Consider the following 113909-nt stretch of genomic DNA (forward strand, 5'->3'; position numbering starts at 1 on the left):
CCCCCCCCCCCCCCCCCCCCCCCCCCCCCCCCCCCCCCCCCCCCCCCCCCCCCCCCCCCCCCCCCCCCCCCCCCCCCCCCCCCCCCCCGCTTCCGCGTGTGCGGGGGGTCAGCCGAAGCGGCGTACCCCGGACGGTGTCACCACCGCGTGCACCGGCCGGTCGTGCGGCTCGGCGGGCACGCGCGCGACGACCTCGGTGTCGTACAGCAGCACCACCAGCGCCGGACGCGCGCCCGCGCGGTCCAGCCGGGCGAGGACCCGGTCGTAGGAGCCGCCGCCGCGTCCCAGGCGCATCCCGCGCGCGTCGACGGCCAGGCCCGGCAGCAGCACGACGTCCGCCTCCGTCACGGCGTCGGGTCCGAGGAGCGGCCCCGACGGCTCGAAGAGCGCCATTTTCGCTCCGTGTTGCACACGAGTGAGCGAGCCCTCGCCCTCGTACGCCCCCCAGTCCAGGTCGTTGTCGGGCAGCAGCGCGGGCAGCAGGACGCGGGTGCCCCGGGCGCGCAGCGCGTCCAGCAGCGCGAGCGTGCCGGGTTCGCTGCCCACGGAGACGTACGCCGCCACCGTGCGGGCGTGCGCCAGTTCGGGCAGCCCGAGTGCCCGCCGGGCCAGCGCGGCGGCCGATTCCCGCACGTCATCCGGTGTCAACCCGTTCCTCACCGAGAGGATTTCCCGTCGCCATCCACGCTTGTCAGGCTCGTCCGCGCGATCGTTGTGTCTCAAGTTCGTCCCCGCACCGTTCCGAAAATGCTCATATGAGCAGTAAATAATCGGAGCCACGGATTCCGCACAATGGCACCGGATATGGTGTCCGACATGTCTCAGTCACACCCTCGGATCAGCAAGGCTGTCATCCCCGCAGCCGGTCTCGGCACCCGGTTCCTGCCGGCCACCAAGGCCACTCCCAAGGAGATGCTGCCGGTCGTCGACAAGCCGGCGATCCAGTACGTGGTCGAAGAGGCCGTGTCCGCCGGCCTCGACGACGTCCTCATGGTGACGGGCCGCAACAAGCGCCCCCTCGAGGACCACTTCGACCGCAACTACGAGCTGGAATCCGCCCTGGAGAAGAAGGGCGACGCCGAGCGCCTCGCCAAGGTCCAGGAGTCCAGCGACCTCGCCACCATGCACTACGTCCGCCAGGGCGACCCCAAGGGCCTCGGCCACGCCGTGCTGTGCGCCGCACCGCACGTGGGCGACGAGCCCTTCGCCGTCCTCCTCGGCGACGACCTGATCGACCCGCGCGACCCCCTGCTCCAGCGCATGATCGAGGTCCAGCAGCAGCACGGCGGCAGCGTCGTCGCGCTGATGGAGGTCGCCCCCGAGCAGATCCACCTCTACGGCTCCGCCGCCGTCGAGGCCACGGCGGACGCCGACGTCGTCGTGGTCAGCGGCCTGGTCGAGAAGCCCGCGGCCGAGGACGCGCCCTCCAACTACGCCATCATCGGCCGCTATGTCCTCGACCCGGCCGTCTTCGACATACTGCGCAAGACCGAGCCCGGCCGCGGCGGAGAGATCCAGCTCACCGACGCCCTCCAGCAGCTCGCCGCCGACGAGAAGGTCGGCGGACCCGTGCACGGCGTCGTCTTCCAGGGCCGCCGCTATGACACCGGCGACCGCGGCGACTACCTGCGTGCCATTGTCCGACTCGCGTGCGAACGTGAAGACCTGGGCCCGGACTTCCGGACCTGGCTCCGCAGTTACGTGACCGAGGAGATGCAGCAACGTTGAACACCGCCGCGCCCCGCACCGCAGGCCCGGACCACCTCTGGTCGGTGGACGAGCACCTGGACGACATCCTCGCCACCGTCCGGCCCCTCGAACCCATCGAGCTGCACCTCCTCGACGCCCAGGGCTGCGTCCTCGTCGAGGACATCACGGTGCCGGTCTCCCTGCCCCCGTTCGACAACAGCTCCATGGACGGGTACGCGGTACGGGTCGCGGACGTCGCGGGCGCGAGCGAGCGGTACCCGGCGGCCCTCGAGGTCGTCGGGGACGTCGCCGCCGGCCAGGCCGACCTGCTCCACGTCGGCCCCGGCCAGGCCGCCCGCATCATGACCGGCGCCCCGCTCCCGCCCGGCGCCGAGACCGTCGTCCCCGTCGAGTGGACCGACGGCGGCCTCGGCGAGGGCCCGGCCACCGGGATGCGCGCCCGCAGCCTGGCCCCCGAGGGCGCCACCGGGCAGGTGCACGTGTACCGCCCGGCGGAGGCACGCGCGCACGTGCGCGCCAAGGGCAGCGACGTCAGGGCCGGCGACCGCGCCCTGGCGGCCGGCACCGTCCTCGGCCCGCCGCAGATCTCCCTGCTCGCCGCGATCGGCCGCGGCACGGTACGGGTGCGCCCGCGCCCGCGCGTGGTCGTGCTCTCCACCGGCAGCGAACTCGTCCAGCCCGACGAGGAACTGCGGTCGGGTCAGATCTACGACTCCAACAGCTTCGCCCTCACCGCCGCCGCGCGGGACGCCGGCGCGATCGCCTACCGCGTGGGCGCCGTCGCCGACGACGCCGAGACCCTGCGGGACACCATCGAGGACCAGCTGGTCCGCGCCGACCTGATGGTCACCACCGGCGGCGTGAGCGTCGGGGCGTACGACGTCGTCAAGGAGGCGCTGTCGTCGGTGGCCGACGAGGACGAGCCCGGCAGTGGCATCGAGTTCCGCAAGCTCGCCATGCAGCCGGGCAAGCCCCAGGGCTTCGGCTCCATCGGCCCCGACCACACCCCGTTGCTCGCCCTGCCCGGCAACCCGGTCTCCTCCTACGTCTCCTTCGAGCTGTTCGTCCGCCCGGCCATCCGCACCCTGATGGGCCTGACGGACGTCCACCGGCCGAGGGCCCGCGCGACGCTCGCCGGGGACCGGGCACTGACCTCGCCGAAGGGCCGCCGCCAGTTCCTGCGCGGCCGGTACGCCGACGGCACGGTGACCCCCGTCGGGGGCGCCGGCTCCCACCTCGTGGCGGCCCTCGCGCAGGCCGACGCGCTGATCGTCGTCCCCGAGGACGCCGAGTCCGTGGCGCCGGGCACCGAGGTCGAGGTGGTCCTGCTCGGCTGAGCGCCCCCGGTTGGCGGTACCGTGTCGCGCACAGCAGGCCCGCGCGCCGCACCGCGCCGGGCCAGGACCGGGAGCGCCACACGATCATGACCGTGCCATCCCGGGGGGCGACCCCCGGACCCTCCGAGCAGTACCGTCTGACCCACCTCGACGAGGCGGGCGCCGCCCGCATGGTCGACGTGTCCGGCAAGGACGTGACCGCGCGCACCGCGCGGGCCACCGGCCGCGTCCTCGTCTCCCCGCGCGTGATCGAGCTGCTGCGCGGCGAGGGCGTCCCCAAGGGCGACGCCCTGGCCACCGCGCGCATCGCGGGCATCATGGGCGCCAAACGCACCCCCGACCTGATCCCGCTGTGCCACCCCCTGGCCCTGTCCGGTGTGAAACTGGACCTGTCGGTCGCGGACGACGCCGTGGAGATCGCGGCGACCGTGCGGACGACGGACCGTACGGGCGTCGAGATGGAGGCCCTCACCGCGGTCTCCGTCGCCGCGCTCACCGTGATCGACATGGTCAAGGCGGTCGACAAGGAGGCGGTCATCACGGACGTGCGGGTCGAGGAGAAGACGGGCGGCAAGTCGGGCGACTGGAGCCGGGCATGACACTCGACGCGACCGCCGGCGGCGCGCTGCTCGCCCCGTACAGCGCGCTCGTGGTCACCGCCTCCAACCGGGCCGCCGTCGGTGTCTACGAGGACAAGGGCGGCCCGCTGATCGCGGAGGGCCTGCGGCGCTTCGGATTCGCGGTCGACGGCCCCCGGGTGGTCCCCGACGGCGACCCCGTGGAGGCCGCCCTGCGCGCGGGCGCGGACGCCGGGTACGACGTCATCGTGACCACCGGCGGCACCGGCATCTCGCCCACCGACCGCACCCCGGAGGCGACCCGCCGGGTCATCGACCACGAGGTCCCCGGCATCGCGGAGGCCATCCGGGCGTACGGCCGGGACAAGGTGCCCACGGCCGCCCTGTCCCGGGGCCTCGCCGGCGTCGCGGGCGGCACGCTGATCGTCAACCTGCCCGGGTCCAGCGGCGGGGTGAAGGACGGACTGGCCGTCCTGGAGCCGCTGCTGAAGCACGCCGTCGACCAGCTGCGCGGCGGGGACCACCCCAGACCGGGTGCCGGCGGCGGGGGTGCGAGCTGAACAGCCCACACTGGCCGGTCGAGCTGGTGGACGGCGACATCGTCCTCCGGCCGATAAAGCTGCGCGACCAGAAGGCCTGGCGTGAGGTCAACCGGCGCAACCGCGACTGGCTGCGCCCCTGGGAGGCGACCATTCCGCCGCCCACGCCCAGCGGCCCGGTCATCCACCGGCCGACCTACCGTCAGATGGTCCGCCATCTGCGCTCCGAGGCGAACGCGGGCCGGATGCTGCCGTTCGTCATCGAGTACCAGGGGCGTCTCGTCGGCCAGTTGACGGTCGCCGGGATCACCTGGGGCTCGATGTGCTCGGGCCACGTCGGCTACTGGGTGGACGAGGCGGTGGCGGGCCGGGGCGTGGTGCCGACGGCCGTGGCGATGGTCGTGGACCACTGTTTCCGCACGGTCGGACTGCACCGCATCGAGGTGTGCATTCGCCCCGAGAACGGGCCGAGCCGCAGGGTCGTGGAGAAACTCGGATTCCGCGAGGAGGGGCTGCGCCCGCGATATCTCCACATCGACGGCGCCTGGCGCGACCATCTCGTCTTCGCGCTGACGGCGGAGGAAGTCCCCGACGGTTTGCTGGCCCGGTGGCACCGGGCAGCCTCTCAGGGGCGGTCCGGCCACGAGCTGCCCGGACGCGAGCGGCGCAACCCGGGAATCCCGCACGGCCCAGGAAATTGAATAAACGTTCGAATTTGAGCGAAAGACGACCGCGTTCGAGCCTGGAATTCCGGTTCGAGTGGTCCCCTGATCGCATCGGTCACAAGAAAAGTTCGAAATATCAGCCAGATCGTGCGACACACCGGCCCAATTGGCGGATGGCCCCGTGCAAACCCCTCTACGGTGTGAGATGTGAGCAGCAGCGGCCTCATCTACGCAGTCATTGTCGGGGCCTGGGCCGCCTACTTGGTGCCGATGTGGCTCCGTAGGCAGGACGAGCTGAACGAGGCCCGTCCGACGGAACGCTTCAGCACCGCCATCCGATTGTTGTCCGGACGGGCGGGCATGGAGCGCCGGTACGCCAAGGACCTGCGGGCGCGCTCCGCCGACGAGGGGGAGTACGGCGTCCACGACCCGGACGCGATCACCGACTCGGTGGACGTCCGGGCCTTCGCCGTGTCCCAGACCCGTCCGCAGACCCAGGCGCCCGTACCGTCGCCCCCTACGGAGCGGCCCGCGCCGGAACCCGGCCGGGCCGGCCGGAACCCGCGCGAGCACGCGGACCGGCGGACGCCCGAACCGGACGCCGCGCGGGCACGCGTCCCGGCCGCCCGCCGTGAATCGAACGCCCAGCGGGCCAAGACGGCGCAGGCCGCCGCGCGCGCCCGGCGCTCGAAGGCGCTCGCCCGCCGCCGTCGCACCACCACGATGCTCTTCGCCGCCTTCACGCTCGGCGCGATCGTCGCCGCGGTCGGCGGACTCGCGTTCCTGTGGGCGCCCGGCGTGCCGGCCGTGCTGCTGAGCGCGTACATCGCCTATCTGCGCTCCCAGGAGCGCCGCCGCTTCGCCTACCAGATGGACCGCCGTCAGGCCGAGGTCGCGGCGCAGCGGCTGCGCGAGCGGGAGCGCCAGCCGCGCCGCCGCGCGTCCATCGAGGACGCCGACCCCGACGAACCGGAGGGACCGGAAGCGGGAGTCGACTCCGACCCCGGCCTCTCCGCGCTCGCCGCGGACCGGCGTGCGCTCGTCGAGCAGACCGACCACGCCGAGTGGGTCGACCAGCAGCGCGAGCGGCAGCGGAGGCCCGGGCAGGGCGGCGACAGCTGGGACCCGGTCCCGGTGCCCCTCCCCACCTATGTGACCGCCCCGGTCGCCCCGCGCGCCACCAGCGACGTGGACCTCGGGGCGCCGGACACCTGGAGTTCCGCCCGCTCCAGCCCGGTGCCGGCGGAGGAGACCCCGGACGAGCCGGCGGCGGACCCGGACCCGGCCCCCGCCGACGACCGCAGCGACGCCCGCCGGGCGGCCTCGGCCCGCCGTTCCCGGGAGCGCGGCCGCACCCCCCTCTTCGACCAGTACGAAGACGGGGACCGCCCGAAGGCCGCCAACGAGTAGCGCCCGGCCAACGGATTTCCGAGCACGCCGATCGGGATGCTAAAGTTTCACTCGTTGCAAGGGCCTGTGGCGCAGTCCGGTAGCGCACCTCGTTCGCATCGAGGGGGCCAGGGGTTCAAATCCCCTCAGGTCCACTGCACAGCCGCTCCTGAGTTCGCTCGGTAGTGGTTGACGAGATCCCGCCGATCTTCATGATCGGTCGGGATCTTTGTCGTTTCGGCATCTGTCAGGCCATGTCAGCGGTACGCGGCTAGAGTTGATGGGATTTCATCTGTCGGCCGGGCACCCTCGGCTCACGGGTGGAACGTGACGGAGCGCACACGATGACTGCCGAGGATCAGACCGCTGCGCACAAGGCGACAACAGCTGCCGGCCGAGCGGGGCGGCTCGGCAGGGCGGGGAGCGCCGGACGGTGGCCGGCGACAGCCGTCTTCTTTCTCAACGGGCTCACACTGTCGACGTACGTCGTCCGGCTCGGATCGCTGAAGGCCGAGCACGATCTGAGTGACGGCCAACTCGGGCTCATCGGCATGGGCTTCGCCGTGGCGGCCCTCGCCAGCATGCAGGGTGTGGGACTGCTGACGGCACGGGTCGGGACGCGACCGGTGCTGCGCACCTCACTCCTGGTCATGCCCGTGCTGCTGGCGCTGGTCGGCCTGGTCGGCGGAGCCGTCGAACTCGTGGTGGTCGTCACGGCCCTCGGCGCCGTGCACGGCGCCACCGACACGGCCATGAACACCCATGCCGTCGCGATCGAGCGGCGCCTGGGACGTCCCATCCTCAACGGCTGCCATGCCGCGTGGAGCATCAGCGCCGTCGTGGCCTCACTCGCCACGGCCGTCCTGGAACGTGCGGGTGTCTCGTTCGCCACGCACCTCGTGGCAGCCGCCGCCGCGCTCATGGCCGGGGGTCTGCTGCTGGGGCCGCTCCTGGGGGAGACCGGCACAGGGCACCGCGCCCTCGCGTCCTCGCCCCCGCCGCGCCGCCCGGGCCTGCGCGGCGGCTGGAGCCGCCAGGTCGTGGCACTCGGCCTGACCGGCACCGCACTCATGGTCTGCGAAGGCGCCGCCCTCGGCTGGAGCGCGATCTTCCTGCACGACGCCCGGGGCGCGTCGCTCGGTCTCGCGGCCACGGCGGTGACCGCGTACACCGGCGCCCAGACGGCCGGCCGGGTGATCGGTGACCGCCTGACCCTGCGCTACGGCGCCCCGGTCCTGTTCCGCACCGGCGGCCTCGTCGCGGCGGGCGGCATGGCGGTGGCGGTTCTTTCGCCGAACCCGGTCGCGGCCATCGGCGGGTTCGCCGTCGCGGGCGCGGGCGCGTCGGTCCTGATCCCGCTGGCCTACAGCGCGGTCGGGCAGGTGAAGGCGGACAGTCCGGAAGTCGCGACGCCGATCTCCCGGTTCACCACCTTCACCTACGCGGGGAGCCTGTTCGGTCCGGCAGTGATCGGCTGGACGGCCGAGCTCGCCGGCCTCGCCTGGACGCTGGGGGCGCTCATCCCCGTGCTGTGCGCGGTCGCACTCCTGAGCCGACTGCCCGGCCGCCCGCAGCACTGAGGCCGCCACCGGGTCCGTCCCCCGCCTGCCTCGCGCCGGGCGCCTCTCCACTCACGCTCGTCGGCCATGGCCGCACGCCGAAGTGGGGAAAGGCGGTGGCGGCCTCACAGTGCCTTGGCGTAGCAGAGGCTTTCCTCGTGGAAGCGGTAGTAGCCGAACTTCTCGCAGGGCTCGTAGCCGCTGGAGAGGTACAGGGCGACGGCCTCCGGCTGCTTCGTGCCGGTCTCCAGGACCATGCGGACGCGGCCGGCGGCGCGGGCGTCCTCCTCCAGGGCGGCCAGGATGCGACGGGCCAGACCGCGTCCACGCATCTGTTCGATCACATACATGCGCTTGATCTCGGCGTCGCCGTCCCGGTTGCCCTCGTCGTTGGCGTCCTGCGCACGCCAGCCGCCCGAGGCCACCGGGGCGCCGGACTCGTCGTACGCGATCAGGTAGATGCCGTTCGGGGGCCTGAAGTCCGTCGGGTCCATGGGGGTGGCGTCGCCGCCGTCGCCGTAGCGGACGTGGTACTCGGCCTGGACCTCGGTGTCCAGCTTCACGGCGTCGGGGTGGTCGTAGGGGACCCGGCGTATATCCATGCCGAGAACGGTAAAACATGTCCGGACCTGGAGTGTCGTATCGTGCCCTGATGCTCACTGTGACCTCCGTCAACGTCAATGGACTGCGTGCCGCCGCCAAGAAGGGCTTCGTGGAGTGGCTGGCGGGGACCTCCGCCGATGTGGTGTGTCTCCAGGAGGTGCGGGCGGAGGCGCAGCAGCTGCCCGAGCACGTGCGGGAACCCGAGGGGTGGCATGTGGTGCACGCTCCCGCCGCCGCCAAGGGGCGTGCGGGGGTGTCCGTGTACTCCCGGCGTGAGCCCGAGCGCGTCCGGATCGGGTTCGGGTCCGCCGAGTTCGACGGCAGCGGGCGGTACGTGGAAGTCGATCTTCCCGGTGTGACCGTCGCCTCGCTCTATCTGCCGTCCGGGGAGGTGGGGACCGAGCGGCAGGAGGAGAAGACGCGGTTCATGGGCGAGTTCCTCACTCATCTCAAGGGGCTGCGGGAGCGGGCCGCCGCCGACGGACGGGAGGTCGTCGTGTGCGGCGACTGGAACATCGCCCATGACAAGGCCGACCTGAAGAACTGGCGGGGCAACACCAAGAGCTCCGGGTTCCTGCCCGAGGAGCGGGAGTGGCTGTCCCGGGTGCTCGACCCGGCGGACGGCGGGTACGTCGACGTCGTACGGGCGCTGCATCCGGACGTGGACGGGCCGTACACCTGGTGGTCGTACCGGGGGCGGGCCTTCGACAACGACACGGGGTGGCGGATCGACCTCGCCGTGGCGACCCCGGGACTCGCGGCCCGCGCGGTGAAGGCCCATGTCGAGCGGGCGGCCACGCACGCCGAGCGGTGGTCGGACCACGCGCCCGTGACAGTCGTGTTCGAGCAGGTGGTGCGCTGATGCGGACGCCCAGGCGGGCGGCCCGCGTGGCGGTGCTGGACCCGGACGGGGCCGTCTTCATGTTCCGGTACGACAACGAGGAGGTCGGTGTCCACTGGGCCATGCCGGGCGGCGGCATGGACCCGGGCGAGACGCCCGAGCAGGCCGCGCGGCGGGAGTTGCGCGAGGAGACCGGGTGGGACGACATCGTGCTCGACGGCACCGTGCTGTGCCGGTGGGAGCACGACTTCACCCGGGCCGGTGTGCCGGTGCGGCAGAGCGAGCACATCTTTCTCGCGCACGGTCCTCGACGCGACCTCACGGGCGACCTCGCCGCCGCGCACGCCGCCGACGGGATCCTGCGGTGGCGCTGGTGGTCGCCGGAGGACCTGGCCGGGGACACGGAGCCGCTGTGGCCTCCGCGGCTGCCGGAGCTGCTGGCGCGGGTGCGGCGGGAGGGACCGTCGGTGACGCCCGTCGACCTCGGGTACGTGCGGAACGCCTAGTCCTGCTTGCGCAGGCGTCGGTCCAGGGCCAGGGAGAGTTCCGCGTCGACCACGCTGCGGGCCAGGGGGCGCAGGCGGTGGAGGGCCTCCTCAGGGGCGTGGCGGAGGATCAGGGTGGCGAAGAGGTCGGCCAGCGCGTCGGCGTGGGCGCGGACCGCCTTGCCGGTGTGGAGCACCTCCGCCAGCGGGATGCCCTCGCGGACCAGGGCCGACGACACCTCCAGCAGACGCCGGCTGATGTGCACGATCTCCTCGCCGTCGACGCCGAGGTAGCCGAGGTCCAGTGCGGCAGCCAGGTTCTCCGGGGTGACCTCCCCCGAGAAGTGGTCGGCGAGCTCCTCGGGGGTGAGGCGGACCGGGGTCTCCTCGGTGGGGGCCTCCATGCCGAGGAGCTCGCCGACGTCGCGGCCGTGGTCGAAGGCCTCGGCGAGTTCCGCTATGCCGTTCAGGGTGTGGCCCCGCTCCAGCAGCGCCGTGATCGTGCGCAGACGGGCCAGGTGATGGTCGTCGTACCAGGCGATACGGCCCTCGCGGCGGGGTGGCGGGATCAGCTTGCGTTCGCGGTAGAAGCGCAGGGTGCGCACCGTGATGCCGGCCAGCCGGGCCAGCTCCTCCATGCGGTACTCACGCCGCTCATCGGGTCCTGCGTCGTCCTCTGCCACGTCAGCAGCCTAGGGCGTACCGGCGGTAACTTTCCTCGCGTGCCCCCTACCCATCAGTACGGTGCTGCTCTACTCTCCCCATTGCGCCAGTGTTCACTGGCAGGGTTCTGAGCGATGCGCGGAGGCTTTGGGATGGCCGAGCACGAGCATGTACGGGTCGCGGTGGTCGGATCGGGATTCGGCGGACTGGGTGCCGCCGTGCGGCTGCGACGCGAGGGGATCACCGACTTCGTCGTCCTGGAACGGGCCGGCAGCGTCGGCGGCACCTGGCGCGACAACAGCTATCCCGGCTGCGCCTGCGACGTGCCGTCGCACCTGTACTCGTTCTCCTTCGCGCCCAACCCCGACTGGCCCCGCTCCTTCTCCGGGCAGGAGCACATCCGCGCCTACCTCGAGCACGTCACCGACACCTTCGGGCTGCGGCCCCACATCCGCCTCGACTCGGAGGTGAAGCGGATGGTGTGGGACGGTGAGCGGCTGCGGTGGGAGATCGAGACCAGCAGCGGGAACCTCAGCGCGGACATGGTCGTGTCCGCCACCGGGCCGCTGTCCGACCCCAAGGTCCCGGACATCCCCGGGCTCGACACGTTCCCCGGCAAGGTGTTCCACTCCGCCCAGTGGGACCACGACTACGACCTGCGCGGCAAGCGGGTCGCCATGGTCGGCACCGGGGCGTCCGCGATCCAGATCGTGCCGGCCGTCCAGCCGCTCGTGTCGCGGCTGACCCTCTTCCAGCGCACGCCCGCCTGGGTCCTGCCCCGCGTCGACCGGGCCATCAGCGGCGCCGAGCGCGCCCTGCACCGCACGCTGCCCTTCACCACCAAGCTGCGCCGCGGACTGCTCTGGGGCGTACGGGAGTTGCAGGTCCAGGCGTTCACCAAGCACCCGGGCGAGCTCGGCTTCGTCGAACAGCTCGCCAAGCGCAACATGGGCCGCGCCATCAAGGACCCCGCCCTGCGCGCCAAGCTCACCCCCGACTACCGCATCGGCTGCAAGCGGATCCTGCTGTCGAGCACCTACTACCCGGCGCTCGCGCAGCCCAATGTCGATGTCGTCGCGAGCGGGTTGAGCGAGGTGCGCGGGTCGACCGTCGTCGGCGCCGACGGGACCGAGGCCGAGGTCGACGCGATCGTGTTCGGGACCGGGTTCCACGTCACCGACATGCCGATCGCCGAGCGGGTCGTCGGCGCGGAGGGGAAGACGCTCGCCGAGACCTGGGCGGGCGGCATGCAGTCCCTGCGGGGCGCGTCCGCCGCCGGGTTCCCCAACTGGATGACGATCATCGGGCCCAACACCGGCCTCGGGAACTCCTCCATGATCCTCATGATCGAGTCCCAGCTGAACTACCTGGCCGACTACCTCCGTCAGCTCGACGTCCTCGGCGGCAGGGCCGCGCTCGACGCCCGCCCCAGCGCCGTACGCGGCTGGAACCACCGGGTGCAGGAGCGGATGAAGCGCACGGTGTGGAACACCGGCGGCTGCACCAGCTGGTACCTCGACGAGAGCGGGCGCAACACCACCATCTGGCCGGGTACGACGAGTGAGTTCCGGCGCGAGACGCGGCGCGTGGACCTCGCCGAGTACGCCGTGCTCCGGGCGCCCGCCCCGAAGGCCGAGGTCACCCAGGAGAGCGCGGAGGTGACCGCGTGAGCCGCCTCACCCACGTCACCTCCGGACCGTACGCCCCTCCCGCCGGAGGCCGGGAACTCACCGTCCTCTCCGCCGACGGCGCCCGGCTGCACGTGGAGGTGCACGGCCCCGAGGGGGCGCCGGCGGTCGTCCTCGCCCACGGCTGGACCTGCTCGACCGCCTTCTGGGCGGCGCAGATCCGTGAACTCTCCGCCGACCACCGGGTCGTCGCCTATGACCAGCGCGGCCACGGACGTACCCCGGCGAGCCCGGCGTGCAGCACCGACGCGCTCGCCGACGACCTCGAGGCGGTACTCGCCGCGACCCTCGCGCCGGGCGAACAGGCCGTGATCGCCGGGCACTCCATGGGCGGGATGACCGTGATGGCCGCCGCCGCGCGGCCCGCGTTCCGCGCGCACGCGGCCGCCGTACTGCTGTGCAGCACCGGCAGTTCACGGCTGGTCGCCGAGTCGACGGTGGTGCCGATCCGGCCGGGCCGGTCACGGACCTGGCTGACCGGGCGCATCCTCGGCTCCCGGGCCCCGCTCGGACCGGTCACACCGCTCGCCCGCCGGATCCTCAAGTACGCGACGATGGGCCCCGCCTCCGCCCCGGACATGGTCGAGGCGTGCGCCCGCATCGTGCACGCCTGCCCGCGCACGGTGCGCCACGCCTGGTCGTCCGTGCTCGACGGACTCGATCTGGACCACGGAGTGCGGCAGTTGCGGATACCGGTGGAGATCGTCGCCGGTTCCGCCGACCGGCTCACCCCGCCCGCGCACGCCCGGTCGCTGGCCGCCGCGCTGCCCGACTGCCGCGGCCTCACCGAACTGCCCGGCATCGGCCACATGACACCCGTCGAGGCGCCCGGCCTGGTCACCGGGAAGATCCGGGCCCTGGCCGCCGCCCACATCCACGCCGCACCCGCCGAGGAGAGCGCATGAGCAGGGTCAGTCTCGAAGGAAAGGTCGCCGTCGTCACCGGAGCGGCCCGCGGCGTCGGCGAGTTGCTGGCCCGCAAGCTCTCCGCGCGCGGGGTGAAGGTGGCGCTGGTCGGACTGGAGCCGGACGCGCTCAAGGACGTCTCCGCGCGGCTGCACAGCGACAGCGACCACTGGTACGCCGACGTCACCGACCACGAGGCGATGGCCCGGGTGGCCGAGGAGGTCCGGGAGCGGTTCGGCCGCGTCGACATCGTGGTCGCCAACGCCGGGGTGGCGACGGGCGGTCCGTTCGCCGACTCCGATCCGGAGTCCTGGCGGCGGGTGATCGAGGTGAACCTGATCGGATCGGCGGTCACCGCGCGGGCGTTCCTGCCGCTCCTCACCGAGAGCCGCGGCTATCTGCTCCAGATCGCCTCCCTCGCCGCGATCACCCCCGCGCCGATGATGACGGCGTACTGCGCCTCCAAGTCCGGTGTGGAGGCGTACGCGCACAGCCTGCGCGCCGAAGTCGGGTACCGGGGCGTGAAGGTGGGCGTCGGGTATCTGTCGTGGACCGACACCGACATGGTGCGCGGGGCCGACCAGGACGACGTGATGCGGGAGCTGCGGCAGCGGCTGCCGTGGCCGTCCAACAAGACCTATCCGCTGGGTCCCGCGGTGGACCGGCTGGTGGCCGGGATCGAGCGGCGGGCGACCCATGTGTACGGGCAGTGGTGGCTGCGCGGGATGCAGGGCGTGCGCGGCTACCTGCCCGCGGTGATCGGGACCGTGGGCCAGCGGGAGATGCGGCGGTTCGGGGACCGTCTCACCGGCGTCCGCACGGGGTTGGTCGGAGCCGGCGGCAACGCCGATGAGCAGCACAGGAACACGGTACGTAACTGATCGACATGCGCAGGGTGAGCGGCCGTGTGAATCTGGTCGGGCAAGTTCCCCCACCCCACAACGGGAGTGAACCCACATGGGTATGAAGGACCAGTTCCAGGAGAAGTCCGAGCAGTTCCAGCAGCAGGCCAAGCAGCGTGCCCAGCAGGGCAAGGAGCAGCTGCAGAACCGCGGCCGCCGGCGCGACGAGGAGATGGACGACCCGCAGCGCCGTCGTGACGAGGAGCGCTTCGACCAGGACTACGACGCCTGACGTCGAACGCTGACGCGGAAGGGGTGCCCCCGGCGAAGGGGCACCCCTTCTCGCATGCGCGGGCGTCCCCCAGTCCCCCGTCTCATTCCCGCGGCGGCAGCTTCGGCCGGGAGCGGTCGGGGACGTCGCGGTAAGTCGGCGGAGTCGCCGGGGGATTGGTCTCCAGCAGGTCGAGGGCGAGCCGCACCGCGTCGTCGAGCACGGCGTAGCGGCCCTCGGCCCAGTCCAGCGGGGTGCGCAGCGCCTCCAGGTCGGGGTCGACGCCCCTGTTCTCCACGGACCAGCCGTACGCGTCGAACCAGGCCGCGTTCATCGGCACCGTGATCACCGTGCCGTCGCCGAGCCGGTGCCGGCCGGTCATGCCGACCACCCCGCCCCAGGTGCGCTGGCCCACCACCGGGCCCAGCCCCAGCAGTTTGAAGGCGGCGGTGATCATGTCGCCGTCGGAGCTGGTCGCCTCGTCCGCCAGCGCGACGATCGGCCCGCGCGGGGCGTTGGAGGCGTACGACACCGGCTGGGCGTCGCGGGTGAGGTCCCAGCCGATGATGGTGCGGGTCAGCTTCTCGACGACGAGCTCGCTGATGTGACCGCCGGCGTTGCCCCGCACGTCCACGATGAGCGCCGGGAGGGACATCTCCTTGCGCAGGTCGCGGTTGAACTGGGCCCAGCCGGAGCCGCCCATGTCGGGGATGTGCAGATAGCCGCACCGGCCGCCGCTCAACTCCCGTACGACCGCGCGACGTTTCGCCACCCAGTCCTGGTAGCGCAGGGGTGTCTCGTCGATCAGCGGGACGACGGCGACCCTGCGGGGCGGGCCCTCGCCCTCCGCCGGCCTGAACGTCAGCTCCACCGTCGTACCGCCCGCGCCCGCGAGCAGCGGATAGGGGCCGGCGACCGGGTCCACCGGGCGGCCGTCGACATGGGTGAGGACCGCGCCCTCGCGGATGCCGGTGCCGGCCAGCGGGGAGCGGGCCCGGGAGTCGGAGGAGTCGCCGGGCAGGATGCGCTTGACCGTCCAACCGTCCTCCCTGGGCACGAGGTTGGCGCCGAGCAGGCCCTGGCGGCGCTGGTAGTGCGGGGGGCCCTCGTTGCGGCGGGCGGCGGTGACATAGGCGTGGGAGGTGCCGAGTTCGCCGAGTACCTCGCGCAGCAGGTCCGCGAACTCGTCGGGGGAGGCGATCCGTTCGACGAGCGGGCGGTACTGCTCCAGGACCGCGTCCCAGTCGATGCCGCACATGCCGGGGTCCCAGAAGTAGGCGCGGATCAGCCGCCCGGCCTCCGCGTAGGCCTGGCGCCACTCGGCCGCCGGGTCGGCCTCGTGCAGGATGCGGCGGGCGTCGATCCAGACCGTGGAGTCGCTGTCGCCGGGCTCGGTGGCGGGCACCGCGCGCAGCTCGCCCTCGTCGACCACGACCAGCCGGGTGCCGTCGCCGCTGACCGCGAAGAAGTCGAGGTGGTCGACGAGTTCTGTCCTCTTCGCCTTGCCGATGCCGAAGTGCTCCAGGGTGGGCCGGCCGCTGAGGTCGCTGGGGTTGGCGAAGGTCTCGCCGAGCGCGCCGGAGATCGGCCAGCGCAGCCACACCAGACCGCAGCCCGCGACCGGGTACAGCCCCGAGTACTTGGAGGCGGCGACCGGGAAGGGGGCGACCCTGCTCTCCAGGCCCTCCGCCTCGACGGTCACGGTGCCGCCCTCGCCGCCCTCCTCGGCGTCCTCGCGTTCGACGGGGTCCAGCCCCCCGGCCGCCGGACGGCCCTCGGGGTTGAGGGCGAACGGGGAGGGGGTCGCGGAGGACAGCGGCACCAGATAGGGGCGGCAGCCCAGCGGGAACGACAGGTCACCGGTGTGCACGTCGTACACCGGGTCGAAGCCCCGCCAGGACAGGAAGGCGAGATAGCGGCCGTCGCGGGTGAAGACCGGGTTCTCGTCCTCGAAGCGGCCGTTGGTGACGTCGATGACCGTACGGTCCTGGATCCGGGCGAGCTTGATCTGCCGCAGCGACCGGCCGATCCCCGGGTGCGACCAGGCCAGCCACGCCCCGTCGGGGGAGAAGGCGAGGTCGCGCACGGGCCCGTTGGCGGACCGGATCAACTCGGTGACCTCGCCGTGGCCCTCTTCACTCGTGTCGACGAGCAGCAGCCGTCCGTCGTGCGCGGCGACCGCCAGCCGCTGCCCGTCCGGGTCGGCCACCATCTCCAGCACCCGGCCCAGTTTCCCGGCGGCCAGCCGTCGGGGTGCGCGCTGGCCGGTGGCCCGGGGCAGGGAGGCGATCTCGACGGCGTCCTCGCCCTCGGCGTCCGTCACGTACGCCACCTGGTCGCCGGCGCCGAGCATCTCCGGCAGCCGCACCCGTACGCCCGGGGCGTCGGTGAGGGTGCGCGCGGGGCCGTCGCGGTGGGTGAGCCAGTACAGGCTGCCGCGTACGACGACGGCGCTCGCGCGGCCGGTCTCGTCGACGGAGATGCCGTCGAGGTGGCTGGCGGCGGGCACCTGGTAGGGGCGCCGCCCGGAGCGCGGCCCGCTCAGCGTCACGTCGAGCCGGCGCGGGGCGGTTCCGGGGGACAGGTCGTCCACGAGCCACAGGTCGCCGGCGCACTGGTACACGACCCGGGTGCCGTCGCTGGCGGCGTGGCGGGCGTAGAAGGCGTCGTGGTCGGTGTGCCGGCGCAGGTCGGAGCCGTCGTAGGCGCACGAGTACAGGTTGCCGACGCCCTCGTGGTCGGAGAGGAAGGCGATCCGGCCGGCGACGAACATGGGGGAGTGCAGATGGCCGTCGATGCCGTCGAGCAGCCGGTGCCCGTGCAGCCACAGCCGGCCCGTGGCGCCGCCCCGGTAGCGCTTCCAGGAGGCCGGTTCGTGCGGCGGGGTGCCGGTGAGCAGCAGGGACTTGCGCTCCCCGGCGATGTCGGCGACCTGGATGTCGGAGACCGGGCCCCAGGGCAGTTTGCGGCCGGGGCTGCCGTCGCAGGTGAGCTTGTAGGCCCAGGTGAAGTACGAGAAGGGCTCGCCGTGCGAGGCGACGGCGAGGATCTCCGCCTGGCCGTCGCCGTCGGCGGGTGCCCAGCCGCAGACCCGGGTGTCGCTGCTGCCCCAGTAGGTGAGGCGCCGGGCGGGTCCGCCGTCCACCGGGACGAGGTGCACCTCGGGATCGAGGCTGCGCCAGCTCGTGTACGCGATGTGACGCCCGTCCGGGGAGAAGCGGGGGTGGCCGAGTTTGGTGCGGTCGGCGGTGAGCCGCCAAGCGCGGCCGGGACGGTCGAGCGGGGCGAGCCAGAGGTCGTCCTCCGCCACGAAGCACAGCAGGTCGTCCTTGAGGTGCGGCAGACGCAGATAGGTCACCCTTCCCATGCTTTGCCGGGGCCCCGGGCCCGGCAACTTATAAGAAACCGACAACCGTGACGCAGGCCACGAACGAAACCGTTTCGTTTCGCTAGGAGGGTGGAGTACCTTTGTGGTGTACGAAACCGTATCGTTCGCGAGAGCGGGTACGGCGTGGTGAACACACGGAGCGGGAAGGTGAGCGGGATGAGCGAGACCGCGACGGCACGTCGCAGCCGGATCACCCCCGAGCGCGAGGCCGAGCTGTACGGGGCCGTGCTCGACCTGCTCCGCGAGGTCGGCTACGACGCCGTCACCATGGACGCCGTGGCCGCCCGCACCCGGTCCAGCAAGGCCACCCTCTACCGCCAGTGGGGCGGCAAGGCCGAGCTGGTGGTGAGAGCGATGCGGAGCCAGAAACCGGGCGGCATCGCCGACATCGACACCGGGACCCTGCGGGGCGACCTGTACGCCATCGTCGGGCGTGAGGACGACTGCGCCATGGCACAGAACGCGGCGCTGATGCGTGCGCTGGCCATGGCGGTCCACATGAACGACGACCTGCGCCAGGCGTTCAAGGAACTCCTGGTGGAACCGGAGATGGAAGAGTTCCAGCGGATGATCCGGCGCGCGGTCGACCGGGGCGAGATCCGCCCGGACAACCCGGCGCTGGGCTTCATCGTGCACATGCTCGTCGGCGCGTTCGCCACGCGGACACTGATCGACGACCTGCCGCCCACGCAGGAGTTCCTCACCTCGTACATCGACGCCGTGGTCCTCCCCGCCCTCGGCGTGACCTCTCACTGACCGTCCCCCCAGACAGCCACCACCTGACGCCACCGCTCACGTCGTCGGGCTGATCAAACCTGCCCCGAAGTACCCACGACCTGACCGGGAGTACGCCCTCGTGGCCACTTTCCTCTATCGACTCGGCCGGTTCGCCTTCAGGCGACGGCATCTCGTAGCCCTGTTCTGGGTGGCGCTGCTGGCGCTCGCGGGCGCCGGCGCGGCCGGCGCCCCGGCGGCCGGCAACTCCTCCTTCTCCATCCCCGGCACCGAGGCCCAGAAGGCCTTCGACCTGCTGGAGGAGCGCTTCCCCGGCTCCAGCGCGGACGGGGCGACCGCACGCGTCGTCTTCAAGGCGCCGGCCGGCGAGAAGATGACCGACGCGGACAACAAGAAGGCCGTCCAGAGCACCGTCGACACACTCTCCGACGGTTCCGAGGTCGCCAGTGTTACCGACCCGTACCAGGGCGGCGGCGTCAGCCAGGACGGCACCATCGCCTACGCCTCGGTGAGCTACAAGGTCTCCGGCATGGAGCTGGAGGACGCCTCCCGCGACGCCCTGGAGGGTGCCGCCGAGGACGCCCGCGACGCGGGGCTGACCGTGGAGATCGGCGGTGACGCCCTCCAGGCCGTCCCGCACACCGGAACGGCCGAGATCATCGGCATCGGCATCGCCGCGGTGGTCCTCGTCATCACCTTCGGCTCGCTGCTCGCGGCCGGTCTGCCGCTGCTCACCGCGATCATCGGCGTCGGTATCGGCGTCTCCAGCATCACCGCGCTGGCCAGCACGCTGGACCTCGGCTCCACCACCTCCATCCTGGCCAGCATGATCGGCCTCGCGGTCGGCATCGACTACGCGCTGTTCGTCGTCTCCCGGTACCGGGCCGAACTGGCCGAGGGCCGCGAACGCGAGGAGGCGGCCGGCCGGGCCGTCGGCACGGCGGGCTCCGCGGTCGTCTTCGCCGGCCTGACCGTCGTCATCGCCCTGGTGGGCCTGTCGGTCGTCAACATCCCGATGCTGACGAAGATGGGCATCGCCGCCGCCGGCACGGTCGCCATCGCGGTCCTGATCGCCCTCACCCTGATCCCCGCCCTCCTCGGCTACGCGGGCCGCCGGGTCCGCCCCGCCGGTGAGAAGAGCAAGCTGCTCGGCGGCGGCCGGGCCGCGAAGAAGCCGCAGCGCCCGAACATGGGCACCCGCTGGGCCAGCTTCGTCGTCCGCCGTCCCGTGGCCGTCCTGCTGCTGGGCATCCTCGGCCTGGGGGCCGCGGCGGTCCCGGCCGCCTCCCTGGAACTCGGCCTGCCCGACGACGGCTCGCAGCCGACGGACACCACCCAGCGCCGCGCCTACGACCTGCTCTCCGAGGGCTTCGGACCCGGCTTCAACGGCCCCTTGGTGGTCGTGGTCGACGCGAAGAGCAGCGACGACCCGCAGGCCGTGTTCAAGCAGGCCGGCGACGACATCAAGGGCCTCGACAACGTCGTGAACGTCAGCCCGGCGGCCCCGAACAAGGCCGGCGACACGGCGACGATCACCGTCATCCCCGACGCCAAGCCCTCCTCGGTGACCACCGAGGACCTGGTGCACGACATCCGTGACACCGGAGCGGACATCAAGGCCGACAGCGACGCGGAGGTCCTCGTCACCGGCGCCACGGCGATGAACATCGACGTGTCGCAGAAGCTCAACGACGCGCTGGTGCCGTACCTGGTCCTGGTCGTCGGACTGGCCTTCCTCCTCCTGATCGTGGTCTTCCGCTCGATCCTGGTCCCGCTGAAGGCGGCCCTCGGCTTCCTCCTGTCGGTCCTCGCGGCCCTCGGCGCGGTCGTCGCGGTCTTCCAGTGGGGCTGGCTGTCCGGCCTGATGGGCGTCGAGGAGACCGGCCCGATCATGTCGATGATGCCGATCTTCATGGTCGGCGTGGTCTTCGGACTGGCCATGGACTACGAGGTGTTCCTCGTGACCCGGATGCGGGAGGCCTACGTCCACGGCGAGAAGCCCTCCCAGGCCGTGGTGACCGGCTTCAAGTACAGCGCACGGGTGGTGACCGCGGCGGCGGTCATCATGATGGCGGTCTTCGCGGGCTTCATCGGCTCCAGCGACTCGATGGTCAAGATGATCGGCTTCGGCCTCGCGGTCGCCGTCCTCTTCGACGCGTTCGTCGTCCGCATGGCGATCGTCCCGGCGGTCCTGGCCCTGCTCGGCAAGCGGGCTTGGTGGCTCCCGAAGTGGCTGGACCGGCTCCTGCCCAACGTGGACGTCGAGGGCGAGGGCCTGCGCACGGTGGACGACAGGAAGGACGAGGACAGGGAACTCGTACGGGCCTGACGGCCTGAACGAACGCAGTACCAGCCGGTGAGGGCTCCGTGGGGACGGGGCGCCCTCACCGGCTTCTGTCATCGGGGACTTCGGGCCCTGTGTCAGGTGTCGTACACCGTGGAGCGGTGTCCGACGTGAACGACCCAGACCGTCAGCTCTCCGTTGTCGATCGTGTAGATGACACGGTAATCGCCGACGCGGAGTCGGCGCCGGTCCGGCTGGGAGACGAGCGCCGTGGTGTTGAAGCCCAGAGGATCGGTTTCCAGCTCCGTCAGTTTGACCAGGATCCGGAGCGCCATGTCCCGGGGAATCTTGCGAAGCTCCGCCTGAGCCTCCGGCCGGAACACGGTGCGGTATGTGCTACTCACTGCGCTCCAGCGTCTCCCTCATGACGTCCTCGATGGGGATGCCGGCTGCCGGATTCGCCATGCGCTCGTCGATGATCCGGTTGATCTCGCGCTCTTCCCATTCCTGGTACTTGCGAAGGACCTCTATCGAGACAACAGCGGCCACCTGCTTGCCGTGCCGGGTGATGACCGTCGGCGTGTCATCGCGGTCGGCCCGCTCGACCACCTCGGCCAGATGGGCGCGCACGTCACGGATGGACTCTATGGGCATCTGGGTCATGTGCCAAAGGTACATGGTGGCCCATGTGTACACAAAGGGGGGTCGGAATTGGTTCGTGGGCCACGTATCCGACCGCTAGCCTGCCGGGCATGACGACCTCGGAATCTCATGCCCATCCCCGTTTCGCCGAGGCTCTGCGTGAGCTCGGGCTGGTCGACCTGCACACCCGGATTCGCCGGTTCCCGGACGCGACCCGTACCGCCGCCGAGGCCGCCGCCGCGCTCGGGTGCGAGCTCAGTGAGATCTGCAAGTCACTGATCTTCGCGGCGGACGGGGAACCGGTGCTGGTGCTGATGGACGGGGCCTCGCGGGTCGACGTGGAGCTGGTCCGCAAGGAACTCGGCGCCGAGAAGGTGTCGCGGGCCAAGGCCGACGTCGTACGGGAGACGACCGGGTACGCCATCGGGGGCGTACCGCCCTTCGGGCACCGCACGAAGACAAGGGTGCTCGCCGACCGGTCGTTGCTCACGCACGACGTGGTGTGGGCCGCCGCGGGCACCCCGCACACGGTCTTCCCCATGGCGCCCGCCGACCTCGTGACCCACGCCGGCGCCACGGTGGTGGACGTGCGCGAGCACACCGAGTGACCCCAGTCGTCACCGCGGCCGTGCTCCTTGCCGCGGTCACGCATGCCGGATGGAACGCCATCGCGCACCGGATCACCGACAAGCTGGTCGGGTTCACGCTGATCTCCGGCGGTGGGCTGCTGATCGGGCTGGCGATGGTGCCGTTCGTGCCGTTTCCGGCGGGCGGGGCGTGGCCGTACCTGTTGTGCTCGGCCGCGGTTCACATGGCGTACTACGCCCTGCTGATGAAGTCCTTCCGGCTGGGCGACTTCGGCCAGGCCTACCCGATCGCCAGGGGCAGCGCGCCCCTCGTGGTCACGGTGCTGGCCGCCGTCTTCGCGCACGAGGTGCCCGACGCCTGGGCCGCCGCCGGGATCGCCCTGTCCTGCGCCGGCCTCACCGGCGTGGCGCTGTGGGGGCTGCGCGGCCACCGGCCCGACTGGGCGGCGATCGGGGCGGCCCTGGCGACCGGCCTGACCATCGCGGTGTACACCGTCGTGGACGGGCTCGGCGTACGCGCCTCCGGTTCCTCCCTCGGCTACATCGCCTGGCTGATGGCGGTCCAGGGCACGATGATCCCGGCGTACGCCCTCTGGCGCTGGCGGCGGGAGACCGTTGCCCGGCTCCGCCCGCACGCCGGTCTCGGACTGCTCGGCGCCGCGATGTCCGTCGCCGCGTACGCACTCGTCCTGTGGGCCCAGACCCGCGCCGAACTCGCCCCGATCGCGGCCCTGAGGGAGTCGTCGATCATCGTCGGCGCGGCCATTGGCGCGTTGTTCTTCAAGGAGCGGTTCGGTGCCCCGCGGATCGCCGCGGCCGGGCTGCTGGTCGTCGGGATCGGGCTGATGCTGCACACCGGTTCCGGGTGAGGGGAAGGGGGCGGCGCGACGCCGCCCCCTCCGCGAAGGTCGTGCTCAGACGGGACCGGGACCTTCCGGGCGCTCCAGGGCCACCTTCGGCAGCAGCCTCGCCAGCGGCGCCGGGAGCCACCAGGCGCGGCGGCCCAGCAACTGCATCGCGGCCGGCACGATCAGGCAGCGGATGACCAGCGCGTCCAGCAGGATCGCCACCGCCAGGCCCAGGCCGAACTGCTGGAGCATGCGGCTGGGGCTGAGGACGAACGCGGTGAACACCACGATCATGATGGCCGCCGCCGCGGTGATCACCTTGCCGGTGGCGGCGAGGCCCTCGCGGACCGCGAGCCCGTGGTCCCGAGTGCGCTCCCACTCCTCGTGGATGCGGGAGATCAGGAAGACTTCGTAGTCCATGGAGAGCCCGAAGACGATCGCGAAGATCATCACGGGGATGAAGGCCTCGATGGGCCCGGGCTGCGCCCCGAACCAGCCCTCCTGGAAGACCAGGGTGATCACGCCCAACGCCGCGGAGATGCTCAGCAGGTTCAGCACCGCCGCCTTGAGCGGGATCAGGACCGAGCGGAAGACCACCATCAGCAGTAGCGAGGACATGCCCACGACGATCGCCACGAACAGCGGCATCCGCTCGGCCACCCGGTCCGCGAAGTCCTGGGTGGCCGCGGTGGATCCGCCGACCAGGTACCGCGCGCCGGTGTCCCGCTCCAGCGGCGGCAGGACGTCGTCCCGGAGCCGGTGCACGAGGTCGGTGGTGCGCTCGTCCTGCGGCGCGGTCTCGGGGAAGACGACGACCGTCGCCGGCGCACCGGCCCGCGACGACAGCACGGGAGTGGTCGCGGCGACGCCCTCGGTTCCGGCGAGCGCCGTCCGGGCGGTCTCGCCCGCCGACTCGGAGCCTTCGACGACGACGACCAGCGGGCCGTTGAAACCCGGGCCGAACCCCTCCGCCAGCAGGTCGTAGGCCTGACGGCTGGTGGAGGACGGGGCGTCGTTGCCCGCGTCGGCGAAGCCGAGCCGCAGCCCGAGCGCCGGAGCCGACAGCGCGAGCAGCGCGATCACCGCGGCGAGCAGCGCGGGCAGCGGGCGGCGCTGCACGGCCGCCGCCAGCCGCCGCCACCGGGCGCCCTCCTCCTTGCCCGCGGCCTTCCCGGCCCGCTTGAGGACGTGCCGCCGGATCCGCTCACCGAGCAGCGCCAGCAGCGCGGGCAGCAGGATCAGGGAGGCCGCCATGGTGACCAGCACCGTCAGTGCCACGGCCAGGGCCACGCCCTGCAACGCGCCGAGGCCGAGCGCCACCAGGCCGAGCAGCGCGATGATCACCGTGCAGCCGGCGAAGAAGACCGTACGGCCCGCCGCGTCCAGGGCGAGCCGGGCCGCGCTCGCGGTGTCCGCGCCGCGGGACAGCTCGTGCCGGTAGCGGTAGAAGATCAGCAGGGCGTAGTCGACGCCCACGCCGAGGCCGACCAGCATCATGATCGGCGGGGTGAAGTCGGCGACGGTGAACACGTGCGAGGCGAGCGCGATCAGCCCGATCGCACCGCCCACCGCGAACAGCGCGGTGATCAGCGGCAGCGCCGCCGCCACCAGCGAGCCGAAGAGCAGCACCAGCACGACGAGCGCCGCGAGCATGCCCGCCCCCTCGGCGGCTCCGCCCTCTTCCTCCTCGGCGCCGCGCACGGCCTCGCCGCCCAGCTCGACCCGCAGCCCGTCCCCGGCGGCTTCCCGCGCGGTGTCTACGATCCGCACCACGTCGGCCTTCGGCACGCTCTCGGCCCTGTCGTCCAGCGTCACCGTGGCGTAGCCGATCGTGCCGTCCTCGGAGACGGCCGAGGCGTCCGCGTAGGGGCTGCGCACCTCGGCGACGGAGGGCAGGTCACGGACCCGGTCGAGCATCCGTTCCACGACGGGCTCGCGCCCCGCGACGCCCTCCGGGTCCTGGAACACGATCTGGACGCTGTCCCCGGCCTGGAGCGAACCGTGCTCCTTCAACAGGTCGGTCGCGGCCTGGGAGTCGGTGCCGGGCAGCGAGAAGTCGTTGCGGTAGGCGTTGCCGGCCGCCTGCGAGCCGACCGTGATCACGGCCAGCAGGAGCAGCCACAGCAGCACGGCCGTCCAGCGGTGGCGCTGGGACCATGCGGCGAGCCGTCCGAAGACGCCCGGGGGCGGTGCGGCGGACGGGGTGGAGATCTGGGTCGCGGTCGTGCCGCGCGGGAAGGACTCGCTCATGCCGGCAGCGTGGGCGACCGGTCAGGGCGCGGGCATCGGCCTGCCGTGGACACTCGCGCTACTCCCGCGGTTGTCGGCGGACGGGGCGGCGTACCCCAGCGGTTGCGCCCCGGTGCGTCACTCCGTCAGCCAGCCGGGGCTGACCATCCCCGATTCGTACGCCATGATCACCAGCTGGGAGCGGTCGCGCACGGCCAGCTTCGTCATGATGCGGCTGACATGGGTCTTGGCGGTGGCCGGGCTCAGGACCAGCCGTTCGGCGATCTCGTCGTTGGTCAGGCCGGCCGCGACCAGCTCCATCACCTCGCGCTCCCGCTCCGTCAGCGCGTTCAGACGCGGGCTCGGCTCGGGCGCCCGGACCCGGCGGGCGAACTCCGCGATCAGCCGCCGGGTGACGGAGGGGCTGATCAGCGCGTCGCCGAGGGCCGCCACCCGGACCGCCCGCAGCAGCTCCTCCGGTTCGGTGTCCTTCACCAGGAAGCCGGTGGCGCCCGCCCGCAGCGCGCCGTAGACGTAGTCGTCCAGGTCGAAGGTGGTCAGGACGACCACCCGCACGTCGGCGAGACGCGGGTCGCCGGTGATCCTTCGGGACGCCTCCAGGCCGTCCACGCCCGGCATGCGGATGTCCATCAGGACGACGTCGGGCCGCAGCTCCCGGCAGGCGGCCACGGCCTCCTCCCCGTCGCCCGCCTCGCCGACCACGGTGATGTCGTCCTCGTCCTCCAGGATCGAGCGGAATCCGGCGCGCACCAGGCGCTGGTCGTCGGCCAGCAGAACCTCGATCATGACAGGGCCGGCTCCGATCGCGTCGCAGGGGATGCTGGGCCTCAATTCTGGTACGGAATGCGCGCGGCGACGGCGAATCCGCCGTGCGGTCCGGGACCCGCGGACAGTTCGCCGCCGAGCGTCTCCACCCGCTCGCGCATCCCCGTGATGCCGTGGCCCGCGCTCCTGCGGTCCACCGGGCCCGTCGCGACCCCGTCGTCCTCGACGGCCAGCGACAGCTCCCGCTCCCCGAATCCGAGCCGTACCTCCACGGCCGTGGCCCCGCGGGCGTGCCGGGTCACGTTGGTCAGCGACTCCTGCACGATCCGGAACGCCGCCAGATCCACCGCGGCGGGCAGCTCCCGGACCCGCCCCAGGCTGCGTACCCGCACCTCCAGCCCGGCCGGTTTCGCCGCCGCCACCAGCTCGTCCAGGCGGGCCAGTCCCGGTGCGGGCTGCGTCGGCGCCCGCTCGTCGACCTGGCGCAGCACGCCGAGCGTGGCACGCAGCTCCCGCAGGGCGTCCCTGCTGCTCTCCTTGATCGCCGCGAGGGCCTCCTCGGCCCGCTCCGGGTGCTTCTTCAACCGGTGCAGCGCGGCGCCCGCCTGCACGTTGATCAGCGAAACGTGGTGTCCGACGACGTCGTGCAGCTCCCGTGCGATCCGCAGCCGCTCCTCGGTCTCCCGCCGCCGTGCCTCCTCCTCCGCGAAGGCGAACCGCCCGTGCCGCACCGTGCCGAGCGCCACCACCGCCACCAGCCAGCCGGTCAGCATGAACAGGGCGACGCTGTTGACGTCCTCGTTGCCGGACACCGTCCCGAGGGCCACCCCGACGAGACAGACGGCGCCGAGCGCGACGGCCGCCCGCAGTCGGCCCTCGGCGGCCACGGAGTAGAGGGCGACGATCAGGGTGATCATGAGCGGACCGTCGTGCTCGCTGGTGAGGTAGTACACGGCCGTGGCGGCCAGGACGAACACCGTGACACCCACCGGGTACCGGCGCCGCAGGTACAGCGCCCCGCACGCGGCCACGATCATCAGCCAGCCGAGGGCGGTCGCCGGCCGGGGTTCCGCGGGACCACGGACCAGGGACGCCGTGCTCCAGGCGGCCACCGGCAGGAAGACCGCGCAGGCCACCGCCAGGTCGGCCGCACGGCCGCGCGGGAGCCGGAGCCGACGCGTGGTGTCGTTCGCCATGCGCCCAGCCTAGGAACCGGCGGTGGTCCGGGCAGTCGGCCGCACGGTGACACCCTGCCGGTCGGCCTTGCCACCACGGGTGTACGTCCCGCGGTCCCGGCCGCAACCCGGGGTGTAGCCCGTGGATCGGCCCGAGGCCGGCGTCCGGCGGGTCGGGGGTGGGCCGAGGCCGACGTCCGGCGGCTCACCGGTGGCCCGGGGGCGGCGCGTCCGGTGGATTACCGGTGGCCTGTGGTCGGCGCGTCCGGTGGATTACCGGTGGCCTGTGGGCGGCGCGTCCGGTGGATTACCGGTGGCCTGTGGTCGGCGCGTCCGGCGGGTCAGGGTGGCCCGGGGTCGGCGCGTCCGGCGGCCGGATCACCGTCGGGCGCGTGCATTCGGCGGGCGGCGGGCGCACCCTGGAATTAGATATTCCGGAGGTGATCATCATGATGCACACCGCAGTGGGATGGCATGTGGAGCTGGAGTTCGCGGAGGACGACCAGCACACCCGCGCCGTCGCGATGGTCCGGCTGCCCGACGGGACCGAAGTACGGGCACACGGCCACGCCAATCGGCACCACACCGACGCGAATCAGCCCCGGGTCGGGGAGGAGATCGCCGGTGCGCGCGCGCTGAACGAACTCGCCATGCAGATGCTGACCAAGGCGCACGGCGAGATCGACGACGCGTCGGGCCGCATCTCGCACCCGATCCACGTCTGATCAGGGAGTCGGCGTCAGGGAGTCAGTGACTGACGTACCGCCCGTATCAGCGCCTGGGCCCTGGGATCCGCCGTCACCGTCTTCCGGAAGCCGTTGGTGACGTAGCCGAAGGCGATGCCCGACTCCGGGTCGGCGAAGCCGAGGGAGCCGCCGCGGCCGGGGTGGCCGAAGGAGCCCGGGGCCAGGAAGGGCGAGGAGCCGCCGTGCAGCATGTAGCCGAGCCCGAAGCGGGTGCCGACGACCAGCACCCGGTCGGGTCCGGCCGACTCCTCGGCACGGGCGAGTTCGACGGTGGCCGGGTCGAGGAGGCGGGTGCCGTCGACTGGGCCGATCAGTGACGCGTAGAAGCGCGCCAGTCCGTCCGCCGTCGCGATCCCGTTGGCGGCGGGCAGGGCAGCCGCGCGGAACACCGGGTCGTTCTGGTCCGGGAACGGGGTGATCGCGGCGAAGGCGCGACGGGTGAGGGAGGACGGGTCGGCGTAGGCGTCGGTGACCGCCCGCTTGGGGCGGGCGCGGAGCACCCCGGACGGCTCGGGCCCCTCGATCCGGCCGACCCGGCCCACCCGGTGGGCCTGCGCGTCCGGCAGCCCCACCCACAGGTCGAGCCCCAGCGGACCGGCGATCTCCGACGCGATCCACTCGCCGGAGCCCCGGCCGGTCACGCGGCGCACCAGCTCGTCGACCAGCCAGCCGTAGGTCAGCGCGTGATAGCCGTGGTCGGTGCCCGGCTCCCACACGGGGGCCTGCACGGCGACCGCCTCGGCGGCCCGCGACGGGTCGGCGGCGTCGGCCGGGGTGAGCGGGTGGTCGAGGACGGGGAGCCCGGCGCGGTGGTTCAGCACGTGCCGGACCAGCAGCCGCTCCTTGCCGTGCGCCTTGAACTCCGGCCAGTAGTGGCCGACCGGCGCGTCCAGGTCCAGCTCGCCGCGCTGGTGCAGCAGCAGGAGCACGGCGGCGGCGACGCCCTTGGTCGCCGAGCGCACCACCTGGGCGGTGTCCCGCTGCCACGGCTCGGTGCCGTCGACGTCCTTCGCCCCGGCCCACAGGTCGACGACCTTGCGCCCGTCCCGGTGGACGGCGACGGCCGCGCCCCGGTCCCCGAGCGCCTCGAAGTTCCGGGCGAACGCCTCCCGGACCGGCTCGAAGCCGTCGGCCACTGTGCCGTGCACGTCGACGTCCACGTTCCGTCGGTCCCTTCCACTCGCCTCTGACAGTGCGTGCAACAGTGCCGGTCCGCCTGCGATTCCTGGGCGGGGCCGACCCGGCACGATCGTTACGAACGCCCGGGTGCGGCCGGCACCGAGCGCGGATCGAAGCCGTACGGCAGCTCCAGACGGTGGGCGCGCATCAGGGTGTCGTCGGCGAGCAGCTCCGCCGTGGAGCCGTCCGCCGCGATCACGCCGTCGCTGAGGATCAGCGAGCGCGGGCACAGCTCCAGGGCGTAGGGCAGGTCGTGGGTGACCATCAGGACGGTGACGTCCAGGGAGCGCAGGATGTCGGCGAGTTCGCGGCGGGAGGCGGGGTCCAGGTTGGAGGACGGCTCGTCCAGGACCAGGATCTCCGGCTCCATGGCGAGTACGGTCGCCACGGCCACCCGGCGGCGCTGGCCGAAGGAGAGGTGGTGCGGCGGACGGTCCTTGAACTCCGCCATGCCGACCCGGCTCAGCGCCCGGTCCACCCGCTCCTCCAACTCGGGCCCCTTGAGCCCGGCCGCCGCCGGACCGAAGGCCACGTCCTCGCGCACCGTCGGCATGAAGAGCTGGTCGTCCGGATCCTGGAAGACGATGCCGACCCGGCGCCGGACCTCGGCCATGTGCCGCTTGCCGACCTCCAGCCCGGCCACCGTGACCGTGCCGGTGCCGCCGGTCAGGATGCCGTTGAGATGGAGCACCAGGGTCGTCTTGCCGGCGCCGTTCGGGCCGAGCAGCGCGACCCGCTCGCCGCGCGCGATGGAGAAGTCCACGCCGAACAGGGCCTGATGGCCGTCGGGGTAGGCGAAGGCGAGGCCGGAGACCTCCAGGGAAGCAGTACTCACAGGGTCCATCCCAGCAGACAGACGACGAGGGCGGCCGAGGGGAGGGCGAGGGCGTACGACCACTGCGCCCGGTCCGCGGTCACCTCGTCGATCACCGGCATCGAACCGGCGTAGCCGCGGCTCACCATGGCCAGGTGGACGCGCTCGCCGCGTTCGTAGGAGCGGATGAACAGCGCGCCCGCCGACTTGGCGAGCACGCCCCAGTGCCGCACCCCGCGCGCCTCGAAGCCGCGGGACTCGCGGGCGATCCGCATGCGCCGCATCTCGTCGGTGATGACATCGCCGTAGCGGACCATGAAGGAGGCGATCTGCACCAGCAGCGGCGGCAGCCTCAGCCGCTGGAGGCCCAGCAGCAGTTCGCGCAGTTCGGTGGTGGCGGCGAGGAGGACCGAGGCGGCGACGCCCAGGGTGCCCTTGGCCAGCACGTTCCAGGCCCCCCACAGTCCGTTCACGCTCAGCGACAGACCGAGGACGTCGACCCGCTCGCCCTCCGCCACGAACGGCAGGAGGACGGCGAACGCGACGAACGGCACCTCGATCAGCAGCCGCTTGAGCAGGAACCCGGCCGGGACACGGGCGGCGTACGCGACGAGGCCGAGCAGTCCGGCGTACACGGCGAACGCCCACATCGCCTCGCGCGGGGTGGACACCACGACCAGCACGAAGGCGAAGACCGCGGCGAGCTTGGTGTGCGGGGGCAGGGCGTGCACGGGGGAGTGGCCGTGCCGGTAGAGCTTGTGCGCGTGACCCGCTCCCACGTCAGACCCTCGTGCCGGTGGGGGAGCCGGCGTCGGCGGTGTCGTCCGCACGGCGCCTGCGGACCGCCCAGAACACGCCGGTGCCCGCGACGACCGTCACGCCCACGCCGATCACGCCGGCCAGACCGCCGGAGAGGCGGGCGTCGTCGACGTCCTCGACGCCGTAGTCGGCGAGCGGGGAGTCCGCGATGGCGTGCTCCTCCGCCTTCTTGTCGATGCCGTGGTCGGTGGCGACCTTCTCCAGGCCGTCGGGGTCGGTGGAGGCGTAGAAGCTGACGAACCCGGCGAGGACCAGCGAGGTGACCAGGCCGGTGATCCAGACCTTGCGCTGGGAGCGGGCGGCGACGGGGACGGGCTCCGACTCCGAGATGTCCGGGGCGTCCGGGGCATCCGGGGCATCGACCAGTTCGCCGTTCACCCGCAGCTTGAGCCGCTGCCGCAGCCCGCGCGCCCCGTGGACCAGGTCCGGGCGGACGGCGACGACCGCGCCGACGGTCAGGGCGGTGATCACCGCCTCGCCGATACCGATGAGGACGTGCACGCCCACCATGGCGGTGGCGACCTTGGTGAGGGAGACGTCGGCGGTGCCGCCGAGCGCGTAGAGCAGGGTGAAGACGAGGGCGGAGGCCGGGACGGAGACCAGGGCGGCGACGAAGGACGCGGCGGTCACCGAGCGGCGGGTGCGGGGCAGCACCTTCACCAGGCCGCGGAAGAGCGCGTACGCGACGATCGTCGTGGTGATCGCCATGGTGCCGATGTTCACGCCGAGCGCGGTCAGCCCGCCGTCGGCGAAGAGGACGGCCTGCATCAGCAGGACGACGGAGACACACAGGATCCCGGTCCAGGGGCCGACGAGGATCGCGGCTAGGGCGCCGCCGAGCAGATGGCCGCTGGTTCCCGCCGCGACGGGGAAGTTCAGCATCTGCACGGCGAAGATGAACGCCGCCACCAGTCCGGCCAGCGGGGCGGTGCGCTCGTCCAGTTCCTTTCGCGCGCCGCGCAGGCTCACGGCGATCGCGCCGGCGGCGACCACTCCGGCCACGGCGGAGACAGGGGCGTTGATGAATCCGTCAGGTGCGTGCACGGACTCGATGATGTGGCCTGTTGCAAAGAACTCGCAAGTGCGAGCGGCTTGTTTTACCTCACGCATACCTCATCTGTGATATTCGCCGCTCGGAAGCGCGGATTCCGGAATGGGTGCACGATTGAACGGGGGGTGGGTATACGGCTTACACGCCTTTGACGCAGATGACGCGGAGTAAGGGGCCACCGATGTCCGTAGTCGAGCAGTACGCGCGAGCCCACATAGTCACCGACGTCCTGGAAGAGGACCCCGGAGCGGTACCCGTGGTGCTGCGCTACGACCCGGAAGACGATCCCCGCTGCGTCCGCATGGCGCTTCCCGGCGCCGCGCCCCGTGAGTGGGCCGTCGCCCGGGACCTGCTGGAACAGGGCCTGCTCGCCCCCGTGGGCGGGGAGGAGATACGGGTCTGGCCGTGCGGCCGCGTCCAGGCCGTGGTCGAGTTCCACACCGCGCAGGGCGTCTCGGTGGTGCAGTTCGAGACGAAGACCCTGGCCCGGTTCCTGCGGCGGACCCACGCGGCCACCGCAGAACCCGTCCCGCACTGACCCGTCAGCCGCCGCTCCTCAGCAGTGCCGCCACCATCGGTCCGGCCGTCTCGCCGCCGTGGCCGGCCGCCTGCACCACACCGGCCGCCGCCAGGTCCCCGCGGTACGCGGTGAACCAGCCGTTGGGCTTCTTCTGCCCGTCGACCTCGGCCGACCCGGTCTTGGCGCCCCGGTCACCGCTCACCCCGGCCATCGCCTCGGCGGCGGTGCCGTAGGAGGCGGTGTACGACATCAGCTCCCGCAGCTGGGCCAGCGTCCCGCCCGACAGGGTGCGCGAGGCCGTCGCCAGCTTCCGTCCGTCGACCTCCGGGGAGACCAGGTACGGCTGGTGGAAGACGCCCGACTGGATCGTCGCCGACACCGACGCCATGTTCAGCGGGTTCATCCGCACCCCGCCCTGGCCGATCAGGGAGGCCGCCATCGGGGCCTTCGACTGCACCGGAACCGAGCCGTCGAAGGTGGGCACGCCGATCTGCCAGTCGTTCTTCGACAGCCCGAAGACCTGCTGGGCCTGCTTGGTCAGGTCGTCGTCCTCCAGCTCGGGCGCCTGGCTGATGAAGGCCGTGTTGCAGGAGCGGGCGAAGCTCGCCTTGAACGTGCCGTCCTTGATCTGGAACTTGTCGTCGTTCTGGAACTTCCAGCCGCCGTAGCTGAAGTACTTCGGGCACGGATGCTGCTCGTCCATCCCGGCGAGGCCCTTCTCGATCAGCATCGAGGCGGTGATCACCTTCATGGTGGAGCCCGGGGCCAGCGAACCCTGGAACGCGGTGTTGAAACCGTGCGAGGAGTTCGCCACCGCGAGGATCTCGCCGGTCGACGGGCGTATGACGACCACCGACGCCCGGTCCTTCTTCGCCACCTGCTCCTCGGCGGCGGCCTGGAGGGAGGGGCTCAGCGTGGTCTCCACCGTGCCGGGCGTGCCTTCGCTCAGCTCCAGCAGGGTCTTGTCGGACAGCTTCGCCTTCTCCGACTCCTTGCCGCGCACGATCCGCAGCTCGATGCCGGCCTCGCCGCCCGCCTTCTCGCCGTACTTCTCGCGCAGCCCGTCCAGCACCGACCCGAGCGACGGGTAGTCGGCGGTGGTCAGCTCTCCGCCGTCCCGGTCCAGCGCCTTGACCGGCGGGGTGCCCGCCTCGCCGGTGACCAGCTTGTCGCCGTCCCGGAGCTCGGGGTGCACGACGGCCGGTTTCCAGGCCACCAGCGGCTCCCCGTCCCCGGCCCGGCGTACGACGGTCAGCGCGCTGTCGTACGTCAGCGGCTTGTCGGTCTCCTCGTACGACACCGTGCCCTTGACGGCGAAGGGGACCTTGGTGCCGCTGCGGGTGCCCGCGGTGAGGGTTACGTCCGTGATCCGGGCGTCCTTGGCGTAGGCGGTGAGCAGGGCGGTCGCGGCCTTCGGGTCGTCGGTGGCGGCGGCCGCCTCGCTCACCTTCCCGGCCTGCCAGGCGGTGAGGAAGCGTTCGGCCGCGCCGGTGACCTCGGCGGCGGACAGGGGCCCGGTCCTGACGTCCTCCGCCTGCGCGGCGGACGACGTCCGCGTGCCGTCCTCGGTGCCGCCGAACAGCGCGTAGGCGCCGAACCCGGCGCCGCCGACGACCACGGCGACCACTCCGCCGAGCACGGCGGGGCGAGTCCTGCGCCGCTCGGCGACGTTCCTTCTGTTCCCCACTGCGTTCCCGTTCCTCCGCTGTCCGCCGGGCTCCCCCTGCCCCTCATGGCGCTCACGTGCACACGACGGCCACCACCCTAGGTGCCCGCCGGGTACGTGGCGCGATCAGCCGCCCGCTCGTAGCACGGCTGCGACAATCGGCCCGGCCGCGTCGCCGCCGTGGCCGCCCTGCTGGGCCATGGCCGCCGCCGCCACGTCGTCCCGGAAGCCGGTGAACCAGCTGTCGGAGGTGGCGTTGCCGTCGACCTCGGCGGAACCGGTCTTGGCGCCGATGTCACCGCCGAGCCCGGACATGGCCTCCTGGGCGGTGCCCTGGGTGGCGGTGAGCCGCATCATCTGCCTGAGCTGGGACGCGGTGCCCGCGGGGAGCCCCTTGGCCTGCGCGAACTGCCGGTTGTCGAGGTCGGGGGAGACCAGGTACGGCTGGCGGAAGGTGCCGGTGATGGCGGTGGCCGTCACGGAGGCCATGTTCAGCGGGTTCATCTGCACCTGGCCCTGACCGATGGCGTTCGCCGCCCGGTCCGGTCCGCCGGAGGCGGGCACGCTGCCGTCGAAGGACACGACGCCCGTCTGCCAGTTGTCCCGGCCGAGCCCGAACCGCTCCTGCGCCTCCTGGGTGAGCGAGGCGTCGGTGAGCGGCTTCTCGTCGACGAGCTTGATGAAGGCCGTGTTGCAGGAGCGCAGGAAACTGTTGGCGAGGCTGGCGTTCTCGTTCGGCTCCATGCCGGTGAGGTTCTTGAAGGTCTGGCTCTGCCAGGTCGCGGTGGGCGGGCAGGGCGCCGCGCCGTTCATCGAGGTCACGCCGTTGTCGATGAGCATGGCGGCGGTGATGATCTTCATGGTGGAGCCGGGGGCGACCCGGCCCTGGAAGGCCGCGTTGAACCCGTCCTCACGGTGGTTGGCCACCGCCAGCACCTCACCCGTGCTCGGCTTCACCGCCACCACCGAGGACTCGGCGTACCGCTGCACCGCCTTCTCGGCGGCGGCCTGCACCCCGGCGCTGAGGGTGGTGCGCAGCTTGCCCGGCTTGCCCTCGGCGAGGGTCAGCAGCGGGGTGTCGGCGGCGGCCTCGCCCGCCGCCCCCTCCTCATGCCTGATCACCAGTTCGACACCGGGGGTGCCGCCCGCCTTCTCGCCGTACTTCTGGCGCAGGGTGTCCAGGATCGGCCCGAGCGAGGGGTACTTCTCCTTCGTCAGCACCGTGCCGTTCCGGTCCACCGCCTCGATGGGCGGCTGCGCGGACGCCTCGGTGACGAGGGTGTCGCCCTCCTTCAGATCCGGATGGACGACGGAGGGCTCCCAGTCGACCAGCGCACGCCCGGTCGTCTCCCCGCGCACCACGGTCAGTTGGCTCTTGTAGCTCAGCGACTCGGACTTCCCGTCATGGGTGACGGTCGCCTTCACCGTGAAGGGCACGGTGGTGCCGGTGGCCGTGCCGGGCGTGATCTCGACGTCGCCTATCCGGGCCTCGTCGCCGTACGCCGTCAGCAGCCCGCCGGCCTCCTGCGCGTTGTTCGTGTACGAGGCGGCCTCGGCCGGCTCGCCCTTCTCCCAGGCCGCGAAGAAGCTCTTGGTCGTCTCCTCGACCTCCCCCTCGTCCGGTGGCCCGGACTTCTTGGTCCCCGCGGCACTCGTGCCGCTCCCGCCGTCACCGCTCAGGGCGGACACGATGTTGTAGGCGCCGTACCCGGCCCCGCCCAGCATCACCGCGAACACACCGCCGACGACGGCGACCTTGACCCCCTTGCCCATCGGGCCCTCCCCCTCTACCGGGCCCCCACGTCTTATGAACGCGTTCAAAAAGCCCGCTGAGTGAGCACCCTATGCGCACCGGGTGACGACCGGGACGGCTGTTTCCGTTTGTTGTCCGAAGCGAGACCCCCGTCGGGCGCGGAAACGATCAGACCCAGGTGTCCAGCCACATCCGGGCCCGCCAGTCGTCGATCGGGATCGACGTGCCCGTGTGGATGGGCCAGAAGTAGATGAAGTTCCAAGCGATCAGGAGGGTCAGTACGCCGGCTGCCGTCGCGCCCGCGACGCGGCGGGCGTCGGTGGAGCGGGGTGGGCCGACCAGTGCGCCCAGGAGCATCGCCACCGCCAGGCACAGGAAGGGGAGGAAGACGACGGCGTAGAAGAAGAAGATCGTGCGTTCCTGGTAGAGGAACCAGGGGGCGTAGCCGGCCACGATGCCGCAGGCGATGGCGCCGGCCCGCCAGTCGCGGCGGAATAGCCAGCGCCACAGGACGTAGAGCAGGGCGAAGCAGGCCACCCACCACAGCAGGGGCGTGCCGATGGCCAGGACCTCGCGTGCGCACTTCTCGCCCGCGTCGACCGGGCAGCCGTCCGTGCCGGGCGCCGGGGACTCGTAGAAGTAGGAGACCGGGCGGCCGGTGACGATCCAGCTCCACGGGTTGGACTCGTAGGTGTGCGGCGAGGACAGGCCGACGTGGAAGTCGTAGACCTTGTTCTCGTAGTGCCACAGGCTGCGCCACCAGTCGGGGAACAGCCAGGACCAGTTGCTGTCCTTCCCGGCCGTGGCCGCCCAGTCGCGGTAGTAGCCGCCGGTGCCGTCGGCCGGGGAGAGGATCCAGCCGATCCAGGAGGCGAAGTAGGTGACCACCGCCACCGGCACGGTCGACAGGAACGCCCAGCCCAGGTCGCGCCTCAGCACGGCCAGCCGGGGGCGCCGGGCGCCCGCGACCCGGCGCGAGCCGACGTCCCAGAGCACCGCCATCACACAGAACGCGGCCATGATGTACAGGCCGTTCCACTTGGTGCCGACCGCCAGGCCCAGCATCAGCCCCGCCGCCACCCGCCACGGGCGGAAGCCGATCCGGGTGTTCTCGGCGACGTACACGTCCGGGCGGACCCGGCCGTCCGGGTCCACCGGCAGCGCGGCGGCGAGCTTCTCCCGCGCGCGGTCCCGGTCGACCACCAGACAGCCGAAGGCCGCGAGCACGAAGAACATCAGCACGCCGTCGAGCAGCGCGGTCCGGCTCATCACGAAGTGCAGCCCGTCCACCGCCATCAGCGCGCCCGCGAGACAGCCGAGGAACGTGGAGCGGAACAGGCGCCGGCCGATGCGGCACAGCATCAGCACGGAGAGCGTGCCGAGCAGCGCGGTCATGAACCGCCAGCCGAACGGGTCGAAGCCGAAGATCAGCTCGCCCAGCCCGATCACGTACTTCCCGACCGGAGGGTGCACGACGTACGCCGCGTCCGTCGGGATGGGGACGGCACCGCCCGAGAGGATCAGGTCGTTGGCGTTCTTGTCCCAGTTGACCTCGAACCCGCGGTGGACCAGCGCCCACGCGTCCTTGGCGTAGTACGTCTCATCGAATATCACCGCCTTCGGGCTGCCCAGGTTCCAGAACCGGAGCACTCCCGCCAGCAGCGTGACCAGGAGCGGGCCACCCCAACCCGACCAGCGGGTGATGCGCCCCGCGAGCACCGGCGGCACCCCGAGCGTGTCCCACAGCCGCTTCGACGGCTCCGCGTACGGCGGGTCCAGGCGGTCGCGGACGTCTCCCCCGTGGACATCGCCTCTGGCCCGCGCCGTCGCCGGGTAGCCGAAACGGCGCAGCCGCTGCTGCCACGACGGCCGCTGCTCGTGCGGTGCCTGGTCCTGCCGGGTGTCCGTGGAGGACGCGGTACTGGTCACCGCGCCATCGTAGGGAACGCCGCTGTGTGAGTCCCGCGCATGGGCGGTATGCCCCGCCTCTGTTCCGTACTGGGAGGATGGGGGTGTGACCGGAACCCTCGTACTCGCAGGCACCCCCATCGGCGACATCTCCGACGCCCCGCCCCGGCTCGCGGAGGAACTGGCGGGCGCCGACCTCGTCGCCGCCGAGGACACCCGGCGGCTGCGGCGGCTGACCCAGGCGCTCGGCGTCACGCCCAAGGGGCGGGTCGTGTCGTACTTCGAGGGCAACGAGTCCGCCCGTACGCCCGAACTCGTCGAGGAGCTGGTGGGCGGGGCGCGGGTGCTGCTGGTGACGGACGCCGGGATGCCGTCGGTGTCCGACCCCGGCTACCGGCTGGTCGCCGCCGCCGTGGAGCGGGACATCAAGGTGACCGCGGTGCCCGGACCGTCCGCCGTGCTCACCGCCCTGGCCCTGTCCGGGCTGCCCGTGGACCGATTCTGCTTCGAGGGCTTCCTGCCCAGGAAGGCCGGCGAGCGGCTGGGGCGGCTGCGGGAGGTCGCCGGGGAGCGGCGCACCCTCGTCTACTTCGAGGCCCCGCACCGCCTCGACGACACGCTCGCCGCGATGGCGGAGGTGTTCGGCGGGGACCGCAGGGCCGCCGTCTGCCGGGAGCTGACCAAGACGTACGAGGAGGTCAGGCGGGGCCCGCTGGCCGAGCTGGCCGCGTGGGCGGCCGAGGGCGTGCGCGGGGAGATCACCGTGGTGGTCGAGGGCGCGCCGGAGCAGGGGCCCGAGGAGATCGACGCGGCGGAGCTGGTGCGCAGGGTGCGGGTGCGGGAGGAAGCGGGGGAGCGGCGCAAGGAGGCCATCGCGGCGGTGGCGGTGGAAGCGGGGCTTCCCAAACGGCAGGTCTTCGACGCGGTGGTCGCGGCCAAGAACGCGGCGGGAGAACCCGGTTCCGGGGAGCGCCGTTAGGGACGCGGTGCGTTGCCCGGCGGCGCCCCCAATGGCGTAAACCGCGCGTCGGTAAAGAGCTCCGGGGCGGTTCGGCAAGTAACGCCCAAAACGCCGCCAATACTCGGTTTCCCCTCCTGCGCTCGCGTCCGCGGAGGAGTCCACTGGGCGTGAGGGACGGATCCGAATCCGTCCCGCCAGCGGACCGACAGGAGCCGGCATGACCGAGATCTCGGAGCGCGGCGCGTTGCGCGCGGGCGCGACCGTCGTCGTCAGCGAGTCCTATTCCTTCGCCTGCATGCACTGCGGGTACGGCTGGGAACAGACGTACGAGATAGAGCATCACACCGACGCGGACGGCCACGAGTTCGTGCTGTACGTGGCGGACGGCCGGATCGTCCCCTCCCCGCTGAGCCGGCCGACGTGCCAGAACTGCGACCGACACGTCGTACGGATCCTGCGCCCCGGCCGGGTCGCCTCCGCCCGGGACGCCGAGCTCACCTCCGCGCCGCTTCCGTAGGATCGGGGGCATGCCTTCGAACGCCCCCGACAAGAACGCCGCCCCGCCGCTCCCGGAGCCCCTGCGGATACCGGTCGCGGACTCGCACACCCACCTCGACATGCAGTCCGGCACGGTGGAGGAGGCCCTCGCCAAGGCCGCGTCGGTGGGCGTGACGACGGTGGTGCAGGTCGGCTGCGACCTCAAGGGGTCCCGGTGGGCGGCGGAGACGGCCGCGGCGTACGACGCCGTCCACGCGACGGTCGCGCTCCACCCCAACGAGGCGCCGCGGATCGTCCACGGCGACCCCGACGGCTGGTCGAGGCAGGGCGCCCGCGAACCCGGCGGCGACGCGGGACTGGACGAGGCGCTCGCCGAGATCGACCGGCTGGCCGCGCTGCCCCAGGTCAAGGGCGTCGGCGAGACGGGCCTCGACTACTTCCGCACCGGGCCGGAGGGCAAGGAGGCACAGGAGAAGTCCTTCCGCGCCCACATCGAGATCGCCAAGCGGCACGGCAAGGCCCTCGTCATCCACGACCGCGACGCCCACGCCGACGTCCTGCGCGTGCTCAAGGAGGAGGGCGCGCCCGAGCGCACGGTCTTCCACTGCTACTCGGGCGACGCGGAGATGGCGGAGATCTGCGCGAGCGCCGGCTACTACATGTCGTTCGCCGGGAACGTCACCTTCAAGAACGCGCGGAACCTGCGGGACGCGCTCGCCGTGGCCCCGCTGGAACTGGTCCTGGTGGAGACCGACGCGCCGTTCCTGACCCCGGTGCCGTACCGGGGGCGGCCCAACGCCCCGTACCTGGTGCCGGTGACCGTGCGCGCGATGGCGGCCGTACGGGGCGTCGACGAGGACGTCCTCGCCACGGCCCTCGGGGCGAACACGGCCCGCGCCTTCGGTTATCCACAGGCGTGACCTGGGGGGTCCCCGTGCCCCGTACCCTTGTCCCGTGAGCAGCCCCACCCCCGACGCCCTCCTGGGCCCCGCCGACGTCCGTGAACTGGCGGCATCCCTCGGCGTACGGCCCACCAAGCAGCGCGGCCAGAACTTCGTCATCGACGCCAACACGGTCCGCCGTATCGTCCGCACCGCCGAGGTCCGCCCCGACGACGTCGTCGTCGAGGTAGGCCCGGGGCTCGGCTCGCTCACCCTGGCGCTGCTGGAGGCCGCCGACCGGGTCACCGCCGTCGAGATCGACGACGTGCTCGCCGCCGCGCTGCCCGCGACCGTCGCCGCCCGCATGCCCGAGCGGGCCGAGCGGTTCGCACTGGTCCACTCCGACGCCATGCACGTCACCGAGCTGCCCGGCCCCGCCCCGACCGCGCTGGTCGCGAACCTCCCCTACAACGTGGCCGTGCCGGTGCTGCTGCACATGCTCGAGACGTTCCCGAGCATCGAGCGCACCCTCGTCATGGTCCAGTCGGAGGTCGCCGACCGGCTCGCCGCCCCGCCCGGCTCGAAGGTGTACGGCGTGCCCTCCGTCAAGGCCAACTGGTACGCGGAGGTGAAGCGGGCCGGGGCCATCGGACGGAACGTCTTCTGGCCCGCGCCGAACGTCGACAGCGGGCTGGTCTCGCTGGTCCGCCGCGCGGAGCCGCTGAAGACGCGCGCCTCCCGGCGCGAGGTCTTCGCGGTCGTCGACGCGGCCTTCGCCCAGCGCCGCAAGACACTGCGGGCCGCGCTCGCCGGGTGGGCGGGTTCGGCGCCGGCGGCGGAGGCCGCCCTGGTCGCGGCGGGGGTGTCGCCGCAGGCGCGGGGCGAGTCCCTCACGGTGGAGGAGTTCGCGCGCATCGCCGAGCACGCCACAAGCAAGGAGCCGGGTCAGCAGTGAGCGTCACCGTCCGCGTCCCCGCCAAGGTCAACGTCCAGCTCGCGGTCGGCGCGGCCCGCCCCGACGGCTTCCACGACCTGGCCAACGTCTTCCTCGCGGTGGGCCTCCACGACGAGGTCACGGTCACGGCGGCCGACGAGCTGCGCGTGACCTGCGCCGGCCCCGACGCCGGCCAGGTCCCGCTCGACCGTACGAACCTCGCCGCCCGCGCGGCCCTGGTGCTCGCCGAGCGGTACGGCCGTGACGCGGACGTCCACATCCACATCGCCAAGGACATCCCCGTCGCCGGGGGCATGGCGGGCGGCAGCGCGGACGGAGCGGGTGCCCTGCTGGCGTGCGACGCGCTGTGGGGGACGGGCGCCTCGCGCGAGGAACTCCTCGACATCTGCGCCGAGCTGGGCAGCGATGTGCCGTTCAGCCTGGTGGGAGGGGCGGCACTGGGCATCGGCCGGGGCGAGAAGCTGACGGAGCTGGAGGTCGGGGGCACCTTCCACTGGGTGTTCGCGATGGCCTCGCGGGGGCTGTCGACGCCGGCCGTGTTCCGGGAGTTCGACCGGCTGGGGGAAGGGCTGGAGATTCCCGAGCCGGTGGCCTCACGGGAACTGATCGACGCCCTGGCCAAGGGTGACGTCGACGCGCTCGCCGCGGCCGTTTCGAACGACCTTCAGCCGGCGGCCCTGTCCCTGTTCCCGGAACTGGCGGACACGCTCGCGGCGGGGCGGGCGGCTGGGGCACTGGCCTCGCTGGTCTCGGGGTCGGGCCCGACGACGGCGTTCTTGGCGCGGGACGCGGAGGCGGCGGAGGGGATCGCCGAGGCCCTGCGCGCCTCGGGGACCTGCCGGGCGGTGCGTGCGGCGGCAGGGCCCGTGCCGGGTGCGACAGTCGTCTGAAGCGCTCAGGGTCGCGTTTCGACCGGGCCCAGGTCGATGGCGATGGCGGAAGGCTTGTCGACCTTGATCCGGTCGCGGTGCCAACCCATGTGTACATAGGACCGCGTCATCGGGTCGAGCTCGTAGACATGGACGAGGGGACGGCCGGTGGTTCCGTCCTGCTCGACACGCCAGTAGTTGGGGATTCCCGCGCGGGCGTACTTGTGCGGTTTGGTCGTACCGTCGCGGGATTCCGAGTCGGGCGAGACGACTGCCACGGCGAGCAGGACGTCCTCAGGCCGGAAGCTCGTCTGGTCCAACCCTGTGACCGCGTCGGCTCGAACCACGCTGACATCGAGTTCGAGGCCGTTCCGCTTGTCGAGGATGACAGTCATCCTCTGCTCGACACTGAACTCCGGGCCGAGAGAGCTACGTAGCCCGTTGGACAAGAGATCGATCGCCAGTGAGTGGAAGCGTTGCTGCGGACTCACGACAATCAAACTCCCGTCGATCAGCTCAGTGTGCGGCGGGAGATCAGGCAAAGTGAACAGGTCGTCCACGGTGTAGCCGTCCACGGGCGGCACCGGCCAGCGGCGGCGGTGCTCTGCGGACTCGGCGGTCAAGAGTTCTCCCATGAACGGGATCCTGCTGCCTGCCCTCCACCGGAGCCACCGACATCCGATCACGCCATCACAAAGAGTGACTGTCTCCTCGCGTCCCGGCCGCCCCCCGGCAGGGCCTACGCTTGAAAGCTGATCGATCCACCGGGCAGGAGAGAAATGGCCGTCAATCTGGTCAATGTCGAGAACGTCAGCAAGGTGTACGGGACGCGTGCGCTGCTCGACGGGATTTCCCTCGGCGTTTCCGAAGGGGACCGGATCGGGGTCGTGGGCCGGAACGGTGACGGCAAGACCACCCTCATCCGGATGCTCGCCCGGCTGGAGGAGGCCGACACCGGGCGGGTGACGCACTCCGGCGGGCTGCGGCTCGGGGTGCTTACGCAGCACGACTCGCTCGACCCCGCCGCCACCGTCCGGCACGAGGTCATCGGGGACATGGCCGACCACGAGTGGGCCGGGAACGCCAAGGTCAGGGACGTACTGACCGGACTGTTCGGCGGACTGGACCTGCCCGGGTTCCCCAAGGGCCTCGACACCGTCATCGGACCGCTGTCCGGTGGTGAGCGCCGCCGGATCGCGCTCGCCAAGCTGCTCATCGAGGACCAGGACCTGATCGTCCTCGACGAGCCCACCAACCACCTCGACGTCGAGGGCATCGCCTGGCTCGCCCAGCATCTGCGCACCCGCCGGTCCGCGCTTGTCTGCGTCACCCACGACCGCTGGTTCCTCGACCAGGTCTGCACCCGCATGTGGGACGTGCAGCGCGGTGACGTGTACGAGTACGAGGGCGGCTACTCCGACTACGTCTTCGCCCGCGCGGAACGCGAACGCATCGCCGCCACCGAGGAGGTCAAGCGGCAGAACCTGGTCCGCAAGGAGCTGGCCTGGCTGCGGCGCGGCGCTCCCGCGCGGACGTCCAAGCCGCGGTTCCGGGTCGAGGCCGCCAACGAGCTCATCCAGGACGTGCCGCCGCCGCGTGACAGCAGCGAGCTGATGAAGTTCGCCTCGTCGCGGCTCGGCAAGACGGTGTTCGACCTGGAGGACATCAGCGTCCAGGCCGGGCCCAAGGTGCTGCTCAAGCACGTCACCTGGCAGCTCGGCCCCGGTGACCGCATCGGTCTGGTCGGGGTCAACGGCGCGGGGAAGACCTCCCTGCTGCGGGCCCTGGCGGACGCCGCCCGGAGCGAGGGCGAGGTGCAGCCGGCCGCCGGGCACATCCGCGTCGGCAAGACCGTCAAGCTCGCCTATCTGTCCCAGGAGGTCGCCGAACTGGACCCCGAATGGCGGGTGCTCCAGGCCGTGCAGCAGGTGCGGGAGCGCGTCGACCTCGGCAAGGGCCGCGAGATGACCGCCGGACAGCTGTGCGAGACCTTCGGGTTCAACAAGGAGAAGCAGTGGACGCCCGTCGGGGACCTGTCCGGTGGTGAGCGGCGGCGGTTGCAGCTGCTGCGCCTGCTGATGGACGAGCCCAACGTCCTCTTCCTCGACGAGCCCACCAACGACCTCGACATCGAGACCCTCACCCAGCTCGAGGACCTCCTCGACGGCTGGCCCGGCTCGATGATCGTCATCTCCCACGACCGGTTCTTCGTCGAGCGCACCACCGACCGCGTCTTCGCCCTCCTCGGCGACGGCACCCTGCGGATGCTGCCGCGCGGCATCGACGAGTACCTGGAGCGCCGCAAGCGGATGGAGGAGGCCGCCGCCGCCTCGGTGGCCCCCGTCCCGGCCGCGGCGGCCCAGGGGTCCGCGCCGGAGAGGAGCGCCGCCGACCAGCGGGCCGCCAAGAAGGAACTCCAGAAGATCGAGCGGCAGCTCGACAAGGTCTCCGAGAAGGAGACCAAACTGCACGCCGCCATCGCCGAAAACGCCACCGACTTCGCGAAGGTGGCCGAACTCGACGCCGAGCTGCGGGAGCTGACCGGGCAGCGCGAGGAACTGGAGCTGCGCTGGCTGGAACTGGCGGAGGACGCCTGAGCCGCACACTCTTCGCCGCGTGCAGGGGGCGCGCACAGCGTGAAGAGGGCGTGAAGGCGCGTAACGAGGGCATCACGGGCCGGTTCTCCCTTGGGAACAGGGGAGGACGCGGCCCGCTGGCCTGTCGGCGCCGGGTGATAGAAAGAGCCGTCTGAGAACTGTCTGAAGACGACTCTGAGTCCACTGTGTACCTCAGGGCGTGGCTAAAAATCAGTGAGTGAGGGGGAACGCGCTGATGACTCAGCCGCCCAACCAGCCGCCGCAAGGCGGCTTCGGAGCACCGCAGGATCCGCCGCCGGGAGGTGGCTTCGGGGCACCGACCCCGCCGCCTCCGGCCGGCGCGCCGCAGCCGGGGTACGGCTACCCGCAGCAGCCTCCGCAGCAGCCGGGACCGTACAACTCCGGACCGTACGCCTCCGGGCCCTACAGCCAGCCGCAGCAGCCGGGGCCGTACGGGCAGCCGGGGCACGGATACCCGGGGCAGCCGCAGTTCCCCGGGGCACCCGGCACGCCGCCGCCCGGCGGGAGCGGCTCCCGCAACCCCTTCAAGGGCAAGCCCGCCCTGGTCGTCGGCGCCGCGGTGGCCGCCCTGCTGGTGATCGGCGGCACCGTGTGGGCCGTCTCCGGTGACGACGGCGAGAAGGACAAGAAGCCCGTCGCCAAGCAGACCGACGACCCCAAGCCCGAAGCCAGCGGCGGCGCCCCGGTCAACCCGGGCGACGGCAGCGGCGACGGCGGCGAGGACCCGGAGAACCTCAACGAGGGCCGCAAGGCCGGTGAGTCCAAGGTGCTCTGGTACAAGGAGGCGCCCGACGCGCCCGGTTCCGGCGCCGACGCCCCCGGCATGTGGGTCACCGGCGAGACGGCCGTGAAGGCCGCCTACAAGGAGCTCTCCGCCTACAACGTCGGCGACGGCAAGCCCGCCTGGGACACCATCGCCTTCCCGGAGAAGATCTGCGCCGTCACGAACGAGAAGACGGCCGACGACAAGGTCGTCATCGCCTACATGAGCGGCAGCAGCGACCGCGCCAAGTGCAACCAGCTCCAGCTCGTCGACCTCAACACCGGCGAGAAGGGCTGGACGCAGGAGGTCGCCGAGGGCGCGCTGTTCGACTCCGTGCTCTCCATCGAGATGTCCCTCACCGGCAACACCCTGATGGTGGGCCGCTCGCAGTCCGGCACGGCGTACGACGTGACCAGCGGCAAGAAGCTGTTCGACGCCAAGAAGTACGGCGACGACCCCTGCTTCCCCGCCGCCTTCGCGGGCGGCGAGCGGCTGCTCCAGGTCGCGTCCTGCGGCGCCGGCGGAAACAACGAGCACGATGAGCTGCGGGAGCTCGACCCCAAGACCGGCAAGGTGAAGTGGACCCAGAAGTTCGACAAGGGGTGGCGCGTCGAGCGTGCCTACTCCGTCGACCCCGTGGTCATCTACAGCACCAACGAGGACAAGAAGGCCTGGAACATCTCCGCCTTCACCGGAACCGGCAAGTTCCGCTCCCAGGTCACCGTCGACGAGGACTTCGACCCCGGCTGCGGCTGGGCCATCCTCGCGCGCGACCTCCAGGGCTGCGAGGGCGTCGTCGTCGACGAGGACACCGTCTACCTGCCCACCAAGGCCACCACCGGGGCCAACGAGATCGTCGCCATCAGCCTCGACACCGGCAAGGAGCTCTGGCGGGTCAAGTCCCCGGCCGAGGAGTCGATGCAGCCGATGAAGGTCGAGGGCGGCAAGCTCATCGCCTACGTCGCGCCGTCGTACGACGCGGGCGGCCAGATCGTGGCCATCCCCATCAGCGGAAGTGGCCACGAGCCCGCCAAGCTGATGCAGAACCCGCAGGGCGTCGCGGACATCGAGAACAGCTTCTTCAGCAAGTCGATCGACTGGGTCGACGGACGCTTCTACATCTCGACCACCCGGCTGACCGGCAATGACGAATCGAAGGAGAAGTTGATGCTCGCCTACGGCAAGTAAGGGTCGTAGTTCCCGGCCCCTTTCCGTTGCCCGTCGTCCCCTTCCCTTCCCCGAGGTACTCACGTCATGACCCAGCCGCCTCCGCCGCCCAACCAGCCTCCGCAGCAGCCGGGGTTCGGGCCTCCGCAACCTCCCCAGTCGCCGCCGCCCGCTCCGAACGGGCCCGACACCAACAAGGCTCCCGAGCCCGGGTACGGCTATCCGCAGACTCCGCCGACGCCGCCGGCCGCGGCCCCGGCGGCGCCGGGGACCCCTCCGCCGGCTCCGCAGGGGCCCGGGTACGGGTATCCGCAGCAGCCTCCGGCCGCCGGGTACGGGTATCCGGGGCAGCAGCAGCCGGGCGCGTACGGGCAGCCGCAGCAGCCGGGGCCGTACGGGCAGCCCGGCTACGGGCAGCCCGGGTACGGGTATCCGCAGCCGGCGACCATGCCGATGCAGCCGCAGCCCGGGGGCGGCGGGAGGAAGTTCAACTCGCAGATCGCCATCATCGTCTCCGCGGTCGTGGCCATCGCCCTGATCGTCGGTGGCGGCGTCTGGTACGCGTCCTCGTCCGGCGACGACGACAAGAAGAACTCCGCGGGCTCCGGTGAGAAGGAGAAGAAGGGCGGGGACGGCGGTACCGGCGGCGGTACCGGCGGTACCTCGCCCGGCGCCCAGGAGAAGGCCCCCTCCGACCCTGCCTCCAAGGTGCTGTTCCAGGTGCCCGCGCCCAAGGTCCCCAAGGGCACCACGACCATCTCCACCTCCGGTTCCTGGCTGACCGACACGGTGTACGCCAAGAGCGGGATCGCCGAGATCGTCGGCTACGACCGTGCCACCGGCGGCAAGAAGTGGACGATCGACCTGCCCGGACCGGTGTGCGAGGCCGCCACCGGCCGCGTCACCGAGGACAACAAGACGGCGATCACCTTCAAGCCCGCCATGCCCACCAAGGAGGAGCCGCAGTCCTGCACGCAGGTCGCGGTCATCGACCTGGAGGCGGGCAAGCAGGTGTGGGCCAAGAGCGCCAAGTCCGGCACCACGCCGATCAGCTTCAACAACGTCACGATCAGCGGAGGCACGGTCGCCGCGGGCAGCACCAGCGGCGGCGCCGCCTGGGAGATCGCCTCCGGCAAGCAGCTCTGGGCGCCCAAGACGTCCGACTCCTGCTACGACTCCGGGTACGGCGGCGGCGAGAAGCTGGTCGCGGTGCGCAAGTGCGGCACGTACGAGCAGCGTCAGCTGCACATCCAGACCATCGACCCGAAGTCCGGGAAGGTGATCACCGAGTACAAGATGGACGAGGGCATCGAGTACGCCGCCGTCGTGTCCACCGAGCCGCTGGTCGTGGCCGCCGACGTCGGTGACTCCGCCGGTGACGGCAGCGGCATCTCGGACTTCTTCTCCATTGACAACAAGACCGGCAAGCTGCGTACGCGCATCTCCGCGCCGGGCGAGGACTTCGCGGCCCGCTGCGACGCCATCTACAAGCTCGAGAAGTGCAGCGGTCTGGCGGTCGGCAAGGACCGGCTGTACATCGCGACCGAGGAGCACGAGGGCGGCGGGGAGTCGTACAGCCAGACCAACGAGGTCGTGGCCTTCGACCTGGCGACCGGCAAGCAGACCGGCCAGCGTGCCGACGCGGGTGACGGCTACACGATCACTCCGCTGCGGATGGACGGCGGCAACATCCTGGCGTACAAGCGTCCGCCGTACGACAAGGGCGGGCAGGTCGTCAGCATCGACGGGGGCACCTTCAAGCAGACGACGCTGATGGAGAACCCGGCGACGGAGGCCGTGCGGGACGCGGAGACGCGGATGTCCCCGGACTACTCGGAGATCCTCTTCTCCAAGGGCGGTCTGTACATGTCGGGTGTGTTCGCGAGTGACTTCTCGTCGGCTTCGGACGAGAAGGAGTATCTGGCGATCGCGTTCGGTACGAGCTGATCGGTTTTCCTGGCTCGTTCGCACGGCCCCGTCCCTGCTCAGGGACGGGGCCGTGCGCGTACCGCTCATCATGCGCTCATCGCCATCGAATGCGAGAATTTCGGCGATCCGGGGCGATTCTCGCCGGTAGGGGGAGCGCGACGTCGAACAAGCGTGTAGCTTCCGGGGGCATCCGGGGGTCCGGGGGTGCGTTGTTGTGGGGGGTTGGTTGTTCGATGGGTGTGCGGCTGATGGTGGTCGACGACCACCGGTTGCTCGCCGAGGCGCTGGCCTCGGCGTTGAAGCTGCGGGGGCACCGGGTGCTGGCGGCTGCGGCGCCGGCGGCGGGGGCGGCGGATCTGGTGATCAGCAGGGCGCCGGAGGTGTGTCTGCTGGGGACGGCGGCGCCGGCGGAGGCGGGGGCGTTCGATCCGGTGGTGAAGATCAAGCGGGAGCGGCCGCAGGTGGCGGTGGTGGTGCTGGGGCCGGTGCCGTCGCCGCGGGGGATCGCGGCGGCGTTCGCGGCGGGGGCGTCGGGGTACGTGCGGCACGACGAGCGGATCGAGGGTGTCGAGCGGGCGATCATGAAGGCGCGGGCGGGGGAGGCGGCGGTGGCGCCGCAGTTGTTGCAGGGGGCGTTCGGGGAGCTGTTGAATCCCGCTGCTCAGCCGGATGACGAGGGTGCGCGGTTGTTGCAGATGCTGACGCCTCGGGAGGTGGAGGTGCTGGTGCGGGTGGCCGACGGGGAGGACACCCGGCTGATCGCGGCGGGGATGGGCATCGCGCCGTCGACCGCGCGGACGCATGTGCAGCGGGTGCTGATGAAACTGGGCGTGGGCTCGCGGCTGGAAGCGGCGGCACTGGCCGCGCGGACGGGCCTGCTGGACCGGGCAGGCCCACTGAACGACACGTAAGCTTCGCCGCCCTCCGCGGTTCTGCTGAACGGCGCGTAAGCGGTGGGGGTGGGTCGGATCGGCGCCCACGCGTCAGCCGCAGGCAGCCCGCCGCGCCCATCCGCGGGCAGTCGTGCCGCTGGGGCGGCACGGGTGGGCGCGACGGCACCCCGTGAGCGCCGGGTTGCGCGAACACCCCCCGGCTCACCCCAACGCGGAGCGCCCCGCATAGCGCCGGGGCTGCGAAGTCCCGCCCCGCACCACCCGCACCAACACCGCTCACCGGCGCTCGCAGGGTGCCGCTGCGCCCACCCGTGCCGCCCCAAGCGGCACGACTGCCCGCAGCTACGCGGGCACCCGCAAGGCACCGGGGCTGCGAAGGCCGCCTACTCCTCCCGTTCCCCCGGAACGACATCCGGTGGTGGCGGAGCCGTCGGGCGCAGCTTCAGCCACAGCAGGAACAGCAGGCCGAGGATCAGCATCCCCAACCCCGTCCACAGGTTGATATTGACCCCCTCCGCCTTGTCGATGTCCGCATCGGACGCCGTGAACCCCGCGATCATCACGATCACGCCGTACACGACGAACAGCCCACCGATGATCCGCCGGATGTCGAACAGCCGCGCGGCCGTCGCGGACTTCGTCTCCAGCTCGGAGATCTCCTGCTGAAGCTCACGCTCGGAAAAGTGCTCGGACATGGTCCCTCAATCCTCCCGCGTTCAGAACGAGAACGGGATGTAGCAGGCGGCAGCCAGAATCACCGCGCCCCACCCCAGCAGCGCCGGCTTCCGGTACCACGCGTCGTCGCCCTCCGCGGGCGGCTCCGCCATGCCGGGCGAGCGCGTGCCGTACACCAGTCCCGCGAGTTCGTCCGCGGGCTTGGGGGCGGTGAACAGGGACACCGCGACCATGACCACCGCGCCCGCCACGAACCCCGCGATCGCGGAGACGAAGTTGGCACCCTGGTCGGACGGGATGTCGATGATGCCCTGCTTGTAGATGACGAAGTAGTTGATCATCGCGGCGGTCGTACCGGCGATCAGTCCCCAGAAGCCGGATTTCATCGAGGCGCGCTTCCAGAACATGCCGATGATGAAGACCACGAACATCGGCACGTTGAAGAAGGAGAACAGCGTCTGGAGGTAGCTCATGATGTTGGAGAAGGAGCTGGCCAGGAACGCCGTGCCGATGGAGGCGAGGACACCGATCGCGGTGATCAGGCGGCCGAAGCGGACGTAGTACGCGTCCTCGCGGTGCTTCACCACGTACTTCTGCCAGATGTCGGTGGTGAAGACGGTGTTGAACGACGAGACGTTGGCCGCCATGCCGGCCATGAACGCGGCGAGCAGACCGGTCACGGCGATGCCCAGGACGCCGTTGGGCAGGAACTGCTCCATCAGGTACGGGATGGCGTCGTTGTACTGGAGGTCCGACTCCGGCGTGCCGATCTGCGGGACGAGGACCGCGGCCACCAGGCCCGGGATCATCACCAGGAACACGATGAAGATCTTCGGGAACGCGGCGATGAGCGGGGTGCGCTGGGCCGCCGAGAGGTTCTTCGCGGACAGGGCACGCTGCACCTCGGCGAAGTTGGTGGTCCAGTAGCCGAAGGACAGGACGAAGCCGAGGCCGAGGACGATGGTCAGCCAGTTGGCACCGAGCGGGTTGTCGCTGCCGATGCCGGTGCCGCCCCAGGCGGTCATGAAGTCGCCGCCGTGCGATTCGGTGAGGGAGTCGGAGAGGCCGTCCCAGCCGCCGACGCTCTTCAGGCCGATCACCGTGATCGGGATGAGCGCGGCGAGGATGACGAAGAACTGGAGGACCTCGTTGTAGATCGCCGAGGACAGGCCGCCGAGGGTGATGTAGGCCAGGACGAAGAAGCCGGCGACGACGATGGCCACCCACTCGGGCCAGCCGAGGAGGGCCTCGACGACGATCGCGAGGGCGTAGAGGTTGACGCCGGCGATCAGGATGGCGGCGGCGGCGAAGAGGATCGAGCTGAGCAGATGGGCCGCCTTGTCGAAGCGCAGCAGCAGGAACTCGGGGACCGAGCGGACCTTGCTGCCGTAGTAGAACGGCATCATCACCAGGCCCAGGAAGACCATCGCGGGGATGGCGCCGATCCAGTACCAGTGGGTCGTGTAGACGCCGTACTGGGCGCTGTTGGCCGCCATGCCGAGGATCTCGGTGGCGCCCAGGTTGGCGGCGATGAACGCCAGACCGGTGACCCAGGCGGGCAGGGAGCGGCCCGAGAGGAAGAAGTCGAGGCTGGTCTTGACCGAGCGGCGGGCCGCGAAGCCGATGCCCAGCACGACGACGAAGTAGATCCCGAGGATCGTGTAGTCCAGCCAGTTGGTGGGGAGTCGAAGCTCTGCGGCCAGGTATGTGGGGGTTTGCATACACACTCGCTTCGTTCGCGAACTGATCCGATGCGGAACCTACGCCTCCGTGTTCGGTAATTGAACACGTCCCATGGCGTTCTTTGTTTGATCGTGATGAGCGTTGCTCGCTGGTGAGTTGTGATGTGTTATGTTTGATTGTGTTGAGTGATTGGTGGGTGTAGAGGAGTAGCGCAGTGAAGAAGACCTCGACCCGGCTGGCCGACGGTCGCGAGCTCATCTACTACGACCTGGGCGACGACACCGTGCGGGACGCCGTCGACCGCCGTCCGCTGGACGCCACCGTCACCACGTCCGAGATCCGCCGCGACCCGCTGCTGGGCGATTCCGTCGCCGTCGCCTCCCACCGGCAGGGCCGCACCTATCACCCGCCGGCCGACGAATGCCCGCTGTGCCCCTCCGAGGGCGACCGGCTGAGCGAGATCCCGGACTCGTCGTACGACGTGGTCGTCTTCGAGAACCGCTTCCCCTCGCTGGCCGGGGACTCCGGCCGGTGCGAGGTGGTCTGCTTCACCTCCGACCACCACTCCTCCTTCGCCGGTCTGAGCGAGCGGCAGGCGCGGCTGGTGCTCGACGCCTGGACGGACCGGACCTCCGAGCTGTCGCATCTGCCCTCCGTTGAACAGGTGTTCTGCTTCGAGAACCGGGGGGCCGAGATCGGCGTCACCCTCCAGCACCCGCACGGGCAGATCTACGCCTACCCCTTCACCACCCCCCGCACCGCCCTGATGCTGCGCCAAGTGGCGGCACACAAGGAGGCGACCGGCGGGGAGAACCTGTTCGACGCCGTGCTGGAGCGGGAACTGGCCGACGAGCGGATCGTCCTTGAGGGTGAACACTGGGTGGCCTTCGTGCCGTACGCGGCGCACTGGCCCTACGAGGTCCACCTGTATCCCCGGCGCCGGGTGCCGGACCTGCTCGGGCTGGACGAGGCGGCGCGCACAGAGTTTCCCCAGGTGTACCTGGAACTCTTGAAGCGCTTCGACCGGATCTTCGGGGAGAACGAGCCTCCGACGCCCTACATCGCGGCCTGGCACCAGGCGCCGTTCGGCCAGCTGGAGGACTTCGAAGGGGTGACGCGTGACGACTTCGCGCTCCACCTCGAGCTTTTCACCATCCGCCGTACGTCCGGCAAGCTGAAGTTCCTCGCGGGCTCCGAGTCCGGCATGAACGTCTTCATCAACGACGTGCCGCCGGAGCGCGCGGCCCAACGACTGCGGGAGGTAGCGAGTTCATGAGCGGCAAGTACCTGGTGACGGGAGGGGCCGGCTACGTCGGCGGTGTCGTCGCCCAGCATCTGCTGGAGGCCGGTCATGAGGTCGTCGTGCTCGACAACCTCTCCACCGGCTTCCGGGAAGGCGTTCCCGCGGGAGCCGCCTTCGTCGAGGGCGACATCCGGGACGCCGCGAAGTGGCTGGACGCCTCGTACGACGGCGTCCTGCACTTCGCCGCGTCCTCGCAGGTCGGCGAGTCGGTGGTGAAGCCGGAGAAGTACTGGGACAACAACGTCGGCGGCACCATGGCGCTCCTCGGCGCGATGCGCGAGGCCGGAGTGCGCCGGCTCGTGTTCTCCTCCACGGCGGCGACGTACGGCGAGCCCGAGCAGGTACCGATCGTCGAGTCCGCGCCCACCCGGCCCACCAATCCGTACGGTGCCTCCAAGCTCGCCGTCGACCACATGATCACCGGCGAGGCGGCCGCCCACGGGCTGGCCGCGGTCTCCCTGCGCTACTTCAACGTGGCCGGCGCGTACGGGCAGTACGGCGAGCGGCACGACCCCGAGTCGCATCTCATCCCGCTCGTCCTCCAGGTGGCCCAGGGCCGGCGTGAGGCGATCTCCGTCTACGGCGACGACTACCCGACGCCGGACGGCACCTGTGTGCGCGACTACATCCACGTCGCCGACCTGGCCGAGGCCCATCTGCTCGCACTGCGGGCCGCCGTGCCGGGCGAGCACCTGATCTGCAACCTCGGCAACGGCGAGGGCTTCTCCGTGCGGCAGGTCGTGGAGACGGTCCGTCAGGTCACCGGCCATCCGATCCCCGAGGTCGTGGCCCCCCGCCGGGGCGGCGACCCGGCCGTCCTGGTGGCGTCGGCGGCCACCGCCCGGGAGAAGCTGGGCTGGAACCCGTCGCGCGCGGACCTCGCCGGAATCGTCGCGGACGCGTGGGAGTTCGCGCAGCAGCGCGCCAAGCAGGCCAACTAGAACGTCACGAAGGGTCAGGGGTCAGGGCATGAGCGAGTCCAGCGAGGCCGTCGCGGGGTCCGTCGCCGAGAGGTTCGAGGAGCTGTACGGGGCCGCGCCCGACGGGGTGTGGGCGGCACCGGGCCGGGTCAACCTCATCGGCGAGCACACCGACTACAACGACGGCTTCGTCATGCCGTTCGCCCTGCCGCACACCGCCGTCGCCGCGGTGTCCCGGCGGGAGGACGGAGTGCTGCGCCTGCACTCGGCCGACGTGGAAGGCCCGGTCGTGGAACTGCGCCTTGACGCCCTCGCCCCCGAGTCCGACAAGCGCTGGACCGCCTACCCGGCGGGCGTGGTGTGGGCGCTGCGCGAGGCCGGGCACGCGGTGACCGGCGCGGACATCCATCTCGCCTCGACGGTCCCCGCGGGCGCGGGCCTGTCGTCGTCGGCCGCCCTGGAGGTCGTGGTCGCCCTCGCCCTGAACGACCTGTTCGGCCTGGACCTGCTCGGCTGGCAGCTCGCCCGGCTGTGCCAGCGCGCGGAGAACGTCTACGTCGGCGCCCCCGTCGGCATCATGGACCAGACGGCCTCGGCCTGCTGCGAGACCGGGCACGCCCTGTTCCTCGACACCCGCGACCTCTCCCAGCGCCAGATCCCCTTCGACCTGGCGGCCGAGGGCATGCGTCTGCTCGTCGTCGACACCCAGGTCAAGCACAGCCACAGCGAGGGCGAGTACGGCAAGCGCCGCGCCGGCTGCGAGAAGGGCGCGGCCCTGCTGGGCGTCGACGCGCTCAGGGACGTTCCGTACGCCGGACTCGACGCGGCGCTGGAGCGGCTGGGCGACGAGGAGGAGGTCCGCCGTCTGGTCCGGCACGTGGTGACGGAGGACGAGCGGGTCGAACGGGTCGTGTCCCTGCTGGAGTCGGGCGACACCCGGGCCATCGGCCCGGTGCTGGTGGAGGGCCACGCCTCACTGCGCGACGACTTCCGCGTCTCCTGCCCCGAACTCGACCTGGTGGTGGACACCGCCGTCGCCTCCGGCGCCCTCGGCGCCCGCATGACCGGCGGCGGCTTCGGCGGCTCGGCCATCGTCCTGGCGGAGGAGGCGGACGTCCCGACCATCACCAAGGCCGTGGAGGAAGCCTTCGCGTCCTCCGGCTTCACCGCCCCCCGCGTCTTCGAGGCGGTGCCCTCGGCGGGGGCGCGGCGGCTGCGCTGACGGTCAGCCCAGCCGTTTGGTGAGGGTGTACTCCGTGATCCCCGGCGGATAGTCGGGGATCACGCAGACCACGTCGTAGCCCCGTTTCCGGTAGAAGTCCGGGGCCTGGAAGTCCCAGGTCTCCACGCGGGACGCCGTGCAGGCGCGTTCGGTGGCGGCCAGGCCTTCCGCCGCCGAGAGCAGGCGGGAGCCCAGGCCGGTGCCGCGGTGGCGGGCGTCGACCCAGAGGTAGGTCACGTGCAGCCAGGTCGTCCAGGTGTGGCCGACCAGACCGCCGGCCAGTTCGTCGTTCGCATCCAACGCCCACACGTGCAAAGGCGATTCGCGTTCGTCCGGGGTTCCGCGCAGCGCCCGCAGGATCGTGGAGGCCGCGGTGTTCGTCTCCCGTAGCCGCCTGCGGAGCAGATCACGTCGGGCCTTGTCGACTTCTGTCTCAAGACGAAACATGCGGCACACCATAAACGCCTCAGGCCGCAAGTTCTGCAAATAACCTTCCGCTCCCGGCCCCCGCCCGTACCCTGAAGAACAGTGCCGGTGGGGGCCGGCGCCGTTCAGGGGGCGAGACAGTCGGGTACGGCGTCCGAGGTGGGGTGGCGGTGGTCGCGCGGCGGCGGCCGTGCGGCGGCGGCGGCCCGTCCCACGTCCAGTGAGTGAAGTGACAAGGGCCTCGGCGTCGTACCCGCGCCGGTGTCGTCCTCCGACGATGGGGTAATCCCCTGCTCTATACGGAGCTTGGGGAAGGGGGTTTCGTGGTTCGCATTCGAGTCCTGGTCGTCGACGACCATCGCATCTTCGCCGAGTCACTGGCCGCGGCCCTGGCCGCAGAGCCCGACGTCGACGTGTCCGCGGCGGGCAGCGGCCCGGCGGCGCTGCGCTGCCTGGAGCGGGCGGCCGCCGAGGGGCGCCGGTTCGACGTGCTGCTCGTCGACGCCGATCTGGGCGGCAAGGTGCCGGGCGGCCGGCCCGCCGTGCCCGTGCAGGCCGGTGACGAGGACGGGCTCGTCGACGGGATATCGCTGGTCACCGGGGTGCGTTCGGCGCAGCCGCAGGTACGGATCGTCGTCCTCGCCGAGAAGGACGACCCGGCCCGGGCCGCGCTCGCCCTCCAGGCGGGTGCCTCCGGATGGGTGGCCAAGGACTGCTCGCTGAACCGGCTGCTCACCGTCATACGGGGCGTGCTGCGCGACGAGACGCATCTGCCGCCCGCGCTGCTCACCGGCGTACTGCGGGAGCTGACCGCCGCCCGCAGACACCGCACCGAGAGTGAACGGCTCGTGGAGTCGCTGACCCCGCGCGAGCGGGAGGTGCTCCGGTGCATGGTCGCGGGACTGGGGCGCAAGGCGGTCGCCGAGCGCCTGTTTCTGTCCCCGCACACCGTGCGGACCCATATGCAGAACGTCCTCGGGAAGCTGGGGGTGCACTCCACCCTGGCGGCGGTGGCCCTCGCCCGGCGGGCGGGTGTCGGGCCCGTCGACCTAACCGGGGATGTTGTCGAACGGGGCGGTCAACTGGCGTAGCAGCCCGGCCAGTTCGCCCCGCTGGGCGCGGGTGAGTTCCGCCAGGATCGCCCGCTCCTGGGCCAGCAGTCCGGCCAGCGCCTGGTCGGCGCGGTCGCGCCCCTCGTCCGTGAGCCGGACCAGGACACCGCGCCGGTCACTGGGGTCGGGCAGCCGCTCCACCAGGCCCTTCTTGGTGAGGCGGTCGATGCGGTTGGTCATCGTGCCCGAGGTGACGAGCGTCTGGGTGAGGAGCTGGCCCGGCGAGAGCTGGTACGGGCTTCCGGCGCGGCGCAGCGCGGTCAGGACGTCGAACTCCCAGGACTCCAGGCCGTGCTCGGCGAAGGCGAGCCGGCGCGCCCGGTCCAGGTGCCGGGCCAGTCTGCTCACCCGGCTGAGTACCTCGAGCGGTTCCACGTCGAGGTCCGGGCGTTCCCGACGCCACGCCGCGACCAGCCGATCGACCTCGTCCTCCATGGTGATCAGTGTAGTGGTTGTGTCGATGTGAAGTCTCTTGATATCAAGTCTCTTGACGTCGAGATGGTTGCCGGGTGACGCTGGGTACCCGTCCACCGGTCATCAGGAGGCTCCATGTCCGCAGCGACCCCCATCTGGGACCCGGCCCAGTACCTCCGTCACGCCGGCCACCGCACCCGGCCCTTCACCGACCTGCTCGCCCGCGTCCCCGACCTGCCGGGGGGCCCGCCCCGCATCGCCGACCTCGGCTGCGGCGCCGGCAACGTGACGGCCCTGCTCGCCGAGCGCTGGCCCGCCGCCCGGATCACCGGCTACGACAACTCGCCCGAGATGCTCGACAAGGCCCGCGCCGACCACGAGGGCGGCGGACTGGACTTCGCCCACGCCGACGTCCGCACATGGACGCCCGAGGAGCCGCACGACCTGATCATCAGCAACGCCACGCTGCAATGGGTGCCGGGGCACGCGGACCGGTTCGGTGACTGGATCGACGGGCTCGCGCCCGGCGGCACCTTCGCCTTCCAGGTCCCCGGCAACTTCGACGCCCCCAGCCACACCCTGATGCGCGAACTGGCCGCCTCCCCGCGCTGGCGCGGCCGTCTCGCCGACGTCCTGCGGCACTCGGACGCCGTCCTGCGCCCCGAGACGTACCTGGAGCACCTGACCGCCCTCGGCTGCACGACCGACGCGTGGGAGACGACGTACGTCCATCTGCTGACCGGGGAGGACCCGGTCCTCGACTGGGTGAAGGGCACGGGGCTGCGTCCCGTCCTGACGGCTCTGGAGGACGAGCCCGAGGCCTGCGACGCGTTCGTCGACGAGTACCGGTCCGCCCTGCGAGCGGCCTATCCGACCGGCCCGCACGGCACCCCGTTCCCCTTCCGCCGCGTCTTCGCGGTCGCCGTCCGGGAGGCGTGATGCTCGCCGCCGTCGACCATGTGCAGCTCGCCGCCCCGCCCGGCTCCGAGGAGCGCCTCCGCGCGTACTACGCCGACGTCCTCGGCATGACCGAGGTGCCGAAGCCGCCCGCCCTGGCCGCGCGCGGTGGCTGCTGGTTCGAGGCGGGAGACGTACGCCTCCACCTGGGCGTCGAGGCCGAATTCCGGCCCGCGAGGAAGGCCCACCCCGGCCTGAGAGTGACCGCCATCGAGGCGTACGCGGCCCGACTGGCCGCCCACGGCGCCCCGGTCACCTGGGACGACAACCTCCCGGGCCACAAACGCTTCTACTCCGAGGACCCGGTGGGCAACCGCCTGGAGTTCCTGGAGCCGCGCTAGCTCTTGCGGCGCCCTATCAAATGCGGCTTCGGCTCCAGGCCGTCCAAGCCGTGCCACGCCAGGTTGACCAGGTGGGCCGCCACCTCCGCCTTCTTCGGCTTGCGGACGTCCAGCCACCACTGGCCGGTCAGCGCGACCATGCCGACCAGCGCCTGCGCGTACAGCGGGGCCAGCTTCGGGTCGAAGCCGCGGCTCTTGAACTCGCGGCCCAGGATGTCCTCCACCTGGGTGGCGATGTCCGAGATCAGGGAGGCGAACGAGCCCGTCGACTGGGGGATGGGGGAGTCACGGACCAGGATGCGGAACCCGTCCGTGTACTCCTCGATGTAGTCGAGCAGGGCGAACGCCGCCTGCTCGCACAGTTCGCGGGGGTGGCCGGCCGTCAGCGAGCCGGTCACCATGTCCAGCAGACGCCGCATCTCGCGGTCCACCACCACCGCGTACAGGCCCTCCTTGCCGCCGAAGTGCTCGTACACCACCGGCTTGGAGACCCCGGCCTTCGCCGCGATCTCCTCCACCGACGTGCCCTCGAAGCCCTTCGCCGCGAACAGGGTGCGGCCGATCTCCAGCAGCTGCTGGCGGCGCTCCGCACCGGTCATCCGGGTGCGACGGGTGCGCCGCGGCTTCTCGTTGCTCGGGGTGCTGCTGGAGTCGGTGGCCACACCGACCATCATGCCGCCTCGACGCGTTCCTTCCCGCGCCGGGCGCCGTCTTCCGCGGTGCAGCGGCGCGAATCGATACGCGAGCGTGACGGCCACCGCACGTCGTACGCCCAGCCCAGTTGCTCGAACCAGCGGATCAGACGGGCCGAGGAGTCCAGCTGCCCGCGCTCCACACCGTGCCGCGCGGACGTCGGGTCGGCGTGGTGCAGGTTGTGCCACGACTCACCGCACGACAGGACCGCCAGCCACCACACGTTCCCCGACCGGTCCCGCGACTTGAAGGGGCGCTTGCCCACCGCGTGGCAGATCGAGTTGATCGACCACGTCACATGGTGCAGCAGCGCCACCCGGACGAGTGACCCCCAGAAGAAGCCGGTGAACGCTCCCCACCACGACATGGTGACCAGACCGCCGATCAGCGCGGGCAGGCCCAGCGACAGCGCCGTCCACAGGATGAACTGCCGGGAGATCGCCCTCAGCGTCCGGTCCTTGATCAGATCCGGCGCGTACTTGTCCTGCGGGGTCTGCTCCTCGTCGAACATCCAGCCGATGTGCGCCCACCACAGGCCCTTCATCAGCGCCGGGACCGTCTCCCCGTACCGCCACGGCGAATGCGGGTCGCCCTCGGCGTCGGAGAACTTGTGGTGCTTGCGGTGATCGGCCACCCACCGCACCAGCGGCCCCTCCACCGCCATCGACCCGGCGATCGCCAGCGCGATCTTCAACGGCCGCTTCGCCTTGAACGACCCGTGCGTGAAGTGACGGTGGAAGCCGATGGTGATGCCGTGGCAGCCGAGGAAGTAGAAGAACACCAGCAGCCCGAGATCCAGCCAGCTCACCCCCCACCCCCACGCCAGCGGCACCGCCGCCACCAGCGCCAGGAAGGGGACCGTGATGAAGAGCAGCAGCGTGATCTGCTCGATGGAGCGCTTGCGCTCACCACCCAGCGTGGCGGAGGGCGCCGCGTCGTCGGACCGGGGTTTCTTCGTGGCTTCATCGAGCACGTCGGAGCTTGAGGTCATGCGTGTCCCCTGTGGGGTATGTGGACTGAGGGTGGGTGCCGGGCCGCCGGAAACGCACTGTGATCCTACGGTTCCGTAACCTACGGCAACGTAAGTATGGCAGCGCGTCGCCCGGCGGCAAGAGCCCGTGAGCCTGCGCGTCCGGGTCGACACCTATCCTTGAAGTCGGTCGGACAGCGCGGTCCGCTCTGATTTCTTCCCGGACGTCCGGCCCGTATGCGGCGCACGCCGCGCGAGACGCCGTCCGGGTTCCCTCCCAGACGAGCTTCAACACTGCAAGGAGCCGCACCTGTGAGCAGTGCCGACGACCAGACCACTACGACGAGCAGCGAGCTGCGCGCCGACATCCGCCGACTGGGCGACCTCCTGGGCGAGACCCTGGTACGGCAGGAGGGCCCGGAGCTCCTCGACCTCGTCGAGAAGGTGCGCCGACTCACGCGTGAGGACGGCGAGGCCGCCGCCGAACTGCTGCGGGGCACCGAACTCCAGACCGCGGCGAAGCTGGTCCGCGCCTTCTCCACCTACTTCCACCTGGCCAACGTCACCGAGCAGGTGCACCGCGGGCGCGAGCTGCGCGCCCGCCGCGCCGCCGAGGGCGGACTGCTCTCCCGCACCGCCGACCGCCTCAAGGACGCCGACCCCGAACACCTGCGCGAGACCGTGCGCCACCTCAACGTGCGCCCCGTCTTCACCGCACACCCCACCGAGGCCGCCCGCCGCTCCGTCCTCAACAAGCTCCGCCGGATCGCCGCCCTCCTCGAGACCCCCGTCATCGAGTCCGACCGGCGCCGCCTGGACACCCGCCTCGCCGAGAACATCGACCTCGTCTGGCAGACCGACGAACTGCGCGTGGTCCGCCCCGAACCCGCCGACGAGGCCCGCAACGCCATCTACTACCTCGACGAACTCCACGCCGGCGCCGTCGGCGACGTCCTGGAGGACCTCACCGCCGAACTGGAACGCGTCGGCGTCCACCTCCCCGACGACACCCGCCCCCTCACCTTCGGCACCTGGATCGGCGGCGACCGCGACGGCAACCCCAACGTCACCCCCCAGGTCACCTGGGACGTCCTCATCCTCCAGCACGAACACGGCATCAACGACGCCCTGGAGATGATCGACGAACTGCGCGGCTTCCTCTCCAACTCCATCCGCTACGCGGGAGCGACGGAGGAACTGCTCACCTCCCTCCAGGCCGACCTCGACGCCCTCCCCGAGATCAGCCCCCGCTACAAGCGCCTCAACGCCGAGGAGCCCTACCGGCTCAAGGCCACCTGCATCCGGCAGAAGCTGGAGAACACCAAGCTCCGCCTCGCCAAGGGCACCCCGCACGAGCCCGGCCGCGACTACCTCGGCACCGGCCAGCTCATCAGCGACCTGCGGATCATCCAGGCCTCCCTCCGCGAACACCGCGGCGGCCTCTTCGCCGACGGCCGTCTCGCCCGCACGATCCGCACCCTGGCCGCCTTCGGCCTCCAGCTCGCCACCATGGACGTACGCGAACACGCCGACGCCCACCACCACGCCCTCGGCCAGCTCTTCGACCGCCTCGGCGAGGAGTCCTGGCGCTACGCCGACATGCCCCGCGACTACCGCGGCAAGCTCCTCGCCAAGGAGCTGCGCAGCAGAAGGCCCCTCGCCCCGACCCCGGCACCCGTGGACGCGGCCGGCGAGAAGACCCTCGGCGTGTTCCAGACCGTCAAGCGGGCCCTGGAGGTCTTCGGACCCGAGGTCGTCGAGTCGTACATCATCTCCATGTGCCAGGGCGCCGACGACGTCTTCGCCGCCGCCGTCCTCGCCCGCGAGGCCGGCCTCATCGACCTGCACGCCGGCTGGGCGAAGATCGGCATCGTCCCGCTGCTGGAGACCACGGACGAGCTCAAGGCCGCCGACACCATCCTCGAGGACATGCTCGCCGACCCCTCCTACCGGCGGCTTGTCGCCCTGCGCGGCGACGTCCAGGAGGTCATGCTCGGCTACTCCGACTCCTCCAAGTTCGGCGGCATCACCACCAGCCAGTGGGAGATCCACCGCGCCCAGCGCCGCCTGCGCGACGTCGCCCACCGCTACGGCGTCCGCCTGCGCCTCTTCCACGGCCGCGGCGGCACCGTCGGCCGCGGCGGCGGCCCCACCCACGACGCCATCCTCGCCCAGCCCTGGGGCACCCTCGAGGGCGAGATCAAGGTCACCGAACAGGGCGAGGTCATCTCCGACAAGTACCTCATCCCGTCACTGGCCAGGGAGAACCTGGAACTGACCGTCGCGGCCACCCTCCAGGCGTCCGCCCTGCACACCGCGCCCCGCCAGTCCGTCGAGGCACTGGCCCGCTGGGACGCCGCCATGGACGTCGTCTCCGACGCCGCCCACACGGCCTACCGCAAGCTCGTCGAGGACCCCGACCTGCCGACGTACTTCCTGGCCTCCACACCCGTCGACCAGCTCGCCGAGCTCCACCTGGGCTCGCGACCCTCCCGCCGCCCCGGATCGGGCGTCTCACTCGACGGACTGCGCGCCATCCCGTGGGTGTTCGGCTGGACCCAGTCCCGGCAGATCGTCCCCGGCTGGTTCGGCGTCGGCTCCGGCCTCAAGGCCCTGCGCGAAGCCGGCCTCGACACCGTGCTCGACGAGATGCACGAACAGTGGCACTTCTTCCGCAACTTCATCTCCAACGTCGAGATGACCCTCGCGAAGACCGACCTGCGGATCGCCCAGCACTACGTCGACACCCTCGTCCCCGACCACCTCAAGCACGTCTTCGACACCATCAGGGCCGAGCACGAACTCACCGTCGCCGAGGTCCTGCGCGTCACCGGTGAACAGGAACTCCTGGACGCCGACCCCGTCCTGAAGCAGACCTTCACCATCCGCGACGCCTACCTGGACCCGATCTCCTACCTCCAGGTCGCCCTCCTCAAGCGCCAGCGCGACGCCGCCGCCGCGGAGGAACAGCCCGACCCGCTGCTCGCCCGCGCCCTGCTCCTCACCGTCAACGGCGTGGCAGCCGGCCTGCGCAACACCGGCTGACCCCAGCGCACACCACACAAGGGTGCCCCCGAGCCCGTACGAGGCCGGGGGCACCCTTGTGCGTTCACGCGAGCGCGCGTCAGCCGGCGGACCTCCGGCGGCGGAACACCAGGAAGCCGCCCGCGGCGACCAGCGCGGCGGCGACGCCGGACAGCAGACCCACCGGGGCGCCGTTGCCGGTCTCGGCGAGATCCCCGGAACCGCCCTGCGGAGCCGAGGACGCCCCGGTGGCCGGCGCGGCGGACGACGACGAGGCCGACGCGGAGGCGGAGGGCGCGGCGGCCGGCTCGGTGGAGGTCGAAGGCTCCGCGGAGGGCTCGGTGGAGGCGGACGGCACCCCGCCCCCCTCCTCCTCGTCCCCGCAGTCCGTCCAGAACACCTTGTGCTTGGCCGAACCGTGCTCGCCCTCGAAGTTCCAGAACAGCTTGTAGTGCCCGTCCGGCAGCGACAGGTCCTCGGTGCGGCCGTGGCCCTCGCCGTCCAGCGTGATCGCGCCGGAGTCGACGGTCTCGCCCTTGGCGCCGGCCGTCGGGGCCCAGGCCTCGATGCGCCAGTCGACCCGCTGGCCGGCGTCGAAGCCGAAGGCGTCCAGGTAGAACGTGCACACGTGCGGCTCGTTGCGGCGCAGCTCCTCGCCGGTCGAGGCATCGTGGATCTTGACCGTGCCGTTGTCGCCGGGCGGCGTGGCGTGCGCCGCGGGAGCGGCCAGCAGGGCGGTGGAGAACGCGGCGGCGACCACGCCGACGCGAGTGGGGATACGCATGAGGCAGTCCATCTTCGAGTGACGAACGGGGAAGATGTGGAGGGGGCGGTTCAGCGTCGTGCCCGTCCTGACCTCAGGTCAAGCACGAAGGGGCAACGCACCATTGCTTCACACATGGCTTCACACATGAGACGGACGGGAAAGCCCGTCAAAACACCTCAGACAGCCAGGAAAGCCGCCGTGAGCAGCGCCGTCCCCGCCAGGGCCATCACCCACGCCACCCGCGTCCGCAGCAGCCCGCCCGCCACGACGACCGACGCGAGCAGCAGCGCGCCGCCCAGCGGAACCCAGGCGTAGAGAATCCCACCGGGACCCGAACGGACCGCCTCCGCGCCGCCCGGCTTCAGCACCACCGTGTAGGTCTCCCCCTTCTCCACGGCCACCGAGTTCTCCAGCTCGACCTCCGCACGCGGCTGCGACCCCCCGGACAGCGGCGTGTACGGACCCGCGCACGTCCGCTCACCGCACCGCGTCACGTCCACCGTGCCGCGCTCGCGCCCCTTCGTCAGCATCGCGTGCTGCGCCGTCCCCCACGACGCCCACACCCCCGCGATCAGAATCAGCGCGGCGACCGTGCCCATCGAGGCGAACCGGCCGAACCGCAGCACGGTGGAGGAACCACGTGAGGAACGGACCGCAGAAGACATGGCCGAGATCCTTGGCCATGACCTCGCGGCCGGTCAACTCGGGCGGGCTCCGGCGACGGACAAGTCGACCGATGTCCGTATCAGCAGGTCACGAGTTGTACGTGCCCTGCGCCCGCTCCAGCCCCTCGATCACCAGACACTCCACCGCGTCCGCCGCCCGGTCCACGAAATAGTCCAGCTCCTTGCGCTCCGCCGACGCGAAGTCCTTCAGCACGAAGTCCGCCACCTGCATCCGCCCCGGCGGCCGCCCGATCCCGAACCGCACCCGGTGGTACTCCCGCCCGAACGCCTTCGTCAGCGACTTCAGCCCGTTGTGGCCGTTGTCCCCGCCGCCCAGCTTCAGCCGCAGCGTCCCGTAGTCGATGTCCAACTCGTCATGGACCGCCACGACCCGCTCCGCCGGCACCTTGTAGAACTCCCGCAGCGCGTTCACCGGCCCGCCCGACAGATTCATGTACGACATCGGCTTCGCCAGGACCACCCGGCGGTTCCCCGGACCCGGCGGCCCGATCCGGCCCTCCACGACCTGCGCCTGAGCCTTCCCCGCCCGCTTGAACCGGGCACCGATCCGCTCCGCCAGCAGATCCGCCACCATGAACCCCACATTGTGGCGGTTCATCGCGTACTCCGGCCCCGGATTGCCCAGCCCCACGATCAGCCAGGGCCCCGCCGCACCGGCCGCCGCATCCGTCGTCACGTCCATGTCTCCTTCATACGCGCCTTCCGCGTCTTCCTACGCGCATACGCGTCCTCATACGCGTCGGCCGCTGCCCCCGCACGGGAACAGCGGCCGACGAAACGACGACTCCGAAGAGGATCAGGCCTCCGCGGCCTCTTCGCCCTCTTCCGCGGCACCCTCGGCGGGCGCCTCCTCGGCCTGCGCGGACAGCACCTGAAGGACCACCGCGTCCTCCTCGACGGCCAGCGTCACACCGCTCGGCAGCTTGATGTCCTTGGCGAGGATCGAGGCACCGGCCTCCAGACCCTCGACGGACACGGACACGCTCTCGGGGATGTGCGTGGCCTCGGCCTCGACCGGCAGCGCGGACAGGACGTGCTCCAGCAGGTAACCACCCGGGGCCAGCTCACCCTCGGTCTGGACCGGGATCTCGACCTGGACCTTCTCGCCGCGCTTCACCAGCAGCAGGTCCACGTGCTCCAGGAAGCCCTTCAGCGGGTCACGCTGCACGGACTTCGGAATCGCCAGCTCGTTCGACTTGCCGTCGATGTCCAACGCGATCAGCACGTTCGGCGTACGCAGGGCGAGCAGCAGCTCGTGACCCGGGAAGGTCAGGTGCAGCGGGTCCGAACCGTGCCCGTACAGGACACCCGGAACCTTGTTCTCACGGCGGATACGGCGCGCGGCACCCTTGCCGAACTCGGTGCGCGTCGCGGCGGAGATCTTCACCTCGGACATGATCACTCCTCGAAGTCAGAAACGGACGTGGTCACCCGGCCACGAACGGCCTGCTACGAAGAGCGCGTCGATAACGGACAGCCGTACAAGCCTCAGAAGAAGCGGTACGGCCTCCCTCGCCGAGCAACTTGGACAGTCTACTCGGACCAGGAGGCCGCACCCAAAACGATCACCGGGAACCGCAGGGAAACCCGGCTGCAGAACCCTTACTGCTCGTCGAACAGGCTCGTCACCGAACCGTCCTGGAACACCTCACGCGCCGCACGCGCGATCGTCGGCGCGATCGACAGCACCTTGATCTTGTCCAGCGACTCACTCAACTCACCCGGAGTCGGCAGCGTGTTCGTGAACACGAACTCACTCACCCGCGAGTTCTTCAACCGGTCCGCCGCCGGACCCGACAGCACACCATGCGTCGCCGTCACGATGACATCCTCCGCACCGTGCGCGAACAACGCGTCCGCCGCGGCACAGATCGTGCCACCCGTGTCGATCATGTCATCGACCAGGACGCAGATACGCCCCTTCACATCACCGACGACCTCATGCACCGTGACCTGATTCGCCACGTCCTTGTCCCGGCGCTTGTGCACGATCGCCAGCGGCGCGCCCAGCCGGTCGCACCAACGGTCCGCCACCCGCACACGGCCCGCGTCCGGCGACACCACCGTCAGCTTCTCGCGGTCCACCTTCGCGCCCACGTAGTCCGCCAGCAGCGGCAGCGCGAACAGATGGTCCACCGGCCCGTCGAAGAAGCCCTGGATCTGATCCGTGTGCAGATCCACGGCCAGCAGACGGTCCGCGCCGGCCGTCTTCATCAGATCCGCGACCAGACGCGCCGAAATGGGTTCACGACCCCGGTGCTTCTTGTCCTGCCGCGCGTAACCGTAGAACGGAATGATGACCGTGATGGACCTGGCCGACGCACGCTTCAGCGCGTCGATCATGATCAACTGCTCCATGATCCACTTGTTGATCGGAGCGGTGTGGCTCTGGATCAGGAAACAGTCGGCACCACGGGCCGACTCCTGATAGCGCACATAAATCTCGCCATTGGCGAAGTCGAAGGCCTTCGTCGGGACAACCCCGACACCCAGCTGGTGGGCGACCTCCTCGGCAAGCTCGGGGTGGGCGCGGCCGGAGAAGAACATCATCTTCTTCTCGCCGGTCGTCTTGATCCCGGTCACAGCACTATCTCCTCAGAGGTGTCGCAGCAGCTGGTGGGGGTGCGGATGTGCACTTATCACGGTACGCCGTGTTTGAGGTGGCGGTTTCCGGTCAGTCCTCGCCGGCCGACTCCCGGGCAGCCGCCTCCGCCGCCTTCGCGGCGGCACTCCCCGGACGCTTACGAGCCACCCAACCCTCGATATTCCGCTGCTGACCACGGGCCACGGCCAGCGAACCCGGCGGCACATCCTTGGTGATCACCGAGCCGGCAGCCGTATAAGCACCGTCCCCGACCGTGACAGGCGCCACAAACATGTTGTCCGAACCCGTCCGGCAGTGCGACCCGACCGTCGTGTGATGTTTGTCCTGCCCGTCGTAATTGACGAACACGCTCGCCGCACCAATGTTCGAGTACTCGCCGATCGTCGCATCCCCCACATACGACAGATGCGGAACCTTCGTCCCCTCACCGATCGACGCGTTCTTCGTCTCCACATACGTACCGATCTTGCCCTTACGACCCAGCCGCGTCCCCGGACGCAGATACGCGAACGGCCCCACAGAAGCCTCCGGACCCACCTCGGCACCCATCGCCACCGTGTTGTCCACCCGCGCCCCGGCACCCACCCGCGTATCCGTCAGCCGCGTGTTCGGCCCCACCTCGCACCCCTCGGCGAGATGAGTCGCCCCGTGCAACTGCGTCCCCGGATGGACCACCACGTCCTGCTCGAACGCCACGGTGACATCGACCCACGTCGTCGCCGGGTCGACCACCGTGACCCCCGACAACATCGCCGCCGTCAACAGCCGGTCATTCAGAATCCGCCGCGCCTCCGAGAGCTGCACCCGGTTGTTGATCCCCGCGATCTCCCGGTGATCCCCCGCCACCGACGCACCCACCCGATGCCCCGCCTCGCGCAGAATCCCCAGCACATCCGTCAGGTACTCCTCACCCTGACTGTTGTCCGTCCGCACCTTCTTCAACGAGTCCGCCAACAGCGCCCCGTCGAACGCGAACACACCCGAGTTGATCTCCCGGATCTCCCGCTGCGTCTCCGACGCGTCCTTGTGCTCCACGATCGCCGTGACCGCACCGCTGTCGTCCCGCACGATCCGCCCGTAACCGGTCGCGTCCGGCACCTCCGCCGTCAGCACCGTCACCGCGTTGCCATCGGCGGAATGCGTCGCGGACAGCTGCCGCAGCGTCTCACCCGTCAGCAGCGGAGTGTCCCCGCACACGACCACCACGGTCCCGTCGACGGAGCCCCCCAGCTCCTCCAGACCCATCCGCACGGCATGCCCGGTGCCGTTCTGCTCCGCCTGTACGGCGGTACGCACGTCCGGGGCGATCTCCGCGAGGTGCGCGGTCACCCGCTCGCGGGCGTGCCCCACGACGACGACCAGGTTCTCCGGCTCCAGCTCACCTGCGGCGGCGAGCACATGCCCCACCAGGGAACGGCCACAGATGTCATGCAGAACCTTCGGTGTGGCCGACTTCATACGGGTGCCCTCACCCGCTGCGAGAACGACGACGGCTGCCGGGCGATTGGCGCTCACGGGATGCCCTTCGGCTGTGTTGGGGTGGGGGTGACATCCGCAGGATACCGGGGTGTTTGTGGGGGGACATGAGAGCGGGTCCTGACCGGGGTGACCGGTCAGGACCCGAACCTACGGCTCCCGGGGAAGGAATCGAACCCTCATTCAAGAGACCAAAACTCTTTGTCCTACCATTAGACGACCCGGGATAGCTTGCCCGCTATGTCCGATTTACTAGATCGGCTGCGGTGACAGCCCCTACTATGCCGTACCACCAGCCTTCGACGCGACGGTGTAGGTCGGCGCTGCCAAGAAGAGCGATGCGCAGACAGCCGTAGTAACCCTCGCCGGTGTTCGTTCGGTTGGTCTTGGGGTTGTGTTTCTTGAGGCTGGTCTTCAGGAGGTCGCCAACCTCAATGCCAACCTGGTGCGCCCAGAAGGCCTCGGCCTTGGGGATGTCTGCGGACTCGTGGATGTTGACCGAGAAGCGGCGGCGGTGGGGTTCCACGCCGAGTAGGTCGAGCCAGAGCAGGAACACCTTGATCATGTTCGGGTCGCTGTTCACGAAGATGACGCGCCGGTTCGTGCCGTTCTTGGCCTTGGCTCCTTCGGACCAGTAGAGCCCCACCCCTACCAGGAACAGTTCGCGCGAGGTGAGAGGCCCGATCTCGCTGTATGCGGTGCTCCGTAGTTCTTCCCGTGCGGCGGCGCGATTCTCGACCGCACGCTTTACGCCCCGTCGTGCCGCCGCCATGTCCGGCCTGCCGGGCCGACCCGGTGACGGAAGGTCCCGCACCCAGAGTGAGACCGAGCTCTTGGAGCAGCCCAACTCGGCCTGGATCTGGTTGTACGTCCAGCCTTGGAGACGAAGCTCCCGTGCCCTGGCCTTGAGGTCGTCCTTTGCTCGCGGGCGCTTCGTCCAGGCCGGCGGGGGCTCCCCCTTCACCAGCTGGTTGAGGATGTCGTTGTTGTAGACCTTCAGCTCGTCGCGGATCTGCCGGAGGCTGTAGCCCGCCCTCCGCAGCGCGACCGCCTGCTCGCGCAGGCCCTCGAAGTCGGCGTATTTGCCTGGTGCATGTGTCACACGCATACCGTCCGGGCGGAATGCTTGCTTCCCCCTCGAACGGTGACCGATTCAGCAGTTCGAGGGATTTCCGGGCGTAACGCGTCCGATCGGTCACCGTGTGTGGTGTGGTCCAGTCGTGGAAACTCGCCGGAAAACCGGCGCCTACCGCCCGTAGGCTGGACACATGACCGCGACGGGGGAAGAGCATGTGACGGCCCGGGGAGGGCCGTGGTGGTGGGACAGGCGGCGGAGTGCCGCGCTCGATGTGGGGCTCGCGGTGGTGTCCGCGGTGGAGTGCGGGCTCGAGGGGATCCCGTTCGCGTGGGAGGCGGGGATACCGGCCGCCGTCGGGGTGGTTTTCGGGCTGCTGGCGGGTTCCGTGCTGCTGGTGCGGCGGAAGTGGCCGATCGCGGTGGTGCTCGTGGCGATCGCGGTGACGCCGGCGGCGATGGGTTTCCTGATGGGCATCGTCGGTCTGTATTCGCTGGCGGCGTCCGAGGTGCCGCGGCGGATCATCGGTTCGCTGGCCGGGATGCAGCTGGTGGGTGTGCTCATCGTGATGTTCGTGCGGTTGCGGCAGGACATCGCGAAGGAGGACGTGGACGTCGGGGACTGGATCGTGCCGTTCGCGTCGATCACCACGGCGTTGGGGGTGACGGCTCCTCCGTTGCTGCTGGGTCTGTATGTGGGGGCGCGGCGGCGGTTGATGGAGAGCCTGCGGGAGCGGGCGGACAGTCTGGAGCGGGAGCTTCAGCTGCTCGCGGAGCGGGCGGAGGAGCGGGCCGAGTGGGCGCGGGGCGAGGAGCGGACGCGGATCGCGCGGGAGATGCACGACGTGGTGGCGCATCGGGTGAGTCTGATGGTGGTGCATGCCGCGGCGCTTCAGGCGGTGGCGCGGAAGGACCCGGAGAAGGCGGTGAGGAATGCCGCGCTGGTGGGGGACATGGGGCGGCAGGCGTTGACGGAGTTGCGGGAGATGCTCGGGGTGCTGCGTTCCGGTGGGGACGGTGTGCGGCGGCCCGAGCGGGATGCGGTGCCGTTGGCGGCGGTGGGGGCGGCGGCTGCGGCTGCGGCGTCGCGGGCGGTGGACGAGGCGGACGGCCCGTGTCTGTCGGAGATCGATGAGTTGGTGGGGCAGTCGGCGGCGGCGGGGATGGTCGTGGATCTGTCGGTGGAGGGGGAGGTCCGGTCGTATGCGCGGGAGGTGGAGTCGACGGCGTTCCGGGTGGTGCAGGAGGCGTTGACAAATGTCCACAAGCATGCGGCGGGTGCGAAGACGTATGTGCGGTTGGCGCACCGGGTGTCGGAGATCGCGATGCAGGTGGAGAACGAGCCGCCGTCGGGGGCGGCGTCGTCGGCGGGGCTGCCGTCCGGGGGGAATGGGCTGGTGGGGATGAAGGAGCGGGTGTCCGCGTTGGGTGGGGTGTTCGTGTCGGGGCCGACGGAGGCGGGTGGTTTCCGGGTGTCGGCGGTGATTCCGGCGTCGTAGTCGGTGGCCGGCCGGCTGTGGGGTTCAGCCGGCGGTGAGGCGTACGGGCTGTATGCCGGAGATCAGGGTGGCGAGGGCGTGGTCGATGTCGGGGCCGAGGTACCAGTCGCCGGTGTGGTCGAGGGCGTAGACGCGGCCCTGGGTGTCGATGGCGAGGAGGGCCTGGGTGTCGGTTTCGGCGCCGAGGGGGCAGACCTCGGTGTCGAGGGCGCGGCCGAGGTCGCCGAGGGTGCGGGCCAGGTGGAGGCCGTGGAGTGGGTCGAGGTGGAGGGTGGCGGGGGCGATCTGGCGGCCGGGGCCGGTGGGGGTGATGTGGAGTCCGCCGAATTCGGCCCAGGCTTCGACGGCGGCGGGGAAGACGGTGTGGCGGTGTCCTGCGGGTGAGGTGTGGTCGCGGAGGGTGTCGGCCCAGATTTCCGCTTGTTTGATGTCCCAGCGTCCGGGTTGCCAGCCGGCGGCGCGCAGGGCGGCGTCGACGAGTACGGCGAAGCGGGTGGTCGAGGTGCGGTCGGTGTGCATCTGCCCTTCGTTCGTCGAGGTGGTGGGGTGGTGCGGGGGTCGGGGTCAGGTGCCGTTCGTGGCCGGGTCGATCGTGCGGACGCCGAAGTGGGCGCTGAGGGCGGTGCAGGCGCGGCAGGGGGTGGCGTAGCTGCCGTGGAGGGGGTCGCCGTCCTCGCGGATGCGGCGGGTGGTGAGTTTTGCTTGTTTGAGGGCTTTGCGGGCTTCGCCGTTGGTCATGGGTTTGCGTGCGGCGCGTTTGCTGCGTGCGGCGTCGGCGGTGGTGATGTGCCGGGAGATGAGGATCGTTTCGGCGCAGCGGCCGGTGAAGCGGTCGCGTTGGTCGCTGGTGAGGGTGTCGAGGAAGTCCTGGACGAGGGGGTGGAGGGCGGGGGGTGTGTCGCCGCGGGCGGCGGTGCCGGTGAGGGTGGTGCCGCGGACGGAGAGGGCGGCGGCGATGGTGGGCAGGATGCCGTCGCGGCGGTGGTGGAGGGTGGGGGTGTGGGGGGTTTCGGTGGCGCTCCAGCCGATGCGGGGGTCGCCGGAGCGAGGGTCGCCGGAGGGGCCGCTGTGCGGCCCTGTCTGCGTCATGTTCATGATCATCATCCCCTCCCGAGCATCGCCTCGGTGGTCACAGAGTGCCAAATCGCGTGGCTGATGCGGAAGCTGGGGCCGGGTGACACGCCCGGGTTTGGGCGGGCTGTCACGGGAGGGTGACGGCTGGTCACGGAAGCGGAGGGGTGGATGACCGGCGCCGGTGACCGGTGGAGGCGTACCGCATAGGCTGTCGGCACCGCGATCCATGCGGTGACCGCGCGGTTGTGCGTGCGGGCGCCGCGGGGGTCGTGGCGGTAATTCAGTCGAGACAGACGTGACAGTCGAATACGTTCCGTAACGGCCCGAAGGTGGGCGGTGGGGGACGTACAGAGTGCCGCAGGGGGCAACCGCCATGACGACAGGTCGGCTCGGGCAGCAAGCCGCGCCGCCGAACGCGGCCTATGCCGGGCAGGTCGTGCACTTCCCGGATCCGGTGCGGGCGGCCCGTCACCCGAGAGGGGTACGGGTGGACGAGCGTGGTTACCCCGATTTCTCGCCCTATGCGCGTGCGGCCGCGGAGATCGCGGAGCCGCCGGAGGGTTTCGGTGTGGACGAGCTGCGGCTGACGGACTATGTGTCGGCGAACGCGGCGCTGGCGGCGAGCGGTCATGATCTGTGGGACACGGTGCCGGCGGTGGCGACGCCGCACGGCTGGACGTGGCATCACGTGGTGGGTTCGCGGCGGCTGGAGCTGGTCCCGGTCGATGTGAAGGCGCTGTTGCGGCATCACGGTGGTGTGGCGACGTCGGCGGTGGATCACGGCAAGCGGGGCACGCGGCCGTTGCAGGAGACGCGTCCGGCGCATTTCGGGCTGCCGAAGTCGGGTGTGGCGGTGTCGGAGTCGCAGGTGCTGGGGGTCGAGGAGGACCTGGGGTACCGGTTGCCGGGTGCGTACCGGTCGTTCCTGAAGGCGGCGGGTGGTTGCGCGCCGGTGGGGACGGCGTTGGACGCGGAGCTGGGGCTGCTGGTGGACCAGCCGTTCTTCACGGTGCGGGACGAGGCGGCGGTCAACGATCTCGTCTACGTCAACAAGTGCCTGCGTGATCATCTGACCAAGGACTATCTGTGCGTCGCTTTCGTGCAGGGTGGTCTGCTGGCCGTCAAGGTGCGGGGTGAGCGGCAGGGTTCGGTGTGGTTCTGCGCGTACGACGACGCGCGGGACGTGGATCCGTCGTGGCCGCCGGCCGAGCGGGTGGAGCGGCTGCTGCTGCCGTGCGGGGATGATTTCGACGCGTTCCTGTCCCGGCTGGCGGGGTCTCCGCCGGAGCTGGAGACGGTGGCGAATCTGATGGTGGACGGTGGGTTCGCGCGTGCCGTTCCGGTTTCTTCCGCGGGGGAGTGAGCTTCGGCGATGGTGACGTTCGCGCAGGCGCAGGAGCGTGCGGAGGAGTGGGTCAACGGCGATGTGCCGTCGTACCAGCACCGTGAGGTGCGGGTGCGGGAGTTCGACCTGGGGTTCGTGGTGTGGGCGGAGGACCGTGCGGACGGTCCTCGTTCGGACGGGGGCGCCCAGCGGCTGGTGATCGCCCGGGACAGTGGTGAGGCGACGCTGTGGCCGGGGCTGCCGGTGGGTGAGGTGATCCGCCGGTACGAGGAGGAGTACGGCCGTGCGGAGTCGGCGCCGGAACCGGCGCCGGCGGCGGCGCGGGTGGATCTGAATCAGACGTCGTTCCTGTTGAGTCCGCCGGAGTGGTTGCAGGAGGCGGCGGACCGGCTGGGGATTCCGGATCGGCGCGGTGAGAGCGCGGGGTCGGCCACGGGGTCGGCCGCGGGTTCCTCGGGTTCCGGTGCCGGGGCTTCGGCGCCGGGTGGGTCCGCCGGGGCGGGGAGTGGTGCCGCGTGGCCCGCTGCCGGGGGGAGCGGTGCGCAGCCGGGTGCCGGTGCGCCGGCCGGGGCGACTCCGTGGGCGGGTACGGACACCAACGCCGATGCCGGTGAGGACCGTTCCGTACCGCTGCCGGAGACCGTGTTCGCGCAGCAGTTGAGCGAGTCCGGCGACGAGACGCCGCCGCCCGCCTCGCCGCCGGAGGCGAAGACGGCGCTGATGCCGAGTGGCAGCCAGCTGCCGCCGACGGCTGTCGCGCCGGCGCTCCAGGATCCCAACGCGCCGCTGGGGGCGCCGGGTACGCCCCCGCCGCCCACGCAGGGCGGTGCGCCGTACGGCTATCCGCAGGGTTCCGGCAGTGCGCCGGGTACGCCCCCGCCTGGCGTTCCGGGCGCGCAGACGCCCCCGCAGACGCCTCCGCCTGCCGGTCCGGGTGCGTCGGAGCGGCCGCTCGCGGCCAACGCCGGGGACATCGCGGACGCCGCGACCAGCAAGGCGACCCCGCCTCCGCGGCGCGGTCCGGGTGCGGCGACGCCGCCTCCGCCGCCGGGTGCGCCGGGGACTCCGGGGGCGCGTCCGGGCGGTACGCCGCCGTCCGCTCCCGCTGCGCCGGGTGCTCCGGCGGGCGGGTACGTGCCGACGCAGATGGTGTCGTCGCTCGGCCCCGAGGGGCCCGAGGCGCCGGCCGGTTCGACCCCGCCGCCCGGGGCTCCGACGCCGCCTCCGCCGCCCGGCGCGCCGGGTGGTACGCCGCCGGGCGGTGTCCACCACGCGGCGACGATGCTCGCCGACCCGTCCGGCATGGGGCCGGCCGGTCCTGGCGCGCCCCAGCCTCCGGGGCCGCCCGGTGCCCCGGGTGCGCCCGGTGCTCCCCAGCCGCCTGGGCCGCCCGGTGTTCCCGGTGCGCCGGGTGCTCCCCAGCCGCCGGGTGCTCCCGGTGCGCCCCAGCCCGGCGCCCCGGCTGCCCCCGGGGGTCCTGGTACCGGAGGCGGGCGCGGGCCGGTGCATCACGCGGAGACCGTGCTGGCCGCGCCTCCGGTGGGTGGTCCCGGTACGCCTCCGCCCCCCGCTCCCCCCGGCATGCCCGGCGGCGCGCCGCCGATGCCGCCCGGCGCGATGCCCCCCGGTACCCCGCCGCCCGGCGTCCCCGTGCCGGGGCAGCCGCCGGCGTACGGCTATCCGCAGCCGCCCGCCGGGCAGCCGACGGTCGGCCCCGGCTACCAGGCGGTGCTGCGCTACCGCGCGCAGGACGGTTCCGAGCAGCAGCTGATCCGGCGTTCCGCGCCGGGTACGCCGCACCCGGAGTGGCAGATCTTCCACGAGCTGCGCGCCATGAACGTGCCGCCGGACCAGGTGCTGGAGCTGCACACCGAGCTGGAGTCGTGCGAGCTGCCGGGTGCGTACTGCGCCCGGATGATCCGGGAGCAGTGGCCGCAGGCACGGATCACGAGCATCGCCCCCTACGGCACGGATCACGCGAGCCGGCAGCAGGGCATGCAGCAACTGCTGGCCCACCAGGGCGAGTTGCACCAGGTCGCGGACGGGCCCGCGCGCCCGGCGCCCGTGCGCGCCCCGATTCCGCCGGTGCCGCCGGTGCCCCCGGTTCCGCCGGAGGCGATCGCGCAGGAGCTGGCGGGGGCGTTCGGGCCGGGCGTGTTCCGGTTCGAGCAGGCGGCGGTGTCCCGGCAGGGCGTGCCGCCGGTCGTGGCGCACACGCTGGTGGCGGCCGGTCTGCCGCTGGACATGGGCCCGTTCTTCTGGGCGCAGGCCCAGCCGGGCCGTCCGGTGCCGACGCTGGCGGAGCTGGCGGCGGAGCGGGGTGTGCAGCCGGCCTCGGACGCGGGCTCGTACCTGGTGATGGGCAGTGATTTCGGCAAGGCGATCTGTGTGCAGTACGGCACGGCGAACATCGTCGCGGTGCCGGTGGAGGCCGGGCCGGGCGGTGCGCCCGTACCGCCGCAGTTCGTGAACACGGGGCTGCCGGAGTTCGCGCGCTGTCTGGCGCTGCTCGGCCGGATGTGGCGGCTGCGGTTCGGGCTGAACCAGGAGCAGGCGGGCCGCTGGACCGTCGACTTCCAGGCGCAGTTGGCCGCGCTGGACCCGGCGGCGCTGGGGTCGCCGGAGAGCTGGTGGTCGGTGCTGCTGGAGCAGATGTGGGACGGACTGCTGTGACCCGTCGGCGCTGAGCGGCGCCGTCGTACGAGGAGCCGGGCCCGGTCGTCAGGACGACCGGGCCCGGCTTTCGTGTGTCCTCCTCGCGGAGTGTCGCGTTATGAACACTTCCGTGTGATCCATCAAGATGTGCGCGATTCATCCCATTTCGTGCTCGGTCTTTCGTGCTGGGCTTCGAGTCCGTCGGAGGAGAGGGGTTCCAGGGTGAGCAGCGCATCGGTGTCGTCGCAGGGCTTCGAGGTCGTACGGGGGCGTGGCTACCGTCCCTTGCAGGTCATCGCGTTCGTCGAGGCCCTCTCGGACGATCGTGACGCCGCCTGGGAGCGGGCCGCGCGGCTCACCGTGCTGGCCCGGGAGATGGAGGAGGAGCTGGAGCTGCTGCGGGTGCGGGTGGCGGGGCTGGCCCCGCAGACGTACGAGTCGCTCGGGGAGGGCGCGCGGCGGCTGTTCGAGCTGGCGGGGGAGGAGGCGACGGCCGTACGGGAGTCGGCGCGGCAGCACGCGCGGGACGTCACGGACCTGGCGCGGGACGACGCCGCGGGCGTGGAGGAGGCCGCGCGGGCGTACGCGGAGACGGTGCGCGCCGAGGCGGACGAACGCGCCGGGGAGCTGCTGGCGGCGGCCCGCGCGGAGGCCGACGGGATCCGGATCGGGGCCCGGCGGGAGGTGAAGGAGCTGCGCGGGGAGACGCTGACGGCGTTGCGGGAGATGCGGGAGCGCACCTCGGGGATCCTCGCCGAGGCGGCGAGGGAGCAGGCGGAACGGCTGGACGGGGTGGAGCGTGAGGAGGCCGCGCGGGTGGCGGCGCTGGCCGCCCGTCAGACGGAGGCGGAGGCGGCGGCCGAGCGTGTGCTGGCCGAGGCGCGGCAGGTCTTCGCCGACGCGGAGGAGTCGGCGCGGCGCCGCGCGGAGGAGGCGCGGGAGCGGGCGGCGGAGCTGCTCGACGAGGCGCGCGTCCGCGCGGAGGGTGTCGCGCGGGAGACCGAGCGGGTGCTGCGCGACCACGCGGACCGACGGGAGGACGTGCAGACGCACATGGACCACGTGTGCGCCAGCCTGAGCGCCCTGACGGGCCGGGTCGTGGAGTGACCCGGCCCGAGGGTGTCCGCGTGGTCGCACCCGCTGCGCGCCTCGGAGGCGGCGAGGCGGCGATGTGCGCGCCCTCGCGGCCGGGCTCGCGGCCGCCGCCTCCGAGGCGTCCGCCCGGCACGCTCCTCCGCTGCCTCAAGGCACCCGGGTACGACCGGTACGCGGGCGTCCGCCCGGCGCTTCCCCGGCATCCGGCCGGGGGCGCCCCGGAGCGCGCACCTGAGGCCGTGAGGTCGGCTCGCCGGGCGGACGACGGGAAGGGCGGGCGGGCCCTGCGGGCTGCCCGGGTCAGTCGCTCCGGCGGGTGGCGCCCGCGAGGATCCAGCTCTCCACCGCCTCGTACTGCCTGCGGTGTTCCTCCGCCCTCGCTCTGCCGGAGAGCATCGTGCCGAGCCAGCCGAAGGCGAAGCCGGCGGGGATGGAGAGCAGGCCGGTGGTGGTGAAGGGGAACCAGTTGAAGTCGGCGTCGGGGAAGGCGGCGACGGGCGAGCCCGAGACCAGGTTGGTGCCGGGCATCAGCAGCAGCACGGTCAGCGAGCCGCCGATCAGGGTGGCGAGCAGGCCCGTCCGGGTGTAGCGGCGCCAGAAGAGGCTGTAGACGAGGGCCGGGGCGATGGCGGAGGCGCCGATGCAGAAGGACAGGGTGACCAGGGGTTGCAGGCTGTGGTGCTGCACCAGGGTGGCCAGCAGGATCGCGGGGACGCCCACCGCGAGCGCGGAGAGGCGGGCCAGGGTCATCTCGCGGCGCGGTGACATCTCCTGGACGCGGGCCGCGAAGACGTCGTGGGCGAGGGAGTTGGCGCAGGCGAGGATCATGCCGGCGACGGAGGCGAGCACGGTCAGGAAGATGGCCGTGGTGACGGTGGTGAACAGGAAGGTCTCGGTGGTGGTCACCTCCGGGCCGAACGCGGCCTGCGAGCCGAGCAGATAGGCGGTGTTGCCGCGCGGGTCGGCCTGGGCGATCGCGGCCCGCCCGATCAGCGCGGTCGCGCCGAAGCCGATGACGGTGATGACCAGGACGAACAGGGCCACGCACGACACCGCCCAGGACATCGAGCGGCGCACCTGGCGGGCGCCGGAGGCGGTGTACATGCGCATGGTGACGTGGGGCAGGCAGGCACCGCCGAGGACGACCGTGAGCTGCGAGGTGATCATGTCCAGGCCGGGGCTGGCGCCGCCGTGGAACTGGAGGCCGGAGGAGAGGAAGGCGTCGCCGACGCCGCTGCCCTCGGCGGCCGCGTCGAACAGGGCGCCCGGGCTCCAGTCGAACCGGTGCAGGATCAGGGCGGCGACGACGATTCCGGAGCCGAGCAGCATCACGATCTTCAGGATCTGGATGAGGGCGGTGCCCTTCATGCCGCCGATCGCCGCGTAGCTGATCATCAGGGCGCCCACGCCGATGATGCAGCCCGTCTGGAGCGACTCGCCGGAGAAGCCGAGGATGAACGCCATCAGCTGCCCGGTGCCGGCGAGTTGCACCAGCATCATCGGCAGCAGCGCGGCGAGGGTGACGGAGCAGGCGGCGATGCGGATCGCGCGCCCTCCCGGCATACGGCGGGTCAGCGCGTCGCCCATGGTGAACCGGCCCGCGTTGCGCAGGGGTTCGGCCAGCAGGAACATCAGCAGCATCAGGGACAGGGCGGTGCTCAGGGCGAGGACCATCCCGTCGTAGCCGAACAGGGCGATGACGCCGCCGGTGCCGAGGACGGTCGCGGCGGAGATGTAGTCACCGGCGATGGCGAGGCCGTTGCGCATGGGGGAGAGGGAGCCGTAGCCGGTGTAGAACTCGTCGAGGTCGTCGCGGTCGGGGCCGGTCATCACGCACAGCAGCAGGGTGACCGTGACGACGGCGGAGAAGCCGACGAGGGCCATGGACTGCGCGTTTCCGCTGAACTCGGGGCTCATCGCAGGGCCTCTCGCCGGTCCCGCCGGGCGTCCAGCGCGCTCTGCCTGCGGATGAGCTCCGCGAGGGGGTCGACGTGGCGCCGCGCGGTGCCTTCGTACAGGGCGATCGCCAGCCAGGTGACGGGGACCTGGAGCACGGCGAGCAGCAGCCCGGTGGGTACTCCTTCGGTGGCGGTGCCGGTCATGAAGTCCGGCGCGAACGCCGAGAGGACCAGGAAGAGGACGAAGTAGCCGAGGGCGGTGAGGGTGGCCGTGCGCCGCTGCCAGCGGTAGGCGCTGCGCAGATGGCGCAGGTCGCTGTGGTGGCCGAGCGGTGCGTGGTGCGGTGTCCGCCTCGGCTCCGGGGCGGCGGGGGCGGCCGGGGGCTGCCAGGGGTAGGTGGCGTGGGTGGGGGCGGGGGAGGGGGCGTACGGGGGTGGGTCGTACGACTGCTGGGGGCGGGGGTCCCGGTAGGGGTACCGGTGGTACGGGTCGGTGGACATCCCGTGCTCCTTGCGTGGCTCGGGTCCGTGCGGGGACGGCAGGGAGGGGGGTGGGGGGAGCGGAGACCGCACGCTACTCGCGCGTACGGGGGCGCGCTGTGTTTTGGCCAAACTGAGCGGTCGGTATGCGCTTACCATGCGGATTCGGGGCCTGACCTGGGGTGTTACCCGCATTAACTCAGACTTTTGGAAGCCGGTGTCACATGCGCGGCGGCTCCCCGCCTCTTGTCGGCGGAACAGTCCGACGAGGAGAGGAAACCGCCATGAACGTCGTCGTCTTCGGTGCGAACGGGCCGACCGGACGGCTGGTCGTCGCCCGGGCGGCCGCGGAGGGGCACAGCGTCACGGCCGTCACCCGGCATCCGGAGGACTTCCCGGTCCAGGGGCCGCGGGTACGGGTCGCGCGGGCGGACGTGTACGACCCCGGCGCCGTCGCGCGGGCGCTGGAGGGGCAGGAGGCGGTGGTCTCGGTGCTCGGCGTCCCCTACGGCCGCGAGCCGGTCAGCCTGTACTCGACCGGCATCACGCACATCACGCGGGCCATGGCCGAGCACGGTGTCCGGCGGCTGGTCGCCGTGACCTCGACCATACTGTTCGACACCCCGGCCCCCGGCGAGACGCTCCTGTTCCGCCGGGTGCTGGAGCCGGCCGTCGCCCGCTTCATGGGCCGCACGGTCTACGACGACATGCGGCGCATGGAGGACATCGTCCGCGCCGGCGCCCTCGACTGGACGGTGATCCGCCCCGGCGGACTGTTCGACGCGCCGGCCGTCAGCGACTACCGCGTCGGCACGGCACGCCTGCCCGGCCGGTACACGGCACGGGCCGACCTGGCCGACGCGGCGCTGCGACAGGCGGTCGGGGGCGGGCACGTCCGTGCGTTCGTCGACGTACGGACGACCGAGGGCACGCCGACCTTTCTTCAGCTGCTCCGGAAGGAGGCGTTCGGGTGAGGTGCCGCCCCTTCGGTCCTTCAGTCCTTGAGCACCGGGAACCTGCGCGGGGCGAGCACCAGCAGCACCAGGAACGCCAGGGCCGCCGCGCAGGCCGCGCCGAGATGGACCGCGTGCACGGCCTCCGCGATGGCCCGGCGGGTCGCCTCGGGCACGGTTCCCGCGTCCAGGGCGCGGGTGACGGAGTCCAGGTCGCTCGCGCCGCCGAGACGTGAGGCCAGGACGCCGTTGGCGACCGCGCCGAAGAGGGCCGCGCCGACGGTCTGCCCGGTCTGCCGGCAGAAGAGGATCGACCCGGTCGCCGTGCCGCGTTCCTCCCACGTCACCGACGACTGCACCCCGATGATCAGCGGCAGTTGGAAGAGACCGAGGGCGGCGCCCAGCAGGAGCATCAGCAGGGTGGGCTGCCACGCCTCGCCGGGATAGGGCAGGAAGGGGAACGCGAAGAGGACGAGCGCGGCCGAGCCGATGCCGAGCATGGCGGTGTTGCGGAAGCCGATGCGGCGGTACACGTGCTGGCTCAGGGCGGCCGACACCGGCCACGACAACGTCCATACGGAGAGCACGAATCCGGCGGCCACCGGGGCGAGGCCGAGAACGGACTGGGCGTAGGTGGGCAGGAAGACCGTCGGGGCCACCATCAGCAGACCCAGCGCGCCGAGCGCCAGGTTGACGGCGGCGATCGTGCGGCGGCGCCACACCCAGCCGGGGATGATCGGCTCCGCCGCGCGGCGCTCCACCACGACCACGACCGCCAGCAGCGCGACGCCCCCGGCGAACAGGGCCAGCGACGGGGCGGACAGCCACGGCCAGGCGACACCGCCCTGCACGAGCGCGGTGAGGAGGACACCACCGCAGGCGAAGATCGCGAAGGCGCCCGCCCAGTCCACCCGCGCGCGGCGGACCTTCTCCCGCCGGGGCTCGTGCAGGTGACGGACGATCAGCCACAACGCCACCGCCCCGACGGGCAGGTTGACGAGGAAGATCCAGCGCCAGTCCGCGTAGGAGGCGAGCAGCCCGCCGACTCCGGGACCGGCCACCGCGGAGACCGCCCACACGGTGGAGAGGCGGGCCTGGATCCTGGGGCGCTCCTCCAGCGGGTACAGGTCGGCGGCGAGGGTCTGCACCGTGCCCTGAAGGGCACCGCCGCCCAGCCCCTGCACCACGCGGAACGCGATCAGCGCGGCCATGTTCCAGGCCGCCGCGCACAGCAGCGAGCCCAGCAGGAACAGCGCGGCGCCCGCGACGAGGACCGGTTTGCGGCCGAAGGTGTCGGAGAGCTTGCCGTAGACGGGGAGGGTGACCGTCACGGCCAGCAGATAGCCGGAGAAGAGCCACGAGAAGTAGGAGAAGCCGCCCAGGTCGCCGACGATCTGCGGGACGGCCGTGGAGACGATGGTGGAGTCGAGTGCCGCCAGCGCCATCGCGAGCATGAGCGCGGCGACCACGGCTCCGCGCCGCTCGGTCGCGGCGGGTCGTGCGCTGTCGCGTGTCACCGGTCTGGTGCCGTCCACCGGGAGCCCCTTCCACACAGTTGATTGCCCCTTGCACGTGTCTGCCGTGGCACAGCTTCGCACTTGACCCTGACGTCGCGGGAGGGTGGAGCCTGGACGGGCCGAGGGGATGAGCCGACCCCGAGACGGCATCCGCCCGCCGGAGGACTGCCCCTAGGGGTACCTCCGTACTACGGGTCGGGGAGGGTTCGTACCGGCGGAGGACGAGACCGGGCGGGGGTCGTCCTTAACCTGGCTTTACGCCGCTGGGGGGCGGTGAATCCCAGCGGCGGGGGTGGGGTTTTCCCCAGGAAGAGACTGCGCTGAGCACCAGCGCGTAGGAACCCCGTCCCCCGCCAGACTGAAGCACGTCGCACCACCACAACGCACCAGCGGCCGCCGGATCCCACGGAGGGCGCCGGGGCACCGCTTTCATCTTGCTGACCGACATAGGAGACATACCGTGACATCGGCTGTGACCATTCCCAGGCACGGGGGCACTGGAGGGCGTACGGCCGTTGCCGCGCGGGCGCGGCAGGTCGTGAAGGCGTACGGGTCCGGTGAGACCCGTGTCGTCGCCCTCGACCATGTCGACGTGGACATCGCACGCGGCCAGTTCACCGCGATCATGGGCCCCTCGGGGTCCGGCAAGTCCACGCTGATGCACTGCCTCGCCGGGCTCGACACCGTGACCAGCGGTCAGATCTATCTGGACGAGACCGAGATCACCGGCCTGAAGGACAAGAAGCTCACGCGGCTGCGCCGGGACCGGATCGGCTTCATCTTCCAGGCGTTCAACCTGCTGCCGACGCTGAACGCGATCGAGAACATCACGCTGCCCATGGACATCGCCGGCCGCAAGCCCGACAAGGCGTGGCTGGACCGGGTGGTGGAGACCGTCGGACTCGCGGAGCGGCTGAAGCACCGGCCGACGCAGCTGTCCGGCGGTCAGCAGCAGCGGGTCGCCGTGGCGCGGGCGCTGGCCGCCCGCCCGGAGATCATCTTCGGTGACGAGCCGACCGGAAACCTCGACTCCCGCGCCGGCGCCGAGGTCCTCGGCTTCCTGCGCCGCTCGGTGGACGAGCTGGGCCAGACCATCGTGATGGTCACCCACGACCCGGTCGCCGCCTCCTACGCGGACCGGGTGCTGTACCTCGCGGACGGCCGGATCGTCGACGAGATGCACCAGCCGACGGCCGATCAGGTCCTGGACCGCATGAAGGACTTCGACGCCCGGGGGCGCACGTCATGACCGTGCTCAAGACCTCCATGCGCAACTTCTTCGCGCACAAGGGACGGATGGCGCTGTCCGCGGTGGCGGTGCTGCTGTCGGTGGCCTTCGTGTGCGGGACGCTGGTGTTCACGGACACCATGAACACGACGTTCGACAAGCTGTTCGCGGCGACCTCCTCCGACGTCACGGTGAGCACCAAGGACTCCTCCGACAGCGGTGAGACGACCGCCGGCAACGGCAAGCCGCCGGTGATGCCGGCCTCCGTGCTCGACGAGGTGCGCACGGCGGACGGCGTGAAGTCGGCCGAGGGCACGGTGTTCTCCACCTCGGTGACCGTCGTCGACGGCGACAAGGACAGCCTCTCGCCCACCAGCGGCGGCCCGACCATCGTCGGCAGCTGGAACGGCAACGACGCCCGCACCATGAAGATCACCTCCGGTGCGGCGCCCAAGGGCGCGGACCAGATCATGGTCGACGCCGACACCGTCGACAAGCACGACCTGAAGCTCGGTGACGAGATCGGCGTCATCAGCGCGCTCGGCACCCACATCGCGAAGATCTCCGGCATCGCCGACTTCACCGTCACCAACCCCGGTGCCGCGATCTTCTTCCTGGACACCGGGACGGCGCAGCGGGCCCTGGTCGGCGAGAGCGGCGTCTACACCAACGTCAACGTGACCGCCGCGGCCGGCGTCAGCGACGTACAGCTGAAGAAGAACGTCGCGGACCGGCTGGGCGGCGAGTACAAGGTGCAGACCGCCGAGGAGACCGCGGAGGCCAACCAGAAGGACGTCGAGGGCTTCATGAGCGTCATGAAGTACGCGATGCTCGGCTTCGCCGGGATCGCCTTCCTCGTCGGCATCTTCCTGATCATCAACACCTTCTCCATGCTGGTCGCCCAGCGCACCCGGGAGATCGGCCTGATGCGGGCGATCGGCTCGTCCCGCAAGCAGGTCAACCGCTCGGTGCTGGTCGAGGCGCTGCTGCTCGGTGTCCTCGGCTCGGTCCTCGGGGTCGGCGCGGGCGTCGGTCTCGCCGTCGGCCTGATGAAGCTCATGGGCATGATGGGCATGGAACTGTCCACGGACGACCTCACGGTGGCCTGGACGACCCCCGCGATCGGACTGCTCCTCGGTGTGGTCGTCACGGTGCTCGCCGCCTATCTGCCCGCCCGCCGCGCCGGCAAGATCTCCCCGATGGCCGCGCTGCGCGACGCCGGTACCCCGGCGGACGCCAGGGCCGGCTGGATCCGGGCCGGGCTCGGGCTCGTCCTCACCGGCGCCGGCGGCTTCTCCCTCTACCTGGCGGGCAGCGCCGACAAGGCCACCGACGGGTCCCTGTGGCTGGGCCTGGGCGTGGTGCTGTCCCTGATCGGCTTCGTCGTCATCGGTCCGGTGCTGGCGAGCGGAGTGGTGCGCGTCCTCGGCGCGGTCCTGCTGCGGGCCTTCGGGCCGGTGGGCCGCATGGCCGAGCGCAACGCCCTGCGCAACCCGCGCCGCACCGGCGCCACGGGCGCCGCGCTGATGATCGGTCTCGCCCTGGTGGCGTGCCTGTCGGTGGTCGGGTCCTCCATGGTCGCCTCGGCCGGCGAGGAGCTCGACAAGGCCGTCGGTACGGACTTCATCATCCAGAACGACAGCGGTCAGCCGATCACCCCGCAGGCCGTCGAGGCCGTGAAGTCGGCGCCGGGCATCGACCGGGTCACCGAGTACAAGTGGACCGAGGCGGACTTCACCACACCCGACGGCAGGACCGTCGACGAGACCGCGATCACCGCCGCCGACCCGACGTACGCGACCGACCTGCGGGTCGAGACCGTCGCCGGCGAGCTCAAGGACGCCTACCGGCCCGACTCGATGTCCGTCCACGAGGACTTCGCCAAGGACCACGAGGTCACGATCGGCTCGAAGATCGAGGTCGCCTTCAAGGACGGCTCGACGGGCTCGCTGACGGTCCGGGCCATCACCAGCAGTGAGGGCGTGGTCGACGCGGGCGCGATGTACACGTCCATCGACACCCTCGCCAAGTACGTCCCGGCCGACAAGATGCCGCTGGACCAGCTGGTCTTCGCCTCGGCGAAGGACGGGCAGAAGGACGCCGCGTACAAGGCGCTCAAGGACGGGCTGCACGACTACCCGCAGTACACCGTGCGCGACCAGACCGACTACAAGGAGGCGCTGAAGGACCAGATCGGCCAGCTGCTGAACATGATCTACGGCCTGCTGGCCCTGGCGATCGTCGTCGCGATCCTCGGTGTGGTGAACACGCTGGCCCTGTCGGTCGTGGAGCGCACCCGGGAGATCGGCCTGATGCGGGCCATCGGCCTCTCGCGCCGGCAGCTGCGCCGCATGATCCGCATGGAGTCGGTCGTGATCGCCCTCTTCGGTGCCCTGCTGGGCCTGGGCCTGGGCATGGGCTGGGGCGCCACCGCGCAGCAGCTGCTCGCCCTGGAGGGCCTGAAGGTCCTCGACATCCCGTGGCCGACGATCATCGGTGTCTTCCTCGGCTCGGCGTTCGTGGGCCTGTTCGCGGCCCTGGTCCCGGCGTTCCGCGCCGGCCGCATGAACGTCCTGAACGCCATCGCCACCGACTAGCCACCGCACACGGGGGTTGCGGGGGAACACCGGCGCCGGAGAGTCCTTGGGGGGACTTTCCGGCGCCGGGTTGTTTCCGCCAGCCGGTCCGGCGTTTGAGGAGGAGGCCCGCCAGGGCGGAAGGGGGGTTCGGGGGCGGGGGCCTCTGGGGTTGGGCTCTCACGTGGGTGGGCCACCGGCGCCGGTTCGTGCATGCAGCCCGTCCGGCGTTTGAGGACGAGGCCTGCCAGGGCGGAAGGGGGGTCCAGGGGGCGGAGCCCCCTGGCGGGTCGAGCACCCACACCGGCTCACCGGCAACGGTCGTTGTCCACAGCCCCGACACCGGGGTTCTCCAGCGACGTACGCTGGAGAACCCCGGCCCGCCGCGCGTGTCGGGCCCGTCGTGTTGCACACCCCCGGACGGAAAGCGCCCCGAATGAGCCTGCACGGTCTGCTCGACGCCGTAGTCAAGGACACCGCCCTCGCCGAAGCGATCGCGGCGGCCGCAGACGGCAACCGCATGCACGTCGACCTGGTCGGCCCGCCCGCGGCCCGCCCCCTCGCGGTCGCCGCGCTGGCCCGCGACTCCGGCCGCCCCGTACTCGCGGTGACGGCGACCGGCCGCGAGGCGGAGGACCTGGCCGCGGCCCTGCGCTCCCTGCTCCCGCCGGAGGGGGTCGTGGAGTACCCCTCCTGGGAGACGCTGCCGCACGAGCGGCTCAGCCCCCGCAGCGACACCGTCGGCCGCCGCCTGGCCGTACTGCGCCGCCTCGCCCACCCCCGCGCCGACGACCCCGAGACCGGCCCGGTCTCCGTCGTCGTCGCGCCCGTGCGCTCGGTCCTCCAGCCGCAGGTCAAGGGCCTGGGCGACCTGGAGCCGGTGTCCCTGCGCACCGGCTCCACCGCCGATCTGAACGAGGTCGTCGAAGCCCTCGCCGCCGCCGCGTACGCGCGCGTGGAGCTCGTCGAGAAGCGCGGCGAGTTCGCCGTACGGGGCGGCATCCTGGACGTCTTCCCGCCCACCGAGGAACACCCCCTCCGCGTCGAGTTCTGGGGCGACGACGTCGAGGAGATCCGCTACTTCAAGGTGGCCGACCAGCGCTCCCTGGAGGTCGCCGAGCACGGACTGTGGGCCCCGCCCTGCCGTGAGCTGCTGCTCACCGAGGACGTGCGGGAGCGTGCGCGGGCCCTGGCCGAGCAGCACCCGGAGCTGGGCGAACTGCTCGGCAAGATCGCCGAGGGGATCGCGGTCGAGGGCATGGAGTCCCTGGCCCCCGTCCTCGTCGACGACATGGAGCTGCTGCTCGACGTGCTGCCCAAGGGCGCCATGGCCGTGGTCTGCGACCCGGAGCGGGTGCGCACGCGCGCGTCGGACCTGGTGGCGACCAGCCAGGAGTTCCTCCAGGCGTCCTGGGCGGCCACCGCCGGCGGCGGCGAGGCGCCCATCGACGTGGACGCCGCCTCCCTGTGGTCCATCGCGGACGTCCGCGACCGGGCCCGCGAGCTGGACATGATGTGGTGGTCGGTGTCGCCGTTCGCCGCCGACGAAGAGCTGGACGCGGACACGCTCAAGCTCGGCATGCACGCCCCCGAGACCTACCGCGGCGACACCGCGCGGGCGCTCGCCGACACCAAGGGCTGGCTCGCCGACGGCTGGCGCACGGTGTTCGTCACCGAGGGCCACGGCCCCGCCGCCCGCACGGTCGAGGTGCTGGGCGGCGAGGGCATCGCGGCCCGCCTGGACACCGATCTCGGCGAGATCACCCCGTCCGTCGTGCACGTCGCCTGCGGCAGCATCGACCACGGCCTGGTCGACCCGGCGCTCAAGCTCGCCGTCCTCACCGAGACCGACCTGACCGGTCAGAAGGCGTCCGGCCGCGAGGGCGCCCGGATGCCGGCCCGGCGCCGCAAGACCATCGACCCGCTCACCCTGGAGGCGGGCGACTACATCGTCCACGAGCAGCACGGCGTGGGCCGCTACATCGAGATGGTGCAGCGCACCGTGCAGGGCGCCACCCGCGAGTACCTGGTCGTCGAGTACGCCCCCGCCAAGCGCGGCCAGCCCGGCGACCGGCTCTACATCCCCACCGACCAGCTGGAGCAGATCACCAAGTACGTCGGCGGCGAGGCCCCCACCCTGCACCGGCTCGGCGGCGCCGACTGGACCAAGACCAAGGCGCGTGCCAAGAAGGCGGTCAAGGAGATCGCCGCCGACCTGATCAAGCTGTACAGCGCCCGCATGGCAGCCCCCGGGCACGCCTTCGGGGCCGACTCGCCCTGGCAGCGCGAGCTGGAGGACGCCTTCCCGTACGCGGAGACCCCCGATCAGCTCACCACCATCGCCGAGGTCAAGGAGGACATGGAGAAGTCGGTCCCCATGGACCGCCTGATCTGCGGCGACGTCGGCTACGGCAAGACCGAGATCGCGGTACGGGCCGCCTTCAAGGCCGTACAGGACGGCAAGCAGGTCGCCGTGCTCGTCCCGACGACGCTGCTGGTGCAGCAGCACTTCGGCACGTTCAGCGAGCGGTACGCGCAGTTCCCGGTGAAGGTGCGGGCGCTGTCCCGCTTCCAGACGGACACGGAGGCGAAGGGGACGCTGGAGGGCCTGCGGGAGGGGTCGGTGGACGTCGTCATCGGCACCCACCGTCTGTTCTCCTCGGAGACCAAGTTCAAGGACCTGGGCCTGGTCATCGTCGACGAGGAGCAGCGTTTCGGCGTCGAGCACAAGGAGCAGCTGAAGAAGCTGCGCGCCAACGTCGACGTACTGACCATGTCGGCCACGCCGATCCCGCGCACCTTGGAGATGGCGGTCACCGGCATCCGCGAGATGTCGACGATCACCACCCCGCCGGAGGAGCGCCACCCGGTGCTCACCTTCGTCGGCCCGTACGAGCAGAAGCAGATCGGCGCCGCCATCCGCCGCGAACTGCTGCGCGAGGGCCAGGTCTTCTACATCCACAACCGGGTCGAGTCGATCGACCGCGCGGCGGCCCGGCTGCGCGAGATCGTGCCCGAGGCGCGGATCGCCACCGCCCACGGCCAGATGTCGGAGTCGGCGCTGGAGCAGGTCGTCGTCGACTTCTGGGAGAAGAAGTTCGACGTGCTGGTGTCGACGACGATCGTCGAGTCCGGCATCGACATCTCCAACGCCAACACCCTGATCGTGGAGCGCGGCGACAATTTCGGCCTCTCCCAGCTGCACCAGCTGCGCGGCCGGGTGGGGCGTGGCCGGGAGCGCGGGTACGCCTACTTCCTGTACCCGCCGGAGAAGCCGCTGACGGAGACCGCGCACGAGCGGCTCGCGACCATCGCCCAGCACACGGAGATGGGCGCGGGCATGTACGTGGCGATGAAGGACCTGGAGATCCGCGGCGCGGGCAACCTGCTCGGCGGCGAGCAGTCGGGCCACATCGCGGGCGTCGGCTTCGATCTGTACGTGCGGATGGTGGGCGAGGCGGTCGCGGACTACCGGCGGCAGCTGGAGACGGGTGAGATCGAGGAGGAGCCGCCGCTCGAGGTGAAGATCGAGCTGCCCGTCGACGCGCACGTCCCGCACGACTACGCGCCGGGCGAGCGACTGCGCCTCCAGGCGTACCGGGCGATCGCCTCCGCGAACTCGGAGGAGGACATCAAGGCCGTACGGGAGGAGCTCGTCGACCGCTACGGCAAGCTGCCGGAGCCGGTGGAGAACCTGCTGCTGGTGGCGGGTCTGCGGATGCTCGCCCGCGCGTGCGGTGTCGGGGAGGTCGTGCTCCAGGGCAACAACATCCGCTTCGCGCCGGTGGAGTTGCGCGAGTCGCAGGAACTGCGCCTGAAGCGCCTGTATCCGGGCTCGGTCGTCAAGCCGGCCGCGCACCAGGTGCTGGTGCCGCGTCCCAAGCCCGCGAAGGTGGGCGGGAAGCCGGTGGTCGGACGGGATCTGCTCGGCTGGGTCGGGGAGTTCCTGACCTCGGTGCTGGGGTCCTGATCCGCGGAACGAGAAGCCGTCCACGGCGAAGGTCGCCGTGGACGGCTCGGAACGGGTGACGCGAGGCCTACGGCTGGTCGGGACGGTCGCGGTCCATGCCGAGCCGGCGTTCGGCCTGCTGCTGCCCGGTATCGATCTGCTGCTCGTACTTGCCGCCGGTCCTCTCGTTCATTTTCCGTTCCGCGGCGTCCGAGGCCTGCTTGGCCTTCTCGCGTGCCGCCTTGTTGCTCTTGAACTTGTCGAGGATGCCCATGCAGAGCTCCTTCCGGAGGTGACTCAGAACCGACGATACGCGCGCTTTGCGACGAATGCCCATATGGGCACCGAATTGGTCTGGACCTCTCACTCGTTACGGTGAGATCCGGATCGATCCCCGGCCGTCAGGGCAGGGATTCAGAAGAACAAAGGGAGGGGCGCGGTGACGCGATACAGGGGGTGGGGCGTTCGGAGCCGGCGCACGGGTCCGGCGGTGATCGCCGCGGTGGCTCTCCTCGCCGGGTGCGACGGAATCCAGGACGCCGGCTCCCCGGCCGGCGGCGGAGGGGGGAGCGCCTCCACCGGCGGGCGCGCGGTCAGCCCGCTGGACAACCCGGACGGCACCGGACCGGGCCTCGCGCCCGTGACCGGCGACGCGGACCGGGACGCGGCCGTCGCGCTCATCACGAAGGTGACGACCAAGGGGCGCGGGCCGAGGACGGGCTACGACCGCGACGAGTTCGGCTACGCCTGGATGGACACGGCCGACGGGGTCCCGCTGGCGAGGAACGGGTGCGACACCCGCAACGATCTCCTCCAGCGCGACGGACAGGACGTGCGCTTCCGGTCCGGCTCCGACTGCGTGGTGGTCGCCCTGACCCTGGCCGACCCGTACACCGGCACGACCATCGAGTGGCGCAAGCAGGACGCCGCCGAGGTGCAGATAGACCACGTGGTGCCGCTCTCCTACAGCTGGCAGATGGGCGCCTCGCGCTGGCCGGAGGAGAAGCGGGAGCGGCTGGCCAACGACACCCTCAACCTGATCCCGGTCCAGGGCCGGGCCAACTCGGCCAAGGGGGACTCCGGACCGGCGGCCTGGCTCCCGCCCGCCAAGGGCGTCCGGTGCGCGTACGCGGTCCGGTTCGCGCAGGTCGCCCTCAAGTACGAGATGCCGGTGACGACGGCCGACCGGCGGATGATGCTGGCGCAGTGCGGCGGCTGAGGGTCAGCCCAGGGCGTCGAGGTCCAGGACCTCGCCGGCGGGCTTCCGCACCGGGACCGGCTTCTCGTAGTCGCTGAAGGTGAGGGAGCCCGGCTCGGTCGTGGACGTGCTGTCGAACCGCAGCAGGTACGGCGCGCCCTCGGTGGCGACGTACAGGGTGAAGCGGTCGTCGCCGTCCCGCGCGTTCAGCGTGATCGCGGGCGTGCCGTCGAGGGTCGTGGTCTTCCCGCGGGTCGCCTCCGTGTCGCCCTCCTCCGCGTCGCCGAAGATCTGGTCGAGGTCGCAGAAGCCCGCGAAGTCCTCGGCGTCGGAGCCCTTGGCGGACGTCTTGGTCCACTTCCCGGCCAGCAGCGCCACGGCCGCGTCCACGCTCTCCTTCGGCTGGCCCTCGCTCTGGGCCCGCAGGAACCTCTCGTCGTACTTCATGTAGACGGTGTCGCCGGTCATGAGCAGTTCGGCCTCGCCCTTGCCGTCCATCCCCATCGTGCCGGCGCACTCGCCCCGCTTGTTCAGGGCCATGTCGATGTGGATGGTGCCGCCGCTCCTGTCGTCGGGGACGTCGCCCGTCATCCGCAGGGACGACGCCCCGGTCGTGGCCTTGAAGGCCTTGTCGGCGATCTCGCCGCCGGTCAGCCCGGCGAACGGGCCCTGCTTCGGCTTCGGGGAGCTCTTCGCTTCCTTCTCCGTGCCCTGTCCGGGCGAGGTGCTGCTCTTCCCGGCCTGCTCGCGCGAGGAGCTGCTCTTCCCGGCCGAGTCGCGCGAGGTGCTGCTGTTCGCCTTGTCCTCGCTCCCGCAGCCGGTGAGGGCGGCGGTCGCCACGGCGGCGAGGCAGAGAGCGGTGAGTGCGGTGCGGCGCATGACGGTTTCCCCCCGGAATGGTCAGAAGTTGCCGTTGCCGATGATCTCACCGTCGGCGTCATAGACGGTGACGAGGCCGTTGTCGCTCTGCTTCCAGTCGGCGAACGCGGAGGCGATGAGCTTGGCGGGGCCGGTGCCCTCGCCCATGATGCCGCCGGTGAAGTCGGTGTAGACGTCGGCCGCGTCGAGGATGTCGTTCTGCTCGTCGGCGCCCTGCACCTTGGTGACGTGCGAGACGGCGTCCTTTTCCTGGGGCGTGCCGTTCTTCCGCACGAACGCCTTGAACTGCTCGGCCTGGGAGGCCTTCTCGGTGCCCTTGTCCTCGGCGGGCTTGGCGTCGGAACCGCCGTCCGACTTCGAGCCCCCGTCCGACTTGGCCCCGCCGGACTGCTGCCGCGCGGACGCCGAGGTGCCGTTGTCGCCGGACCCGCCGTCCGAGTCACCGGAGTTCGCCGAGACCGCGCCGATGACGACGATCCCCACGACGGCGCCCAGCGCGATCTTGGTCTTCATGCCCATGACTGTGTCCCCTCCCGAGACGGCGACCGCCACCTGTCGACGGCCGCTCGTTCACGAGGACAATGAGAACAGGCGTTGTGAACGAAGTCAACGCGATTCATCAGTAGTGACTAGTACACGTCTGTGAATCATGGGATCGTGTCATCGTCGGTATGCTCGTCGTCACACATGGCAGAGGGCGAGCGGGGCGGGGTGCCGGGCATGCAGGACGACGCGACAGAAGTGACGGCCGCGGGCATCGCACGGCTGGCCGGCGTCGGCCGTGCCGCCGTGAGCAACTGGCGCCGGCGGCACACCGACTTCCCCGGGCCGGTCGGTGGCACCGGGACCAGCCCCTCGTTCGCGCTGCCCGAGGTCGAGGGCTGGCTGCGCCGGCACGGCAAGCTCGCCGAGGTCCCGCTGAAGGAACGCGTCCGGCAGCAGCTCGCCGGCCACCCCGCCGGGCCCGTCACGGCCCTCACCCATGCCGGCTGCGTCCTGCTCCTGATCCACGACCGTCCCCCGGTCTGGCTGGAGGTGAGCGACGGCACCGACGAACGGCTCGCCGCGCTGCTGCCCGGAGCGCTGGAGCAGGTGCTCACGCCGCGGCTCGGCGACACGGACGGCTCCCGTGTGAACTCACCGTTTCCCGTGAACTCACCGGTTTCCGTGAACTCACCGGCTCCTGTGAACACCCCCACCGCCCCCCAGCTGCTCCCCTCCGTCCCCCTCCTCCGCGCCGTCGCCGCGCTCGCCGCCGAACTGGGCGCCCGGCACACCTTCGAGTTCCTGCTCGGCCGGCACCTCGACGCCAACCCGCGCCAGTACCCGGCCACCCCCACCGACCTCGCCGGACTCATGGCGGGCCTGGCCGGCACCGCACGAACCGTCCTCGACCCGGCCTGCGGCACCGGTGCCCTGCTGCGCGCCGTCGGCAACGGCCCCGGCCGACGGCTGTACGCGCAGGACAGCGCCCCCGAACTCGCCGCCCTCACCGCGCTCCGCCTCGCCCTGCACACCCGCGCCCCCGTGCACGCCGCCGCCGGCGACACCCTGCGCGCCGACGCCCACCCGGAACTGCGGGCCGACGCCGTCCTGTGCCACCCACCGTTCAACGAGCGCGACTGGGGGCACGACGAACTCGCCTACGACCCGCGCTGGGAGTACGGCTTCCCGGCCCGCACCGAGTCCGAGCTGGCCTGGGTGCAGCACGCGCTCGCCCGGCTGCGGGACGGCGGCACCGCCGTGCTGCTGATGCCGCCCGCCGCCGCGTCCCGCCGCTCCGGACGCCGGATCAGGGCCGACCTGCTGCGCCGGGGCGCGTTGCGCGCCGTCGTCGCGCTGCCGGCCGGCGCGGCACCCCCGTACAACGTCCCGCTGCACCTGTGGGTGCTGCGCCGGCCCGAACAGGCGCCCGCGCCCCCGGAGCTGCTGCTCGCCGACGCCGGGCACTTCGCCGGCGAGGGGCGCGGCGGCCCGGACTGGCAGGGCGTGCGGGAGACGGTCCTCGACGCCTGGCGCGCCTTCGACCGGGCCGGCCGGCTCGACGAACGGCCGGGAACCGCCCGCTCCGTGCCCGTCGTCGAACTCCTCGACGACGACGTCGACCTGGCCCCGGCCCGCCATCTGCCGCCCCCGGCCGCCGCGGACGGCGCCGGCCGGCTCGCCGACGTACGCGAACGGCTCGCCGAGACCCTGCGGCTGACCGCCGACCTCACCCCGCCGCCCGTGGACCCCGCGCGGCCCCCCGCCGGACGCCGGCCCCTCACCACCGTCGGTGAACTCGCCCGCGCGGGCGCCCTGGTGATGCGTACCGGCGGAAACGGCGGGCACGCGCGCGTGCCTGTCCTCACCGACCACGACGTACTCGCCGGAACCGGCCCCTCCGGGATGCTCCCGGAGAGCGAGGAGGAAGCCGTGCTCACCGAACCCGGCGACGTCGTCGTCCCCGTGCTCGGCGGGGGCGCCGTCGCGCGGGTGATCGACGACACGACCGCCGGGGCCGTCCTGGGCCGCAACCTGGTGCTGCTGCGCCCCGATCCGGAGGCGCTCGACGCGTGGTTCCTCGCCGGGTTCCTGCGCGGCACCGCCAACCACCGCCAGGCGAGCAGCCACGCGTCCACCGCCACCCGGCTCGACGTGCGCCGCCTGCGACTGCCCCGGCTCCCGCCGGCCGAACAGCGGCGCCACGGCGCCTGCTTCCGCGCCGTCGACGAGTTCGAACGGGCGCTCCGACAGGCGGGCCGGCTCGGCGAGCAGCTCGTCCGCGGGATGTACGACGGCCTGGCCGACGGGACGATCGCCCCCGACTGAGCCCACCGGACGCCCTCAGGACGCCCCCGGAGCACAACGGTTCGGTACATCCCGGGACCGGTTGTCCCCATCGGCCTATACGCTCGGACCCTCAACGGAGTTTCCACCGGCTACACCTGTCCAGGAGCAGTCATGTACGGCCACGGCGTGGCGCCGCCGAACCGCAGCGCGGCAACGATCATCACCCTGCGCGTGCTGTTCGCCGCCGCCGGGTTCCTGTCGTGCGGGCTGCTGGCGTGCGTGCCGCTGTTCCGGATCGCGTTCCTGCGGGGACGCGTACTCGACTGGGCGGCGGCCTGGGTGAGCATCCCGCTGTCGATCAGCTGCCTGGCGGTGGTCGGTTCGCTGCCGGAGACGGACGTCCGCACCGACATAGCCCTGGCCGTGGTCCTGATCCTCGGGGCGAGCGCGGGCGCCTACTTCCTGACGGTGGACATCCGCCTCCACCGGCAGCCCGGCCCGTACGGGGGCCCGGTGCCGCCGTCGCCGCACGCCACGACGATGCACTCCCCGGGCGGCCACGCCCCCTACGGCTACCCGCAGCAGGCCGCGCCGTACGCGCCCACGCCGGTGCCGGGGCCCCCGGCACCGCACGCCCCGATGCCTCCCACCCCGGTGCCCCACACCCCCGTACCGCCGCAGCAGCCGCCGCCGCACCCCGGGCCGGCCCGGATCGACCAGGTGCGCGCCGAGCTGGACGAACTCAGCGACTATCTGCGCCGCCAGGACGGACAGCAGGGCAACCACGAGGGCGGAAGGTGAGCGTGACGACGGGACGTGTCGTCGCCGGCCGCTATGAACTGTCCACGCTCATCGGACAGGGCGGCATGGGGCAGGTCTGGACGGCCTACGACAAACGGCTGGACCGGCGCGTGGCGGTGAAACTGCTCCGCCCGGACAAGGTGGCCGGCCAGGAGGCCGACGAACTGCGCCGCCGCTTCGTGCGCGAGTGCCGGGTGACCGCGCAGGTCGACCACCCCGGCCTGGTCACGGTGCACGACGCGGGCAGCGAGGGCGAGGAGCTGTTCCTCGTCATGCAGTACGTCGACGGCGCCGACCTCGGCGACCACCTCGCCGAACACGAGCCGTACCCGTGGCAGTGGGCGGTCGCGGTCGCGGCGCAGCTGTGCGCCGTACTGAGCGCCGTGCACGCCGTGCCGATCGTCCACCGCGACCTCAAACCGCGCAACGTGATGGTGAAGCAGGACGGCACGGTCACCGTGCTCGACCTCGGCGTCGCCTCCGTCATGGACAGCGACACCACGCGTCTGACGCACACCGGTTCGCCCATCGGCTCGCCCGCCTACATGGCGCCCGAGCAGGCGATGGGCGGCGCGGTCGGCCCCTACACGGACCTGTACGCGCTGGGCGTGCTGATGCACGAGCTGCTCAGCGGCGACGTGCCGTTCGCGGGCTCCACGGCGCTCGGGGTGCTGCACCGGCACCTGTACGAGCCGCCGCCGCCCGTGCGCCGGCTCCGCCCGGAGGTCCCCGAGGCCCTGGAGGCCCTGGTGCTGCGCCTGCTCGCCAAGGACCCGCAGCACCGCCCGGACTCCGCTCAGGAGGTCTACGAGCACCTGGAGCGGCTGCTCCCCGCGCGGGGAACGCCCACCGGCGCCCCCCTGGACCCCACCCGCCCCTTCCTGCGCCCGCACGCCCCCTGGCCGGACCGCGCGCGTACACCCGCTCCCCAGCCGGCGCCCGCCGCGCCGTCCGCGCCGGTGGCGGAGAAGGCCGATGTCGCCGCCGCCGTGGACGAGGTGAAGCGGCTGCTCGGCGAGGGCCGCATCACCCAGGCCGTCGACATCCTCGGCTCGATCCTGCCCGTCGCCGCCGAGCAGCACGGCGAGCACTCCCCGGTCGTCCGCACCCTGCGCAAGCAGTACGCGGCCACGCTCCTGGACGACGGCCAGTACCGGCGCGCCCTGCCCGAACTGCGCCGCCTCGCCGACGAACGCGCCGCCGAGGCCGGCCAGGCCGACCCGCAGTCCCTGCGCCACCGCTACGAGGCCGCGCAGTGCCTGGAGCAGCTCGGCGAACCCGCGGCGGCGCTCGCCGAGTACCGGGCGCTGCTGCCGTACTACGAGAACCAGTACGTCGCGGCCGGCGACCCGCAGCTCGCCCATGACGTGCGGCGCCGCATCGGCCATCTGCTGCTCGCCCTCGGCGACCGGGCCGCCGCCCACGACACGCTGGTGCGGCTGCTGCACGACGTGGAACGCGTGCAGGGCCCCGGGCACCCGCTGGCCGCCGACATCCGGCGGACCCTCCAGTGGCTGGGACAGGTGCGCGGATAGGCGGGTGCGGCGCGGGCGGTGCGGGCCGCGCGGCCCGCGCGGAGAGGCCGTACGGCCGTACGCGGTCCGGGTGCCGGTGCCGGAAGTCGACGTGAATCGTTGGTCGAATGGGTTGGCCAGAGCTTGGCCGATGCCTACCATCGATCACCGCAAGACTTTGTGCACCGCCGCACAAGCTCTCCTCAGGAGGTCTCCTTGCACCGCCGCCGTCGCACCGCGCTCCTCCTCACCGCCGCGATCGCCGCAGCGGCGCCCCTGCTCACCGCCTGCGGCAACGACGCGCACCCCGGTGCGGCAGCCGTCGTCGGCGGCGAGCGGATCACCGTGTCGCAGCTGGAGAACCGGGTCGACGAGGTCCGCGCCGCCCAGCGGGCGGCCGTACCGGACGACGCCCAGTACCAGCAGGCCATCGCCCGGACCGGCAGCCTCACCCGGGACACCCTGCACGGCATGGTCCTGGACCGGGTGCTGGAGCGCGCCGCGCGGGACGCGGGCGTGAGCGTCAGCCCCCGGGAGGTCCAGCGGATGCGGTCCGGTCTGGAGCAGCAGGCCGGGGGCGCCGAGGGGCTGGAGGCGGCCTGGCTCCAGCAGTACGGCATCCCGCCGCAGCGCCTCGACGAGAACCTCCGCCTCCAGATCCAGGCCCAGAAGCTCGCCCAGCAGCTCGGCACCGACACCAGCCGGCCCGAGTTCTGGCAGGCGCTGTCCGAGGCGAGCAAGGACCTCGACGTGGACCTCAACCCGCGCTACGGCAGCTGGGACGTCGAGAAGAGCAGCCGCGTCGACGCCAGGACGCCGTGGGTGCGGGACGTCACCACGGCGGCGGAGGCGCCGCAGGCGCTCTGACCGGCCGGACCGCCTGTGGATAACTCCGGAGGTGTCGGCGGGGTGGGCTAGTTTCGGAGCGTGAACGCAATCAGTCCCGCTCCGACCACCGAAGCCGACGCCCCCGGCCGCGTCGTCCTGCTCACCACCAGCCACCGGGTCGCGCCGGGGCTGCTGTCCTGGCCGGCCTGGCAGGCCCTGCACGCGGCCGACCGGGTGCTGTGCGCGGACGGCGCCCATCCGCAGCTGCCGTATCTGCGGGAGGCGGGCATATCGGTCGAGGAGGCGGCACCGACCGCCGAGGAGGTCGTCGACGCCTGTGCCGGAGGGCGGACGGTGGTGGTCGTCGCCACCGGCGAGGGCGAGCCCGCGCTCACCGACGGCCTGGCCCGCCTCGCCGGGTCCGGGAGGGTCCGGATGCCCGAGCTGGAGCTGCTGCCCGCCTCCTACGACCTGCCGGGCGCCCGGTTGCTCGACCTCGTGCAGGTCATGGACCGTATCCGCGCCGAGTGCCCGTGGTCCTCCCAGCAGACCCACAAGGGCCTGGCGAAGTACGGCATCGAGGAGGCGTACGAACTCGTCGAGGCCATCGAGGAGGGGGACCGGGACGAGCTGCGCGAGGAGCTGGGGGACGTCCTGCTCCAGGTCGTCTTCCACGCGCGGATCGCCGAGGAGCACCCGCAGGAGCCGTTCTCCGTGGACGACGTGGCCGGCGGGATCGTGGCCAAGCTGATCCACCGGCATCCGCATGTCTTCGGCGAGGAGACGGCGGCCACGCCGGAGGACGTCAAGGAGCACTGGCTGCGGACCAAGGCGGTCGAGAAGCGGCGCGAGTCCGTGACCGACGGCATCCCCCTCGGGCAGCCCGCCCTCGCCCTCACCGCGAAGCTGGCGTCCCGCGTCCGCACCGCCGACCTCTCCGTCCCCCTCCCGATGGGTGAGGGCATCGGCTACGAACTGCTCGCCCTGGCGGTGCGGGCGGAGGCGGCGGGGGTTGATCCGGAGGCGGCGTTGCGGGCGGCGGCGCGGGTGTATCGCGACGCGATTCGCTTCGCGGAGGGGCGCGAGGGCTGAGAGCGGGGGTGCGGCGCCCGGGAGGGTTTTTCGCCCCCGCCGCCCCTTCCCGTCCCGTCCCCGGGGGCTCCGCCCCCGGACCCCCCTTCGCGCAGTTCCCCGCGCCCCTGAGGGTGCTGCCCCGCGCCCCCTGAGGTGTCCCGCCCGTTAGGGTCGCCGCATGCATGACCAGCCCGCCGCTCCCGAACTCTTCACCTGGGAGTTCGCCGCCGATCCCTATCCCGCCTACGCCTGGCTCCGTGAGCACGCGCCCGTGCGCAGGACGCGGTTGCCCAGTGGGGTCGAGGCGTGGCTGGTCACGCGGTACGTCGATGCCAAGCAGGCCCTCGCCGACAGCCGGCTGTCCAAGAACCCCGCGCACCACGACGAGCCGGCGCACGCCAAGGGGAAGACCGGGATCCCCGGGGAGCGGCAGGCCGAGCTGATGACGCACCTGCTCAACATCGACCCGCCGGACCACACCCGGCTGCGCCGGCTCGTCAGCAAGGCGTTCACCCCGCGCCGCGTCGCCGAGTTCGCGCCCCGGGTGCGGGAGCTCACCGACGGGCTCATCGACCGGTTCGCGGACAACGGCTCCGCCGACCTCATCCACGAGTTCGCCTTCCCCCTCCCCATCTACGCCATCTGCGACCTGCTCGGCGTCCCGCGCGAGGACCAGGACGACTTCCGGGACTGGGCGGGCATGATGATCCGTCACGGCGGAGGGCCGCGCGGTGGCGTCGCCCGGTCCGTGAAGAAGATGCGCGGGTATCTCGCCGAGCTGATCCACCGCAAGCGCGAGGCGCTCCCCGCCGACCCCGCCCCCGGCGAGGACCTCATCTCCGGCCTCATCCGCGCCTCCGACCACGGTGAGCACCTCACCGAGAACGAGGCCGCCGCGATGGCGTTCATCCTGCTGTTCGCCGGTTTCGAGACCACCGTCAACCTGATCGGCAACGGCACCTACGCCCTGCTGACCCACCCCGGTCAGCGTGAACGTCTGCAACGGTCCCTCGCCGCCGGGAAACGCGGTCTGCTGGAGACCGGCGTCGAGGAACTCCTGCGCTACGACGGTCCGGTGGAGCTGGCCACGTGGCGGTTCGCCACCGAGCCGGTCACCATCGGCGGGCAGCACGTCGCGGCCGGTGACCCGGTCCTCGTCGTCCTGGCCGCCGCGGACCGGGATCCGGAACGGTTCGCCGACCCGGACCTGCTCGACCTCGGCCGGCGCGACAACCAGCACCTCGGATACGGCCACGGCATCCACTACTGCCTGGGCGCCCCGCTGGCCCGCCTGGAGGGCCAGACCGCGCTCGCCACCCTGCTGACCCGTCTGCCGGACCTGCGGCTCGCGGTGGAACCGGCCGAACTCCGCTGGCGGGGCGGCCTCATCATGCGCGGACTGCGCACCCTCCCCGTGGAATTCACTCCTGTCCCCACGGCAGGACCCGCGCAAACATGACACGCCCTCAACTCTGTGATCTTCACGTGATCTGCGCGGCATGAACTTGTGACAAGTGATCGTCTGCCGATACGTTCACCCATCAAGTGCGGTGTATCGGTATCCCTTCGCCGCGCCGGTCATTGCTGTCTCGCGAAAGGTCTCCGCATGCTCTCCGGGAACGGTCGGCACCGTCGCCCCCGCCAGGCTCCGGCTCTCCTCGTCGCGGCCGGAGTGACCGGCTCCGCCATCGCGATCCCGCTCCTCGGGGCGGGCAGCGCCAGCGCGGCCGACGGCTCGACCTGGGACCGCGTCGCCGAGTGCGAGAGCGGCGGCTCCTGGAGCCAGAACACCGGCAACGGCTACTACGGCGGCCTTCAGTTGACCCAGGACGACTGGGAGAACTACGGCGGCCTGGACTACGCGCCCAGCGCCGACCAGGCCAGCCGGGGCCAGCAGATAGCCGTGGCCGAGAGGGTCCTCGCCGACCGGGGGGTCGGCGCGTGGCGGGCCTGCGGACTGCTCGCGGGCCTGAACCAGGACTCGGCGTCGGCGGACATCGACACGGGCGTGTCGGAGGACCCGACGTCGGACCCGTCCGGCTCCTCGGACGACTCCTCCGACTCCTCGGATTCATCCGATTCCTCGGACTCGTCCGGATCGTCCCACTCCGGTGAATCGTCCGCTTCCTCCTCTCCGTCGGCCACCGCCGACCCGTCGTCCGATGGTGAGGATTCGGCCGATGAATCGGCTGAGTCGGACAAATCCACCGAGTCGGGCGGCGATTCGGACACCGGCTCGGACGACGGATCCAGCGCCTCCCCCTCCGCCTCGGCCACCCCGAAGAGTGACGAGTCGGACAAGTCCGGGCAGAGTGAAGGTTCTTCGGCGGTCACCGAGGGGCAGAACAGCGGCAATGGCCGCCACCGCGGCGCCAGTGCCGAGGAGGGCGCGGGTGCGGACCGCACGCCCGGTTCGTCCGGCCGGCATGCCTCGCGCGGAACCGACGCATCCCGCGACGCCGCCGACGGTTCGTACACCGTGCGCACCGGCGACAGTCTGTCGTCCATCGCCGACTCCCTTGAGCTCGACGGCGGATGGCGGTCGCTCTACGCCGAGAACGAGCAGGTCGTCGGCGCCGACCCGGACCTCATCCTGCCCGGCCAGGAGCTCGAGGTCGGGGTCGAACCGGGCGAAAGGTGACACCCGAAAGGGCATGGACGCGGCGGTAGTTGGCGTCATGGTTCGCGGTGAATGTCCGGTTTAAAGGCTGTGAGAGATAGGTCTCAGAAGCCCTGATCGTCTTTGAAATTCCGCGGATCGCGTGTCTACGGTCGTGACCGCTCGCCACCGCGGGCCCCGGCTGCCGCCACGCCGAATCCTGCCAGTGGCAGCACGGGAACAGTCGTCGCGTCATGCGCCGTAGGCAGGAGCGGGGGACCCAAGGTAAGCGCCGTGTCCGGGCAGTTGACGCCGGATCCGGCTTGGGGTGAAGCCGCGTCCCGGGAGGGACGTGGCCGGGCAACTCAACCGGCCCGAACCCGACAGCTCACCTCGCAGGCGTCGGTGAGGGGATCCATCCATGCTGTTTTCCGGCAAGGGCAAGCACCGTCGTCCGTCCAAGGCCACCCGCGCGATCGCCGTCGCCGGTGTCGCCTCCGCCGCCGTCGCCGCCCCGCTGATGGCGGCCGGCAACGCCTCCGCCGCCACCGCCTCCGAGTGGGACGCCGTCGCCCAGTGCGAGTCCGGCGGCAACTGGTCCATCAACACCGGCAACGGCTACTACGGCGGTCTGCAGTTCTCCGCCTCCACCTGGGCCGGCTACGGCGGCACCCAGTACGCCGCCACCGCCGACCAGGCCACCAAGGCCCAGCAGATCGAGATCGCCGAGAAGGTCCTCGCGGGCCAGGGCAAGGGCGCCTGGCCGGTCTGCGGCAAGGGCCTGTCCAACGCCGCCTACACCGGCTCCGCCTCGGACGACTCGGGCTCCTCGCAGAGCACCGGCTCCACCGAGACCCGTGAGGCCGAGCAGAAGGCGTCCCGCTCCGCCGAGCGCCCGGCCGCCGAGCCGAAGGCCGAGAAGAAGACCGTCACCACCCCGACCGGCAAGAAGGTCGCGAAGGGCGACGGCGAGTACAAGGTCGTCAAGGGCGACACCCTCAGCTCCATCGCCGCCGAGCACGACGTCGAGGGCGGCTGGGCCAAGCTGTTCGAGCTGAACGACGACATCGTCGACGACGCCGACCTCATCTACCCGGGCCAGCAGCTGCACCTGAAGTAAGCAGCAGCGGCCTCCCCGCTCCCCGCCCCGGTGCGTTTTCCCCCGTACGCACCGGGGCGGGGTTTTCACGTCATGACCGGCACCGGTTCCGTCCTGTTTCCGGGAAACGTCTTTGTTCCGTTCGGAAACAATTTACTCTCGGTTCTGTCCACGGGACGGTCGACCGCTGGCCGATCGCCCGGAGCCGGTTAGGCTCGGTCTCGCAAGACCCCCCGGGGTCCTGCTCACCCGCGTCACATCCAAGAAGGAGATGCTCGTGCCGTCCATCGACGTCGTCGTAGCCCGGGAAATCCTGGACTCCCGAGGCAACCCCACGGTCGAGGTCGAGGTCGGCCTCGACGACGGCAGCACGGGTCGTGCCGCCGTCCCGTCCGGCGCCTCCACCGGCGCCTTCGAGGCCATCGAACTCCGTGACGGCGATGCCAACCGTTACCTGGGCAAGGGCGTCGAGAAGGCCGTACTGGCCGTCATCGAGCAGATCGGCCCGGAGCTCGTCGGCTACGACGCCACCGAGCAGCGCCTGATCGACCAGGCGATGTTCGACCTGGACGCCACCGACAACAAGGGCTCACTCGGCGCCAACGCCATCCTCGGCGTCTCGCTCGCCGTCGCCCACGCCGCCTCCGAGGCCAGCGACCTGCCGCTCTTCCGCTACCTGGGCGGCCCCAACGCGCACCTGCTCCCGGTGCCGATGATGAACATCCTGAACGGCGGCTCGCACGCCGACTCCAACGTGGACATCCAGGAGTTCATGATCGCCCCGATCGGCGCGGAGTCCTTCTCCGAGGCCCTGCGCTGGGGTGCCGAGGTCTACCACACGCTGAAGAAGGTCCTGAAGAGCAAGGGCCTGGCCACCGGCCTCGGCGACGAGGGTGGCTTCGCCCCGAACCTCGGCTCCAACCGTGAGGCCCTCGACCTCATCCTCGAGGCCATCAAGGAGGCCGGCTACACCCCCGGCGAGCAGATCGCCCTCGCCCTCGACGTCGCCGCGTCCGAGTTCTACAAGGACGGCTCCTACACCTTCGAGGGCAAGGAGCGCTCCGCCGCCGAGATGACCGAGTACTACGCCGAGCTCGTCGACGCGTACCCGCTCGTCTCCATCGAGGACCCGCTGTTCGAGGACGACTGGGAGGGCTGGAAGACCATCACCGCCAAGCTCGGTGACAAGGTCCAGCTCGTCGGCGACGACCTGTTCGTCACCAACCCGGAGCGCCTGGCCCGCGGCATCGAGGAGGGCGCCGCCAACGCCCTGCTGGTCAAGGTCAACCAGATCGGCTCGCTGACCGAGACCCTGGACGCCGTCGAGCTCGCCCAGCGCAACGGCTTCAAGTGCATGATGTCCCACCGCTCCGGCGAGACCGAGGACGTCACCATCGCCGACCTGGCCGTCGCCACCAACTGCGGCCAGATCAAGACGGGCGCCCCGGCCCGCTCCGAGCGCGTCGCCAAGTACAACCAGCTGCTGCGCATCGAGGAGATCCTCGACGACGCCGCGGTGTACGCCGGCCGCTCGGCCTTCCCCCGCTTCAAGGGCTGAGCACCACTCCTGTAGGAAGCGTCGTACGTACGTCCCCGTACCCGGTCCCGTACCGTGTGCGGGGACGTACGCACGTATGACGGTGAACGAGAGGCGGAGCCATGGCGGTGAAGGACCGGGACCGTTTCTCCACCGCGACCAGGATCCGGCTGATCGGTGAGCAGACCGCCGCCCGGGTCTACCGCTCGCAGACCAAGCGCCAGGCCCGCCGCTCCCGGCTGACCGGCCGGGCGGCGCTGCTCGCCCTGGTGGTCTGCTCCCTGATCGTGGCCCTCGCCTACCCCATGCGGCAGTACGTCTCCCAGCGCGCGGAGATCGCCGACCTCCAGCAGGAGCAGGACGAGACCCGCCAGCGGGTCGAACGGCTGCGCGACATGAAGGCGCGCTGGCAGGACGACGCGTACGCCGAGCAGGAGATCCGCCGACGGCTGCACTACGTCATGCCCGGCGAGACCGGCTACATCGTCATCGACCCGGGTACGGCCCAGAAGTCCCGCACCGATCTCGAGGCCGCCGACCGCCCCTGGTACTCGAACGTCTGGGACGGCGTCGACAAGGCCGACGCCGCCGACCAGTGACCCTTTGCAGAAAGCCGTAGAAAGACACTATGGACACGCCCGCCCGTCGCCCGACCACCACCCCCCAAGGACAGCGCTCCGCGCTGACGTTGTTTGATCTGCCCACGACCCCGCGCACCGAGCCCACCGACGCGGACGTCGAGGCCTTCAAGCAGCAGCTCGGGCGGCCCCCGCGCGGTCTGCGCGCCATCGCGCACCGCTGCCCCTGCGGGCAGCCGGACGTCGTGGAGACCGCGCCGAGGCTGCCCGACGGCACGCCCTTCCCCACGCTCTACTACCTCACCTGCCCGAAGGCGAACTCCGCGATCGGGACGCTGGAGGCGAACGGCGTGATGAAGGAGATGACGGAGCGGCTGGCCACCGACCCGGAGCTGGCGGCCGCGTACCGCGCGGCGCACGAGGACTACATCCGGCGCCGCGACGAGATCGAGGAGCTGAAGAACTTCCCCAGCGCGGGCGGCATGCCCGACCGGGTGAAGTGCCTGCACGTGCTGGTCGCCCACTCGCTCGCCGCCGGCCCCGGGGTCAACCCGCTGGGCGACGAGGCGCTGGCGATGCTGCCGGAGTGGTGGCGCAAGGGCGCGTGCGTGACGCTGCCCGCGAAGGAGGACGGCAAGTGACCCGGGTCGCCGCCATCGACTGCGGTACGAACTCCATCCGGCTGCTGGTGGCCGACGCCGACCCCCGGACCGGTGAACTCGCCGATCTGGACCGGCGGATGACGATCGTCCGGCTCGGCCAGGGCGTCGACCGCACCGGCCGGCTGGCGCCGGAGGCGCTGGAGCGGACGTTCGCCGCCTGCCGCGAGTACGCGGAGATCATCAAGGAGCACGGCGCGGAACACCTGCGCTTCGTCGCCACCTCCGCCTCCCGCGACGCCGAGAACCGCGACGAGTTCGTGCGCGGCGTGCTGGACATCCTGGGCGTGGAGCCCGAGGTCATCACCGGCGACCAGGAGGCCGAGTTCTCCTTCACCGGGGCCACCAAGGAGCTGACCGGACGGACCGACCTGCACCGTCCGTTCCTGGTCGTGGACATCGGCGGCGGCTCGACCGAGTTCGTCGTGGGCGACGACCACGTACGCGCCGCCCGTTCCGTGGACGTCGGCTGCGTACGGATGACCGAGCGGCACCTGGTGCGGGACGGGGCGGTGACGGACCCCCCGACCGAGGAGCAGATCGCCGCCATGCGCGCCGACATCGAGGCGGCCCTCGACCAGGCCGAGGAGACGGTGCCGCTGCGCGAGGCGCACACCCTGGTCGGCCTGGCGGGCTCGGTCACGACCGTGTCGGCGATCGCCCAGGACCTCCCCGAGTACGACTCCGAGGCCATCCACCACTCCCGTGTCTCCCGCGAGCGGGTCCGCGAGATCACCGAGTGGCTGCTGCGCTCCACCCACGCCGAGCGCGCCGCGGTCCCGTCCATGCACCCGGGCCGGGTCGACGTGATCGGGGCCGGTGCCCTGGTGCTGCTGTCGATCATGGAGCGGATCGGCGCGGAGGAGGTCGTGGTGTCGGAGCACGACATCCTCGACGGGATCGCCTGGTCGGTGGCGTAGGTCTCCTTTGCTACTGACGAGTAGCCCTCCGCTGAGCAGTCGGGATAGCGTTTGAGCGACCCCCGGGGGCCCTTTTCGGGCCCCCTGGGGGGACCCCGCCGGGAAAGTTCGTGAAGTTCTTCACAAGGAATTGGCCCCGGAGGAACGAAGAACCGGGTTCGGTTGACCCATTCGGGCCCTCAACACCCCTTTGAACACGTTCAGAAGGTGTCGAAGGGGACCCGGCCGAAGGGTGCCGTGCGGACTCGGCGAACGGCCTCACCTCGGCCCCGGACCTACAGAGAGGCAGCTCACGCGGCATTGACAACGTCCTGTGCGGGGCTCCGGTTCCCGTTTCCCGCTGTGATGTGGATCAAGAAGCGCGGGATGGTAACACAGGCCCTGTCGAAGCTTGTGAAGGGGCGCACGAGGTACCCCCCTGAGGCGGGTGGATACTCGATGGCATGAGCACCACGGAGCGTCCCAGGATCCTCGTAGTAGGCGGTGGGTACGTAGGCCTGTACGCAGCTCGGCGCATCCAGAAGAAGATGCGTTACGGCGAGGCGACCGTCACCGTCGTCGACCCGCGGTCGTACATGACCTACCAGCCCTTCCTCCCCGAAGCCGCCGCCGGCAGCATCTCCCCCCGGCACGTCGTCGTCCCGCTGCGACGCGTGCTCCCCAAGGCGGAGGTCCTCACCGGCCGGGTCACCACCATCGACCAGGACCGCAAGGTCGCCACGATCGCCCCGCTGGTCGGCGAGGCGTACGAGCTGCCCTTCGACTACCTGGTGATCGCGCTGGGCGCGGTCTCCCGCACCTTCCCGATCCCCGGCCTCGCCGAGCAGGGCATCGGCATGAAGGGCATCGAGGAGGCCATCGGCCTGCGCAACCACGTCCTCGAGCAGCTCGACAAGGCCGACTCCACCACGGACGAGGAGATCCGGCGCAAGGCGCTCACCTTCGTCTTCGTGGGCGGCGGCTTCGCCGGCGCGGAGACCATCGGCGAGGTCGAGGACATGGCCCGCGACGCCGCCAAGTACTACAAGAACGTGTCCCGTGAGGACATGCGCTTCGTCCTCGTCGACGCCGCCGACAAGATCCTCCCCGAGGTGGGTCCCAAGCTCGGCAAGTACGGCAAGGAGCACCTCGAGAGCCGCGGCGTCGAGGTCTACCTGTCCACGTCGATGGACTCCTGCGTCGACGGCCACGTGGTGCTGAAGAACGGCCTCGAGGTCGACTCCAACACCATCGTGTGGACGGCCGGCGTCAAGCCGAACCCGGCCCTGGCCCGCTTCGGCCTGCCGCTGGGCCCGCGCGGCCACGTCGACACCGAGCCGACGCTCCAGGTCAAGGGCACCGACTACATCTGGGCCGCGGGTGACAACGCCCAGGTTCCGGACCTCGTGGGCCGCAAGGCCGGCAACGAGAACGCCTGGTGCCCGCCGAACGCCCAGCACGCGCTGCGCCAGGCCAAGGTCCTCGGCGACAACGTGGTCTCCGGTATGCGGGGCTTCCCGCAGAAGGAGTACAGCCACGCCAACAAGGGCGCGGTGGCGGGCCTCGGCCTGCACAAGGGCGTGGCGATGATCGTCATGGGCAAGATGAAGATCAAGCTCAAGGGACGTCTCGCCTGGTACATGCACCGTGGCTACCACGGCATGGCGATGCCGACCTGGAACCGCAAGATCCGCGTCTTCGCCGACTGGACCCTCGGCATGTTCCTCAAGCGCGAGGTCGTGTCGCTGGGTGCGATCGAGTCGCCGCGCGACGAGTTCTACGAGGCGGCGAAGCCGGCGCCGGCTCCTGCTGCTGCCGCGCAGGAGCCGAAGAAGACCGAGGCGAAGGCTTCCTGACCTCCGGTCACTGAATTGCCCGAAGGGGCCGCCCGCCATCCGTGGTGCGGGCGGCCCCTTCGGCGTTGCCGTGGGTCGAAGTCACCCACTGGGGCTCCGCCCCAGACCCCGGGTCTTGCCCACCCGCCCGACTCGGTGGGTTGAAACGCACCCTCTGGGGCTCCGCCCCAGACCCCGGCCTTCGCCCACCCACCACCCGACTCGGGAGCTGAGAGCGTGCCCTGCGGGGTGACCTTTCGAGCCACCGAGTCGGGTGGTGGGTGGGCATAGGCGGGGGTCCAGGGGGCGGAGCCCCCTGGCGGGGTGCGGGTGCGGAGTCCCTGCGGGCGGGTTCGAAGGGGGCGAACCCCTGCGCGCGGGGTTGAAGGGGCGAACCCCTGCCATTCAGCGTTTTGCTCAGAGATGGCGCGCGCCGGGGACTGCCAACCCCGGCCGCAGGTGTTTACGTGGTGACGACATTCCGGGATTCCCCGTCACGGAGGTGTACACCATGCCAGACGCCGCCTCGCGGCTGAAAGGTCACGTCGAACAGCTGATCAACGCCCCGCTCCCCGTCCGCGTCCGCGCCTGGGACGGATCACAGGCCGGCCCCCCGGGCGCCCCGACCCTGGTCGTACGCAACCGCCGAGCCCTGCGCCACCTGCTCTGGAAGCCGGGCGAACTGGGCCTCGCCCGCGCCTGGGTGGCCGGCGACCTCGGCATCGAGGGCGACCTCTACACCGCGCTGGACCTCCTCGCCGGCCTCGTCTGGGAGCGCGGAGAGGACGCCCGCACCCTCACCCAGGCCCTGCGTGCCCCCGACGTCCGCTCCGCCGTCCGCGGACTCGTCGCCCTCTCGGGCCTCCCGCTGCCGCCCGCCCCGCCCCGCGAGGAGGCCCGCCGCCCCCGCCGCGGACTGCACACCAAGCACAGCGACCGGCGCGCCATCAGCCACCACTACGACGTCGGCAACGACTTCTACGAGCTCGTTCTCGGCCCCTCCATGGTGTACTCCTGCGCCTACTGGCCCGCCCCGCCCCCGCGGGGCACCCTCGAACGGGCCCAGTACGACAAGCTGGAGCTGGTCTCCCGCAAGCTCGCCCTCGAGCCCGGTCAGCGCCTCCTCGACGTCGGCTGCGGCTGGGGGTCCATGGCGATCCACGCCGCGCGTGAGCACGACGTGAGCGTCGTCGGCATCACCCTCTCCCAGGAACAGGCCGCCTACGCCCGTAAGCGCATCGCGGACGAGGGACTGACCGACCGGATCGAGATCCGCGTGCAGGACTACCGGGACGTCACCGACGGCCCCTACGACGCCGTCTCCTCCATCGGCATGGCCGAACACGTCGGCTCCGAGCGCTACCTGGAGTACGCCACCGCCCTGCACCGCCTCCTCAGGCCGGGCGGACGGCTGCTGAACCACCAGATCGCCCGCCGCCCGCAGCGCGACGAGTCGTCGTACCAGGTGGACGCGTTCATCGACGCCTACGTCTTCCCCGACGGCGAACTCGCCCCGCTGGGCACCACGGTGTCCCTGCTGGAACGTTCCGGTTTCGAGGTCCGCGACGTCGAGTCGATCCGCGAGCACTACGCGCTCACCCTGCGCCAGTGGGTGCGGAACCTGGAGTCCGACTGGTCCCGGGCGGTGGCGCTCACCACCCCGGGACGGGCCCGCGTCTGGCTGCTGTACATGGCCGCCTCCGCGCTCGCCTTCGAGCACAACCGCATCGGCGTCAACCAGGTCCTCGCCGTCAGAACCCCGGAGTCGGGCACCTCCGGCCTCCCTCTGCGCGCCCGCACCTGGAACTGACCCCCACGGCAACGGGCCCCGCTCCACCATCGGAACGGGGCCCGCGTCCTGCGCCGCGTCGCGCTACTCCGCCTTGATCGCCTGGAGCATGTTCAGCCGGGCCGCCCGCCGGGCCGGCCACAGCGCCGCGAGGACACCCACCACCGCGGCCAGCAGCAGGAAGATCCCCATCCGGGTCCACGGCAGGACCAGTTCGTACGTCGCCATCCTCGTGCCCATCAGTTCACCGGCCGCCCAGCCGAAGAACACGCCCAGACCGATGCCGAGCACCCCGCCGAACAGCGAGATCACCAGGGACTCCAGCCGGACCATCCGCTTGATGCCCTTGCGGTCCAGACCGATCGCCCGCAGCATGCCGATCTCCTGGGAACGCTCGAACACCGACATCGCCAGGGTGTTGATGACGCCGAGGACCGCCACGATCACCGCCATCGCCAGCAGGCCGTAGACCATGTTCAGGATCAGGGTGAACATCGTCGCGATCTCGTTGGAGAGGTCCTGCTTGTCCTGGACCTTGATCGCCGGGTTGGTGCCGAGGGCCTTCTCCAGCGAGTCCTTCGCCGCGTCGGAGGCACCGTCGGCGGTCTTCACCATGACCATCATGTCGGCCGGTTCCGACTCGTGCGGATCGAGGGTGGCGGTGTCGATCATGATGCCGCTCATCATCTCGTTGGCCTCGTAGACGCCGGAGACCGTGAGCTTCTGCTTCTCGCCGTCCTGGTAGGCGACGGTGAACTCCGAGCCGGCCTTCCAGCCGTACGACTTCGCGGTGTCCTCGTCCACCACGACCCGCGCGCCGCCGACCTCGAAGGCGCCCTCCGCGAGCGGGAAGTCGGTCAGCTCGTCGAACGTGGCGCCGTTCACGCCGGTCAGGAACTCGGTCTGCCCGTCGATGCGGGCGTCCGCGTTGCGCATCGGGCTGGTGGCGGTGACGCCACCGGCCTGCTTCAGCTTCTTCTCGACGTCCGGCGACAGCGGGTTGCCGTTCGCCATGGACACCATGTAGTCCGCCTCGATCGCGGAGGCCGCCATCTTGTCGATGGCGTTCTGAAGGCTGCCCGCCATCACCGTCATACCGGTGATCAGGGTGAGCCCGATCATCAGCGCGGACGCGGTCGCGGCGGTACGGCGCGGGTTGCGCACCGAGTTCTGCCGGGCCAGCTTCCCGGAGACCCCGAAGACGCGCAGCACCGGGGCCGCGGCGGCGATCAGCGGGCGGGACAGCAGCGGGGTCAGGACGAAGACACCGATGATCAGCAGCACCGCGCCGAGACCCATGGGGGCCTGGCCGTCCGAGCCGTCCATCGTCGTGGCCGCGAGGACCACGGCGACACCGGCCGCCGAGAACAGCGCGCCGATCGTGTTGCGCAGCACCAGCGACTTGGTGGTCGCCTTGGCGTGCACCGCGCTCATCGCCGCCACCGGCGGGATCTTCGCCGCCCGGCGGCCGGGCAGCCACGCGGCGAGCATGGTGACCAGGATGCCGACCGCGAACGCGGAGCCGATCGTGCCCGGGCTGACCACGAGGGGGCCGTCGGGCATGGGCGCGTCCAGCGTCCCCATCAGGGAGCGCAGCCCCGCGCCGATGCCGACACCGGCGACCAGACCGGCGACGGCGGCGACCGTGCCGACCACGAACGCCTCGATCAGCACCGACCGCGTGACCTGGCGCCGGGAGGCGCCGACCGCGCGCATCAGGGCCAGTTCCTTGGTGCGCTGGGCGACCAGCATGGTGAAGGTGTTGGCGATGATGAACGTACCGACGAACAGCGCGATGCCCGCGAACACCAGCAGGCCCTGCTTCAGACCGCTCATCGAGGAGGCGATCGCCTCCGCCTGGTCGTCGGCGAGCTTCGTGCCCGTCGTGGTCTCCACGACGTCGGCCGGCAGCGCCTTCTTCAGCTGCGCCTCCAGCGCGGTGTCGCTGACCCCGGCCTTCGCCTTGACGTCGATCTCGTCGAAGGTGCCGGCCTTGCCGAACAGCTTCTGCGCGGTCGCCGTGTCGAACAGCGTGAGGCTGCCGCCGGCGGCGACATTGCCGTCGTCGGTGGTGAAGACGCCGGTGATCTCCGGCTCCAGGACGGGACCGTCGACCGACATCCGCACGGTGTCGCCGACCTTGTAACCGGCCCGCTTCGCGGTCTCGGAGTCGATGAGGATCTCGCCCTCACCCTTCGGCGCGTGGCCGCTGACCAGCGGATACCGGGGGTCCTCGGGACCCCAGTAGTTGCCGCCCTGCGACTGGAAGCCGTCGCCGATCAGCTTGCCGTCCTTGTCGGCGATCGCGGTGAAGCCCCCGACGACCCCGATGGCCTGCTCGGCGCCGGGCACCTTCGCGCTGTCGTCGACCAGGGCGCGGGTCAGCTCCCGGTGCTCGCCGACCTTGTCGCCCTCGGCCTCCTCGTACTCGGGGGTGACGGCGACGTCGACGTGGTCGAAGCCCTTGGCGGACTGCTTCTGCAGGGCGTCGGAGAGGCTGTTGGTGAAGACCAGGGTCCCCGACACGAAGGCCACGCCGAGCATCACGGCGAGCACGGTCATCAGGAGCCGGGCCTTGTGCGCGGACACATTGCGCAAGGCGGTACGGAACATGGAAGTCTTCTCGAGTCCAGACGTACGAGGGAGGGGGGCGGGCGGAGGAGCGGGCGCGGGCGTCAGCTGGTGCGGCCCTTGGCGTCGAACTGCTTCATCCGGTCGAGCACGGAGTCGGCCGTCGGCCCGTACACCTCGTCCACGATCCGGCCGTCCGCGAGGAAGACCACCCGGTCCGCGTAGGCGGCGGCCACCGGGTCGTGGGTCACCATGACCACGGTCTGCCCCAGCTCGCGCACGGAGTTGCGCAGGAAGCCCAGCACCTCGGCGCCGGAACGGGAGTCGAGGTTTCCGGTGGGCTCGTCGCCGAAGATGATGTCGGGCCGGGAGGCCAGCGCCCGCGCCACGGCGACGCGCTGCTGCTGGCCGCCGGACAGCTGCGAGGGCCGGTGGCTCAGCCGGTCCGAGAGCCCCACCATCCGGATCACGGTGTCCAGCCACTGCTTGTCCGGCTTGCGGCCCGCGATGTCCATCGGGAGCGTGATGTTCTCCAGCGCGGACAGCGTCGGGAGCAGGTTGAACGCCTGGAAGATGAAGCCGATCTTGTCCCGGCGCAGCTTGGTGAGCTGCTTGTCCTTCAGCGAGCCCAGCTCGGTCTCGCCGATGCGCACGGAACCGGAGGAGAAGGTGTCGAGGCCGGCCACGCAGTGCATCAGCGTGGACTTGCCGGACCCGGACGGGCCCATGATCGCGGTGAACTCGGCCTGCTGGAAGGCGACGGAGACCCGGTCCAGGGCGACCACCTGGGTCTCGCCCTGGCCGTAGATCTTCGAGAGCTCCGTGGCGCGCGCGGCCACGGCGGTGGTCCGGTCGGCGAGGGATGCGGTGGTCACGGGATGGCACTCCTGTCGGGACGACGTGTTCTCGGGAACGGTCTTGCGGGACGTCGACCATCGTTCCGCCGGTTCGCCGCCGTGTAGTCAGCCGCTGCTCCGGTTCCGGGGGGCGACTCGGGAGGGACCACCGGGCGCGGCGTCATACCTCAGGATGACGGCGGACCCTGACCCCGGGGCGCGCGGGAACAGGTGGAGCGCCCTTGTCCGGGCGGTGAAATTCCGTCATTCCGCATGCGCGGCGGAGCATCGCACGCAAGGCTGTTGGCACGTGCTGACGGCGAGTTCCGAGTGCTGATGCTCCCTCAGGCGCCAATAAAATAAGACAAGATCGGCCCATCCCGCCGATGTCTGAGGGAGGGTCACCGATAGGCTCGGAACCGCGAAGCGGAGCCCATGGCCTGCCCGGATGGTGGAATGCAGACACGGCGAGCTTAAACCTCGCTGCCCCTGAGCGGGCGTGCCGGTTCAAGTCCGGCTCCGGGCACCACCACGCTTCCTCTCCCTCCTCGGCGACGGCACTCCGCCGCCCCCTCCCTCTCGCCCCTCCTTCCCTCCCGCTCCCGCGCACGCGACCGAGTGACCCGTCCGGGTGAACGGAGGATCTCCGGCCGGTTCCGGGCCGGTACCGGGTCGGTCATGGTTCGGGTCCCCGCGGTGAGGGGAATCACGAAGCCGCGTAGCGTGTTGCGCAGCACAACGAGGGAAAGATCCTCCCCAAGCATTAGGGTCAATCCTTTGCCTACCTATTACTCTTGAGCCAAGGCCGCACTGTGCGGCCATGGAGGAGTGAAATGAGGAGCAGAAACCCGGTCTTCTCGCGACGGGGGTTCAGCCGCGACAACGGCTACGCGGGCTTCAACACCGCGCCGCAGGCCGGGGGTCCCGCTGTCGCCACGCAGGCCAACCCGTACGCGCAGCCGACGACGGGCAATCCGTACGCCCAGAACCCCTACGCGCAGCAGGACCTGCAGTACGGCGCACCGCCGCAGGCGCCGGTCACCACCGACCGGATGACCATCGACGATGTCGTCATGCGCACGGCGA

The 113909-nt window shown here is 71.4% G+C and carries 99 protein-coding genes, 3 tRNA genes and 1 riboswitch (1 of these 103 running past the window's edge); of the genes, 61 read left to right on the forward strand and 41 right to left on the reverse strand.

Annotation, left to right across the window (positions count from 1 at the left end; all coding sequences use genetic code 11):
• Positions 1-108 precede the first annotated feature (108 nt).
• Positions 109-723 (reverse strand): 5-formyltetrahydrofolate cyclo-ligase, encoded by a 615-nt coding sequence (locus ACZ470_RS31380; protein WP_468432687.1) that lies wholly within the window; start codon positions 721-723, stop codon positions 109-111.
• A 93-nt stretch (positions 724-816) separates the two neighbouring features.
• Here ACZ470_RS31380 and galU point away from each other — a divergent pair, with 93 nt between their 5' ends.
• The 8 genes from galU to ACZ470_RS31420 all read left to right on the forward strand — a co-directional run bounded on the left by galU (position 817) and on the right by ACZ470_RS31420 (position 7798).
• Positions 817-1728: a UTP--glucose-1-phosphate uridylyltransferase GalU gene (galU, locus tag ACZ470_RS31385; protein WP_468432689.1), complete on the forward strand. Its 912-nt coding sequence runs from the start codon at positions 817-819 to the stop codon at positions 1726-1728.
• Positions 1725-3047: a molybdotransferase-like divisome protein Glp gene (gene glp / locus ACZ470_RS31390; protein WP_468432691.1), complete on the forward strand. Its 1323-nt coding sequence runs from the start codon at positions 1725-1727 to the stop codon at positions 3045-3047. Before galU ends, glp begins: the two co-directional genes overlap by 4 nt.
• Before the next feature lie 86 nt (positions 3048-3133).
• A complete protein-coding gene (gene moaC / locus ACZ470_RS31395) occupies positions 3134-3646 on the forward strand; it encodes a cyclic pyranopterin monophosphate synthase MoaC (protein WP_468432693.1) in 513 nt (170 codons plus the stop codon).
• Positions 3643-4185 (forward strand): MogA/MoaB family molybdenum cofactor biosynthesis protein, encoded by a 543-nt coding sequence (locus tag ACZ470_RS31400; RefSeq protein WP_468432695.1) that lies wholly within the window; start codon positions 3643-3645, stop codon positions 4183-4185. Before moaC ends, ACZ470_RS31400 begins: the two co-directional genes overlap by 4 nt.
• A gap of 26 nt (positions 4186-4211) precedes the next feature.
• Complete coding sequence (locus tag ACZ470_RS31405; protein WP_468432697.1) at positions 4212-4865, forward strand: GNAT family N-acetyltransferase; 654 nt, start codon at positions 4212-4214, stop codon at positions 4863-4865.
• A gap of 171 nt (positions 4866-5036) precedes the next feature.
• The gene (gene sepX, locus ACZ470_RS31410) at positions 5037-6239 is read left to right on the forward strand and encodes a divisome protein SepX/GlpR (protein WP_468432699.1); all 1203 of its coding nucleotides are present in this window, start codon (positions 5037-5039) and stop codon (positions 6237-6239) included.
• Between the two features lie 60 nt (positions 6240-6299).
• A tRNA-Ala gene (locus ACZ470_RS31415) sits at positions 6300-6373 on the forward strand.
• A gap of 189 nt (positions 6374-6562) precedes the next feature.
• A complete protein-coding gene (locus ACZ470_RS31420) occupies positions 6563-7798 on the forward strand; it encodes an MFS transporter (protein WP_468432701.1) in 1236 nt (411 codons plus the stop codon).
• Positions 7799-7902: 104 nt separating this feature from the next.
• Here ACZ470_RS31420 and ACZ470_RS31425 read toward each other — a convergent pair whose 3' ends face one another.
• Complete coding sequence (locus tag ACZ470_RS31425; protein WP_468432703.1) at positions 7903-8379, reverse strand: GNAT family N-acetyltransferase; 477 nt, start codon at positions 8377-8379, stop codon at positions 7903-7905.
• Positions 8380-8429: 50 nt separating this feature from the next.
• Here ACZ470_RS31425 and ACZ470_RS31430 point away from each other — a divergent pair, with 50 nt between their 5' ends.
• The gene (locus tag ACZ470_RS31430) at positions 8430-9242 is read left to right on the forward strand and encodes an exodeoxyribonuclease III (RefSeq protein ID WP_468432705.1); all 813 of its coding nucleotides are present in this window, start codon (positions 8430-8432) and stop codon (positions 9240-9242) included.
• The gene (locus ACZ470_RS31435) at positions 9242-9727 is read left to right on the forward strand and encodes an NUDIX hydrolase (protein ID WP_468432707.1); all 486 of its coding nucleotides are present in this window, start codon (positions 9242-9244) and stop codon (positions 9725-9727) included. The genes ACZ470_RS31430 and ACZ470_RS31435 overlap by 1 nt, the downstream gene beginning before the upstream one ends.
• On the opposite strand, the gene ACZ470_RS31440 is transcribed toward ACZ470_RS31435, so the two are convergent.
• On the reverse strand, positions 9724-10344 hold the full coding sequence (locus tag ACZ470_RS31440; RefSeq protein ID WP_468432969.1) for a MerR family transcriptional regulator: 621 nt from the start codon (positions 10342-10344) through the stop codon (positions 9724-9726). The two genes, ACZ470_RS31435 and ACZ470_RS31440, sit on opposite strands and share 4 nt — an antisense overlap.
• A gap of 177 nt (positions 10345-10521) precedes the next feature.
• Between ACZ470_RS31440 and ACZ470_RS31445 the strand changes: the two genes are divergently transcribed.
• The 4 genes from ACZ470_RS31445 to ACZ470_RS31460 all read left to right on the forward strand — a co-directional run bounded on the left by ACZ470_RS31445 (position 10522) and on the right by ACZ470_RS31460 (position 14096).
• Complete coding sequence (locus tag ACZ470_RS31445; RefSeq protein ID WP_468432709.1) at positions 10522-12039, forward strand: flavin-containing monooxygenase; 1518 nt, start codon at positions 10522-10524, stop codon at positions 12037-12039.
• Positions 12036-12962 (forward strand): alpha/beta fold hydrolase, encoded by a 927-nt coding sequence (locus ACZ470_RS31450; protein WP_468432711.1) that lies wholly within the window; start codon positions 12036-12038, stop codon positions 12960-12962. Before ACZ470_RS31445 ends, ACZ470_RS31450 begins: the two co-directional genes overlap by 4 nt.
• The gene (locus tag ACZ470_RS31455) at positions 12959-13843 is read left to right on the forward strand and encodes an SDR family oxidoreductase (RefSeq protein WP_468432713.1); all 885 of its coding nucleotides are present in this window, start codon (positions 12959-12961) and stop codon (positions 13841-13843) included. The genes ACZ470_RS31450 and ACZ470_RS31455 overlap by 4 nt, the downstream gene beginning before the upstream one ends.
• A gap of 76 nt (positions 13844-13919) precedes the next feature.
• Complete coding sequence (locus tag ACZ470_RS31460) at positions 13920-14096, forward strand: hypothetical protein (protein ID WP_468432715.1); 177 nt, start codon at positions 13920-13922, stop codon at positions 14094-14096.
• Positions 14097-14178: 82 nt separating this feature from the next.
• Here the strand turns inward: ACZ470_RS31460 and ACZ470_RS31465 are convergent, their stop codons facing one another.
• Positions 14179-17433, reverse strand: coding sequence for a S41 family peptidase (locus ACZ470_RS31465; RefSeq protein WP_468432717.1), 3255 nt, complete (start codon positions 17431-17433; stop codon positions 14179-14181).
• Positions 17434-17619: 186 nt separating this feature from the next.
• Between ACZ470_RS31465 and ACZ470_RS31470 the strand changes: the two genes are divergently transcribed.
• Positions 17620-18219 (forward strand): TetR/AcrR family transcriptional regulator, encoded by a 600-nt coding sequence (locus tag ACZ470_RS31470; protein ID WP_468432719.1) that lies wholly within the window; start codon positions 17620-17622, stop codon positions 18217-18219.
• Positions 18220-18319: 100 nt separating this feature from the next.
• Positions 18320-20527 (forward strand): MMPL family transporter, encoded by a 2208-nt coding sequence (locus tag ACZ470_RS31475; protein WP_468432721.1) that lies wholly within the window; start codon positions 18320-18322, stop codon positions 20525-20527.
• Positions 20528-20619: 92 nt separating this feature from the next.
• Here the strand turns inward: ACZ470_RS31475 and ACZ470_RS31480 are convergent, their stop codons facing one another.
• On the reverse strand, positions 20620-20886 hold the full coding sequence (locus ACZ470_RS31480; RefSeq protein WP_468432723.1) for a type II toxin-antitoxin system RelE family toxin: 267 nt from the start codon (positions 20884-20886) through the stop codon (positions 20620-20622).
• Positions 20879-21145 (reverse strand): type II toxin-antitoxin system Phd/YefM family antitoxin, encoded by a 267-nt coding sequence (locus tag ACZ470_RS31485; protein WP_468432724.1) that lies wholly within the window; start codon positions 21143-21145, stop codon positions 20879-20881. Before ACZ470_RS31485 ends, ACZ470_RS31480 begins: the two co-directional genes overlap by 8 nt.
• A gap of 89 nt (positions 21146-21234) precedes the next feature.
• Here ACZ470_RS31485 and ACZ470_RS31490 point away from each other — a divergent pair, with 89 nt between their 5' ends.
• The gene (locus ACZ470_RS31490) at positions 21235-21732 is read left to right on the forward strand and encodes a YbaK/EbsC family protein (protein WP_468432725.1); all 498 of its coding nucleotides are present in this window, start codon (positions 21235-21237) and stop codon (positions 21730-21732) included.
• Positions 21729-22580 carry an EamA family transporter gene (locus tag ACZ470_RS31495; RefSeq protein WP_468432727.1) on the forward strand — a complete coding sequence of 284 codons (852 nt, stop codon included), beginning with the start codon at positions 21729-21731 and terminating at the stop codon, positions 22578-22580. Before ACZ470_RS31490 ends, ACZ470_RS31495 begins: the two co-directional genes overlap by 4 nt.
• 45 nt (positions 22581-22625) lie before the next feature.
• Here ACZ470_RS31495 and ACZ470_RS31500 read toward each other — a convergent pair whose 3' ends face one another.
• The 3 genes from ACZ470_RS31500 to ACZ470_RS31510 all read right to left on the reverse strand — a co-directional run bounded on the left by ACZ470_RS31500 (position 22626) and on the right by ACZ470_RS31510 (position 26770).
• Positions 22626-24809, reverse strand: a complete 2184-nt coding sequence (locus ACZ470_RS31500) for an MMPL family transporter (RefSeq protein WP_468432729.1) — start codon at positions 24807-24809, stop codon at positions 22626-22628.
• Between the two features lie 117 nt (positions 24810-24926).
• Entirely contained in the window at positions 24927-25595 is a 669-nt protein-coding gene (locus ACZ470_RS31505) for a response regulator (RefSeq protein WP_468432731.1), read from the reverse strand.
• A 41-nt stretch (positions 25596-25636) separates the two neighbouring features.
• Entirely contained in the window at positions 25637-26770 is a 1134-nt protein-coding gene (locus ACZ470_RS31510; protein WP_468432733.1) for a sensor histidine kinase, read from the reverse strand.
• A 428-nt stretch (positions 26771-27198) separates the two neighbouring features.
• Here ACZ470_RS31510 and ACZ470_RS31515 point away from each other — a divergent pair, with 428 nt between their 5' ends.
• Entirely contained in the window at positions 27199-27474 is a 276-nt protein-coding gene (locus tag ACZ470_RS31515; RefSeq protein ID WP_468432971.1) for a DUF1876 domain-containing protein, read from the forward strand.
• Positions 27475-27488: 14 nt separating this feature from the next.
• Here ACZ470_RS31515 and ACZ470_RS31520 read toward each other — a convergent pair whose 3' ends face one another.
• The 4 genes from ACZ470_RS31520 to ACZ470_RS31535 form a co-directional block, all read right to left on the reverse strand.
• Positions 27489-28655 (reverse strand): serine hydrolase domain-containing protein, encoded by a 1167-nt coding sequence (locus tag ACZ470_RS31520; RefSeq protein ID WP_468432734.1) that lies wholly within the window; start codon positions 28653-28655, stop codon positions 27489-27491.
• 92 nt (positions 28656-28747) lie between these two features.
• Positions 28748-29518 carry an energy-coupling factor ABC transporter ATP-binding protein gene (locus tag ACZ470_RS31525; protein WP_468432736.1) on the reverse strand — a complete coding sequence of 257 codons (771 nt, stop codon included), beginning with the start codon at positions 29516-29518 and terminating at the stop codon, positions 28748-28750.
• Entirely contained in the window at positions 29506-30267 is a 762-nt protein-coding gene (cbiQ, locus tag ACZ470_RS31530) for a cobalt ECF transporter T component CbiQ (RefSeq protein WP_468432738.1), read from the reverse strand. Before cbiQ ends, ACZ470_RS31525 begins: the two co-directional genes overlap by 13 nt.
• Position 30268: 1 nt before the next feature.
• On the reverse strand, positions 30269-31351 hold the full coding sequence (locus tag ACZ470_RS31535) for an energy-coupling factor ABC transporter permease (RefSeq protein WP_468432740.1): 1083 nt from the start codon (positions 31349-31351) through the stop codon (positions 30269-30271).
• Positions 31352-31539: 188 nt separating this feature from the next.
• Between ACZ470_RS31535 and ACZ470_RS31540 the strand changes: the two genes are divergently transcribed.
• Entirely contained in the window at positions 31540-31896 is a 357-nt protein-coding gene (locus ACZ470_RS31540; RefSeq protein WP_468432742.1) for an SsgA family sporulation/cell division regulator, read from the forward strand.
• Positions 31897-31900: 4 nt separating this feature from the next.
• Here the strand turns inward: ACZ470_RS31540 and ACZ470_RS31545 are convergent, their stop codons facing one another.
• The 3 genes from ACZ470_RS31545 to ACZ470_RS31555 form a co-directional block, all read right to left on the reverse strand.
• Positions 31901-33565, reverse strand: a complete 1665-nt coding sequence (locus tag ACZ470_RS31545) for a penicillin-binding transpeptidase domain-containing protein (RefSeq protein ID WP_468432744.1) — start codon at positions 33563-33565, stop codon at positions 31901-31903.
• A gap of 105 nt (positions 33566-33670) precedes the next feature.
• Complete coding sequence (locus ACZ470_RS31550) at positions 33671-35317, reverse strand: penicillin-binding transpeptidase domain-containing protein (RefSeq protein WP_468432745.1); 1647 nt, start codon at positions 35315-35317, stop codon at positions 33671-33673.
• Positions 35318-35465: 148 nt separating this feature from the next.
• On the reverse strand, positions 35466-37226 hold the full coding sequence (locus tag ACZ470_RS31555) for a dolichyl-phosphate-mannose--protein mannosyltransferase (protein ID WP_468432747.1): 1761 nt from the start codon (positions 37224-37226) through the stop codon (positions 35466-35468).
• Between the two features lie 85 nt (positions 37227-37311).
• On the opposite strand from ACZ470_RS31555, the gene rsmI reads away from it, so the two are divergent.
• The 5 genes from rsmI (at position 37312) to ACZ470_RS31580 (ending at position 41390) form a co-directional block, all read left to right on the forward strand.
• The gene (gene rsmI / locus ACZ470_RS31560; RefSeq protein WP_468432749.1) at positions 37312-38184 is read left to right on the forward strand and encodes a 16S rRNA (cytidine(1402)-2'-O)-methyltransferase; all 873 of its coding nucleotides are present in this window, start codon (positions 37312-37314) and stop codon (positions 38182-38184) included.
• 199 nt (positions 38185-38383) lie between these two features.
• Positions 38384-38683: a hypothetical protein gene (locus tag ACZ470_RS31565; protein WP_468432751.1), complete on the forward strand. Its 300-nt coding sequence runs from the start codon at positions 38384-38386 to the stop codon at positions 38681-38683.
• A 10-nt stretch (positions 38684-38693) separates the two neighbouring features.
• Positions 38694-39584, forward strand: a complete 891-nt coding sequence (locus ACZ470_RS31570) for a TatD family hydrolase (RefSeq protein WP_468432752.1) — start codon at positions 38694-38696, stop codon at positions 39582-39584.
• A 34-nt stretch (positions 39585-39618) separates the two neighbouring features.
• Positions 39619-40500 (forward strand): 16S rRNA (adenine(1518)-N(6)/adenine(1519)-N(6))-dimethyltransferase RsmA, encoded by an 882-nt coding sequence (rsmA, locus tag ACZ470_RS31575; protein WP_468432754.1) that lies wholly within the window; start codon positions 39619-39621, stop codon positions 40498-40500.
• Entirely contained in the window at positions 40497-41390 is an 894-nt protein-coding gene (locus ACZ470_RS31580) for a 4-(cytidine 5'-diphospho)-2-C-methyl-D-erythritol kinase (protein ID WP_468432756.1), read from the forward strand. The genes rsmA and ACZ470_RS31580 overlap by 4 nt, the downstream gene beginning before the upstream one ends.
• A 5-nt stretch (positions 41391-41395) precedes the next feature.
• Here ACZ470_RS31580 and ACZ470_RS31585 read toward each other — a convergent pair whose 3' ends face one another.
• Entirely contained in the window at positions 41396-41992 is a 597-nt protein-coding gene (locus ACZ470_RS31585; RefSeq protein WP_468432758.1) for a Uma2 family endonuclease, read from the reverse strand.
• Between the two features lie 156 nt (positions 41993-42148).
• On the opposite strand from ACZ470_RS31585, the gene ACZ470_RS31590 reads away from it, so the two are divergent.
• The 4 genes from ACZ470_RS31590 (at position 42149) to ACZ470_RS31605 (ending at position 48757) form a co-directional block, all read left to right on the forward strand.
• Positions 42149-43966, forward strand: coding sequence for an ABC-F family ATP-binding cassette domain-containing protein (locus tag ACZ470_RS31590; RefSeq protein WP_468432760.1), 1818 nt, complete (start codon positions 42149-42151; stop codon positions 43964-43966).
• Positions 43967-44201: 235 nt separating this feature from the next.
• Positions 44202-45938 (forward strand): outer membrane protein assembly factor BamB family protein, encoded by a 1737-nt coding sequence (locus ACZ470_RS31595; protein ID WP_468432761.1) that lies wholly within the window; start codon positions 44202-44204, stop codon positions 45936-45938.
• 66 nt (positions 45939-46004) lie between these two features.
• The gene (locus ACZ470_RS31600) at positions 46005-47864 is read left to right on the forward strand and encodes an outer membrane protein assembly factor BamB family protein (RefSeq protein ID WP_468432763.1); all 1860 of its coding nucleotides are present in this window, start codon (positions 46005-46007) and stop codon (positions 47862-47864) included.
• 215 nt (positions 47865-48079) lie between these two features.
• Positions 48080-48757, forward strand: coding sequence for a helix-turn-helix transcriptional regulator (locus ACZ470_RS31605; RefSeq protein WP_468432765.1), 678 nt, complete (start codon positions 48080-48082; stop codon positions 48755-48757).
• 365 nt (positions 48758-49122) lie between these two features.
• On the opposite strand, the gene ACZ470_RS31610 is transcribed toward ACZ470_RS31605, so the two are convergent.
• Positions 49123-49434 carry a hypothetical protein gene (locus ACZ470_RS31610; RefSeq protein WP_468432766.1) on the reverse strand — a complete coding sequence of 104 codons (312 nt, stop codon included), beginning with the start codon at positions 49432-49434 and terminating at the stop codon, positions 49123-49125.
• Positions 49435-49455: 21 nt separating this feature from the next.
• On the reverse strand, positions 49456-51135 hold the full coding sequence (locus tag ACZ470_RS31615) for a sodium:solute symporter family protein (RefSeq protein WP_468432767.1): 1680 nt from the start codon (positions 51133-51135) through the stop codon (positions 49456-49458).
• Positions 51136-51311: 176 nt separating this feature from the next.
• Between ACZ470_RS31615 and galT the strand changes: the two genes are divergently transcribed.
• The 3 genes from galT to galK are packed head-to-tail and all read left to right on the forward strand — an operon-like array spanning position 51312 to position 54542.
• Positions 51312-52373, forward strand: a complete 1062-nt coding sequence (gene galT, locus ACZ470_RS31620; RefSeq protein ID WP_468432769.1) for a galactose-1-phosphate uridylyltransferase — start codon at positions 51312-51314, stop codon at positions 52371-52373.
• A complete protein-coding gene (gene galE / locus ACZ470_RS31625) occupies positions 52370-53341 on the forward strand; it encodes a UDP-glucose 4-epimerase GalE (protein WP_468432770.1) in 972 nt (323 codons plus the stop codon). The genes galT and galE overlap by 4 nt, the downstream gene beginning before the upstream one ends.
• Positions 53342-53369: 28 nt before the next feature.
• Positions 53370-54542: a galactokinase gene (gene galK, locus ACZ470_RS31630; protein WP_468432772.1), complete on the forward strand. Its 1173-nt coding sequence runs from the start codon at positions 53370-53372 to the stop codon at positions 54540-54542.
• A gap of 3 nt (positions 54543-54545) precedes the next feature.
• Here galK and ACZ470_RS31635 read toward each other — a convergent pair whose 3' ends face one another.
• Positions 54546-55001, reverse strand: coding sequence for a GNAT family N-acetyltransferase (locus ACZ470_RS31635; RefSeq protein WP_468432774.1), 456 nt, complete (start codon positions 54999-55001; stop codon positions 54546-54548).
• Between the two features lie 290 nt (positions 55002-55291).
• On the opposite strand from ACZ470_RS31635, the gene ACZ470_RS31640 reads away from it, so the two are divergent.
• Positions 55292-56059, forward strand: a complete 768-nt coding sequence (locus tag ACZ470_RS31640; protein ID WP_468432775.1) for a LuxR C-terminal-related transcriptional regulator — start codon at positions 55292-55294, stop codon at positions 56057-56059.
• Here ACZ470_RS31640 and ACZ470_RS31645 read toward each other — a convergent pair.
• Complete coding sequence (locus ACZ470_RS31645) at positions 56018-56515, reverse strand: MarR family winged helix-turn-helix transcriptional regulator (RefSeq protein WP_384709925.1); 498 nt, start codon at positions 56513-56515, stop codon at positions 56018-56020. The two genes, ACZ470_RS31640 and ACZ470_RS31645, sit on opposite strands and share 42 nt — an antisense overlap.
• Positions 56516-56629: 114 nt before the next feature.
• On the opposite strand from ACZ470_RS31645, the gene ACZ470_RS31650 reads away from it, so the two are divergent.
• Both ACZ470_RS31650 and ACZ470_RS31655 read left to right on the forward strand, forming a co-directional pair.
• The gene (locus ACZ470_RS31650) at positions 56630-57433 is read left to right on the forward strand and encodes a trans-aconitate 2-methyltransferase (RefSeq protein WP_468432777.1); all 804 of its coding nucleotides are present in this window, start codon (positions 56630-56632) and stop codon (positions 57431-57433) included.
• The gene (locus ACZ470_RS31655; RefSeq protein WP_468432779.1) at positions 57433-57792 is read left to right on the forward strand and encodes a VOC family protein; all 360 of its coding nucleotides are present in this window, start codon (positions 57433-57435) and stop codon (positions 57790-57792) included. Before ACZ470_RS31650 ends, ACZ470_RS31655 begins: the two co-directional genes overlap by 1 nt.
• Here the strand turns inward: ACZ470_RS31655 and ACZ470_RS31660 are convergent.
• Together ACZ470_RS31660 and ACZ470_RS31665 are read right to left on the reverse strand one after the other, a co-directional pair.
• Complete coding sequence (locus ACZ470_RS31660; RefSeq protein WP_468432780.1) at positions 57789-58466, reverse strand: TetR/AcrR family transcriptional regulator; 678 nt, start codon at positions 58464-58466, stop codon at positions 57789-57791. The two genes, ACZ470_RS31655 and ACZ470_RS31660, sit on opposite strands and share 4 nt — an antisense overlap.
• Positions 58463-59476, reverse strand: coding sequence for an acyl-CoA desaturase (locus ACZ470_RS31665; protein ID WP_468432782.1), 1014 nt, complete (start codon positions 59474-59476; stop codon positions 58463-58465). Before ACZ470_RS31665 ends, ACZ470_RS31660 begins: the two co-directional genes overlap by 4 nt.
• 291 nt (positions 59477-59767) lie before the next feature.
• On the opposite strand from ACZ470_RS31665, the gene ppc reads away from it, so the two are divergent.
• Complete coding sequence (gene ppc / locus ACZ470_RS31670; protein WP_468432783.1) at positions 59768-62500, forward strand: phosphoenolpyruvate carboxylase; 2733 nt, start codon at positions 59768-59770, stop codon at positions 62498-62500.
• A gap of 79 nt (positions 62501-62579) precedes the next feature.
• On the opposite strand, the gene ACZ470_RS31675 is transcribed toward ppc, so the two are convergent.
• The 8 genes from ACZ470_RS31675 to ACZ470_RS31710 all read right to left on the reverse strand — a co-directional run bounded on the left by ACZ470_RS31675 (position 62580) and on the right by ACZ470_RS31710 (position 69120).
• Positions 62580-63263 carry an LPXTG cell wall anchor domain-containing protein gene (locus tag ACZ470_RS31675; protein ID WP_468432785.1) on the reverse strand — a complete coding sequence of 228 codons (684 nt, stop codon included), beginning with the start codon at positions 63261-63263 and terminating at the stop codon, positions 62580-62582.
• 158 nt (positions 63264-63421) lie between these two features.
• A complete protein-coding gene (locus ACZ470_RS31680; RefSeq protein ID WP_468432786.1) occupies positions 63422-63910 on the reverse strand; it encodes a hypothetical protein in 489 nt (162 codons plus the stop codon).
• A gap of 88 nt (positions 63911-63998) precedes the next feature.
• A complete protein-coding gene (gene pth, locus ACZ470_RS31685; protein ID WP_468432788.1) occupies positions 63999-64613 on the reverse strand; it encodes an aminoacyl-tRNA hydrolase in 615 nt (204 codons plus the stop codon).
• 114 nt (positions 64614-64727) lie between these two features.
• Positions 64728-65327: a 50S ribosomal protein L25/general stress protein Ctc gene (locus ACZ470_RS31690; protein ID WP_468432789.1), complete on the reverse strand. Its 600-nt coding sequence runs from the start codon at positions 65325-65327 to the stop codon at positions 64728-64730.
• Between the two features lie 206 nt (positions 65328-65533).
• Positions 65534-66514, reverse strand: coding sequence for a ribose-phosphate diphosphokinase (locus ACZ470_RS31695; RefSeq protein WP_468432791.1), 981 nt, complete (start codon positions 66512-66514; stop codon positions 65534-65536).
• Between the two features lie 91 nt (positions 66515-66605).
• Positions 66606-68051: a bifunctional UDP-N-acetylglucosamine diphosphorylase/glucosamine-1-phosphate N-acetyltransferase GlmU gene (gene glmU / locus ACZ470_RS31700; protein ID WP_468432793.1), complete on the reverse strand. Its 1446-nt coding sequence runs from the start codon at positions 68049-68051 to the stop codon at positions 66606-66608.
• 117 nt (positions 68052-68168) lie between these two features.
• Positions 68169-68239 (reverse strand) — tRNA-Gln (locus tag ACZ470_RS31705).
• Between the two features lie 11 nt (positions 68240-68250).
• Positions 68251-69120 (reverse strand): helix-turn-helix domain-containing protein, encoded by an 870-nt coding sequence (locus ACZ470_RS31710; protein ID WP_468432794.1) that lies wholly within the window; start codon positions 69118-69120, stop codon positions 68251-68253.
• A 160-nt stretch (positions 69121-69280) separates the two neighbouring features.
• Here ACZ470_RS31710 and ACZ470_RS31715 point away from each other — a divergent pair, with 160 nt between their 5' ends.
• Entirely contained in the window at positions 69281-70585 is a 1305-nt protein-coding gene (locus ACZ470_RS31715) for a sensor histidine kinase (RefSeq protein WP_468432796.1), read from the forward strand.
• Between the two features lie 24 nt (positions 70586-70609).
• Here the strand turns inward: ACZ470_RS31715 and ACZ470_RS31720 are convergent, their stop codons facing one another.
• Together ACZ470_RS31720 and ACZ470_RS31725 are read right to left on the reverse strand one after the other, a co-directional pair.
• On the reverse strand, positions 70610-71104 hold the full coding sequence (locus ACZ470_RS31720; protein ID WP_468432798.1) for an SUKH-3 domain-containing protein: 495 nt from the start codon (positions 71102-71104) through the stop codon (positions 70610-70612).
• A 45-nt stretch (positions 71105-71149) separates the two neighbouring features.
• Entirely contained in the window at positions 71150-71680 is a 531-nt protein-coding gene (locus ACZ470_RS31725; protein ID WP_468432799.1) for a YwqJ-related putative deaminase, read from the reverse strand.
• A gap of 352 nt (positions 71681-72032) precedes the next feature.
• On the opposite strand from ACZ470_RS31725, the gene ACZ470_RS31730 reads away from it, so the two are divergent.
• The 3 genes from ACZ470_RS31730 to ACZ470_RS31740 all read left to right on the forward strand — a co-directional run bounded on the left by ACZ470_RS31730 (position 72033) and on the right by ACZ470_RS31740 (position 76766).
• Positions 72033-73022, forward strand: a complete 990-nt coding sequence (locus ACZ470_RS31730; RefSeq protein WP_468432973.1) for an SMI1/KNR4 family protein — start codon at positions 72033-72035, stop codon at positions 73020-73022.
• A gap of 9 nt (positions 73023-73031) precedes the next feature.
• On the forward strand, positions 73032-75677 hold the full coding sequence (locus ACZ470_RS31735) for an SUKH-4 family immunity protein (RefSeq protein ID WP_468432801.1): 2646 nt from the start codon (positions 73032-73034) through the stop codon (positions 75675-75677).
• A gap of 204 nt (positions 75678-75881) precedes the next feature.
• A complete protein-coding gene (locus tag ACZ470_RS31740) occupies positions 75882-76766 on the forward strand; it encodes a cellulose-binding protein (protein ID WP_468432803.1) in 885 nt (294 codons plus the stop codon).
• Positions 76767-77054: 288 nt separating this feature from the next.
• Here ACZ470_RS31740 and ACZ470_RS31745 read toward each other — a convergent pair whose 3' ends face one another.
• Both ACZ470_RS31745 and ACZ470_RS31750 read right to left on the reverse strand, forming a co-directional pair.
• Positions 77055-78671, reverse strand: coding sequence for a sodium/solute symporter (locus ACZ470_RS31745; protein ID WP_468432805.1), 1617 nt, complete (start codon positions 78669-78671; stop codon positions 77055-77057).
• Complete coding sequence (locus tag ACZ470_RS31750) at positions 78668-79153, reverse strand: DUF485 domain-containing protein (RefSeq protein ID WP_468432806.1); 486 nt, start codon at positions 79151-79153, stop codon at positions 78668-78670. Before ACZ470_RS31750 ends, ACZ470_RS31745 begins: the two co-directional genes overlap by 4 nt.
• A 263-nt stretch (positions 79154-79416) precedes the next feature.
• Between ACZ470_RS31750 and ACZ470_RS31755 the strand changes: the two genes are divergently transcribed.
• A complete protein-coding gene (locus tag ACZ470_RS31755) occupies positions 79417-80106 on the forward strand; it encodes an NAD(P)-dependent oxidoreductase (RefSeq protein ID WP_468432807.1) in 690 nt (229 codons plus the stop codon).
• Positions 80107-80126: 20 nt separating this feature from the next.
• On the opposite strand, the gene ACZ470_RS31760 is transcribed toward ACZ470_RS31755, so the two are convergent.
• Entirely contained in the window at positions 80127-81620 is a 1494-nt protein-coding gene (locus tag ACZ470_RS31760; protein ID WP_468432808.1) for an MFS transporter, read from the reverse strand.
• A 442-nt stretch (positions 81621-82062) separates the two neighbouring features.
• Here ACZ470_RS31760 and ACZ470_RS31765 point away from each other — a divergent pair, with 442 nt between their 5' ends.
• The 3 genes from ACZ470_RS31765 to mfd all read left to right on the forward strand — a co-directional run bounded on the left by ACZ470_RS31765 (position 82063) and on the right by mfd (position 89376).
• Positions 82063-82851: an ABC transporter ATP-binding protein gene (locus ACZ470_RS31765; RefSeq protein WP_468432809.1), complete on the forward strand. Its 789-nt coding sequence runs from the start codon at positions 82063-82065 to the stop codon at positions 82849-82851.
• Positions 82848-85427, forward strand: coding sequence for an ABC transporter permease (locus tag ACZ470_RS31770; protein ID WP_468432810.1), 2580 nt, complete (start codon positions 82848-82850; stop codon positions 85425-85427). The genes ACZ470_RS31765 and ACZ470_RS31770 overlap by 4 nt, the downstream gene beginning before the upstream one ends.
• Before the next feature lie 415 nt (positions 85428-85842).
• Positions 85843-89376 (forward strand): transcription-repair coupling factor, encoded by a 3534-nt coding sequence (gene mfd / locus ACZ470_RS31775; protein WP_468432811.1) that lies wholly within the window; start codon positions 85843-85845, stop codon positions 89374-89376.
• 67 nt (positions 89377-89443) lie between these two features.
• On the opposite strand, the gene ACZ470_RS31780 is transcribed toward mfd, so the two are convergent.
• The gene (locus tag ACZ470_RS31780; RefSeq protein WP_468432813.1) at positions 89444-89629 is read right to left on the reverse strand and encodes an antitoxin; all 186 of its coding nucleotides are present in this window, start codon (positions 89627-89629) and stop codon (positions 89444-89446) included.
• A gap of 165 nt (positions 89630-89794) precedes the next feature.
• Between ACZ470_RS31780 and ACZ470_RS31785 the strand changes: the two genes are divergently transcribed.
• Positions 89795-90574 (forward strand): HNH endonuclease family protein, encoded by a 780-nt coding sequence (locus ACZ470_RS31785; RefSeq protein WP_468432815.1) that lies wholly within the window; start codon positions 89795-89797, stop codon positions 90572-90574.
• Positions 90575-90577: 3 nt separating this feature from the next.
• Here the strand turns inward: ACZ470_RS31785 and ACZ470_RS31790 are convergent, their stop codons facing one another.
• A complete protein-coding gene (locus ACZ470_RS31790) occupies positions 90578-91432 on the reverse strand; it encodes a hypothetical protein (protein ID WP_468432817.1) in 855 nt (284 codons plus the stop codon).
• A 21-nt stretch (positions 91433-91453) separates the two neighbouring features.
• Positions 91454-91951 carry a hypothetical protein gene (locus tag ACZ470_RS31795; protein ID WP_468432819.1) on the reverse strand — a complete coding sequence of 166 codons (498 nt, stop codon included), beginning with the start codon at positions 91949-91951 and terminating at the stop codon, positions 91454-91456.
• A gap of 201 nt (positions 91952-92152) precedes the next feature.
• Here ACZ470_RS31795 and ACZ470_RS31800 point away from each other — a divergent pair, with 201 nt between their 5' ends.
• The 14 genes from ACZ470_RS31800 (at position 92153) to ACZ470_RS31865 (ending at position 109437) form a co-directional block, all read left to right on the forward strand.
• Positions 92153-94243, forward strand: coding sequence for an HsdM family class I SAM-dependent methyltransferase (locus ACZ470_RS31800; protein WP_468432975.1), 2091 nt, complete (start codon positions 92153-92155; stop codon positions 94241-94243).
• Between the two features lie 132 nt (positions 94244-94375).
• On the forward strand, positions 94376-95005 hold the full coding sequence (locus tag ACZ470_RS31805; protein WP_468432821.1) for a hypothetical protein: 630 nt from the start codon (positions 94376-94378) through the stop codon (positions 95003-95005).
• 38 nt (positions 95006-95043) lie between these two features.
• Complete coding sequence (locus ACZ470_RS31810; RefSeq protein ID WP_468432977.1) at positions 95044-96540, forward strand: protein kinase domain-containing protein; 1497 nt, start codon at positions 95044-95046, stop codon at positions 96538-96540.
• A gap of 195 nt (positions 96541-96735) precedes the next feature.
• Positions 96736-97386, forward strand: a complete 651-nt coding sequence (locus ACZ470_RS31815; protein WP_468432823.1) for a SurA N-terminal domain-containing protein — start codon at positions 96736-96738, stop codon at positions 97384-97386.
• 60 nt (positions 97387-97446) lie between these two features.
• Positions 97447-98439, forward strand: coding sequence for a nucleoside triphosphate pyrophosphohydrolase (locus ACZ470_RS31820; protein WP_468432825.1), 993 nt, complete (start codon positions 97447-97449; stop codon positions 98437-98439).
• Between the two features lie 160 nt (positions 98440-98599).
• On the forward strand, positions 98600-99880 hold the full coding sequence (locus tag ACZ470_RS31825; protein ID WP_468432826.1) for a cytochrome P450 family protein: 1281 nt from the start codon (positions 98600-98602) through the stop codon (positions 99878-99880).
• 147 nt (positions 99881-100027) lie between these two features.
• The gene (locus ACZ470_RS31830) at positions 100028-101062 is read left to right on the forward strand and encodes a transglycosylase family protein (protein WP_468432827.1); all 1035 of its coding nucleotides are present in this window, start codon (positions 100028-100030) and stop codon (positions 101060-101062) included.
• A 205-nt stretch (positions 101063-101267) separates the two neighbouring features.
• A riboswitch (cyclic di-AMP (ydaO/yuaA leader) is annotated at positions 101268-101437 on the forward strand.
• 4 nt (positions 101438-101441) lie between these two features.
• Positions 101442-102140, forward strand: a complete 699-nt coding sequence (locus ACZ470_RS31835; RefSeq protein ID WP_468432829.1) for a transglycosylase family protein — start codon at positions 101442-101444, stop codon at positions 102138-102140.
• 256 nt (positions 102141-102396) lie between these two features.
• Positions 102397-103677, forward strand: a complete 1281-nt coding sequence (gene eno, locus ACZ470_RS31840) for a phosphopyruvate hydratase (protein WP_217129820.1) — start codon at positions 102397-102399, stop codon at positions 103675-103677.
• A gap of 101 nt (positions 103678-103778) precedes the next feature.
• The gene (locus tag ACZ470_RS31845) at positions 103779-104255 is read left to right on the forward strand and encodes an FtsB family cell division protein (protein WP_468432831.1); all 477 of its coding nucleotides are present in this window, start codon (positions 103779-103781) and stop codon (positions 104253-104255) included.
• 29 nt (positions 104256-104284) lie between these two features.
• Positions 104285-104875, forward strand: a complete 591-nt coding sequence (locus ACZ470_RS31850) for a DUF501 domain-containing protein (protein ID WP_468432833.1) — start codon at positions 104285-104287, stop codon at positions 104873-104875.
• Complete coding sequence (locus tag ACZ470_RS31855; protein WP_468432835.1) at positions 104872-105813, forward strand: Ppx/GppA phosphatase family protein; 942 nt, start codon at positions 104872-104874, stop codon at positions 105811-105813. The genes ACZ470_RS31850 and ACZ470_RS31855 overlap by 4 nt, the downstream gene beginning before the upstream one ends.
• A 443-nt stretch (positions 105814-106256) precedes the next feature.
• Positions 106257-107648 carry an NAD(P)/FAD-dependent oxidoreductase gene (locus tag ACZ470_RS31860; protein WP_468432837.1) on the forward strand — a complete coding sequence of 464 codons (1392 nt, stop codon included), beginning with the start codon at positions 106257-106259 and terminating at the stop codon, positions 107646-107648.
• Positions 107649-108138: 490 nt separating this feature from the next.
• A complete protein-coding gene (locus ACZ470_RS31865; RefSeq protein ID WP_468432839.1) occupies positions 108139-109437 on the forward strand; it encodes a class I SAM-dependent methyltransferase in 1299 nt (432 codons plus the stop codon).
• Between the two features lie 63 nt (positions 109438-109500).
• On the opposite strand, the gene ACZ470_RS31870 is transcribed toward ACZ470_RS31865, so the two are convergent.
• Both ACZ470_RS31870 and ACZ470_RS31875 read right to left on the reverse strand, forming a co-directional pair.
• Positions 109501-112029: an ABC transporter permease gene (locus tag ACZ470_RS31870; protein ID WP_468432841.1), complete on the reverse strand. Its 2529-nt coding sequence runs from the start codon at positions 112027-112029 to the stop codon at positions 109501-109503.
• Between the two features lie 62 nt (positions 112030-112091).
• Positions 112092-112862, reverse strand: coding sequence for an ABC transporter ATP-binding protein (locus ACZ470_RS31875; protein WP_468432843.1), 771 nt, complete (start codon positions 112860-112862; stop codon positions 112092-112094).
• A gap of 403 nt (positions 112863-113265) precedes the next feature.
• Between ACZ470_RS31875 and ACZ470_RS31880 the strand changes: the two genes are divergently transcribed.
• Positions 113266-113352: transfer RNA gene (locus ACZ470_RS31880), tRNA-Leu, on the forward strand.
• Positions 113353-113656: 304 nt separating this feature from the next.
• Positions 113657-113909 carry the 5' portion of a Bax inhibitor-1/YccA family protein gene (locus ACZ470_RS31885; RefSeq protein WP_468432845.1) on the forward strand. The gene runs 644 nt beyond the window's last position, so the window shows 253 of its 897 coding nt (coding positions 1-253); its start codon is at positions 113657-113659; the stop codon falls past the right edge of the window.

The sequence above is a fragment of the Streptomyces sp. NPDC031111 genome, assembly GCF_055570675.1.

What these genes read in the sequence shown, in the direction of transcription:
- ACZ470_RS31780 (WP_468432813.1), bottom strand. Translation starts at nt 89,629, where the DNA reads ATGGGCATCCTCGACAAGTTCAAGAGCAACAAGGCGGCACGCGAGAAG.
- ACZ470_RS31720 (WP_468432798.1), bottom strand. Translation starts at nt 71,104, where the DNA reads ATGCACACCGACCGCACCTCGACCACCCGCTTCGCCGTACTCGTCGAC.
- ACZ470_RS31440 (WP_468432969.1), bottom strand. Translation starts at nt 10,344, where the DNA reads ATGGAGGAGCTGGCCCGGCTGGCCGGCATCACGGTGCGCACCCTGCGC.
- ACZ470_RS31645 (WP_384709925.1), bottom strand. Translation starts at nt 56,515, where the DNA reads ATGGAGGACGAGGTCGATCGGCTGGTCGCGGCGTGGCGTCGGGAACGC.
- ACZ470_RS31460 (WP_468432715.1), top strand. Translation starts at nt 13,920, where the DNA reads ATGGGTATGAAGGACCAGTTCCAGGAGAAGTCCGAGCAGTTCCAGCAG.
- ACZ470_RS31650 (WP_468432777.1), top strand. Translation starts at nt 56,630, where the DNA reads ATGTCCGCAGCGACCCCCATCTGGGACCCGGCCCAGTACCTCCGTCAC.
- ACZ470_RS31660 (WP_468432780.1), bottom strand. Translation starts at nt 58,466, where the DNA reads ATGATGGTCGGTGTGGCCACCGACTCCAGCAGCACCCCGAGCAACGAG.
- ACZ470_RS31655 (WP_468432779.1), top strand. Translation starts at nt 57,433, where the DNA reads ATGCTCGCCGCCGTCGACCATGTGCAGCTCGCCGCCCCGCCCGGCTCC.
- ACZ470_RS31770 (WP_468432810.1), top strand. Translation starts at nt 82,848, where the DNA reads ATGACCGTGCTCAAGACCTCCATGCGCAACTTCTTCGCGCACAAGGGA.
- ACZ470_RS31435 (WP_468432707.1), top strand. Translation starts at nt 9,242, where the DNA reads ATGCGGACGCCCAGGCGGGCGGCCCGCGTGGCGGTGCTGGACCCGGAC.
- ACZ470_RS31750 (WP_468432806.1), bottom strand. Translation starts at nt 79,153, where the DNA reads ATGTCCACCGACCCGTACCACCGGTACCCCTACCGGGACCCCCGCCCC.
- ACZ470_RS31800 (WP_468432975.1), top strand. Translation starts at nt 92,153, where the DNA reads ATGCAGGACGACGCGACAGAAGTGACGGCCGCGGGCATCGCACGGCTG.
- ACZ470_RS31455 (WP_468432713.1), top strand. Translation starts at nt 12,959, where the DNA reads ATGAGCAGGGTCAGTCTCGAAGGAAAGGTCGCCGTCGTCACCGGAGCG.
- ACZ470_RS31445 (WP_468432709.1), top strand. Translation starts at nt 10,522, where the DNA reads ATGGCCGAGCACGAGCATGTACGGGTCGCGGTGGTCGGATCGGGATTC.
- ACZ470_RS31665 (WP_468432782.1), bottom strand. Translation starts at nt 59,476, where the DNA reads ATGACCTCAAGCTCCGACGTGCTCGATGAAGCCACGAAGAAACCCCGG.
- ACZ470_RS31420 (WP_468432701.1), top strand. Translation starts at nt 6,563, where the DNA reads ATGACTGCCGAGGATCAGACCGCTGCGCACAAGGCGACAACAGCTGCC.
- ACZ470_RS31425 (WP_468432703.1), bottom strand. Translation starts at nt 8,379, where the DNA reads ATGGATATACGCCGGGTCCCCTACGACCACCCCGACGCCGTGAAGCTG.
- ACZ470_RS31550 (WP_468432745.1), bottom strand. Translation starts at nt 35,317, where the DNA reads ATGGGCAAGGGGGTCAAGGTCGCCGTCGTCGGCGGTGTGTTCGCGGTG.
- ACZ470_RS31715 (WP_468432796.1), top strand. Translation starts at nt 69,281, where the DNA reads ATGACCGCGACGGGGGAAGAGCATGTGACGGCCCGGGGAGGGCCGTGG.
- ACZ470_RS31735 (WP_468432801.1), top strand. Translation starts at nt 73,032, where the DNA reads ATGGTGACGTTCGCGCAGGCGCAGGAGCGTGCGGAGGAGTGGGTCAAC.
- ACZ470_RS31610 (WP_468432766.1), bottom strand. Translation starts at nt 49,434, where the DNA reads ATGTCCGAGCACTTTTCCGAGCGTGAGCTTCAGCAGGAGATCTCCGAG.
- ACZ470_RS31730 (WP_468432973.1), top strand. Translation starts at nt 72,033, where the DNA reads ATGACGACAGGTCGGCTCGGGCAGCAAGCCGCGCCGCCGAACGCGGCC.
- ACZ470_RS31835 (WP_468432829.1), top strand. Translation starts at nt 101,442, where the DNA reads ATGCTGTTTTCCGGCAAGGGCAAGCACCGTCGTCCGTCCAAGGCCACC.
- ACZ470_RS31850 (WP_468432833.1), top strand. Translation starts at nt 104,285, where the DNA reads ATGGACACGCCCGCCCGTCGCCCGACCACCACCCCCCAAGGACAGCGC.
- ACZ470_RS31745 (WP_468432805.1), bottom strand. Translation starts at nt 78,671, where the DNA reads ATGAGCCCCGAGTTCAGCGGAAACGCGCAGTCCATGGCCCTCGTCGGC.
- galK (WP_468432772.1), top strand. Translation starts at nt 53,370, where the DNA reads ATGAGCGAGTCCAGCGAGGCCGTCGCGGGGTCCGTCGCCGAGAGGTTC.
- ACZ470_RS31635 (WP_468432774.1), bottom strand. Translation starts at nt 55,001, where the DNA reads ATGGTGTGCCGCATGTTTCGTCTTGAGACAGAAGTCGACAAGGCCCGA.
- ACZ470_RS31725 (WP_468432799.1), bottom strand. Translation starts at nt 71,680, where the DNA reads ATGAACATGACGCAGACAGGGCCGCACAGCGGCCCCTCCGGCGACCCT.
- ACZ470_RS31525 (WP_468432736.1), bottom strand. Translation starts at nt 29,518, where the DNA reads ATGGACCCTGTGAGTACTGCTTCCCTGGAGGTCTCCGGCCTCGCCTTC.
- ACZ470_RS31710 (WP_468432794.1), bottom strand. Translation starts at nt 69,120, where the DNA reads ATGCGTGTGACACATGCACCAGGCAAATACGCCGACTTCGAGGGCCTG.
- ACZ470_RS31870 (WP_468432841.1), bottom strand. Translation starts at nt 112,029, where the DNA reads ATGTTCCGTACCGCCTTGCGCAATGTGTCCGCGCACAAGGCCCGGCTC.
- ACZ470_RS31600 (WP_468432763.1), top strand. Translation starts at nt 46,005, where the DNA reads ATGACCCAGCCGCCTCCGCCGCCCAACCAGCCTCCGCAGCAGCCGGGG.
- ACZ470_RS31490 (WP_468432725.1), top strand. Translation starts at nt 21,235, where the DNA reads ATGACGACCTCGGAATCTCATGCCCATCCCCGTTTCGCCGAGGCTCTG.
- ACZ470_RS31430 (WP_468432705.1), top strand. Translation starts at nt 8,430, where the DNA reads ATGCTCACTGTGACCTCCGTCAACGTCAATGGACTGCGTGCCGCCGCC.
- ACZ470_RS31500 (WP_468432729.1), bottom strand. Translation starts at nt 24,809, where the DNA reads ATGAGCGAGTCCTTCCCGCGCGGCACGACCGCGACCCAGATCTCCACC.
- moaC (WP_468432693.1), top strand. Translation starts at nt 3,134, where the DNA reads ATGACCGTGCCATCCCGGGGGGCGACCCCCGGACCCTCCGAGCAGTAC.
- ACZ470_RS31400 (WP_468432695.1), top strand. Translation starts at nt 3,643, where the DNA reads ATGACACTCGACGCGACCGCCGGCGGCGCGCTGCTCGCCCCGTACAGC.
- ACZ470_RS31675 (WP_468432785.1), bottom strand. Translation starts at nt 63,263, where the DNA reads ATGCGTATCCCCACTCGCGTCGGCGTGGTCGCCGCCGCGTTCTCCACC.
- galU (WP_468432689.1), top strand. Translation starts at nt 817, where the DNA reads ATGTCTCAGTCACACCCTCGGATCAGCAAGGCTGTCATCCCCGCAGCC.
- ACZ470_RS31595 (WP_468432761.1), top strand. Translation starts at nt 44,202, where the DNA reads ATGACTCAGCCGCCCAACCAGCCGCCGCAAGGCGGCTTCGGAGCACCG.
- ACZ470_RS31515 (WP_468432971.1), top strand. Translation starts at nt 27,199, where the DNA reads ATGATGCACACCGCAGTGGGATGGCATGTGGAGCTGGAGTTCGCGGAG.
- ACZ470_RS31570 (WP_468432752.1), top strand. Translation starts at nt 38,694, where the DNA reads ATGCCTTCGAACGCCCCCGACAAGAACGCCGCCCCGCCGCTCCCGGAG.
- ACZ470_RS31590 (WP_468432760.1), top strand. Translation starts at nt 42,149, where the DNA reads ATGGCCGTCAATCTGGTCAATGTCGAGAACGTCAGCAAGGTGTACGGG.
- ACZ470_RS31805 (WP_468432821.1), top strand. Translation starts at nt 94,376, where the DNA reads ATGTACGGCCACGGCGTGGCGCCGCCGAACCGCAGCGCGGCAACGATC.
- ACZ470_RS31690 (WP_468432789.1), bottom strand. Translation starts at nt 65,327, where the DNA reads ATGTCCGAGGTGAAGATCTCCGCCGCGACGCGCACCGAGTTCGGCAAG.
- ACZ470_RS31860 (WP_468432837.1), top strand. Translation starts at nt 106,257, where the DNA reads ATGAGCACCACGGAGCGTCCCAGGATCCTCGTAGTAGGCGGTGGGTAC.
- ACZ470_RS31790 (WP_468432817.1), bottom strand. Translation starts at nt 91,432, where the DNA reads ATGCGCCGCACCGCACTCACCGCTCTCTGCCTCGCCGCCGTGGCGACC.
- ACZ470_RS31845 (WP_468432831.1), top strand. Translation starts at nt 103,779, where the DNA reads ATGGCGGTGAAGGACCGGGACCGTTTCTCCACCGCGACCAGGATCCGG.
- mfd (WP_468432811.1), top strand. Translation starts at nt 85,843, where the DNA reads ATGAGCCTGCACGGTCTGCTCGACGCCGTAGTCAAGGACACCGCCCTC.
- ACZ470_RS31825 (WP_468432826.1), top strand. Translation starts at nt 98,600, where the DNA reads ATGCATGACCAGCCCGCCGCTCCCGAACTCTTCACCTGGGAGTTCGCC.
- ACZ470_RS31795 (WP_468432819.1), bottom strand. Translation starts at nt 91,951, where the DNA reads ATGGGCATGAAGACCAAGATCGCGCTGGGCGCCGTCGTGGGGATCGTC.
- ACZ470_RS31565 (WP_468432751.1), top strand. Translation starts at nt 38,384, where the DNA reads ATGACCGAGATCTCGGAGCGCGGCGCGTTGCGCGCGGGCGCGACCGTC.
- pth (WP_468432788.1), bottom strand. Translation starts at nt 64,613, where the DNA reads ATGGACGTGACGACGGATGCGGCGGCCGGTGCGGCGGGGCCCTGGCTG.
- ACZ470_RS31470 (WP_468432719.1), top strand. Translation starts at nt 17,620, where the DNA reads ATGAGCGAGACCGCGACGGCACGTCGCAGCCGGATCACCCCCGAGCGC.
- ACZ470_RS31605 (WP_468432765.1), top strand. Translation starts at nt 48,080, where the DNA reads ATGGGTGTGCGGCTGATGGTGGTCGACGACCACCGGTTGCTCGCCGAG.
- ACZ470_RS31865 (WP_468432839.1), top strand. Translation starts at nt 108,139, where the DNA reads ATGCCAGACGCCGCCTCGCGGCTGAAAGGTCACGTCGAACAGCTGATC.
- ACZ470_RS31615 (WP_468432767.1), bottom strand. Translation starts at nt 51,135, where the DNA reads ATGCAAACCCCCACATACCTGGCCGCAGAGCTTCGACTCCCCACCAAC.
- ACZ470_RS31680 (WP_468432786.1), bottom strand. Translation starts at nt 63,910, where the DNA reads ATGTCTTCTGCGGTCCGTTCCTCACGTGGTTCCTCCACCGTGCTGCGG.
- ACZ470_RS31830 (WP_468432827.1), top strand. Translation starts at nt 100,028, where the DNA reads ATGCTCTCCGGGAACGGTCGGCACCGTCGCCCCCGCCAGGCTCCGGCT.
- ACZ470_RS31510 (WP_468432733.1), bottom strand. Translation starts at nt 26,770, where the DNA reads ATGGCGAACGACACCACGCGTCGGCTCCGGCTCCCGCGCGGCCGTGCG.
- galE (WP_468432770.1), top strand. Translation starts at nt 52,370, where the DNA reads ATGAGCGGCAAGTACCTGGTGACGGGAGGGGCCGGCTACGTCGGCGGT.
- ACZ470_RS31755 (WP_468432807.1), top strand. Translation starts at nt 79,417, where the DNA reads ATGAACGTCGTCGTCTTCGGTGCGAACGGGCCGACCGGACGGCTGGTC.
- ACZ470_RS31540 (WP_468432742.1), top strand. Translation starts at nt 31,540, where the DNA reads ATGTCCGTAGTCGAGCAGTACGCGCGAGCCCACATAGTCACCGACGTC.
- ACZ470_RS31505 (WP_468432731.1), bottom strand. Translation starts at nt 25,595, where the DNA reads ATGATCGAGGTTCTGCTGGCCGACGACCAGCGCCTGGTGCGCGCCGGA.
- ACZ470_RS31485 (WP_468432724.1), bottom strand. Translation starts at nt 21,145, where the DNA reads ATGACCCAGATGCCCATAGAGTCCATCCGTGACGTGCGCGCCCATCTG.